104 protein-coding genes and 1 pseudogene (2 of these 105 only partly in view) are annotated in these 113,938 nt (G+C 64.6%); 44 read left to right on the plus strand and 61 right to left on the minus strand.

Translation table 11 applies throughout. The features are described 5' to 3' along the window. The 5 genes in view from NUH88_RS10170 to NUH88_RS10190 are tightly spaced (each overlapping or abutting the next) and all read left to right on the plus strand, a layout consistent with a single transcriptional unit that may run on beyond the window. Positions 1-903, plus strand: partial view of an O-antigen ligase family protein gene (locus NUH88_RS10170; RefSeq protein WP_257771877.1) — the 3' portion only. It extends 399 nt beyond the left edge of the window; the window shows 903 of its 1,302 coding nt (coding positions 400-1,302); the start codon falls outside the window, past its left edge; its stop codon occupies positions 901-903. After that, positions 872-2,023 (plus strand): glycosyltransferase family 4 protein, encoded by a 1,152-nt coding sequence (locus tag NUH88_RS10175; RefSeq protein WP_257771878.1) that lies wholly within the window; start codon positions 872-874, stop codon positions 2,021-2,023. The genes NUH88_RS10170 and NUH88_RS10175 overlap by 32 nt, the downstream gene beginning before the upstream one ends. Continuing rightward, positions 2,020-3,192 (plus strand): glycosyltransferase, encoded by a 1,173-nt coding sequence (locus NUH88_RS10180; protein WP_257771880.1) that lies wholly within the window; start codon positions 2,020-2,022, stop codon positions 3,190-3,192. Before NUH88_RS10175 ends, NUH88_RS10180 begins: the two co-directional genes overlap by 4 nt. Further along, positions 3,189-3,965 (plus strand): WecB/TagA/CpsF family glycosyltransferase, encoded by a 777-nt coding sequence (locus tag NUH88_RS10185; RefSeq protein WP_257771881.1) that lies wholly within the window; start codon positions 3,189-3,191, stop codon positions 3,963-3,965. Before NUH88_RS10180 ends, NUH88_RS10185 begins: the two co-directional genes overlap by 4 nt. Next, positions 3,962-4,876, plus strand: coding sequence for an NAD-dependent epimerase/dehydratase family protein (locus NUH88_RS10190; protein WP_257771882.1), 915 nt, complete (start codon positions 3,962-3,964; stop codon positions 4,874-4,876). The genes NUH88_RS10185 and NUH88_RS10190 overlap by 4 nt, the downstream gene beginning before the upstream one ends. Here the strand turns inward: NUH88_RS10190 and NUH88_RS10195 are convergent. From NUH88_RS10195 to NUH88_RS10210, 4 genes are read right to left on the minus strand one after another with little or no spacing between them, the layout of a single operon-like run. Beyond that, positions 4,870-6,270 (minus strand): undecaprenyl-phosphate glucose phosphotransferase, encoded by a 1,401-nt coding sequence (locus NUH88_RS10195; RefSeq protein ID WP_257771884.1) that lies wholly within the window; start codon positions 6,268-6,270, stop codon positions 4,870-4,872. The genes NUH88_RS10190 and NUH88_RS10195 overlap by 7 nt on opposite strands. Positions 6,271-6,299: 29 nt before the next feature. After that, positions 6,300-8,684, minus strand: coding sequence for a GumC family protein (locus NUH88_RS10200; protein ID WP_257771886.1), 2,385 nt, complete (start codon positions 8,682-8,684; stop codon positions 6,300-6,302). 8 nt (positions 8,685-8,692) lie between these two features. After that, entirely contained in the window at positions 8,693-9,280 is a 588-nt protein-coding gene (locus tag NUH88_RS10205; protein ID WP_257771888.1) for a polysaccharide biosynthesis/export family protein, read from the minus strand. Positions 9,281-9,289: 9 nt separating this feature from the next. Then, positions 9,290-10,654 carry an outer membrane beta-barrel protein gene (locus tag NUH88_RS10210; protein WP_257771890.1) on the minus strand — a complete coding sequence of 455 codons (1,365 nt, stop codon included), beginning with the start codon at positions 10,652-10,654 and terminating at the stop codon, positions 9,290-9,292. A 338-nt stretch (positions 10,655-10,992) separates the two neighbouring features. On the opposite strand from NUH88_RS10210, the gene NUH88_RS10215 reads away from it, so the two are divergent. Next, positions 10,993-12,237: an EAL domain-containing protein gene (locus NUH88_RS10215; RefSeq protein WP_257771892.1), complete on the plus strand. Its 1,245-nt coding sequence runs from the start codon at positions 10,993-10,995 to the stop codon at positions 12,235-12,237. Positions 12,238-12,376: 139 nt separating this feature from the next. Here the strand turns inward: NUH88_RS10215 and NUH88_RS10220 are convergent, their stop codons facing one another. Further along, the gene (locus tag NUH88_RS10220; protein WP_257771894.1) at positions 12,377-12,931 is read right to left on the minus strand and encodes an ActR/PrrA/RegA family redox response regulator transcription factor; all 555 of its coding nucleotides are present in this window, start codon (positions 12,929-12,931) and stop codon (positions 12,377-12,379) included. Positions 12,932-12,998: 67 nt separating this feature from the next. Beyond that, positions 12,999-14,363 carry an ActS/PrrB/RegB family redox-sensitive histidine kinase gene (locus tag NUH88_RS10225; RefSeq protein WP_257771896.1) on the minus strand — a complete coding sequence of 455 codons (1,365 nt, stop codon included), beginning with the start codon at positions 14,361-14,363 and terminating at the stop codon, positions 12,999-13,001. An 81-nt stretch (positions 14,364-14,444) separates the two neighbouring features. On the opposite strand from NUH88_RS10225, the gene NUH88_RS10230 reads away from it, so the two are divergent. Together NUH88_RS10230 and NUH88_RS10235 are read left to right on the plus strand one after the other, a co-directional pair. Further along, positions 14,445-15,215 carry an ABC transporter ATP-binding protein gene (locus tag NUH88_RS10230; RefSeq protein WP_257771898.1) on the plus strand — a complete coding sequence of 257 codons (771 nt, stop codon included), beginning with the start codon at positions 14,445-14,447 and terminating at the stop codon, positions 15,213-15,215. Then, entirely contained in the window at positions 15,212-16,045 is an 834-nt protein-coding gene (locus NUH88_RS10235) for an ABC transporter permease (protein WP_257771899.1), read from the plus strand. The genes NUH88_RS10230 and NUH88_RS10235 overlap by 4 nt, the downstream gene beginning before the upstream one ends. Here NUH88_RS10235 and NUH88_RS10240 read toward each other — a convergent pair. Both NUH88_RS10240 and cobT read right to left on the minus strand, forming a co-directional pair. After that, entirely contained in the window at positions 16,030-16,638 is a 609-nt protein-coding gene (locus tag NUH88_RS10240; protein WP_257771901.1) for an NUDIX hydrolase, read from the minus strand. The two genes, NUH88_RS10235 and NUH88_RS10240, sit on opposite strands and share 16 nt — an antisense overlap. Before the next feature lie 17 nt (positions 16,639-16,655). Then, positions 16,656-17,690 carry a nicotinate-nucleotide--dimethylbenzimidazole phosphoribosyltransferase gene (cobT, locus tag NUH88_RS10245; RefSeq protein ID WP_257771902.1) on the minus strand — a complete coding sequence of 345 codons (1,035 nt, stop codon included), beginning with the start codon at positions 17,688-17,690 and terminating at the stop codon, positions 16,656-16,658. 124 nt (positions 17,691-17,814) lie between these two features. Between cobT and cobS the strand changes: the two genes are divergently transcribed. The 5 genes from cobS to NUH88_RS10270 all read left to right on the plus strand — a co-directional run bounded on the left by cobS (position 17,815) and on the right by NUH88_RS10270 (position 21,715). Continuing rightward, positions 17,815-18,630 carry an adenosylcobinamide-GDP ribazoletransferase gene (gene cobS / locus NUH88_RS10250; protein WP_257771904.1) on the plus strand — a complete coding sequence of 272 codons (816 nt, stop codon included), beginning with the start codon at positions 17,815-17,817 and terminating at the stop codon, positions 18,628-18,630. Then, on the plus strand, positions 18,627-19,250 hold the full coding sequence (locus NUH88_RS10255; RefSeq protein ID WP_257771906.1) for a histidine phosphatase family protein: 624 nt from the start codon (positions 18,627-18,629) through the stop codon (positions 19,248-19,250). Before cobS ends, NUH88_RS10255 begins: the two co-directional genes overlap by 4 nt. 70 nt (positions 19,251-19,320) lie before the next feature. Next, positions 19,321-19,995 carry a lipid-binding SYLF domain-containing protein gene (locus NUH88_RS10260; RefSeq protein ID WP_257771907.1) on the plus strand — a complete coding sequence of 225 codons (675 nt, stop codon included), beginning with the start codon at positions 19,321-19,323 and terminating at the stop codon, positions 19,993-19,995. 67 nt (positions 19,996-20,062) lie between these two features. Continuing rightward, positions 20,063-20,668, plus strand: coding sequence for an SCO family protein (locus NUH88_RS10265; RefSeq protein WP_257771909.1), 606 nt, complete (start codon positions 20,063-20,065; stop codon positions 20,666-20,668). Between the two features lie 129 nt (positions 20,669-20,797). After that, a complete protein-coding gene (locus NUH88_RS10270) occupies positions 20,798-21,715 on the plus strand; it encodes a dihydrodipicolinate synthase family protein (protein WP_257771911.1) in 918 nt (305 codons plus the stop codon). Between the two features lie 57 nt (positions 21,716-21,772). Here the strand turns inward: NUH88_RS10270 and NUH88_RS10275 are convergent, their stop codons facing one another. From NUH88_RS10275 to NUH88_RS10290, 4 genes are all read right to left on the minus strand, one after another. Continuing rightward, the gene (locus tag NUH88_RS10275; protein ID WP_257771913.1) at positions 21,773-22,705 is read right to left on the minus strand and encodes a DMT family transporter; all 933 of its coding nucleotides are present in this window, start codon (positions 22,703-22,705) and stop codon (positions 21,773-21,775) included. Positions 22,706-22,718: 13 nt separating this feature from the next. Beyond that, on the minus strand, positions 22,719-24,500 hold the full coding sequence (locus NUH88_RS10280; RefSeq protein ID WP_257771914.1) for an SLC13 family permease: 1,782 nt from the start codon (positions 24,498-24,500) through the stop codon (positions 22,719-22,721). Positions 24,501-24,590: 90 nt separating this feature from the next. Next, positions 24,591-25,517 (minus strand): DMT family transporter, encoded by a 927-nt coding sequence (locus NUH88_RS10285; RefSeq protein WP_257771916.1) that lies wholly within the window; start codon positions 25,515-25,517, stop codon positions 24,591-24,593. A gap of 13 nt (positions 25,518-25,530) precedes the next feature. After that, positions 25,531-26,133 (minus strand): nitroreductase family protein, encoded by a 603-nt coding sequence (locus NUH88_RS10290; RefSeq protein WP_257771918.1) that lies wholly within the window; start codon positions 26,131-26,133, stop codon positions 25,531-25,533. Positions 26,134-26,242: 109 nt separating this feature from the next. Between NUH88_RS10290 and NUH88_RS10295 the strand changes: the two genes are divergently transcribed. Continuing rightward, complete coding sequence (locus NUH88_RS10295) at positions 26,243-26,761, plus strand: MarR family winged helix-turn-helix transcriptional regulator (protein ID WP_257771919.1); 519 nt, start codon at positions 26,243-26,245, stop codon at positions 26,759-26,761. A gap of 1 nt (position 26,762) precedes the next feature. Here the strand turns inward: NUH88_RS10295 and NUH88_RS10300 are convergent, their stop codons facing one another. From NUH88_RS10300 to NUH88_RS10315, 4 genes are all read right to left on the minus strand, one after another. Beyond that, the gene (locus NUH88_RS10300; protein WP_257771921.1) at positions 26,763-27,833 is read right to left on the minus strand and encodes a sn-glycerol-3-phosphate import ATP-binding protein UgpC; all 1,071 of its coding nucleotides are present in this window, start codon (positions 27,831-27,833) and stop codon (positions 26,763-26,765) included. A 10-nt stretch (positions 27,834-27,843) separates the two neighbouring features. After that, positions 27,844-28,686 carry a sn-glycerol-3-phosphate ABC transporter permease UgpE gene (ugpE, locus tag NUH88_RS10305; RefSeq protein WP_257771923.1) on the minus strand — a complete coding sequence of 281 codons (843 nt, stop codon included), beginning with the start codon at positions 28,684-28,686 and terminating at the stop codon, positions 27,844-27,846. A 14-nt stretch (positions 28,687-28,700) separates the two neighbouring features. Next, positions 28,701-29,579 carry an ABC transporter permease subunit gene (locus tag NUH88_RS10310; RefSeq protein WP_257771925.1) on the minus strand — a complete coding sequence of 293 codons (879 nt, stop codon included), beginning with the start codon at positions 29,577-29,579 and terminating at the stop codon, positions 28,701-28,703. Between the two features lie 78 nt (positions 29,580-29,657). Further along, a complete protein-coding gene (locus NUH88_RS10315) occupies positions 29,658-30,965 on the minus strand; it encodes an extracellular solute-binding protein (RefSeq protein WP_257771926.1) in 1,308 nt (435 codons plus the stop codon). A gap of 259 nt (positions 30,966-31,224) precedes the next feature. Between NUH88_RS10315 and ada the strand changes: the two genes are divergently transcribed. From ada to NUH88_RS10335, 4 genes are all read left to right on the plus strand, one after another. Next, positions 31,225-32,337, plus strand: a complete 1,113-nt coding sequence (gene ada, locus NUH88_RS10320; protein ID WP_257771927.1) for a bifunctional DNA-binding transcriptional regulator/O6-methylguanine-DNA methyltransferase Ada — start codon at positions 31,225-31,227, stop codon at positions 32,335-32,337. 87 nt (positions 32,338-32,424) lie between these two features. After that, complete coding sequence (locus NUH88_RS10325; RefSeq protein WP_257771929.1) at positions 32,425-33,630, plus strand: multidrug effflux MFS transporter; 1,206 nt, start codon at positions 32,425-32,427, stop codon at positions 33,628-33,630. A 75-nt stretch (positions 33,631-33,705) separates the two neighbouring features. Further along, positions 33,706-34,428 (plus strand): M48 family metallopeptidase, encoded by a 723-nt coding sequence (locus tag NUH88_RS10330; RefSeq protein ID WP_257771931.1) that lies wholly within the window; start codon positions 33,706-33,708, stop codon positions 34,426-34,428. 88 nt (positions 34,429-34,516) lie between these two features. After that, complete coding sequence (locus tag NUH88_RS10335) at positions 34,517-35,440, plus strand: endonuclease/exonuclease/phosphatase family protein (RefSeq protein ID WP_257771933.1); 924 nt, start codon at positions 34,517-34,519, stop codon at positions 35,438-35,440. Here NUH88_RS10335 and NUH88_RS10340 read toward each other — a convergent pair. After that, positions 35,437-37,422 carry a transglycosylase domain-containing protein gene (locus NUH88_RS10340; RefSeq protein WP_257771935.1) on the minus strand — a complete coding sequence of 662 codons (1,986 nt, stop codon included), beginning with the start codon at positions 37,420-37,422 and terminating at the stop codon, positions 35,437-35,439. The two genes, NUH88_RS10335 and NUH88_RS10340, sit on opposite strands and share 4 nt — an antisense overlap. A 346-nt stretch (positions 37,423-37,768) precedes the next feature. Here NUH88_RS10340 and NUH88_RS10345 point away from each other — a divergent pair, with 346 nt between their 5' ends. Further along, positions 37,769-39,151 (plus strand): tetratricopeptide repeat protein, encoded by a 1,383-nt coding sequence (locus NUH88_RS10345; RefSeq protein WP_257771937.1) that lies wholly within the window; start codon positions 37,769-37,771, stop codon positions 39,149-39,151. A gap of 7 nt (positions 39,152-39,158) precedes the next feature. On the opposite strand, the gene NUH88_RS10350 is transcribed toward NUH88_RS10345, so the two are convergent. Further along, complete coding sequence (locus tag NUH88_RS10350; protein WP_257771939.1) at positions 39,159-39,701, minus strand: rhodanese-like domain-containing protein; 543 nt, start codon at positions 39,699-39,701, stop codon at positions 39,159-39,161. Between the two features lie 24 nt (positions 39,702-39,725). Further along, complete coding sequence (locus NUH88_RS10355; protein WP_257771940.1) at positions 39,726-40,058, minus strand: ArsR/SmtB family transcription factor; 333 nt, start codon at positions 40,056-40,058, stop codon at positions 39,726-39,728. A 96-nt stretch (positions 40,059-40,154) separates the two neighbouring features. On the opposite strand from NUH88_RS10355, the gene NUH88_RS10360 reads away from it, so the two are divergent. Beyond that, on the plus strand, positions 40,155-41,024 hold the full coding sequence (locus NUH88_RS10360) for an MBL fold metallo-hydrolase (RefSeq protein WP_257771942.1): 870 nt from the start codon (positions 40,155-40,157) through the stop codon (positions 41,022-41,024). A 22-nt stretch (positions 41,025-41,046) separates the two neighbouring features. Here NUH88_RS10360 and gyrB read toward each other — a convergent pair whose 3' ends face one another. The 8 genes from gyrB to mutM all read right to left on the minus strand — a co-directional run bounded on the left by gyrB (position 41,047) and on the right by mutM (position 50,671). Next, positions 41,047-43,497, minus strand: coding sequence for a DNA topoisomerase (ATP-hydrolyzing) subunit B (gene gyrB / locus NUH88_RS10365; RefSeq protein WP_257771944.1), 2,451 nt, complete (start codon positions 43,495-43,497; stop codon positions 41,047-41,049). Between the two features lie 24 nt (positions 43,498-43,521). Continuing rightward, entirely contained in the window at positions 43,522-44,712 is a 1,191-nt protein-coding gene (recF, locus tag NUH88_RS10370) for a DNA replication/repair protein RecF (protein WP_257771946.1), read from the minus strand. A gap of 76 nt (positions 44,713-44,788) precedes the next feature. After that, positions 44,789-45,907 (minus strand): DNA polymerase III subunit beta, encoded by a 1,119-nt coding sequence (dnaN, locus tag NUH88_RS10375; RefSeq protein ID WP_257771948.1) that lies wholly within the window; start codon positions 45,905-45,907, stop codon positions 44,789-44,791. Between the two features lie 185 nt (positions 45,908-46,092). Then, complete coding sequence (dnaA, locus tag NUH88_RS10380) at positions 46,093-47,499, minus strand: chromosomal replication initiator protein DnaA (protein WP_257771950.1); 1,407 nt, start codon at positions 47,497-47,499, stop codon at positions 46,093-46,095. A gap of 728 nt (positions 47,500-48,227) precedes the next feature. Then, positions 48,228-48,494 carry a 30S ribosomal protein S20 gene (rpsT, locus tag NUH88_RS10385; RefSeq protein WP_257771952.1) on the minus strand — a complete coding sequence of 89 codons (267 nt, stop codon included), beginning with the start codon at positions 48,492-48,494 and terminating at the stop codon, positions 48,228-48,230. A gap of 100 nt (positions 48,495-48,594) precedes the next feature. Then, the gene (locus tag NUH88_RS10390) at positions 48,595-49,371 is read right to left on the minus strand and encodes an enoyl-CoA hydratase (protein ID WP_257771953.1); all 777 of its coding nucleotides are present in this window, start codon (positions 49,369-49,371) and stop codon (positions 48,595-48,597) included. A gap of 51 nt (positions 49,372-49,422) precedes the next feature. Further along, positions 49,423-49,824, minus strand: a complete 402-nt coding sequence (locus tag NUH88_RS10395; protein WP_257771955.1) for a hypothetical protein — start codon at positions 49,822-49,824, stop codon at positions 49,423-49,425. Between the two features lie 16 nt (positions 49,825-49,840). Further along, positions 49,841-50,671, minus strand: a complete 831-nt coding sequence (gene mutM, locus NUH88_RS10400) for a bifunctional DNA-formamidopyrimidine glycosylase/DNA-(apurinic or apyrimidinic site) lyase (protein WP_257771957.1) — start codon at positions 50,669-50,671, stop codon at positions 49,841-49,843. Between the two features lie 191 nt (positions 50,672-50,862). Here mutM and ubiE point away from each other — a divergent pair, with 191 nt between their 5' ends. The 3 genes from ubiE to NUH88_RS10415 all read left to right on the plus strand — a co-directional run bounded on the left by ubiE (position 50,863) and on the right by NUH88_RS10415 (position 54,398). Next, positions 50,863-51,603: a bifunctional demethylmenaquinone methyltransferase/2-methoxy-6-polyprenyl-1,4-benzoquinol methylase UbiE gene (gene ubiE, locus NUH88_RS10405; protein ID WP_257771959.1), complete on the plus strand. Its 741-nt coding sequence runs from the start codon at positions 50,863-50,865 to the stop codon at positions 51,601-51,603. 6 nt (positions 51,604-51,609) lie between these two features. Next, entirely contained in the window at positions 51,610-53,157 is a 1,548-nt protein-coding gene (gene ubiB, locus NUH88_RS10410; RefSeq protein WP_257771961.1) for a 2-polyprenylphenol 6-hydroxylase, read from the plus strand. Between the two features lie 176 nt (positions 53,158-53,333). After that, complete coding sequence (locus NUH88_RS10415) at positions 53,334-54,398, plus strand: Leu/Phe/Val dehydrogenase (protein WP_257771963.1); 1,065 nt, start codon at positions 53,334-53,336, stop codon at positions 54,396-54,398. 24 nt (positions 54,399-54,422) lie between these two features. Here the strand turns inward: NUH88_RS10415 and NUH88_RS10420 are convergent, their stop codons facing one another. Further along, positions 54,423-54,863, minus strand: coding sequence for a helix-turn-helix domain-containing protein (locus NUH88_RS10420; protein WP_257771965.1), 441 nt, complete (start codon positions 54,861-54,863; stop codon positions 54,423-54,425). After that, positions 54,863-55,087, minus strand: coding sequence for a DUF4160 domain-containing protein (locus NUH88_RS10425; RefSeq protein WP_257771967.1), 225 nt, complete (start codon positions 55,085-55,087; stop codon positions 54,863-54,865). Before NUH88_RS10425 ends, NUH88_RS10420 begins: the two co-directional genes overlap by 1 nt. A 206-nt stretch (positions 55,088-55,293) precedes the next feature. Here NUH88_RS10425 and coaBC point away from each other — a divergent pair, with 206 nt between their 5' ends. The 5 genes from coaBC to NUH88_RS10450 all read left to right on the plus strand — a co-directional run bounded on the left by coaBC (position 55,294) and on the right by NUH88_RS10450 (position 59,166). Next, a complete protein-coding gene (coaBC, locus tag NUH88_RS10430) occupies positions 55,294-56,499 on the plus strand; it encodes a bifunctional phosphopantothenoylcysteine decarboxylase/phosphopantothenate--cysteine ligase CoaBC (protein ID WP_257771968.1) in 1,206 nt (401 codons plus the stop codon). Then, entirely contained in the window at positions 56,496-56,960 is a 465-nt protein-coding gene (gene dut / locus NUH88_RS10435) for a dUTP diphosphatase (protein ID WP_257771970.1), read from the plus strand. Before coaBC ends, dut begins: the two co-directional genes overlap by 4 nt. Before the next feature lie 99 nt (positions 56,961-57,059). Then, a complete protein-coding gene (gene cysK, locus NUH88_RS10440) occupies positions 57,060-58,019 on the plus strand; it encodes a cysteine synthase A (protein ID WP_257771972.1) in 960 nt (319 codons plus the stop codon). Positions 58,020-58,024: 5 nt separating this feature from the next. Further along, the gene (locus tag NUH88_RS10445) at positions 58,025-58,813 is read left to right on the plus strand and encodes a HesA/MoeB/ThiF family protein (protein ID WP_257771974.1); all 789 of its coding nucleotides are present in this window, start codon (positions 58,025-58,027) and stop codon (positions 58,811-58,813) included. A gap of 173 nt (positions 58,814-58,986) precedes the next feature. After that, a complete protein-coding gene (locus NUH88_RS10450) occupies positions 58,987-59,166 on the plus strand; it encodes a hypothetical protein (protein ID WP_257771976.1) in 180 nt (59 codons plus the stop codon). A 22-nt stretch (positions 59,167-59,188) separates the two neighbouring features. Here NUH88_RS10450 and NUH88_RS10455 read toward each other — a convergent pair whose 3' ends face one another. Further along, on the minus strand, positions 59,189-60,175 hold the full coding sequence (locus NUH88_RS10455; protein WP_257771978.1) for a 2-hydroxyacid dehydrogenase: 987 nt from the start codon (positions 60,173-60,175) through the stop codon (positions 59,189-59,191). Between the two features lie 157 nt (positions 60,176-60,332). On the opposite strand from NUH88_RS10455, the gene NUH88_RS10460 reads away from it, so the two are divergent. Further along, the gene (locus NUH88_RS10460) at positions 60,333-60,851 is read left to right on the plus strand and encodes an SH3 domain-containing protein (protein ID WP_257771980.1); all 519 of its coding nucleotides are present in this window, start codon (positions 60,333-60,335) and stop codon (positions 60,849-60,851) included. A gap of 14 nt (positions 60,852-60,865) precedes the next feature. Here NUH88_RS10460 and irrA read toward each other — a convergent pair whose 3' ends face one another. Further along, positions 60,866-61,297 (minus strand): iron response transcriptional regulator IrrA, encoded by a 432-nt coding sequence (irrA, locus tag NUH88_RS10465; RefSeq protein ID WP_257771982.1) that lies wholly within the window; start codon positions 61,295-61,297, stop codon positions 60,866-60,868. A 267-nt stretch (positions 61,298-61,564) separates the two neighbouring features. Between irrA and fabA the strand changes: the two genes are divergently transcribed. From fabA to NUH88_RS10480, 3 genes are all read left to right on the plus strand, one after another. Beyond that, positions 61,565-62,095: a 3-hydroxyacyl-[acyl-carrier-protein] dehydratase FabA gene (gene fabA, locus NUH88_RS10470; protein WP_257771984.1), complete on the plus strand. Its 531-nt coding sequence runs from the start codon at positions 61,565-61,567 to the stop codon at positions 62,093-62,095. A 1-nt stretch (position 62,096) separates the two neighbouring features. Then, positions 62,097-63,320, plus strand: coding sequence for a beta-ketoacyl-ACP synthase I (gene fabB / locus NUH88_RS10475; protein ID WP_257771986.1), 1,224 nt, complete (start codon positions 62,097-62,099; stop codon positions 63,318-63,320). A gap of 82 nt (positions 63,321-63,402) precedes the next feature. Then, complete coding sequence (locus tag NUH88_RS10480; RefSeq protein WP_257772180.1) at positions 63,403-64,185, plus strand: enoyl-ACP reductase FabI; 783 nt, start codon at positions 63,403-63,405, stop codon at positions 64,183-64,185. A 24-nt stretch (positions 64,186-64,209) separates the two neighbouring features. On the opposite strand, the gene NUH88_RS10485 is transcribed toward NUH88_RS10480, so the two are convergent. Beyond that, the gene (locus NUH88_RS10485) at positions 64,210-65,079 is read right to left on the minus strand and encodes a hypothetical protein (protein WP_257771987.1); all 870 of its coding nucleotides are present in this window, start codon (positions 65,077-65,079) and stop codon (positions 64,210-64,212) included. Between the two features lie 253 nt (positions 65,080-65,332). Between NUH88_RS10485 and NUH88_RS10490 the strand changes: the two genes are divergently transcribed. After that, positions 65,333-65,752, plus strand: coding sequence for a ribbon-helix-helix domain-containing protein (locus tag NUH88_RS10490; protein WP_257771988.1), 420 nt, complete (start codon positions 65,333-65,335; stop codon positions 65,750-65,752). Here the strand turns inward: NUH88_RS10490 and ugpQ are convergent. The 21 genes and pseudogenes from ugpQ to tsaB all read right to left on the minus strand — a co-directional run bounded on the left by ugpQ (position 65,653) and on the right by tsaB (position 87,854). Beyond that, the gene (gene ugpQ / locus NUH88_RS10495) at positions 65,653-66,387 is read right to left on the minus strand and encodes a glycerophosphodiester phosphodiesterase (RefSeq protein ID WP_257771990.1); all 735 of its coding nucleotides are present in this window, start codon (positions 66,385-66,387) and stop codon (positions 65,653-65,655) included. The two genes, NUH88_RS10490 and ugpQ, sit on opposite strands and share 100 nt — an antisense overlap. 5 nt (positions 66,388-66,392) lie before the next feature. Next, positions 66,393-68,513: a polyribonucleotide nucleotidyltransferase gene (pnp, locus tag NUH88_RS10500; protein WP_257771991.1), complete on the minus strand. Its 2,121-nt coding sequence runs from the start codon at positions 68,511-68,513 to the stop codon at positions 66,393-66,395. 366 nt (positions 68,514-68,879) lie between these two features. After that, complete coding sequence (gene rpsO, locus NUH88_RS10505) at positions 68,880-69,149, minus strand: 30S ribosomal protein S15 (RefSeq protein ID WP_257771994.1); 270 nt, start codon at positions 69,147-69,149, stop codon at positions 68,880-68,882. Between the two features lie 14 nt (positions 69,150-69,163). Further along, entirely contained in the window at positions 69,164-70,090 is a 927-nt protein-coding gene (gene truB, locus NUH88_RS10510) for a tRNA pseudouridine(55) synthase TruB (protein ID WP_257771995.1), read from the minus strand. Continuing rightward, positions 70,080-70,534 (minus strand): annotated as a pseudogene (gene rbfA / locus NUH88_RS10520) (30S ribosome-binding factor RbfA). Before rbfA ends, truB begins: the two are co-directional and overlap by 11 nt. 39 nt (positions 70,535-70,573) lie before the next feature. Next, positions 70,574-73,159 carry a translation initiation factor IF-2 gene (gene infB / locus NUH88_RS10525; RefSeq protein ID WP_257772000.1) on the minus strand — a complete coding sequence of 862 codons (2,586 nt, stop codon included), beginning with the start codon at positions 73,157-73,159 and terminating at the stop codon, positions 70,574-70,576. Positions 73,160-73,210: 51 nt separating this feature from the next. After that, entirely contained in the window at positions 73,211-73,867 is a 657-nt protein-coding gene (locus NUH88_RS10530) for an RNA-binding protein (protein WP_257772002.1), read from the minus strand. Next, complete coding sequence (gene nusA / locus NUH88_RS10535; protein WP_257772004.1) at positions 73,845-75,419, minus strand: transcription termination factor NusA; 1,575 nt, start codon at positions 75,417-75,419, stop codon at positions 73,845-73,847. The genes NUH88_RS10530 and nusA overlap by 23 nt, the downstream gene beginning before the upstream one ends. 46 nt (positions 75,420-75,465) lie before the next feature. Continuing rightward, complete coding sequence (rimP, locus tag NUH88_RS10540) at positions 75,466-75,963, minus strand: ribosome maturation factor RimP (RefSeq protein ID WP_257772006.1); 498 nt, start codon at positions 75,961-75,963, stop codon at positions 75,466-75,468. A 162-nt stretch (positions 75,964-76,125) separates the two neighbouring features. Beyond that, positions 76,126-76,857 (minus strand): tRNA (guanosine(46)-N7)-methyltransferase TrmB, encoded by a 732-nt coding sequence (gene trmB, locus NUH88_RS10545; RefSeq protein ID WP_257772008.1) that lies wholly within the window; start codon positions 76,855-76,857, stop codon positions 76,126-76,128. A gap of 25 nt (positions 76,858-76,882) precedes the next feature. Beyond that, a complete protein-coding gene (metK, locus tag NUH88_RS10550) occupies positions 76,883-78,052 on the minus strand; it encodes a methionine adenosyltransferase (protein WP_257772010.1) in 1,170 nt (389 codons plus the stop codon). Between the two features lie 178 nt (positions 78,053-78,230). Continuing rightward, positions 78,231-78,614: a helix-turn-helix domain-containing protein gene (locus NUH88_RS10555; protein WP_444329690.1), complete on the minus strand. Its 384-nt coding sequence runs from the start codon at positions 78,612-78,614 to the stop codon at positions 78,231-78,233. A 194-nt stretch (positions 78,615-78,808) separates the two neighbouring features. Further along, the gene (gene lnt, locus NUH88_RS10560; protein ID WP_257772014.1) at positions 78,809-80,422 is read right to left on the minus strand and encodes an apolipoprotein N-acyltransferase; all 1,614 of its coding nucleotides are present in this window, start codon (positions 80,420-80,422) and stop codon (positions 78,809-78,811) included. Next, a complete protein-coding gene (locus NUH88_RS10565; RefSeq protein WP_308220096.1) occupies positions 80,419-81,387 on the minus strand; it encodes a hemolysin family protein in 969 nt (322 codons plus the stop codon). The genes lnt and NUH88_RS10565 overlap by 4 nt, the downstream gene beginning before the upstream one ends. Then, on the minus strand, positions 81,384-81,908 hold the full coding sequence (ybeY, locus tag NUH88_RS10570; RefSeq protein ID WP_257772184.1) for an rRNA maturation RNase YbeY: 525 nt from the start codon (positions 81,906-81,908) through the stop codon (positions 81,384-81,386). Before ybeY ends, NUH88_RS10565 begins: the two co-directional genes overlap by 4 nt. 65 nt (positions 81,909-81,973) lie before the next feature. Beyond that, positions 81,974-82,999 (minus strand): PhoH family protein, encoded by a 1,026-nt coding sequence (locus NUH88_RS10575; RefSeq protein WP_257772016.1) that lies wholly within the window; start codon positions 82,997-82,999, stop codon positions 81,974-81,976. Next, entirely contained in the window at positions 82,996-84,432 is a 1,437-nt protein-coding gene (miaB, locus tag NUH88_RS10580; protein WP_257772018.1) for a tRNA (N6-isopentenyl adenosine(37)-C2)-methylthiotransferase MiaB, read from the minus strand. Before miaB ends, NUH88_RS10575 begins: the two co-directional genes overlap by 4 nt. 183 nt (positions 84,433-84,615) lie before the next feature. Further along, positions 84,616-85,530, minus strand: coding sequence for a lysophospholipid acyltransferase family protein (locus NUH88_RS10585; protein WP_257772020.1), 915 nt, complete (start codon positions 85,528-85,530; stop codon positions 84,616-84,618). Beyond that, a complete protein-coding gene (locus NUH88_RS10590) occupies positions 85,527-86,396 on the minus strand; it encodes a GNAT family N-acetyltransferase (protein ID WP_257772022.1) in 870 nt (289 codons plus the stop codon). Before NUH88_RS10590 ends, NUH88_RS10585 begins: the two co-directional genes overlap by 4 nt. Before the next feature lie 295 nt (positions 86,397-86,691). Continuing rightward, positions 86,692-87,168, minus strand: a complete 477-nt coding sequence (gene rimI, locus NUH88_RS10595; RefSeq protein ID WP_257772024.1) for a ribosomal protein S18-alanine N-acetyltransferase — start codon at positions 87,166-87,168, stop codon at positions 86,692-86,694. Continuing rightward, on the minus strand, positions 87,165-87,854 hold the full coding sequence (gene tsaB, locus NUH88_RS10600) for a tRNA (adenosine(37)-N6)-threonylcarbamoyltransferase complex dimerization subunit type 1 TsaB (protein WP_257772026.1): 690 nt from the start codon (positions 87,852-87,854) through the stop codon (positions 87,165-87,167). The genes rimI and tsaB overlap by 4 nt, the downstream gene beginning before the upstream one ends. 236 nt (positions 87,855-88,090) lie before the next feature. Here tsaB and NUH88_RS10605 point away from each other — a divergent pair, with 236 nt between their 5' ends. After that, a complete protein-coding gene (locus NUH88_RS10605) occupies positions 88,091-89,056 on the plus strand; it encodes a polysaccharide deacetylase family protein (protein WP_257772028.1) in 966 nt (321 codons plus the stop codon). Between the two features lie 33 nt (positions 89,057-89,089). Here the strand turns inward: NUH88_RS10605 and NUH88_RS10610 are convergent, their stop codons facing one another. Together NUH88_RS10610 and NUH88_RS10615 are read right to left on the minus strand one after the other, a co-directional pair. Beyond that, positions 89,090-90,070: a glucosaminidase domain-containing protein gene (locus NUH88_RS10610; protein WP_257772030.1), complete on the minus strand. Its 981-nt coding sequence runs from the start codon at positions 90,068-90,070 to the stop codon at positions 89,090-89,092. A 121-nt stretch (positions 90,071-90,191) separates the two neighbouring features. Then, positions 90,192-90,749 (minus strand): NifU family protein, encoded by a 558-nt coding sequence (locus NUH88_RS10615; RefSeq protein WP_257772032.1) that lies wholly within the window; start codon positions 90,747-90,749, stop codon positions 90,192-90,194. Positions 90,750-90,976: 227 nt separating this feature from the next. Between NUH88_RS10615 and NUH88_RS10620 the strand changes: the two genes are divergently transcribed. Continuing rightward, on the plus strand, positions 90,977-92,278 hold the full coding sequence (locus NUH88_RS10620; protein ID WP_257772034.1) for an adenylate/guanylate cyclase domain-containing protein: 1,302 nt from the start codon (positions 90,977-90,979) through the stop codon (positions 92,276-92,278). Here the strand turns inward: NUH88_RS10620 and trpS are convergent. From trpS to NUH88_RS10635, 3 genes are all read right to left on the minus strand, one after another. Continuing rightward, the gene (gene trpS / locus NUH88_RS10625) at positions 92,268-93,269 is read right to left on the minus strand and encodes a tryptophan--tRNA ligase (protein ID WP_257772036.1); all 1,002 of its coding nucleotides are present in this window, start codon (positions 93,267-93,269) and stop codon (positions 92,268-92,270) included. The two genes, NUH88_RS10620 and trpS, sit on opposite strands and share 11 nt — an antisense overlap. 80 nt (positions 93,270-93,349) lie before the next feature. Next, the gene (gene murJ, locus NUH88_RS10630) at positions 93,350-94,915 is read right to left on the minus strand and encodes a murein biosynthesis integral membrane protein MurJ (RefSeq protein WP_257772037.1); all 1,566 of its coding nucleotides are present in this window, start codon (positions 94,913-94,915) and stop codon (positions 93,350-93,352) included. An 82-nt stretch (positions 94,916-94,997) separates the two neighbouring features. Further along, positions 94,998-97,823, minus strand: a complete 2,826-nt coding sequence (locus NUH88_RS10635; protein ID WP_257772038.1) for a [protein-PII] uridylyltransferase — start codon at positions 97,821-97,823, stop codon at positions 94,998-95,000. Positions 97,824-97,986: 163 nt separating this feature from the next. Here NUH88_RS10635 and NUH88_RS10640 point away from each other — a divergent pair, with 163 nt between their 5' ends. Further along, complete coding sequence (locus tag NUH88_RS10640; protein WP_257772039.1) at positions 97,987-99,180, plus strand: NAD(P)/FAD-dependent oxidoreductase; 1,194 nt, start codon at positions 97,987-97,989, stop codon at positions 99,178-99,180. Here NUH88_RS10640 and mutS read toward each other — a convergent pair. Beyond that, complete coding sequence (gene mutS, locus NUH88_RS10645) at positions 99,177-101,900, minus strand: DNA mismatch repair protein MutS (protein ID WP_372743558.1); 2,724 nt, start codon at positions 101,898-101,900, stop codon at positions 99,177-99,179. The genes NUH88_RS10640 and mutS overlap by 4 nt on opposite strands. A gap of 253 nt (positions 101,901-102,153) precedes the next feature. On the opposite strand from mutS, the gene NUH88_RS10650 reads away from it, so the two are divergent. The 8 genes from NUH88_RS10650 (at position 102,154) to phoB (ending at position 112,392) form a co-directional block, all read left to right on the plus strand. Then, positions 102,154-104,418, plus strand: a complete 2,265-nt coding sequence (locus tag NUH88_RS10650) for an NADP-dependent malic enzyme (RefSeq protein ID WP_257772041.1) — start codon at positions 102,154-102,156, stop codon at positions 104,416-104,418. A 204-nt stretch (positions 104,419-104,622) separates the two neighbouring features. Continuing rightward, positions 104,623-106,119: an ATP-binding protein gene (locus NUH88_RS10655; protein WP_257772043.1), complete on the plus strand. Its 1,497-nt coding sequence runs from the start codon at positions 104,623-104,625 to the stop codon at positions 106,117-106,119. Between the two features lie 120 nt (positions 106,120-106,239). Beyond that, positions 106,240-107,280, plus strand: coding sequence for a PstS family phosphate ABC transporter substrate-binding protein (locus NUH88_RS10660; RefSeq protein WP_257772045.1), 1,041 nt, complete (start codon positions 106,240-106,242; stop codon positions 107,278-107,280). 132 nt (positions 107,281-107,412) lie between these two features. Beyond that, complete coding sequence (gene pstC, locus NUH88_RS10665) at positions 107,413-108,795, plus strand: phosphate ABC transporter permease subunit PstC (protein ID WP_257772046.1); 1,383 nt, start codon at positions 107,413-107,415, stop codon at positions 108,793-108,795. Next, positions 108,788-110,101, plus strand: coding sequence for a phosphate ABC transporter permease PstA (gene pstA, locus NUH88_RS10670; RefSeq protein ID WP_257772047.1), 1,314 nt, complete (start codon positions 108,788-108,790; stop codon positions 110,099-110,101). Before pstC ends, pstA begins: the two co-directional genes overlap by 8 nt. Positions 110,102-110,126: 25 nt before the next feature. After that, positions 110,127-110,918: a phosphate ABC transporter ATP-binding protein PstB gene (gene pstB, locus NUH88_RS10675; protein ID WP_257772049.1), complete on the plus strand. Its 792-nt coding sequence runs from the start codon at positions 110,127-110,129 to the stop codon at positions 110,916-110,918. Between the two features lie 26 nt (positions 110,919-110,944). Beyond that, positions 110,945-111,658, plus strand: a complete 714-nt coding sequence (gene phoU / locus NUH88_RS10680; protein ID WP_257772051.1) for a phosphate signaling complex protein PhoU — start codon at positions 110,945-110,947, stop codon at positions 111,656-111,658. A 35-nt stretch (positions 111,659-111,693) separates the two neighbouring features. After that, the gene (phoB, locus tag NUH88_RS10685; RefSeq protein ID WP_372743566.1) at positions 111,694-112,392 is read left to right on the plus strand and encodes a phosphate regulon transcriptional regulator PhoB; all 699 of its coding nucleotides are present in this window, start codon (positions 111,694-111,696) and stop codon (positions 112,390-112,392) included. On the opposite strand, the gene NUH88_RS10690 is transcribed toward phoB, so the two are convergent. Next, positions 112,393-113,709: an AmpG family muropeptide MFS transporter gene (locus tag NUH88_RS10690; RefSeq protein ID WP_257772053.1), complete on the minus strand. Its 1,317-nt coding sequence runs from the start codon at positions 113,707-113,709 to the stop codon at positions 112,393-112,395. It lies immediately after the preceding gene. Further along, positions 113,702-113,938: the end of an adenosine kinase gene (locus NUH88_RS10695; RefSeq protein ID WP_257772055.1), read on the minus strand. It continues 756 nt past the right edge of the window; only the last 237 of its 993 coding nucleotides appear in the window; its start codon lies off the right edge, out of view; it ends in the stop codon at positions 113,702-113,704. The genes NUH88_RS10690 and NUH88_RS10695 overlap by 8 nt, the downstream gene beginning before the upstream one ends.

The raw sequence follows: 113,938 nt of genomic DNA on the forward strand, positions 1-113,938 counted from the left end.
TCCTTCGTCGTCGCCGCTCAGGTCGCCAAGAGCATCCGTGCACCGACCCGCTCCATCGTCCGCGCCGTGCTGATCGCGATCTGGATCCCGGCGGTGATCTACGTGTTGGCGATTCCGGTACTCGGTTTCGGCCATACCCAGATCTTCGCGCCGCGCTCACTCGCCGGTTTCCTGCTGATCGGGATCGCGATCCATTGCGGTTTCTGGCGGCACGGCTCGCGCGGCGATCTCTGGCTTGCGCTGTTTCTCTACGCGGTGGTGGTGCTGTCGCTCTCCCGCGCCGCGATGGGCATGGGTCTCGGCGTCTTCATCCTGGCGCAGATGCGGCTGAACAGCTTCGCGGGCTGGCTCCGCCTCACCGCCATTCTCGCCGCCGCGGTCGGTCTTGCCGCCATTCTGCTGTTGAACTTCGAGCCGCTGAAACAGCGCTTCTTCTCGGGCGATCTCTCGGCCTCTGTCGGCGGCGTGCAGATCAACACCATGGGCCGCGTCGCTGCCTGGACGACCGTGATCAACTCCGCCCTCGAGGCCCCGATCGTCGGCAAGGGGCCGGCCTCCAGCACCGAGGCACTCGCCAACCTGCATGCCGGGATCGAACACCCGCACAACGACTATCTCAGGATCTGGCACGATTACGGCGTGATCGGCGTGGTTCTCTGGTTCGGCGCCTTCGGGACCATGATGGTCGCCTGCCGGCGCCAATATAAGCGCTTCCAGCAATGGGGTGCGCGCGAGACCTCGCTCGGCGCCGCGACATATCTGGCGCAGATCACCCTGCTCGCCCTGATGCTGACGGACAATGTGCTGATCTATTTTTACAATATGGTTCCCATCTTCATCCTCTCGGGCCTGGTGCTCGGATCGCTGCCCTATGCCCCGCTGCTCCGTCGCCCTGCTGGTTAATTTCGTCCCGCCCTACCGCGTCGCCCTTTTCAGGGCGCTGGAGCGGGAGGTGCGCCGGCTGACCGTGCTGGTCTCGACGGAGATGGAGGCGGACCGGCCGTGGCAGGCGGAGACGGCGGGGCTCGATATCCGCCGCATCCGATCCTTCGCGCTGCCGTACCGGCGCCACCACCCGGACGGGTTTTCCGAAGCATTGACGATCCATTTCTCCTGGGACCTGCTGCCGCGCCTTGCCAGCCTTGGCCCGGACGTGGTGATCAGCAGCGAGTTCGGCTTGCGCAGCCTGCAGGCGGGGTTCTACCGGTGGCTCGCCCCACTCTTCGGCCGTCGCACGCGTCTGCTGGTCTGGGCCACGGTTTCGGAGCAGACGGAACGCGGACGCGGCGGCCTGCGCATGGGGCTCCGGCGTCTGATCGCCCGGATGGCGGACGGGGCGGTCACCAACGGCGCTTCCGGCGCACGCTATCTGGAAAGCATCGGCTTCGTACCGAAACGCATCTTCCAGATCCATCAATCGACCGATCTCGAACGGTTCGACGCCCTCCCGCCAGCGGCGCCAGGCCCGGATGGAACGATTCGGCTTGTTTCGGTCGGCAGCCTGATCCCCCGCAAGGGGCTGATGCCGTTTCTGGAGCGCCTCGCCGCCTGGTGCCGGGCCCATCCGGAACGGAGGTTGCACTGGCGCCTCGTCGGCGACGGCCCGGAACGGGCGAAGCTCGAGGCTGCCGAACTGCCGGCGAACCTCGAAATCGAACTGGCCGGAAACCGCGACTATGGGGCGGTGCCAGACCTGCTTACGGACCGGGACCTTTTCGTCTTTCCGACTCTCGCCGACGAATGGGGACTGGTGGTGAACGAGGCCATGGCGGCGGGTCTTCCGGTGTTCGGAAGCCACCTCGCCCAGGCGGCGGAGGAAATGATCGCGGAGGGCGAGAACGGCTGGCTGTTCGATCCGACCGACGGAGATGGCACGGACGCCGCACTCACCCTCGCGCTCGGCACGGATGCGCCGGCACGCGCCGCAATGTCGGAGGCGGCGCGGAAGACCGCGCGCCTGTTCTCTCACGAGAACACGCTCCGGCGCATGACAGCCGCCATTGACGGGGTGTGGGACCGATGAGGGTGCTCTTCGCCCATTGCCATTATAAGCAGCACGGCGGGGAAGACCGCGTGGTCGAGGCCGAAATCGCGGCGCTTCGTACTGCGGGGCATGAAGCCGTTCTTCTGGAGCGCGACAACCGTTCTATCCGCAGCACCTGGGACGCGGCGCGCACCGCCTGGGAGCTGCCGGGGACGGAAAAGCTCCGCGCCGGGCTGCGTGAAGAGATCGCGGACGCCGCGCCCGACATCGTCCATGCCCACAACATCTTCCCGCTGATCACCCCGTCGCTTTACGACGCAGCCGGGGATCTCGGCATCCCGGTGGTCCAGACGCTGCACAATTACCGCAATATCTGCGCTTCGGCCCTGCTGATGCGGGACGGGCGGATCTGCGAGGATTGCGTCGGCGCCAGCCCCTATCGGGCGGTTCTGCACCGCTGCTACCGGAACTCCGTTCCCGGCTCCCTCGCGCTTGCCCGCATGATCGACCTGCATCGCCGGCGCGGCACCTGGAAGCACGCGGTCGGACGCTTCATCGCTCTGACGGAGTTTTCCCGCGGCCGCTTCGTCGCCGGCGGATTGCCCGCGGACAGGATCTCCGTGATCGGAAACAGCCCCGGCCCCGCCTTCGCCGCAGCGCCGGATGACGGGCCGCGCGAAGGCGCGCTCTTTGTCGGACGGCTCTCGGAGGAAAAGGGCATCGCTGCCCTCCTGGACATCTGGCGCACGGACTGGCCGCCGCTCCGTGTGATCGGTGACGGACCGGACCGTCCGGCCCTCGACAGGGCGGCGGCGGAAGGCCGGGCGGTCGCGCTCGGAACGCTGGGAGCGAGCGAAATCGCGGCCGAAATGCACCGCGCCGCGCTGTGCGTTTTGCCGTCCCGCTGCTACGAGAATTTCCCGATGACGCTGGCCGAGGCGTTCGCCGCAGGTCTGCCGGTCGCCGCCTCCCGTATCGGCGCGCTCGGCGAACTGGTCGAAGATGGAAAGACAGGCTGCAGCTTCGATCCGTTCGACGCCGCCGACACGGAACGCGTGATCGGGCGAGCGCTCTCCGATCCGGCCCGTCTGAGACGATGGGGCAAGGCGGCACGGCAACACTACGAGGAAAGCCTGAGCTCGGATCGGAACACCGCCGCGAAACTCGCGCTTTACGAAGAGCTGATTTCCGCGAGGGCCGCGGCATGAATCAGCCGGTTTCCACGGTCCGCGTTCTAGGCCGACAGGTCGCCGCGGGCAGCTTCGCCGCGATCGGCGAGGCGGTTCTCGACCTCGCACGTAGAGGCGCCCAATCCTATATCTGCGTTTCCGCCACGCATCCCCTGTCGCTCGCCCGGAGCGATCCCGATTTCGCCCGCGTGCTCGACGGGGCCGCGCTGATCCTGCCGGACGGGCGGCCGGTGAGCTGGATCCAGCGCCTCAAGGGGTTCGCGGGTGCCGAACAGGTCTCCGGCCCGGATCTCGCGCCCTGGCTGGTCGCGCGGGCCGAAGCGGAAAAGATCCCGGTCTATTTCTTCGGCGGACTGCCGGACGAACTCACAGCGCTGAAAGCCACACTGGCGCAAAAACATGCGGGCCTCGACGTTGTCGGATGGGAATCCCCGCCGACGCTCCCGGAGCGTCCGGATTTCGACCCCGAAGCAACGGCACGGATCAATGCGAGCGGTGCGAAACTGGTCTTTGTCGGTCTCGGCTGCCCGCGCCAGGAATGGTGGATGGCCCGGCACAGTCCGGAGATCGGCGCCACCCTGATCGGCATCGGCGCGGCCTTCAACTTCATGTCCGGCCGGCTGGAACGGGCGCCCCGCTGGATCCGCGCGCTCGGGCTCGAATGGCTGCGCCGCCTGCTTGCCGAACCGCGCCGCCTGGCCGGGCGGTATCTCGTGCATAACAGCCGCTTCCTCTGGTTCGGCCTGCTCGACCTCCTCGCGCACTGGACCGGCCGGAGGGAGGAGCGATGAAGCATTATCTGATTACCGGCGGCTGCGGCTTCATCGGCGGACATCTGGCGCATGAACTCTCGGCCGCGGGACACCGGGTCACCGTTCTCGACGATTTCTCCAGCGGCCGGGAAGACAATGCCCCTCCGGAGGCACGGATCGTGCGCGGCTGCGTCACCGACGGAGCCTTGCTTTCCGAGCTTGCCGGGACATGCGACGGGATCGTTCATCTTGCCGCCATCGCCTCCGTCGAGGCGGCCGCCGACGACCCGGAACGTGCCGTAGCGGTGAATGTCGGAGGGACGCGCAACGCGCTCGCGGCCGCCCGATCCGGGAATATCCCACTGGTCTACGCTTCCTCCGCGGCGGTCTACGGCGATGCGGGTGCGCGCCGGGTCCGGGAAAGCGACCGCTGCGCCCCGATCTCGGACTACGGCGCGCAAAAGCTTGAATGCGAGAGGGAACTGCGCGGAATCGGTCCGCTGGCAACGATTGTCAGGCCGTTCAATGTCTACGGCCCGCGCCAGCACCCGGCGTCGCCCTATAGCGGGGTGATCGCGCGTTTCATCGCGCTCTGCCGGACGGGCGAACCGCTACGGATAAACGGTGACGGTTCGCAGAGCCGGGATTTCGTCTATATCGCCGACATCGTGCGGCTCCTCACCGCCGCCCTGAAGCGGGAGGCGGGCGAACCGCTCACGGTCAACGGGTGCACCGGACAGACTGTCACCGTTCTGGAGCTGGCAGGCGCCATAGCCGCCGCCTGCGGCACCGAGCCCGATATCCGGCACGGCCCGGCGCGGGCGGGCGATATTCTCCATTCCTGCGGCGACCCGGACCTCGCCGCGGCGAGCCTCGGTTTCAAAGCGCGGACTCCGCTTGATGCCGGACTCCGGGAAACCGTCGCCTGGCAGCGCGGCACGGATCAGTAGGCGGAACGTCCGGTCCCGACCTCGATCACGGTGAGCGCCAGGATTTTCAGATCGAAGCCGAAGGACCAATTCTCGATATAATGCAGGTCGAGTTCCACGCGGCGGCGCATCTTCTCGACCGTGTCCGTTTCCCCGCGCAGACCATTCACCTGGGCCCATCCGGTGATCCCCGGCTTCACCCGGTGACGGCCGATATAGCCGTCGATGATGCCGGCATAATAGCGATTGTGGGAGACCGCGTGCGGGCGCGGACCGATCAGCGACATGCTTCCGCCAAGCACATTGAGCAATTGCGGCAGCTCGTCGAGACTCGTACGGCGGAGAAAATGGCCGAGAGGGGTGACCCTCGGATCGTTCCGGGTCGCCTGCTTCAACGGGCCGCCATCGTCCGGGTCCTTTTCCGAAACCCGCATGGTACGGAATTTCAGCATCATGAATTCGTCGTTGTTGAAACCGTAGCGGCGCTGACGGAACAGTACCGGGCGCCCCATCGTGACGAGTATGGCGAGCGCGATCGCCAGCATGACCGGCGCCAGCGCGACGAGCATGGCGGAACCGAGCACCAGATCGGCGCAGCGTTTCTGGACGCTCGACCAGCCGCCGATCGGTACATCGGCGAGAACGATCCCGGCCTGTCCGGCGACGCGGTCGATCCCGAGCACCGGGATTCCTTCGAGATGGTGCGGCAGGCGGAGGCGGACATTCACCGGCTGATCGCGGAGACGCGCGAGAGCCGAGCGAAACGCCTCCTCATGTTCAGGTTCGTAACAGAGCAGAACATCGTCGACCCTGCCGGCGGCGATAATCCGCTTCAGGCTTTCCTCGGTCCCGAGCAGCGGAATTCCCTGCAGATCCTCGTTACCGAGACCGTCACCGGCAAAGCCGCCGATCAGCCGGCTGGCGCCGCCCCGGGAGGAAATCAACGCCAGGGTTTCCCGCTTCACCAGCGACGGAGAGCCGAGAACAGCGATACTGGCGGAGAACCAGCCGGACCGGCGCACCCTGCGGATCCAGGCGAGTGCGAGTGTCCGCACAAACACGAGCGCGACCCCGCCGCCGAAAACCATTTCGGCAAGCCAGAACCGCGAGAAATCCTCGGATATCTTGAAGACGAACAGCGCGACGATGAAAACCACCATCGTCCCGATCCAGCAGCGCAGGGACTGCATCGCGTGAATCCGATCGTCCTCTCCGCGATGAAAGGAATAACTTCCCTGATTGCTGCCGCAGAGCAGATAGAGCGCACAGAGGAACAGCCCCGCGAGGAGGTAACGCTCCGGTAAGATGAAAGAGCCGCTGCGGACGGCATATCCGATCATGTTGATGATGAAGAGAGTCGATGCCTCGAGGGCGGCGAGGCCCACCGCCAGCCAAATCAACGATCCGTTGCGCATCTCTCAGGACGCCCCGCTACGGACGGCGGTCACCGGACCTGGCCCCAGTCGCGATCCTCGCGCTCCAGCGGTACGCCCGCATCGGCTCCGTAATACTGGCCGTCATATGCCTCGGCACCGCCGTCGATGGACTGGATGCGGAGGTCGTTCTTCGACATCACGATGCCGGCGAGATTCTCGCCAAGTTCGAAGATTTCCCGGATGGTCTGTTCGGCGGTTTCGCGCCGCGTGCGCTCCCATTCCACGACGAACACCGTGGCATCGACCTGGGGCACCACGACCAGCGTATCGGACACCACCGAGGCGGGGCCGGCATCGACCACCGTGAAATCGAAATTCTTCTCCGCATAGCGCAACAGTTCGGCCATCCGGCGGCTGCCGAACAGATCGTCGGAATTCGAAATCAGACCGCCCGTGGCCACGTAATGGATCCCGAGTTCGAGATCGAACTCGATGGCGTCCTCGACCTCGCCGTCCCCTTCGAGGAACTGCTTGAGACCGCGGCTGCCGTCGCCGTCGAGCTGCTTGGTAACCGACCCGTTCACCGTGTCGCAATCGATCACCAGCGTTCGCAAACCGGCCGAGACCGCATTCACCACCAGGGCCAGCGCGATGGAGGACTTGCCCTCGCCGGCGATCGACGAGGTGATCAGCACGGTACGGATCGGCTTGCCCTCGCCCAGCAGGTTAAGCGCGGTACGGAGCTTGCGGATTCCCTGGCCGACGGCGGAGCCCGGCCGGCGCCGGACCATTTCAAAGAGCGGCGATTTCGCTTCCTTCACATAATGCGAAAGCGGAATACTCGCGATCACCGGCAGCCCGGTCGCCTGCTCGACCTGCTTGGCGTTCTTGAAACCGCGGATCAGGAAGTCCATCAGCAGGGCCAGCAAGGCGGCGAGGATCATCGCCGCCAGAACGGAGGCGAGCACCGCCAGCTTCTTCTTCGGTGCGATCGGCACCCGCGGCACCACGGCGCGCGAAATCACCTCGGCGCCCACCTGTTCGGGTTCCTGGCTTTCGAGATCGACCGCCGCGAGGCGGTTCAGCATGATCTCGTAGAGATTCTGGTTCGCGAGTACCTCCGCCTGTATGGCCCGCAGGGCAATCTCCGCCTCGGTCTGCCCTTCCATCACCGCCTTCAGTTCCGAAACCGCGTTCTGCACGTTGGCTTCGCGGACCCGGGCGATTTCGGTTTCGTTACGCATCGACTGGACGATCTTGCGCACCTCGCCGGCGATCGTGGCCCGCACGTCCTCCAGCTCCCGCCGGGTCTTGATGACGTCGGGGTGACCGTCGCGCAGGGTTGTCAGCTGTTCCGCGAGGCGCTGCTGGATCTGCGCCTCCTGAAGACGGAGATTGTTGATCAGCGTCGAGGCGAGAACCGGCGCGATACTCTCGGTGCCCTTCTCCTGATCGATCAGCAACTGTACCTGACGCAGCCGGGCCTCACGTTCGGCGCGCTCCGTGCTGGTCTGGATCAGCTGGTCGTTCAGCTTTATGAGCTGCTGGCGCATGAGCTCGGTCCCGCGGACATCGAGCAGGCCTTCCTCGCGGCGGAACCGCTCCAGCTTCTCCTCCGACTGCAGCAATCGTTCCTGCAATGCCGCCACCTGATCGGTCAGCCACCGGCTCGACTGCCGAACCGCGTCGTCGCGCTGATTGCGCTTCTGTTCCAGGAACATGTCCGCGATCGTGTTCGGTACCCTGGCGGCGAGCGTCGGGTCGTTGCTCTGAAACTCGATGGTGATGACCCGCGAGAGCTGCTCGCCGTCGACGGCAAGGCGGTCGAGGAAACTGTTCGTGACCTCAGCGCGCAACGCATCTGCGGAAAGCGTTTCCCTTTCCGCAGATGCGCCGGCGGGAAGTTCGGTCAGGTCGATCCCCAGATTGTCGATCAGCCACCCGTTCGCGCTATCGAACCAGTGCGAAAGCGTCTCGTCGAGATGGAGCATGGCGAGCAGCTCGCCGGCACTCTTCTTCACCGCCCCCCATCCGGAATCGCCGTCCGAGCGGAGCGCGGGGTTGAACTCGGGGAGCCGGTCCAGCTCCAGCTTGTCGATCACCTTCTCGGCGAAGGTGCGGGACTGCAGATAGGCGGTTTCCGTCGGAAGGTTGGCGCTGTTGGTTCCGAGGCCCTGGGGCAAGGTGAAACCCTGGATATTGTAGGTGCCGCCGCCCTCTTTCATCAGTAGCTTGGCATTGCCCGAGAAGACCGGTTTCAGCGAGAAAACGACGAGTCCGGTTGCGAGCGGCACCAGAACCATCACCGTCAGGATCAGGAACAGGCGGCGGCGCATGACCGAAAGCAAGCGCCATAGATCGAACGTCTCGCCCGAATCGAGCGGATCCGCGAACAGGGCCGACGGCGCCTCTGCGCCGCGTCGACCTCTCGGGAATGCCGTGACGTTCGCCATCCTGCCCCTCAGAACCAGCGCCGCTTGATTTCGATCACGTCGCCCGGAAAGACGGCGGTGTCGAGGCTGACGTCGCGTACCGTCTGCCCATGTTCGGTGCGCCGGGTGAGCTGTACCTGGGTCTTCGCGGCGCGCCGGGTGAACCCGCCGGCCTCCGCCACCGCCTTGCGCATGTTGAGACCGAGCATGAAATCATAGCTCCCCGGCGTGTTGACCTCGCCCAGTACGTAGAATGGCTGGTAGCGGGCAATCACGATATCGACCTTCGGATCGATGACATAATTCCTGTCAACGACCTCGGTCACCAGTGCGCGCAATCCCAGAGCCGTCTTGCCCCGGGCCTCGATCTTGCCGACAAGCGGCAGTTCCAGCATCCCGTCATCCGCGATATCGACGATCGCGGACAGTTCCTTGTGACCGAATACGGTGACCGCGACGCGGTCGCCGGAGACGAGACGGTATTCAGCAATCGTCGGCGTCGCGGGCGGCGGCAGCTCGTCGACTTCAGGAGACGCGCAGGCAGCGAGCGCCAAGCAGATCCCAAGCAGGCCAAGGACCGCCACGCGGTTCGATGCATATCGCATGATGTTCCGCATCGGCTTCTCCTAGAGGCGCCCGAGATTGAACGGATTGACGACTCCCTCGTCAATCCTGCAGCACAGTTTCACGCCGATCCGGAAGGCCACGGTCGAAGCCTCGAAATCGCGGCTCGCCAGAGTCGAGTCCGACACTTCGTGCTCGAAGCGCAGCCCTGCGAACAGATACTCGTTGATGAAATAGGTCGCGTTCAGACCGACCGTATAGTCGTCATCCTCGCGGTCGGTCTGCTGGTAGTCCTCGTTCGAATAGCTGAGATAACCACTCAGGATCAGCTGCTCGACCGGATCGTAATCCAGCCCCAGATTGAAACCGTGCACGAGTTTGGTGCCGGCCGTCGGATCGTCGGACTGCTGGTTCTCGATGTCCGCACCGGCGCTGAAGGTCATCACCGGCGTGACGTTCCAGAGCAGAGCGCCGGAGGCAACCAGATCGGTCTGCGAATCCCGGTCGCTCTCGTCGAAGATACGGTGGGAAACCCCGACCCTGCCGGTGAAGACACTGACCCCTGTGATGTCCCGCGCGGCGCCGACGGTCACCGTGGCGCGCGTGGAATTCTGATCTTCCGAGATATCCTCGACGAACACCTCGCGCAGCAGGCTCGGCGAGACGAAGAGGTCGTACTCGCCGCCGGTCGATACACCGACGAGCCCGCGCAGATTGAACGAGGTCCGGTCCAGGGAGTCGCGGCTGACGCCATCGGTCGAATTGTAGCTGCGGTGCACGACCTCGCCGACGAAACGGGAAAACAGCCGGTCGTTCTGCCGGTCGTCGAAGGTCGCTCCGGCAAGATACTGGTTGAAAGTCAGCGGCTCGAATCCCGCGCCCGGATCGGCATCGTCTCCGCGCGGGATATGCCCTCGCTTTATCTCGGCGAACCCGCGCGTGAAGAGATCGTGGTCGAGATCGAACCGCGCCGCGGCGCCCAGACTGACATCTGTCGTGTTCTCCCGGCTCCTGTCCGCCACCCTCCGGTCGTCGACCCCGACAATCAGCAACGCCTCGTGATTGGTCCAGTTGGACCGGAGCGCGGCCTCGGCCTTCATCTCCGTGAAAGCCGATTCGATCTCGTTATCGGTGGTGCGCAAGACATTGCTGTCATGCCCGACGTCGAGGGTCGCGCGGGGAAACAGGTCGAAACTTCCGCCGACCCGCGCCATATCCGAGGTGTCGTCCGGGCGCGTCAGCAGATCGAGGGAAAGTCCGAAACTCTGGAAATCGAGCCGCGGACGGCCCATGACCGATTCCTTGCCGGCGAGCTGCGCCTCGGCCGCGCCGGAAAAGGCGGCGAGCAGAATGGCGGCAAATACCGGACCGCCCAGCCAAAGCGCGCGACGGCGCCCGGGCGAGGGCCATGAGCGAAGGAACTCCATGTTACAGGCCAGCTGACTCGATCCCAGGTTCCGTTGAGTTTTTGCTCAGGAAGCGCTTTAAATTAATCGAATTATACATTGAAACAAAACATTTTTATGAGCATATTTCGGTGACAGAGGTGAGTTTGCGCGCGAAAAAGTAAACATTTGGTAGCTTTTTATGCAAATATGCGGACATTCGGGTTCTGTTTACCAATCAGTCATCCTCGGTCACATAGATTGCAGAAACGCCGCCTCGTCCGCGGCGCGCGGAGATTTTTACCGGGTGTCTGCGCGATCAGTGACGTGGTAAGTAGTTGGCTAGGAAACGGCCCTAGGGAGTTGAAGCGGAGGACCGCATGGCGCTAAGCCAAGTCCAGAACCGGAATCGGGGCCCGAGCCAGGAATACCTGCTGCTCGACTATCTCCAGCGTCTCGGACGGAACGTGGAAGGCCGCATGGCGGTGCATATCCACCTGTCCCGCCTGCGCCCGCAGAACCGTCAGGATCACCATATCCGGATCGCGGCCGCGACCTTCGAGGGCATGGTCCAGAACTACGAGGGCCAGATCTTCATCCTGAGCAATTCGGACCTCTTCTTTGTCTGCAAGGACGCGACGGTCGAAGATATCGACGCCGCCATCATGAAGGTCCGCTACCTCTTCTCCGAGGATCCGCTCTCGCAAGGCGACGAGGAGGAAGACCTCGCCCGTTTCTGCTCCTGGTACAATGTCGCGACCCAGTTCGAGGATCTGCTGGAGCTGGTCAAGCAGATGCACCGCGAGCGCGAACGCAAGTCGCGGCTCGCCGTCAGCAGCGAGCAGAAGGTCGATCCGCGCAGCAAGTCGTCGCGAAAGCCGCTCGACCCGGAGCAGCTCGGCAAACTCGAGTCCTTCCTGCAGCGCGCCGATCTCTCGAACCTGATGCGCCGTCAGCCGGTCTGCGCGCTCACGCCGAACAACCCGAATCCGCAGCCGGTCTTCCGCGAGCTCTTCATCTCGATCCACGACCTGCAGCAGACCGTGCTTCCGGAATTCGACCTCGCCTCGAACCTCTGGCTCTTCCAGCACCTGACCCAGACGCTGGACGCGCGGATGCTGTCGCTGCTGATCCGCAACGACGACAGCTCGATCGCCAGCTCCTTCAGCGTCAATCTGAACGTGCAGACCATCCTCTCGCCGCCGTTCCTGAATTTCGATTCGAGCCTCAAGGCGGTCGCCCGCGGCACCGTCGTCATCGAATTGCAGAAGATCGACATTTTCGGCGATATGGGCGCCTACATGTTCGCGCGCGACTTCATGCGCGAACGCGGTTACCGGATCTGTCTCGACGGCCTGAATCACCTGACGCTGCAGTTCATCGACCGCGACCGGCTCGGCCTCGACCTGCTGAAGCTGATCTGGACCCCGGACATGGCCGACGACATGTCGGGCGCCCGGACCACGGAGCTGAAGGAACATGTCGACCGCTGCGGCCGCGCCCGCATCATCCTGACCCGCTGCGACAGCGACGAGGCCGTGCGCTTCGGCCAGTCCCTCGGGATCACGATGTTCCAGGGCCGCTATATCGACAAGCTGCTGAGCTCCGAAGGGCGAGTGGCCTAAGAGCGGCCTCCCCCGGCCCGCCCCCAACAACCAGGTCGTCATTCCCGCGAAAGCGGGGACCTAGGGATCGGAGAGCGAGCTTGTGTTCCCCGGGTCCCCATTTGCATGGGGATGACAACATTTTGGGTGCGTAGGAACACTAACCCCGCGGCGCGTGCTTGTTCAAAATCCGCTGCAGGGTGCGGCGGTGCATGCGCAGGCGCCGGGCGGTCTCGGAAACGTTGCGGCCGCATTGCTCGAAGACCCGCTGGATATGCTCCCAGCGCACCCGGTCGGCGGACATCGGATTGTCCGGCGGCGGCGGCAGGGCTTCGGCGTGATCGAGCAGGGCGGCGGCGACCGCGTCGGCGTCGGCCGGCTTCGGCAGGTAATCGACCGCTCCCGCTTTCACTGCGGCGACGGCCGTCGCGATATTGCCGTAGCCTGTCAGCATGATGATGCGGGCATCCGGATTGGCGTCCCGTAGCGCGGTGACGACGTCGAGCCCGCTGCCGTCGGTCAGGCGCATGTCGAGCACCGCATAAGCGGGCGGTTCGGCCTTCACGGCCTCCAGCCCCTCCGCGACTGAGCCCGCCCCGGTTACGGAGAAACCGCGCTTCTCCATCGCCCGGACAAGCCGGTTGCGAAACGGCTCGTCATCGTCGAGCACCAACAATTTCCGGGTCTCGTCGACCCCGATCTGATCGTCTGTCACCTAGCGTCTCCGCCATTTCCGGCCGGGAACGGCCATCCCCGCTTACTTAAAGGAAAACTGTGGACCGTCAAGAATCCGTCACCCCGGCCTCGAGGTCGGGACGGGTCCATCGCACGGCCACGCGCGCACCGCCCTCGGCCCGATTCGAGAAGGCGAGGGACGCGCCGCCGCGCTCCAGCAGGGTCTTGGCGATGAAGATGCCGAGCCCCATATGGCCGTCCTGGCCGGCCCGGCTGGAGACATAGGGCTCCCCCAGCCGGTCGAGGACCAGCGGCGCGAAGCCGGGCCCGTCATCCTCAATGATGATAGAGGCGGTGTTCTCGTCCCAATAGACCGTGATCTCCACCGTTTCCGACGCGAACTGGACGGCATTCTGCACCAGGGTTCCGATACCCTGGTTCATCTCCGGCGTCAGCACGACCCGCGGCTGATCCGCCGCGGCCGCTTCGCCCGGCTCAAGATCGAGCGCACCGTCCGGACCGTGCTGCTCAATGATGACAACGACATCCTCGCGCTGATGCGGCGCCGCCGCGCTCTCGACCATTGCGCTGAAGGGCACGGTCTTGAACGGCCCTCCGGTATCCTGATCGGGACGGCGGGAGAATTCGGTCAGGATATCGCGGCAGCGGGCGGATTCGCTCAGCAGCAGCTCCACATCCTCGCGCCATTCGCTGTCTTCGGGCAGATCCTTGCGCAATTCGCGCGCGACGACGGCGATGGTGCTGAGCGGCGTGCCGAGCTCGTGGGCCGCCGCCGCGGCCAGCCCGCCAAGCGCGGAAAGCTGCTGCTCGCGCGACAGCGCGAGCCGGGTTGCCGCGAAAGCGTCGGACATGCGCCGCGCATCCCGGTTCACACGGTAGGTATATCCCGCGATGAACAGCGTCGCGATGACGATCGCGACCCAGAGCCCGACGACATAAAGATCCGGCAGTTGCAGAGCCTCTTCCGGCCAGGGAAGCGGCTGATGCACCACCGCGAGCAGCGTTGCCGAGATCAGCGCGAGGAAGCTCAGCCAGACCGTCGCCCGGCCGGAAAGAATGGTCGCCGAGACGGTGACCGGCGCGATCAGCATCAGCGCAAAGGGGTTCTGAAGGCCGCCGGTCCAGTAAAGCAGGTAGGCAAGCTGGGCGATATCGAAGGCCAGCCCGAAAGCCGCCGTACGGCTGCTCTGGCGCACGGACTGGCAGACGAGGTTGTAGAACGCCCCGAAAGCGACGATGCCGAGCGTGATCTCCAGCGGCAGGGGGAAGCCGAGACCGAAATGAACGACGAGAAGACTGACCAGCTGGCCCATCAGGGCGACCCATCGGATCATGGTCAGCGTGCGCGCGCCCGCCGGCCCCAGCCCGTCGGCACGGCCAAAGCGTTCTTGCGGGTCTTCCAGGTTGCTGCGCTCCAGGGCCACGCGCTTCGTCTCCACGGTTTCCGTCATTGTCCACTAACACGCCTCAGTCTATGGTCGCGACGGCCAAATCGGCATACTCGGAACTGCAACCCCATCGAGTCAGATTCAATGAGCAAGGCGGTCATCGACGTCCGGGACCTGAAGAAGCGCTATGGCGACGTCCATGCGGTGCGCGGAGTCAGCTTCACCGTCGAGGCGGGAACGACGGTCGGGCTGCTCGGCGGCAACGGCGCGGGCAAGACAACCACCATCGCGATGACGCTCGGCCTCCTGGAGCCGTCGGGCGGCAGCGTTTCGATCCTCGGCTGCGACATGGCGCGCGACCGGTACCGGGCCCTGCCCTACATGAATTTCTCCTCGCCCTATGTCGACCTGCCGCACCGGCTGACGGTGCGCGAGAATCTCAGGATCTATGCCGGTCTCTATTCCGTACCCGACCCGAAAGCCCGGATCGACGAGCTCGCGGCGCAGCTCCATATGGAGGATTTCATGACCCGACCGTCCGGCAGGCTGTCGGCCGGACAGAAAACCCGGGTGGCGCTCGCCAAGGCGCTGATCAACAGGCCGCGCGTTCTGCTGCTGGATGAACCCACGGCCTCTCTCGACCCGGATACGGGGGACTGGATTCGGACCTATCTCGAAAACTACCAGCGCGACACCGGGGCCACCGTGCTGCTCGCCTCGCACAACATGCAGGAGGTCGAGCGGCTCTGTTCAGAGGTCCTGATGATGCGCCAGGGCGCCATCGTGGACCGGGGCAGCCCGGCGGCGCTGCTGGCGAAATACGGGCGCGAAAGCATGGACGAGGTCTTCCTCGACATCGCACGGCAGACCGGTGCCGCGGTCGGTGCGAACGGCCAGGAACAGGGGGCGGCATGAGCGCGGATCTCGATTTTACCCCTCCGCCGGCCTCGCTGTTCTCGTCCCGCCGGGTCGGGGCGATGGCGCTGCGCTATTTCTACCTGCTGCGCAGCTCCTGGCCGCGGCTCATCGAAATGGCCTACTGGCCGACGATGCAGATGATCCTCTGGGGTTTCGTCACCAAATTCTTCATCGGCGAGTCGAGCTGGATCGCGGGTGCCGCCGGCGTGCTGCTCGCGGGCGTCCTGCTTTGGGACATCCTGTTCCGGGGGCAGATGGGCTTCGCGCTCTGCTTCCTCGAGGAGATGTGGTCGCGCAATCTCGGCCATCTCTTCGTCAGCCCGCTCAGGCCGCACGAATTCATCGTCTCCATGATGACGATGAGCCTCGCCCGGACCTTGATCGGCGCCCTGCCGCCCGCCATTCTGGCCATACTGCTCTATCAGTTCTCGATCTTCACCCTCGGCCTGCCGCTGGTCGCTTTCATGACCTGCCTCTTCTTCATGGGCTGGGGCATCGGGCTGCTGGTGATTGGGGTGATCCTCCGTTTCGGGCTCGGCGCCGAGTCCCTTGCCTGGGTGCTGGTCTTCGCCTTCGCGCCGATCTCGGCGGTCTATTACCCGGTCGAGGTCATGCCCGAATGGCTGCAAATCGTCGCCTGGTGCACACCGTCGGCCTATGTCTTCGAAGGTATGCGCGAGGTGCTGTTCCACGGCAATTTCAGGCTCGACCTGATCGCCGGAGCGATGGCGATGAACCTGGTCTATTTCGCGATCGGCTCCGCCGTCTTCTGGTGGGCCTACCGCTATGCTCGCCGGGAAGGCAAGCTGCTTCAGGTCGGCGAATAGAGCGGCGCCAGGATATCCTTCAGCCCGGCGACCTTCGGATCGCCGGAGGTGAGAATGTAAAGCCCCGCCTCGTGCAGGCCGACCAGATGCATTGCCGTCATCCGCAAATCGCGCTTCAGCAATCGCTCATAGAGTTCGACCAGCGGGACCGGCACTGTCTCGATGTCCTCCGCCTCGTCGAACGAGGTCTCGCCGGTCACCTCGGCGCCCACCGCGAGAAAGCTGAAGCAGGTATTGTTCATCGTCGCGGCGTTCGGGAACATCTGCCCGGTCTGCACCCAGTACGGTGCCTCTGCGCCGGTCTCCTCGGCAAGTTCGCGCTTGGCGGTGCCGAGCGGATCGGTCTCGCCCGGATCGACGGTTCCGCTTGGCAGCCCGAGCACCACCTCGCCGATACCGTGACGGTATTCCCGGATCATCAGGACCTGCCCGTCCCCGGTCACCGGAACCATGTTCACCCAGTTCGGCAGCTCGATGACGTGATAGGGCTCGACGATGACGCCGTGCGGCGTCTCGCAGCGATCCATGCGATGGGAGAGAAACCGGTCGCGGAAATTGATCCGGCTGTCGAGCACGCGCCAGGGTTTGGGCATGGGACCTCTCCGATGGCTCAGGAGGGGCCGCTGACGCCGGCATCGGCGAAAGTCGCCATGCCGTTATGACAGGCGACCGCCGCCTTGACGATGCCGATCGCGACCGCCGCGCCCGAGCCTTCCCCGAGCCGCATGCCGAGATCGAGCAAAGGCTCCTTGCCGATCTTCTCCAGCAGCAGCCTGTGGCCCGGCTCCGCGGAACAGTGCGCGACCTGGCAATGCTCGATGCTGCGCGGATCGGCGGCATAGAGGACCGACGCAGCCGCCGTGCAGGCGAAGCCGTCGAGCAGGACCGGGACCCGGCCCATGCGCGCGGCGAGCACCGCGCCGGCGATCGCCGCGAGCTCGAGACCGCCGACGGAAGCGAAAAGCTCCAGCGGATCATCGGTCCGTGCCTTGTGCAGAGCAACGCCGTCGGCGACGGCTTTCACCTTCGCCTTGTAGGCGTCTCCGGTGACGCCGGTGCCCGGTCCGGTCCAGTCCTCGGCGCTGCCGCCAAACAGCGCATGGGCGATCGCGGCCGCCGAGGTCGAGTTGCCGATCCCCATCTCGCCGAGACAAAGCAGATCGATGCCCGGCTCCACCGCCATCATGCCGTAGGCCATCGCCTTGGCGCATTCGTCCTCACTCATGGCCGGCGCCTCGGTGAAATCCGCTGTCGGCTGCTCCAGCGCCATCTCGTAGACCCGGAGATCGGCATCGTGCAGCTCGGCGAGCTGGTTCACCGCCGCGCCGCCCGAGACGAAATTGTGCACCATCTGCTGGGTCACCGCGGGCGGATAGGCGGAGACGCCCTTGGCCGTCACCCCGTGATTGGCGGCGAAGACGCAGATCCGCGGATGGGCGATGCTCGGCGGATGCTTGCCCTGCCAGGCGGCGACCCAGCGGGTCAGCTCCTCCAGCTTGCCGAGCGCGCCTGCGGGCTTGGTGAGCTGCGCCTCGCGGCTCGCGGCTTCGGTACCGGCCTCTAAATCGGCCGGCGGCAGGGCGCGGAACAGGCCGCGGATCTCGTCGAAGGTCGCGCTCTCGGGGGAAAAACGTTCGTCGCTCATGGCCGCCAATCGAAGAAGTCTTGCAGGTTGCCGCCCCCTATACAGGCCCGGACCGCGCATGCATAGTCCGCGGGCGACGGCCCGCGCCGTCCGAAGAGCAGTTCCGGCGAGGGAAGCGGAGAACATGGCGAGCGAGAAACCGGCTCCGGCACGGCGCCCCTGGTGGGCCGACGACCTCGCCCTCGCCCTGATGTTCCTGACCCGCCTGCCGGTCCCGGCCCCGCTCCGCGCCGAACGACCGCTGATGCATGCGGGCTGGGCCTTCCCCCTCGTCGGCCTCCTCACCGGCGCACTCGGCGGCGGCGCGCTCTTGCTCGGCGCCACGGTCGGACTTCCGCTACTTGCGGCCGCGCTTCTCGCGCTCGCTCTCGGCGCCATTCTCACCGGCGCGCTGCACGAGGACGGGCTCGCCGATCTCGCGGACGGGTTCGGCGGCGGCGGCACGAAAGAGCGCAAGATCGAGATCATGCGGGACAGCCGGGTCGGCAGCTACGGCGTACTGGCGCTCGTCATCGTGACCGGCCTGAAGGCCGCCGCGCTCGCCAATATCGCCATTGCCGCGCCCTGGCTCGCCGCCTTCGCCTTCGCGGCGGCGCAGGTGCTCGGGCGGACCGCGATCCTGCCGGTCGCCTATTTCCTCGCCCCGGCGACGGCAAGCGGCCTCGGCACCGGCGCCGGGCGGCCGAAAGCGGTAACCACGGGACTTTGCATCGCGCTTGGCACCCTCATCTGTTTCTCGCTTCTCCCAGGCGCGGGATTCGTCACCGCGCTGATCGCGACATCGCTCGCCGCTTTGGCGACGGCCGGCCTCGCACAGCGCCAGATCGGCGGCTACACGGGCGACGTACTCGGCGGCAGCGAGCAGGTCGTCGAGTGCTTCGTCCTGCTCTCCCTCTCCCTGCTTCCGGCCGGCGCGGCCGGTTTTTCCTGGCCGCTATGAGCGCGGCGACCCGCTGGCACCTGCTGCGCCACGCCCCGGCGGCCGTGGCGAAAGGGACGATCTACGGCCGCACGGACGTCTCCGCGGAACCGCAGGATCCGGCGGTCCTTAACCGGATCGCCGCCCGGCTGCCCACGGACGCCACCCTCGTCACCACCCCGCTCCGCCGGACCGCCGAGACGGCTGAAATGCTGCGTTCCGCCGGTTGGGTCGCGAGTGCGGAGACAATCGAGCCCGCCTTCCGGGAGCAGGATTTCGGCGCCTGGGAAGGCCGGACCCATGCCGGTCTCGCGGAAGGCGGATCGCCGGACTATGCCGCGTTCTGGGACGATCCCGCGCGCAACCGGCCACCGGGCGGCGAGAGTTTCGCCGACCTCGCGGCGCGCGTCGCGCCCGCCCTTGCCGGGCTGAATGCGACCCATGCGGGACGGGATATCGTCGTCATCGGCCACGGCGGATCGATCCGGGCCATACTCTCAGTAGTGCTGAAACTGACGCCTGAGGTCGCGCTCTCGCTGGACATCGCGCCGCTCTCCCTCAGCCTCGCCGATCATTTCGCCGGCACCGGCGCCCTCCCGCCATGGCGGCTGCGCGGGATCAATCTCCCGCCGGATAACTGAGCTTCACATTGCCGCCACAAGGACCATTTAGGAATCTGCCGGCCAATCAGAGTGATCAAGGGGATCCAGGATGCGTATCAGTCTTCTCGCCGCTTTTCTTCTCACCGCGGCGCTTCTGGCCGGCCCGGCCCGGGCGGCGGACGAGGCTCCGTCCCTCACCGTCGAACGCGCCCGGCTGACCCTGCTGGATCTCACCTCCGATCCGGACACGGTCGGCCCGGTCGCGGATTACCTGAAGAAGGCCAAGGGCGTCCTGATCATCCCGCAGCTTGTGAAGGCCGGGTTCATCGTCGGCGGCGAATACGGCAAGGGTGTGCTGGTTGCCCGTACCGCGCCCGGCGACTGGAGCGATCCCTCCTTCTATTCGCTGGCCGCCGGAAGCATCGGCCTGCAGATCGGTGTCGAGGCGAAGCAGATCCTGCTCGTCGTGATGACGGAAAAGGGCCTGAACTCGCTCATGAGCGACCAGCTTAAGTTCGGCGCGGATGCCAGCGTGGCGGTCGGCACGCTCGGCGGCGGGGTCGGCGCGTCCAGCGCCGGATCGCTCGGCGCGGATTTCATCGCCTTTGCCAAATCCAAGGGCTTGTTCGGCGGCGGCGCCCTCGACGGCGCGGTCATTCAAACCCTGCCGGAGCAGAATGAGGCGTTTTACCGCACCGCCGCGACACCCAAGCAAATCCTGATCGAACGCACGGTTTCCTCCGGCGAGGCCTCACAGCTTCGCAATGCGCTCTCGAAATACTGACTCGGCCTCGCCATATTGCTGGAGGTAGGCCCGCGGGACGGGCCGGCGCACATGACCGGATAATCTTATGTCGAAACGGACCTTCCTCTTCCTTGTCAGCTTCCTCGGACTCGCGCTCGTCGGCTCGATCGCGGCCGGCTACTGGCTGGTCAGCGGCGGACGCATCGGCCAGACGGAGACCGCGGACCTGATCGGCGGTCCCTTCAGTCTCACCGACGAGACCGGCGCCACGCTTTCGAACGAGGATCTGAAGGGCCGCTACATGATGGTCTTCTTCGGCTACACTTACTGCCCGGACGTCTGCCCGACGACCCTGACCGTGGTGACCCAGGCGCTCGACATGCTGGAACCAGAGGTCCGCGAGAAGGTCGAGCCGGTCTTCATAACCATCGACCCGGCACGCGACACCAGCGAGGCGCTCGCCGCCTATTCGCAGCATTTCCACGACAGGATCCACTATCTGACCGGCACGCCGGAGCAGATCGGCGAGGTTGCCAAGGCCTACCGGGTATTTTACCAGAAGGTGGAGAGCGAGGAGTTCAGCGACTATCTGATGGACCACTCGACCATCACCTACCTGATGGGTCCGGACGGCCGCTATGTCAGCCATTACGGCTTCAATTCCGAGCCGGACGAGATCGCGAAGGACCTGACTCAGCGGATTGCCGGCTGACACCGGCCGATTTCGGCGCCGCAGGCACGGCAGTTCTTCCGCATCGTGGGCGCGGGTCCGCTTGCCGGGAAACATGCCCGGGACTAAGCTCCGGCATCTTTTCGCCTCTTCCAGACAAGGAGAATGCGCATGAGCTCGAGCCCGCGCATCACCGGCGTGATGGCCGCCGGCCTCACCGCCTTCAACGACGATCTCTCGGTCGACACGGACCTCACCCTTGAGCATACCGCTTGGTTGCTGGAAAAGGGCTGCGACGGCGTGCTGCTGTTCGGCACCACCGGCGAGGCCAACTCGCTCTCCGTCGACGAGCGGCTTTCCTTCCTCGACAAGCTCGGCGCCTCGAGCCTGCCGAAGGACAAGCTGATGATCGGGACCGGCTGCTGCGCCCTGCCGGACACCGTCGCGCTGACGAAGAAGAGCCTTGAGATCGGCATCGAGCACGTGCTGATGCTGCCGCCCTTCTACTACAAGAACCCGAGCGACGAGGGTCTCTTCACCCATTTCGCCCGCACCTTCGAGACCGTCGGCAGCGACGCCATGAAGGTCTATCTCTACCACTTCCCGCAGATGTCGGCGGTGCCCTTCAGCCATGATCTGATCGGCCGCCTGCTGAAGGAATTCCCGGACACGATCTGCGGCGTGAAGGACAGCTCCGGCGATTTCGAGAACATGAAAGCGATGGCCGAGAAGTTCCCGGGCTTCGACGTCTTCGCGGGCACCGAGCGCTACCTGCTCGACGTGCTGAAGGCGGGCGGCGTCGGCACCATCACCGCGACCGGCAACGTCACGGTCGGCGGCTGCGCCAAGGTCTATTCCGCCTGGAAGGCCGGCTCGGCCGATGCCGAGGCGCTGCAGGACCAGCTTACCCGCGAGCGCCTGACGCTGCAGAACTACCCGGCCGCGGCGGCCCTGAAAGAGCTGCTGGCCCGCAACAGCGGCAAGGCGAGCTGGCGCAAAGTCCGCGCCCCGTTCATGCCGCTTCCGGCGGAAAAGGCGACCTCGCTGGTCGCCGAGCTCGACGCGGTGGATTTCGCGCTGGCGGCCTGAGGCACCGGTACATTTATGCGAGAGAGCGCCCCGGCCCCGGCCGGGGCGTTTTCGTTTTCAGCGCGCCTTGCGACCGAGATTGACCAGCACCATGGAGACGAAGACGCAGCCGACCGCGCCCCAGATCCAGGCGGAATGGACCTCGCCGAAGATCACCCAGCCCCAGCCGAGACCGAACAGGTTCACCACGTAGGAAACGAGGCTGAGAAAGACCGGCCCCGCCCGTTTCAGGATCTCGAAATAGAGGATGTAGGCGACCGACGAGATCGAGATCTGCCCGAGCATCGCGTAGTCGGTCGGACCCGGATCGGCCATCAGCGGGTAGAAGCCGTCGACCGCCAGCATCAGCGGCAGGGTGGAGAGCGATGCGACGATCAGCATCCCCCGTGCGGCGGCGAGCGAGTGCGTGCCGTCCGGTCGCATCCGGTCGCTGAAAATCCCGCTGAAGGCATAGAGCGCCGGCGTCAGGAACGCCATCAGCACCCATGGAACCATGTCCGGCGACGGCAGGCTGGTGTCGGGCACGACCATCATGAGCGCCCCCACCAGGCCGAGGCCGATCCCGATGGCGCAAGCCCACCGGAACCCCTCGATCCGGAGTCCCACCGCCAGCACGTAGCCGAGCACCGGCACACTTGAGACCACGGTGCTCATCACCCCGGCCGGGATGTGCTTGGCGGTGGTGATGATGTTGATGTTGGGCAGCACGAGCCCGATCACGGCAGCGCCGACGAAGAAGACGAGATGACGGCGGCTGAATTCTAACGGAATGCCCTTGTGCCAGCAGACAAGCGTCAGGAAGATAGCCGCGCCGGTCGACTGCATCCAGGCATAGGCGAAGGGATGCACACCGCCCATCGCGGCGACCTTCGAGAGCGAGAAGGAAAGGCCCCAGAGGCCGCCGAGCAGCAGCAGCATGGCCGCGGGAAGCACCATCCGGGGATCGAACAGACCGCCGGCCGGCGGCTTCAGGGTCTCGTGCGTGGACATCTTTCCCGTGCCGTCAGAACGGCCAGACCACCGGCAGCAGCGGAACCGCGACGGCAAGGATCAAGGCATCGAGCAGCAGGCCGACGCGCCAGTAATCGCCGAACCGGTAGCCCGCGGGACCCATGACCAGAAGGTTGTTCTGATGCCCGATCGGGGTGAGGAAGGCACTGGAGGCCCCGATGGCGACCGCCATCAGCAGCGGATCCGGGCTGACCGAGAGCCGTTCGGCGATGCCGAGCGCGACGGGCGCCATGACCAGCGCCGTCGCCGCGTTGTTCATCATGTCGGTGAGGAACATGGTCAGCATCATCAGCAGCGCGAGCACGAGATAGAGCGAATAGCCCGACGCCACATCCGCCACCGCACCCGCGATGAGCCCCGCCGCGCCGGTCTCGTGCATCGCCGTCCCGACGGGTATCATCGCTCCCAGCAGGACGACGATCTGCCAGTCGATCGCGCCGTAGACCTCGCTCATCGGGATGATATCGAGCAGCACCATGACCGCGAGCCCGACGACGAGACAGACCGCCGCCGGCACGATACCGGCACTGGCGGCGACGATCGCGGAGAGGAAAATCAGCGCCGGCGCCAGGATCTTCGGGCGTTCCAGGCTCATCCGGCGCTGCGCCAGCGGCAGACAGCCGAGGGCAGAGATGGTGCCGTAGATCTGGTCCGCATCGCCCTGCAGCATCAGCACGTCGCCGGCCCGGAAGCGAACGTCGCGCAGCCGCGTGTTGATCGGCGCCCCGCCGCGCGCGACGCCCAAAAGGTTGAGCCCATAGCGCGAGCGCAGCCGGAGCATCGCGGCGCTGCGGCCCTCGATCCAGGCGCGCGGCGGCATCACCGCCTCGACCACGGCGAGCTCCGCGTCCTCGCTGGAATCCTTGGTCGCGTCCAGTTCCTTGGCGTCGACCAGCTCGAGGCCCTTCTGCACCGCGGCCTCGATCTGTTCCGCCGTGCCGTGGGCCAGCAGCAGGTCGCCCTCGACAAGCGGCTCGCGGGTGAGGCGCCGGACCACGCGTTCGTTGCCGCGCAGCAGCGCCAGCACGGTCGGGCGGCCGCTATCGTCATGCCGGTCCCCGAGCGCGCGGATGCTCTGGCCGATCAGGCGCGATCCCTCCGGCACGCGAAATTCTGTCACGTAGCTCGAAAGCTCGAACAGCCGCCTTCCCTCGTCGTTGCCGCGCCGGTTCGGCACCAGGCGCACGCCGACGATCACGAGATAGACGATCCCGACCAGCGCCACCGCGAGGCCGACCGGGGCGAAGTCGAACATGTGGAATTCCTCGCCGATGGCGGCGCGGCGGTAATCGGCGATGATCAGGTTCGGCGGCGTGCCGATCAGGGTGATCATGCCGCCGAGCAGCGAGGCGAAGGAGAGCGGCATCAGCAGGCGCGACGGCGACATTCCGGCGCGACGGGCGACCGAAAGCGCCACCGGCATGAGCAGGGCCAGGGCGCCGACATTGTTCATGAAGCTGGAAAGAAACCCGGCGAGCCCGACCAGCGAGAAGGTTTTCGCGGTCTCGGACTCGGTGCGCTGGGCCAGCCGCTCGGCGATTACCCCGACGGCGCCCGAACGGGTCAGCGCGGCCGACATGCCGAGCACCGCCACCACGGTGATCACCGCGGGATGGCCGAAACCGGCAAAGGCCTTCACCGGATCGACGACCCCGACCGCCACCGCCAGCAGAAGCGCCAGCAGGGCGACGAGGTCGATCCGGTAGCGGCCCCAGATGAACGCCCCGAGGGCGCCGAGGATGATCGCGAGGATCGCTGTCTGCTCGAAGGTCATGCCGGAGCTATAGCGCCCCGGCGCCCGGCGCGGAAGCGATTTTGCAGCGCACCCACAACCGATGGGCGCAGACCGGACGGGCCAGGACGATCAGGAGCGGCGCTGCGCCAGCACGGTGAGCGCGATCCCGGCGGCGATGACGAGCGCGCCCGCCCAGGTCTCCCAGCCATAGCGCTCGCCGAGCAGGATGGTCGCGACGACGAGGCCGACCGCGGCGGCGACGTAACCGATCTGGCTCAGCAGGACGGCGCCGCCGATCCGTTGCAGCCGGAAGAACAGCGGGAACGCCGCGGCCGCGGCGAGCGCCTGGGCCAGCGCCGCTTCGGGTGCAGCGGCCAGAGACGCGGCGGGCACGGTGCCCTCGACGGCGAGGAGCAGGGCGAGGAAACCGAACAGGGCCGCGCCGTGGCTCCAGAAGGCGAGCACGTCCGGCGAGACGTTCTCCGGCCAGGCCATGCTGCGATAGACATTGCCGACGGCGAGCGCCACGGGCACCGCGAAACCGGCGGCGATCCAGATCGGCTCCGGCGCGTCTGCCGCCGTCCCCCTTGTCAGACTGACGATTGCGGCGCCGACAAGGCCCACCGCGATCCCTGCAAGCCCGAGCCGGCCCGGCGTGCGCAGTCCGAGGACCGCCGAGAAGGCCAGGGTGAAGACCGGCGACTGGGCGAACATCAATCCCATATAGCCCGCCCCGGCATGGGGGATGACGGCATAGAGAATGACGTTGGGAATGACGAAGGAGACGATCCCGCCGAAGATAGCGAAGCGGACCACTTTCCGCTCCGGGGCGCGCAGCGCACGTCGCGCGGCCAGGGCCGGAAAGAGGATCACTGCGACGCCAAGCGACGGGATCATCGCCCAGAGGATCGGCGAGATCCCGGCATCGCCCGCGAGTTTGCCGAGCGGGAAATTGATCCCGACGAGGGCGCCGGTGGCGATGAGAAGCAGGGAGGGATTGGCAAGCATCGGTATGGACTGCGCGCCTTCCGCGTCTCGGTCAAGTGATGTGGTCATCGTTTATGTCCCTTCAAGCCACGCGCTCGGAAGGGAACATGCCGGGCGTCGCTATCTCCGCGAGCGGCCGGCGCCCGCTTGCCGCCTCCCGCGCCCGAAGCGGCTCGGCAAGCCGCTCTACGGGTCCGCGGCGGCCAAGCGCGATGGCGATCTCGACCTTGAACCGGTCGGGAACGGCAAGGATGCGGCGTACGCGATCGCGGTCGATCCCCGCCATCGCATGGGCATGGTATCCGAGCGCAGTCGCCTGTAGAGCCAGCTGCACCCAGGCCGCCCCGGCATCGAAACTGTTCAGCGTCGAGATCCGGTCCGGCCTCCCGCCCTCGCCCGGCATCACCGAGTCGGAAAGCAGGAGAACGAGAACCGACGCATCCGCAGCCCAAAGCCGATTGAACTCATCCAACAGCGACACGAACGGCTGCCAATGCGCGCTGTCCCGATGCGCATAAAGGAAATGCCAAGGTTGGATATTGAATGCGGACGGCGCCCAGCGCGCCGCCTCCAAAACAGTTTCGAGATCGCTCTGGGGCATGCTTTCGGGCAGAAAGCTGCGCGGCGACCAACGGTCGAGAAAAAGCGACTCGATTGGATGGCCGGCTAATCGGGATGAGCTCATCGTCTTCTCCTTCACAGCTTCAGACGGATGTCATAGGATGATTTCATTCGATTATTGATATTCCTTAGTCGGATAATTTGATGTCGAATTATTTGATATCGGACGGCCCATGAGTCAAGACCCGAATCCGAAGACGCGCGGACAAGCCAGCCAGGGCGCGCCGCTCGGCAGCATTCTTGAGCAATGGAAACGGGAGCGTCCGGATCTCGACCCGGAGCCGATGGCGGTCTGCGGCGCCCTGCGCCGGGCGAACGACCGGGTGCGCACGGCGATCGAGGGGAATGTCGCGGCGAGCGGGCTGGACGGCCCCGGCTTCGACGTGCTGCTCACCCTGCGCCGCCAGGGCAGGGGCGAGACCCTGACACCGTCGGAGCTGGCCGGCGAGATGATGCTCTCCACCTCGGCCATGACCAACCGGCTCGACCGGCTGGAGAAACGCGGCCTGATCGAACGGAAGGCCGATCCGAGCGATCGCCGCAGCCTCCGGGTCGCCCTGACCGAAGACGGCTTCGCGCTCGCCGACGAGCTGGTGGTCGGTCACCTCGCGGTGGAGGAAGACCTGCTGGCGCCGCTCAGCGGCGCCGAGCGCGTGGAGCTGATCCGCCTGCTGGAGAAGATCGGCGCCTGACCTAGAGCCGCTTGCCGCTCTCCGGATCGAAAAGGTGCAGGTTCTCCGGCGCGGCGGCGAGATGCAGGGTCTCGCCGGGGGCGAGATGCTGATGCCCTGAAAGCCGCACCGTGGTCAGGGCGTTCTTGCCGCCGGTATGGCCGTGCACCAGCGTATCGGCACCGAGATGTTCAACCAGGTCGATCTTCAGCTCCAGCCCGTGCGCGTCGCCGCCCGGCTCGAAATGTTCCGGCCGGATGCCGAGGGAGACCGTCTGCCCCTCGCTGACGCCCTGGGCGCTGCCGTTCAGCGGCAGCTTCACGCCGTCGTCGAGCACCGCCTCGCCGCCTTCGATCCGCGCTTCCATGAAATTCATCGAGGGCGAACCAATGAAAGCCGCGACGAACTTGGTGGCCGGCCGGTCATAGACCTCGATCGGGGTGCCGATCTGCTCGGCCACGCCGGCATTCATTACCACAAGGCGGTCCGCCATGGTCATCGCCTCGACCTGGTCGTGGGTGACGTAGAGACTGGTGGTGCCGAGCTGGCGCTGCAGCTTCTTCACCTCGACCCGCATCTGCACCCGGAGCTTGGCATCGAGATTGGAAAGCGGCTCGTCGAAGAGGAACACGGAAGGCTCGCGCACGATGGCGCGGCCCATGGCGACGCGCTGGCGCTGGCCGCCGGAGAGCTGCTGCGGACGGCGCTCCAGCAGCGGCGCCAGTTCCAGGATATCCGCCGCCTTGCGCACCCGGCTGTCGATCTCGTCCTTCGCCATGCGCCGGTTCTTCAGCCCGTAGGCCATGTTGTTGAAGACCGTCATATGCGGATAGAGCGCGTAATTCTGGAACACCATGGCGATGTCCCGGTCCGCCGGCTCGAGGCCGTTGACCTCGCGCCCGGAAATCGAGACCGCGCCGCCGGTGATGCTCTCGAGGCCGGCCACCATGCGCAGCAGCGTGGACTTGCCGCAGCCCGACGGGCCGACGAGCGCGATGAACTCGCCGTCGTCGATGTCGATATCGATCCCGTGAATGGCCTTGAAGCCGTTGGGATAGGTTTTCTCGATGCTCTTGAGTGTGACCTCGGCCATCCTCAGTTCCTCATTTCTCGGATTCGACGAGGCCCTTCACGAACCAGCGCTGGAAGATCACCACCACCATGACCGGTGGCAGCAGCGCGAGGATCGAAAGCGCGAGGGCCTTGTTGTATTGCGGGATACGGTTGCCTTCGAGATCGTTGAGGATCTGCTTGATCCCCATCACGACCGTGAAATAGCTCTCGTCCGTGGTCATCAGGATGGGCCAGAGATACTGGTTCCACCCGACCACGAACATGATGATGAAGATCGCCGCGATCATTGTTTTCGAGAGCGGCAGCAGGATGTCGACGAAGAAGCGGAACGGCCCCGCCCCGTCGATCCGCGCCGCCTCCAGGATCTCCTCCGGCACCGACTTGTAGAACTGGCGGAAAAAGAAGGTCGCGGTCGCGCTGGCGATCAGCGGCAGGATCAGCCCGGTATAGCTGTTCAGCATGCCGAGGTCGGAGACCACCTCGTAGGAGGGAATGATGCGCACCTCGAGCGGCAGCAGCAGCGAGGAGAAGATGATCCAGAAGAAGAAGCTGCCGGCCGGGAAGCGGAAATAGACGATGGCATAGGCGGCCAGTGTCGAGATGATGATCTTGCCGATCGAGAAACCGAGCCCGAGCACCATCGAGTTCTGCAGCATCAGCACCGCGTTCACCTGCTCGGTGAAGCCGGTATTCTCGAACAGCACCGCGCTGTAGGTCTCCCAGAAATAGTCCCCGAACCAGAGCTGGAGCCCCTCGCCGAGGAGCGTTTCCGGGCGGTGCGTCGAGGAGGCGAAAGCGATCCAGATCGGCAGCAGCAGGAAAAGGATGCCGAGGATCAGGATCAGATGGTCGAGCGGTTTGACGTTTTTCATCGTTTCGCTCCCGCTCAGTAATGGATGCGCTTCTCGAGCACGCGGAACTGCACGACGGTCAGCCCGAGCACGAGAATCATGAGGATGACGGACTGCGCCGAGCTGCCGCCGAGATCGGCACCGAGGAAGCCGTCCTGATAGACCTTGTAGACCAGCGTCGCGGTGCCGCCGCCGGGCGCGCCGCGGGTCATGGTGTCGATCACCCCGAAGGTGTCGAAGAAGGCGTAGGTGATGTTGATCACCAGCACGAAGAAGCCGGTCGGCGCGAGCAGCGGCAGGGTCACCGTCCAGAACCGGCGGAAGCCGTCGCGGCAATCGATCAGCGCGGCCTCGCGGACCGAGCGCGGGATCGACTGCAGGCCGGCGAGGAAATAGATGAAATTCACGCTGACCTGCTTCCAGACCGAGACCAGGATCACGGTGAAGGAGGCGTCGAACACGTCGAGCTGCGGATTGAACGGCCAGCCGGTGGCGTTCAGGAAATGGTTCAGCGGGCCGATCGAACGGTCGAACAGAAAGGTGCCGATCATGCCGGCGACCGCGGGCGCCACCGCATAGACCCAGGTCAGCATGACCTTGTAAGCGGACTGCCCGTGAATGATCCCGTCCGCCTTGACCGCCAGCAGCAGCGCGAGCGCCATGGAGAGAAAGGCGACGAGGGCGGAGAAGACGAGGGTGAAGACGGCCGAGGTCGCGTAATGGTCGCTTGCGACCACCTCGCGGAAATTGTCGAGGCCGACGAACTGGCTGGCGAGACCGAACGGGTCCTCCAGCATGAAGGACTGGTAGATCGCCTGGGCCGCCGGCCAGACGAAGAAGATCGCGATGATCGCGAGCTGCGGCGCGATCAGCAGATACGGCAGGGTGATGTGGTTGAATTGCTGCCGCTTCATCGGCGGAACCCCAATGCGAGCCGGAACAGGAAAACGGCGGACGGGTGAAACCGTCCGCCGTCTTTCGGGAGATGAGGCTTACTGGACCGTCTTGGCGAAGCGGGCGAGCAGCTTGTTGGCGCCGTCCTCGATGGCCGCGAAGGCATCGTCGACCGACTTGGAGCCGGCGAAGATCTGGTCGTATTCGCGGTTCATCACTTCGCGGATCTGCACGTAGTAACCGAGGCGGTAGCCCTTGTTGTTCTCGGCAGATTTCAGGTTCAGCTGCTGGATGCCGACCTCGGCGTCCGGCTCGTCCTTGTAATAGCCGGATTCCTTCGCGAGCGTGTAGGCCGCGTTGGTGATCGGCACGTAGCCGGTTTCCTTGTGCCAGAAGAACTGGGTTTCCGGCTTGGTCAGGAACTTGAAGAACTGGGCAACGCCCTCGTTCTCGGCCTTGTCCTTGCCGGAGAAGGCGAAGAGAGCCGCACCGCCGATGAAGGTGGTGTAGTCCTCGCCCTTGGCGATGCTGTTCCAATACGGCAGGTTGGTGGTACCGAAGTCGAACTTCGCCGCCTTCTTCAGACCACCGAAGGAGCCGGAGGAGCCGAGCCACATGGCGACTTCCTGGTCGATGAAGGGCTTCTGGTTGTCGCCCCACTTGGTGCCGTAATAGCCGAACAGGCCGGCCTGCTGCCACTCGCGCGCCTTCGAGAAGTGCATGCGCATGTGTTCGTTGTTGTAGTTGATCTTGGTCGCGACGCCGTCGAAGCCGTTATTCTCGTTCGCCAGCGGGATGTTGTGCCGGGAGTGGAAGTTCTCGGAGAAGATCCACGGCGTGTGCGACTGGCTGAGCGCGATATAGCCCGCGTCCTTCAGCTTCGGCGCGATTGACTCGAACTCTTCCCAGGTCTTCGGCGGCTGCACGCCGGCTTTCGCCAGGGCGTCCTTGTTGTAGTAGAGCACCGGGGTGGAGCTGTTGAACGGCATGCCGATCATGTCGCCCTTGCTGTCCGCGTAGAAATAGCGGACGCCGGCGATGTAATCCTCGGCGTGGAAAGGAACGCCGTTTTCGTTCAGCAGGCTGGCAACCGGATAGACCGCGCCCTTGGCGTTGATGATGGTCGCGGCGCCGGCGTCGAAGATCTGGATGATGTTCGGCGCTTCGCCCGCGCGGAACGCGGCGATGCCGGCGGTCATGGTCTCTTCGTAGCCGCCCTTGTAGATCGGGGTCAGCTTGTACTCGCTCTGGGACGCGTTGAAGTCCTTGGCGATGGCGTTCACGGTCTCGCCGAGGCCGCCGCCCATGGCGTGCCAGAAGGTGATCTCGGTGGCCGCGTTGGCGGCGCCCGCACCGAGCATGGCAAGGCCAGCCGCGGCAGCGAGAAGCGTCTTGGTTGCTTTCATAAGAAGGCTCCAGTGGATGAAATACGAGCGCGTGACCGTATTCCCGCTGAAGGTCCGAACGGTGAAAGAACCGTGACATTTTCGTTGCAGTAATTTCGTCTAAGCTTTTCTTTTCATTTGAAAATTCAGAACGTTCGTTTGGTGCTGTCGCGACCGGTTTCGGACGATCGAAAACTCCGTTTGCCGCGCAATGCGCGGATAGTCGGCGCCGGGAAGGCAAAGGTATAAAATAGGCATTGCAACCGAGGAGGCTGGAGAGATGCCGGACGAAGGAATGGCGGCACGCGGCGCGACGAGAGGCTTCGACGACGATGCGGCCCGCTGGGCGGCGGTGACCGGCAACGACGCGTCGGCGGACGGACATTTCTACTACGCGGTGATCACGACGGGCGTCTATTGCCGCCCGAGCTGCCGCTCGCGCATGCCGAAACGCGAGAATGTCCAGTTCTACGACAATGCCGCGGCCGCGGAGGCCGCAGGCTACCGGCCCTGCCGCAAATGCCTCGGCCAGGATGCGGCCGAAATCCGGCGCCGCGAGGCGGTAACCCGGGCCTGCGCGTTGCTCGACGGGGCGGAGGAGACCGCGCCGACGCTCGACGCGCTCGCCGCCGAGACCGGCCTCTCGCCCTATCATCTGCAACGGACCTTCAAGGCGGTGACCGGCGTCACCCCGCGGCAATATTGGGACGCGCGCCGGCTGGCCCGGCTCCGGCAGAACCTGAAATCGGGCGAGGCCGTGGCACCCGCGCTCTACGGTGCCGGCTACGGCTCGTCCAGCCGGCTCTACGAGAAAGCGCGCGGCCAGCTCGGCATGACGCCGGCGACCTACGGCAAGGGCGGCAAGGGGGCGGTGATCGCCTTCACCACGGCCGCCTCGCCGCTCGGCCCGCTGCTGGTCGCCGCGACCGAAGCCGGGATCTGCTTCGTCTCCCTCGGCAACGAGGTTTCCGCCCTGGAAACCGGGCTTCGCGAGGAGTTCCCCCGGGCCGAGATCGTACGCGAGGACGAGACGCTCGGAGAACTCACCGACCGTGTCCTCGCGAGCCTCGACGGCGGGACGCCGGACAGCGCCTTGCCGCTCGACATCCAGGCGACCGCTTTCCAGCGCCAGGTCTGGGAGGCGCTGATGGCGATACCGGCCGGCGAGACCCGGACCTATGGCGAGCTTGCGGAGGCGATCGGCAAACCGGGCGCGGCACGGGCCGTCGGGCGCGCCTGCGGCAGCAACCGGGTCGCCCTAGTCATTCCCTGCCACCGCGCCGTCGGCGCGAACGGCAGCCTCACCGGCTATCGCTGGGGCACGGAGCGCAAGCGCCGGCTTCTGGACGCCGAGCGCGCGGGGAACGCGAAACGGCTCGCCGCCGCCGGGTAAACCGTCCGGTTTTACCCGGGCCGAAATATGCGCTATGAAAAGGGGCCGTTCTTCCGGAATGGCCCTATTCTCTTTCGAAGATCACCGATGAAAAATTCCGATTTCCGGGTCGATTCGGTCGGCGGCATCGCGACGCTGACCCTCATGGTCGCGCTCGGCCAGATGGCGGTCGGCCTGTTCGTGCCCTCGCTGCCGTCGCTCGTCAGCTATTTCGATACCGATATGGGCACGGTGCAGTTGACGCTGACCGTGCATTTCACAGCATTCGCCCTGTTCCAGCTTCTTGCGGGCCCCCTCTCGGACCGGTTCGGCCGCCGGCCGGTCATCCTGACCGGCCTCGCCATCTATGCCTGCGGAGCGATCGCCTGCGCCCTCGCGGAGAGCATCTCCGCCCTGATCGGGGCCCGCATCCTGCTCGCCATCGGCGCCTGCTCCGGCCACGCGGTCAGCCGGGCGGTGATCCGGGACCGCTCGGAAGGCGCCGACTCGGCGCGGATCATGTCCTATATCGGCATGGCCATGGCCCTCTCTCCCGCGCTGACGCCGACCATCGGCGGTCAGCTTCAGGGCCATTTCGGCTGGCAGGCCTGTTTCGTGCTGATGGCCTGCATCAGCGGTGTCCTATTTCTCTACAGCTTCTTCTTTCTGCCAGAGACGATCCGCACGCGAAACGCGGACGCGATGAAATTCGGCGGCATGCTGGCCACCTATGGCCGACTGATGATCGACCGCCGCTTCTTCGGCTACGCGGCGCTGAATGGCTGCATCTTCGGCGCGCTCTTCGCCTATCAGACCGGTTCCCCCTACCTGCTGATGGTCGAGCTCGGCTATTCGCCGCAGGCCTACGGGCTGCTGATCCTGTTCAATGTCGCAGGGTTCCTCTCCGGCAACCTGATCACCAACCGGTTCGGCCGTCGGGTCGGGATCTACGGCATGGTCCGGGCGGGCTCGATCCTGACCTTCGTCGCCGGGATCGCGATGGTGGTGCCGACCGAACTCGGTCACGTCTCGGCGCTCTCCATCATCGGCCCCAGCATGCTCCTGCTCTTCGCCATGGGGATCACCCTGCCGAGCGCGATGGCGGGCGCGATGCAGCATTTCCCGGAAGTCGCCGGCGCCGCCTCGGCCCTGCTCGGCTTCCTGCAGATGGGGACGGGCGCCCTCGGCTCCTTCATGATCAGCAGCCTGCAGAACCAGCATCCCCATGTGATGCCGGACGTCTTCGCGGTTTCCGGTGTACTGGCCCTCGTCGCCCTGGCCTTCATTCCGAAACCCGGAGCGGGTCGCGATTGACCGGAAATCCGCGCGCAGGCACTAATATCTGGTAGTCTAGCCAATCAGGCCCACAACAAGTTGGGATTGCCGGGAATGAAACAGACCAGCCCGCTGATCGTAACGGGACGCGACGGGACGCAGATCGAAGTTCCGGTGCGGATCTCGGCACGGGCGCGGCGGCTCTCCCTCAAGGTCGATCCCGCGCGTGGCATGCCGGAACTGGTGCTCCCGCACGGCGTCGCCCCGACCCAGGCGGAAAGCTTCGTCGCCCGCAACGTGGTCTGGCTCGAGGAGCGGCTGAAACGGCTGCCGGAACCGATCGCCTTCGCCGACGGAACCATCATCCCCCTGCTCGGCACCGAGCATCTGATCCGCCACCGACCGGAGCTGCGCGGCACGGTGAGGCGGTTCGATGGCAACGACGGCGAGCCCGCACGGCTTGAGGTGTCCGGCGGCGCCGACCACCTTGCCCGGCGCCTGACCGACTGGCTGAAGCGCGAGGCCCGTGGGGAGATCTCGGCACGGGCCCGGCACTATGCGGAACGGCTCGACCGGCGGCCGTCACGGATATCGATCCGGGACACGCGGAGCCGCTGGGGCAGCTGCTCCTCGAAAGGCGCCCTCTCTTTCTCCTGGCGCCTCATTCTCGCACCCGAACACGTGCTCGACTATGTCTGCGCCCACGAGGCGGCGCACCTGATCGAGATGAACCACTCCCACCGGTTCTGGGCCCTGGTCGAGAAGCTGGTCGAGGATATGGACATGTCCCGCGCCTGGCTGAAACGGCACGGCGCGACGCTGCATCGCTACGGCTGACGCGCGCGCCCAAAATCCATCATCATCCGGTCAAATTTCCCGGCCAGTTTCACGCCCGCCTTTCAACGATTTTCGCGGGCCCTGCGGCATGGATTCTCTTCGGCGCTATTCGATCATCTGTTCCTGGGCCATCGCCGCCGCCCTGATCGCCGGACTGTTCGGCGCCTTTCATCCACTGGCCGACAGTTTCGCGCATTTCCGCCTGCATCTGCTCGTCCTCGCCCTGCCGTTTTTGCTTCTGCTCCTGATCACCCGGGCCTGGATCAATGCGCTCGCGATAGCCGCGGTGGTCGTGGTCGGCGCCGGCTCTCTCGGCCAGCTGTTCGGCGGGGGGGCCTTCGCGGCGAACGGATCGGATGACGCGCAGCGCCTCCGCATCGTCTCGCTCAATCTGCACCATTTCTATACCGACCCGGAACGGGTCACCGCCTTCATGGAAGAGGCGGCGCCGGGGGTGGTCGCCTTTCAGGAGGCCGGCCTGGAGCCACCTAAGATCACTGAGCGGCTGCGCGCGATCTATCCGCACCAGTTGATCTGCCGTTATCGCGGCGATGTCGGAATCGCCGTGCTCTCGCGCACTCCTTTCAAGGGCACCGGGTGCCTTGACGACCATCGCCTCGCCTGGGCCACCGTCGAGCAAGACGGCCGGCCCGTGACCGTGGCGTCGCTGCATCTCCGCTGGCCCTTTCCCTCGCCGCAAGCCGCGCAGATCGGCGGGCTTTCAACGGTCTGGGAACAGCTCGACACGCCACTCGTCATCACCGGCGATTTCAACGCGGCACCCTGGAGCCATGCGGTGCAGAAAGTGGCGCGCGATTCCGGAACCCGGGTCGTACCCGGTCTCCGGCGCAGCTTCACCTGGGGCGACAACTGGCTCGGCGACCTGATGGCTTTGCCGATCGATCACGCGCTGGTCTCGCCCACCCTGAAGATCGCCGGAGCCGAACTCGGCCCGCATGTCAGCTCGGACCATCTACCGCTGATCGTCGATGTGGAAACCCGGCGCTTCTAGAGCCGGCTCGCGTCCTTGCCGGCAAGGCCCGCGAGCGGGCGCGGCGGGCCTTTCGCCGCCTCGGACATAAAGGCGGCCCAGATTTCCGCCGGCAGACTGCCGCCGGTCACCCCGTCCATCGGCGAGGCATCGTCACGGCCGACCCATATCCCCGCCACCAGATCCGCCGTATAGCCGATAAACCAGGCATCGCGGAAATCCTGCGAGGTGCCGGTCTTGCCGGCTGCGGGACGGCCAATCCGCGCCCGCCGTCCGGTACCGCGCTCGACCACACTCTGCAGCATCCGGTTCAGCGCCGCGACGGAGCGGGCATCGACCACTTCCGGCGCGGAGGCACCGCCACGGGCATAGACCTTCCCCTCGCCCGACGTATCGATCGCCTCGACCGCGTAGGGGGTGACGAAACGGCCGTGATTGGCGAAGGCGGCATAGGCCGCGGTCATTTCGAGCAGCGTCACCTCTCCCGCGCCGAGGGCCAGGCTCGGCCGGTCCGGCAGGGTGGCGGTCAGGCCGAGACGGCGCGCAACCGAGAGCGCACGGCGCCGGCCGATCGCCTCGGAGACGCTGACGGTCGCCGCGTTCAGCGACTCCGCGAGTGCGTCCTCCAGGGTCACTTCGCCACGGTAACGACCGTCGAAATTGCGTGGCTTCCATCCGTCGATGGCGAGCGCCGCGTCGGATACCGGCGTCTCGGGCTGGTATCCCGCCTCGAGCGCCGCCAGAAAGACGAAGGGCTTGAAGGCGGAACCCGGCTGGCGCAGGGCCTGGGTCGCGCGATTGAACTGGGAGGCGGCATAATCCCGTCCGCCGATCATCGCCCGGACCGCGCCGTCCGGCGCCATCACCACCATGGCGATCTGCCGAGCGCCTTTCTTGGCGCCGCGTTTCATGCCCTCGGCGACGGCACGCTCGGCGAGACGCTGCAGGCGCCGGTCGAGCGTCGTGCGGACCGTCCGGTCGCCGCCGCCGGGACCGGCATAGCCGCCCGCCCGCTCGCGCGCCCAGTCTGCGAAATAGCGATGGTTTCGGCTGACTCCGGCGGCCCCGCGGACCGGCGCCGGAGCGGCCGAGATGCGGAGCGCCTCCGCCTCGGTGAGATATCCGGCATCGGCCATGTTCAGCAGCACCTGCCTGGTGCGGCCGGCGGAGAGCTCGCGGTCCACCGCCGGATTGTAACGCGACGGCGCCTTCAGCAGCCCGACCAGCATGGCGGACTGATAGGCGGTCAGATCCTCGACGGGACGGCCGAAATACTTCCGCGCCGCCGCATCGACACCGTAAGCGCCGGCGCCGAAATAGACCCGGTTCAGATAGATCGCGAGAATCTCCTGCTTGGAGAACCTGTGCTCCAGCCAGAAGGCGAGCAGCAGTTCCTGGATTTTCCGAGAATAGGAACGCTCGGCGCTGAGGAAGACGTTCTTGGCGAGCTGCTGGGTCAGCGTGCTGCCACCCTGCACGGTACGGCCCGCCTGCAGATTTACCACCGCCGCACGGGCGATCGAGATCGGATCGATTCCGAAATGAGAAAAGAAGCGCCGGTCCTCGGTCGCGACCAGGGCCTGGACCAGGGACTCCGGCAGACGGCTCACGGCGACCGGCCGTCCGTGCAGCGCGCCATAGGAGACAAACATGACCCCGTCCCGGTCCAGGAGACGGGTCGCCCCCGCGCGCTCATAGCGGTCAAGGTCGTTGATATCCGGGAGCTGATAGGCGTGATAGGCGAGCAGGCCGCCGATTGCGACGCCGATCCAGATCGCGGCGACGAAACCGTACTTCAGGAGTCCGGTGAGAAAGCCGGTTTTCTTGCGGACGACCGCCGACTTCCGGCGGCGCGGCGCGGAACGGGCGCGCGGTTTCGCGCCCGCACTCTTCCCGGCGCTCTTGGCCGCGCCCGCAGCCTCCCGCGCCGTGCCGGATTTTGCCTTTCCGGACCGGGCGCGACGGGAGGCTGTCGCGGATTTTCGTGTCGGAGTCCGTGCCATCGGTTTCCGCAGCTCATAACCAGCTGCAGAATTAACTCATAACTATCTGATATTGGCAAATATTTTTCTTATTCTTAATATATCGGTTTAACTTGAAAAATATCGATAAAAATACTGAAAATGCACATAAATTGCCAAACATCAGCACGTTAAGCCAATATCTTCAATTTTATCTTAATTAACTTGTTTAACATAATAAATTATATGGATTTTCCAGCATTGTCCTTCACCTCCGGGGAGCCCTCCCACCTGCTCGCGAACCGATCACGCGCTCTCGCATTGCCCGTGATCGGGTGGCGCCATAGCTAAATCGGGTTCAGACCACGATCCCGACGGGAGACCCGATATGACCATCCGTGACAGCCGCGATCTCGCTGTCTCCAACGCCGACAACGCCATCGTCAGCGCACTGGAAAAGGCGCACGACCTTTTTCTGACCTATTCGGGAGACCCGCTCGGGGAGATCCAGGAGGTGCTCGACGGCGCACCCGATTTCGTCATGGGCCTGATCTTCAAGGCAGCGCTTCTGACCCAGGCGATGGAAACGCGGGTCTATCCGGACATGCTCCGCACGCTGGAAAAGGCGGAAGCGCTGACCGCCCGCGCGAACGAGCGGGAGCGGATGCATATCGCCGCGATCCGCGCCTGGGCGGACGGCGATTTCCATCGCGCCGTCGATCTCTGGGACGATGTTCTGGTGCATTACCCGCGCGATCTTCTCGCCCTGCAGCTCGCCCATCTCTCCGACGTCCTGCTCGGCGACACCTCGAACCAGCGGGACCGGGTCGCCCGCATCCTCCATGCCTGGGACGAGAGCGTACCCGGCTACGGCTATGTGCTCGGCTTCTACGCCTTCGGTCTGGAAGAGAATCGCGACTTCGCCATGGCGGAGGAATGCGGCCGCCGCGCCGTCGCGCTCAACCCGGCGGACTCCTATGCCGTTCACGCGGTCGCGCATGTGATGGAAAGCCAGGGCCGGCAGTCCGGCGGCATCAACTGGATGCGTTCGCGCGAGGGCGATTGGGCCTACGGAAATTTCGCCAACCATCTCTGGTGGCATCTCGCGCTTTATCATCTCGACCTCGCTCAAACCGACCGGGTGCTCGATATCTACGACACCCGTCTGCGCAGCACCGATCCGAGCGGCGACCGTTACGAGGAACTGGATGCCGCCGCCCTGCTCTGGCGCCTCAACCTGCTCGGCACCGATGTCGGCGACCGCTGGAAAACGCTTGCCGACAAATGGGAGCCGAGCGCGACGGACACGCTCTACGCCTTCAACGACGTCCACGCGATGATGACCTTCGTGGCGGACGGGCGCTGGGACGTGGCGGAGAAGGTCCTCAACGCGCACGAGCGCTACATGGCGGCGGCGAACGATGCCAATTCCGCCATGACCCGCACGGTCGGCGAGCCCTTCTGCAAGGCGCTGAAGGCCTTCGCGGAGGAGAATTACGGCGCTGTGGTCGAGGCGTTGCTGCCGATCCGCTACCGCACCCGCTATCTCGGCGGCAGCCATGCCCAGCGCGACATTATCGGACTTACCCTGCTCGAAGCGGCGCTCCGCGCCGGCCAGAACGAGCTTGCGTTAGCGCTCTCGTCCGAACGGACGGCCCTGAAGCCGACCAGTCCGCAGAACTGGCGGTTCGCCGCACGGGCGCATCGCGGCCTTGGCGATCACGGGCGCGCGGCGGAGGCCGAGGCCCACGCCGTCGCGCTGCACGGTTAGGACCGGCTCAGGCCGCCGGCTGGCGGTTCCAGGGCATGTGGCGGAGCAGCCGCGCCATGCCGCACCAGCCGGTGGTGCCAGCCATTAATAGGCCGGCGCCGACAAAGGCGGCGACCAGCGCATAGGCCGGATCGACCAGATAGCCGGCGAGACCGCCCGCGAGGGCAAGGCCGCCCGCAATGATCTGCACCTGGCGCATGATCTCGAGCGGTGCCTTCGCGTTGCGCTGAACCGGCATACCGGCATCGCGCCATCCCTCGATACCGCCTTCGAGAAAGGCAGCCTCGCCAAAGCCGGCCCCGGTGAAGAGCGCCGCATTCACCATGGTCCGGTTTCCGGAGCGGCAATGCACCACCACCCGCTTGCCCTTGTAGGGCGAGAGGTCGGCATTTCGCCATTCCGAGAGCGGGATCGAGACGGAGCCCGGGATCCATTCCCGCGCCCGCTCGTCCTTCTCACGAATATCGATGAGCACCGCCTTACCGGCCTCGATCTCCGGGGCCGCGCTCTGGGTGTCGATGCCTTTCAGCTGCGGATGATTGCTCTGCATGTCTCTGTCTCTCTCTGGTCTATGTCATTCGGCCGCGGCGCGGGTGTCGTCCGGCGGGCAGAAATGTTTCTGCAGCACGGCGAGCAGGTCGCTGACCGGACCTTGGCTCAGCGCGTAGAAGCGCCGGCGGCCGTCGGCACGGGCCGTGATCAGCCCTTCCTCCGCCATGCGCGCGAGATGCTGCGACAAGGCCGGCTGCGAAAGCCGGACGAGACCGGCAAGCTCGTTCACCGTCAGTTCCCCAGCCTCTGCAAGGTGGCAGAGCACCATGAGCCGGTTCCGGTTGGCCGCCGCCATGAGAAAGTCCGCCACCTCGGCGGCCTTCTCCTCCATTCTTGCGATCGGAAGCGCGGGCATCGCCACATCCTCGTATTTCAATTTGTATTATATAAGTGATTGCTTATATATTGGGTCAACAGTGCAGATACAACCCCCTTTTTCGGGAGGACCGGGATGGAAAACCTGACGAAACCGATTGTCGAAGGCTTCTTCGACGCCCGCACCTCGACGATCACTTACGTGGCAAGCTGCCCGGATACGAAGAAGGCCGTCATCATCGACTCGGTACTGGATTTCGACGGACCGTCAGGCCGCACCTTCACCGAAAGTGCCGACAGGGTGCTCGAATATGTCGCGGACAAAAGCCTGGAGGTGCTCTGGCTGCTGGAGACCCATGCCCATGCCGACCACCTCTCCGGAGCGCCCTACCTGCGCCGCAAGCTCGATGTCGGGATTGCCATCGGCGCCCATATCAAGGATGTGCGGGATGTCTTCAAGCCGGTCTTCAACCTGAAGGACCTGAGCGAGGAGCCGAACGAGTTCGAGCATCTCTGGCAGGACGGCGACACTTTCGAGGTCGGGAGCCTGCATTGCGAAGTGCTGCACACGCCGGGCCATACCCCGGCGTGTCTGACCTACCGGATCGGCGATGCGCTCTTCGTCGGCGATACGATCTTCATGCCGGATTTCGGCAGCGCCCGCTGCGACTTTCCGGGCGGCTCGGCGCGCACCCTCTACAAGTCGGTGCAGCGCATCCTTTCCATGCCGGACCATTACCGGATCTTCGTCGGGCACGATTACCAGCCGGGCGGCCGGGAAATCGCCTTCGAGACCACCGTCGGGGACGAGAAGGCGCGCAGCATCCATTTCAAGGACGGGCGCGACGAGGAGAGCTTCGTCTCCATGCGCGAGGAACGGGACAAGACGCTCGGCATGCCGAACCTGATCCTGCCCTCGATCCAGGTCAATATCCGCGCCGGCCGCCTGCCGGAGCCGGAGGAAAACGGCGTCCGCTATCTGAAACTGCCGCTCGACCAGTTCTGAGCGGCAGTCCCCTCTCTCCGGATCAGATGTCCAGGTTGGCGACCTTGAGGGCGTTTTCCTGGATGAACTCGCGCCGCGGCTCGACCACGTCGCCCATCAGCGTGGAGAAGATCTCCTGCGCCTCGTCGATATGGTCGACGCGGACCTGCAGCAGGGTGCGCTGATTGGCGTCCAGAGTGGTCTCCCAGAGCTGGTCCGGATTCATTTCGCCGAGGCCTTTGTAGCGGTTCACCGCCAGGCCCTTGCGGCCGGTTTCCTGGATCGCCTCGATGAGGGCGATCGGGCCGTGGATCGCCCGCTCCGTGTCCTTCATCTGCAGCGCCGCGCCCTTGCCGTAGGTCTGGGCGAGTTCCCCGGCAAGGCCGGTTAGGCGGCGCGCCTCGGGCGTGCGCACCTGAACCTGGTCGATCCGGTAGCGTTCGGTGACGCCGCGCAGCGTGCGCTCGAACACCAGCTCGATATTGTCGGCATCGTAATGCCCGCTCCAGCCGCGCTCGATATCCTCCGAAAGCGCATCGAGCCGCGCGGCGATGCTCGCCGCCGCCTCCGTCGCCCGCGCCTCGTCGGCCAGAAGTTCCGGATTGAGCACGCCGGCGACGGCGCACTGTTCGACCACGAAGGCCGAACCGATGCGGCGCACCAGCGGCTCGATCAGGGTCTTGGCGTCGCGCGCCTGTTCGGCCAGCCGCTCGAGATCGGAGCCGAGGATCTGGGTCCCGTCGGCAAGCTTCAGGGTGACCCCGTCGATGCCGTTGCTGATCAGGTAGGCTTCCAGCTCCCGGTCGTCCTTCAGATAGGTCTCCGAGCTGCCTTTCTTGGCCCGATAGAGCGGCGGCTGCGCGATATAGAGATGGCCGCGCTCCACCAGTTCCGGCATCTGCCGGAAGAAGAAAGTCAGCAACAGGGTCCGGATGTGGCTGCCGTCGACGTCGGCGTCCGTCATGATGATGATCTTGTGATAGCGCAGCTTGTCGGCGTTGAACTCCTCGGCGCCGATGCTGGTGCCGAGCGCGGCGATGATGGTGCCGATCTCCTGGCTTGAGAGCATCTTGTCGAAGCGCGCGCGCTCCACGTTCAGGATCTTGCCGCGGAGCGGCAGGATCGCCTGGGTCTTGCGGTCCCGCGCCTGCTTGGCGGAGCCGCCGGCGCTGTCACCCTCGACCAGGAAGAGTTCGCAGAGCGACGGATCCCGCTCCTGGCAATCGGCCAGCTTGCCCGGCAGGTTCGCGATGTCGAGCACACCCTTGCGCCGTGTCAGCTCGCGCGCCTTGCGGGCCGCCTCGCGCGCCGCCGCCGCCTCGTAGGCCTTGGAGACAATGCGCTTGGCATCCTGCGGATGCTCCTCGAACCATTGCTGCATGCGCTCGCCGAGAATGGATTCGACCACCGGCCGCACCTCGGAGGAGACAAGCTTGTCCTTGGTCTGGGAGGAGAATTTCGGATCCGGCACCTTCACGGAGAGCACGCAGGTCAGCCCCTCGCGGGCGTCGTCGCCGCTCAGCTGCGCCTTCTCCTTTTTCGCGATCCCGCTTTCCTGGGCGTAGTTGTTGATCGTCCGGGTCAGCGCCCCGCGGAAACCGGCAAGGTGGGTACCGCCGTCACGCTGCGGGATGTTGTTCGTAAAGCAGAGCGTGTTCTCGTGATAGCTGTCGGTCCATTCCATCGCGACCTCGACGGTGATCCCGTCGCGCTCGCCGGTGACCACGATCGGCTCGTGCAGCGCCTGGTGATTGCGGTCGAGATAATCGACGAAGGCCTTCAGGCCGCCCTCGTAGAACAGGTCGACCTTCACCGGCTCGGCCTCGCGCTCATCGGTCAGCAGCACGTGCACCCCGGAATTGAGGAAGGCAAGCTCGCGCAGGCGGTGTTCCAGCGTCTTGAAGTCGAACACGGTCTTGGTGAAGGTCTCGGCCGAGGGCAGGAAAGTGATCTCGGTGCCCTTCTTGCCGTTCGCGGGACCGACCACCTCGAGCGGCGCCTCCGCCTCGCCGTGGCGGAAGCGAATGACATGCTCGTTGCCGTCGCGCCAGATCCGCACCTCGAGGCTCTCCGAGAGCGCGTTGACCACCGAGACGCCGACGCCATGCAGACCGCCGGAGACCTTGTAGGAATTCTGGTCGAACTTCCCGCCCGCATGGAGCTGGGTCATGATCACCTCGGCGGCGGAGACGCCCTCCTCGGCATGGATATCGACCGGAATGCCGCGTCCATTGTCCGAGATCGTCGCCGAACCGTCCGCATTCAGCTTCACCGTTACGAGATCGCAATGACCGGCCAGCGCCTCGTCGATGGCGTTGTCCACGACCTCGTAGATCATGTGGTGCAGGCCGGAACCGTCGTCGGTATCCCCGATATACATGCCCGGCCGCTTCCGGACCGCGTCAAGGCCGCGCAGGACCTTGATCGACTCGGCGCCGTATTCGGAACTGCCGCCGTTCGCGCCGTTATTCTCCGGAAGATCGTCTTGTGCCATGTCGGCTCCCAGTTACGCAGGTGATCAGTCGGCCCGGACCGCGCCGTCCTCGACGGCGAAGAACTGGCCGGCGCCCTCAAGGGACGCGAACAGCGCCCGGTCGGTACCGGTCATCCAGACCTGCCCGCCGAGCGCGAGTAGAATATCATAAAGGGCCGACCGGCGGCCGCTATCGAGATGCGCCGCGACCTCGTCTAGCAGAAGTACCGGCACCGCGCCGGTTTCCTGGGCTCCGAGCCGCGCATGACCAAGCACGATGGCAATCAGCAACGCCTTCTGCTCGCCGGTCGAGCAATGCGGCGCCATCATGTCCTTCGGGATGTGCCGAACCGCGAGATCGCTGCGATGCGGCCCCGGCACGGGTGCCGGCTCGCCGCCATCCATCCGCCGCCCTGCTTCCAATCGCGCCTTCAGGCCGTCCTCGACGGCGAGCGCCGGACGGATCTGAATATCGGCCTCGACCTCGCCCTCAAGCATCAGCTCGGCACCCGGGAACGGCCCGGAGCCGGTTTCGGTTTCCATATTGAGCCGCGCCACCAGGCCGGTCCGCGCGGCGGCGATCGCCACCGCCTTTTCGGCGATGGATTCCTCCAGCGCCGCGAACCAGGCGCGGTCGCGGGTGCCGTTCTTCAAGAGCCGCGCCCGCTCGCGCAGCGCGTGGGTATAGGCGTTGACCCGGCCCGCATGTTCCGGATCGAAGGTATAGACCAGCCGGTCGAGAAAACGGCGCCGGTTCGAAGCACCCTCGATGAAGAGCCGGTCCATCTGCGGCGTCAGCCAGGAGACCGCGAGATGATCGGCCAGCGCCGACTGGCTCTTCGCCGGCGCGCCATCGATCCGCACCAGGCGTTTCTCGCCGCCGGCACGCCCGTCCCCCTCCGGTCCCGGATCGCGTCCGGTCCCGACGGAGACCGTCCCCTCCAGTCCGTCGACTTCCGCCGCGACCGCCCAGTTGGCATTATTCCCGTCCGGGCCTGCACGGCCGACCTCGGAGATCCGAGCACGGCGCAGCCCCCGTCCGGGCGTCAGGAAAGAGACGGCTTCCAGCAGATTGGTCTTGCCGGCACCGTTCGGGCCGGTCAGCACCACCGCCGGCGCCTCGGTCTCGATGCGCGCGGATTCATAATTACGGAACGCGGTGACGGAGAGACGGTGCACGCACGGCGAGACCCGTCCGGCGCTGGTAAGCGCCGGGCCAGGACTCGGTCGGGACATGTCCATGTTTCGCAATGCGTTCAACATTTCCATTCGTGCTGGCTTTGCCGCCGGGCCGCCTGGGACCGGGTCGCCGTCAGACGCGCATCGGCATCAGCACGTAAAGGGCACTCTCGTCATCCTGATCCAGGATGATGGTCGGCGAGGCCTGGTCGGCCAGCTTGAACACCGCCCGCTCGCCCTCGATCTGGCCGGTGATGTCGAGCAGGTATTTCGAGTTGAAGCCGATCTCGAGATCGCTTGCGCCGTAATCGACTTCGACCTCTTCCTGCGCGGTGCCGTTGTCCGGGCTGCTCGCGGAAAGAACCAGATTGCCGCTGCCGACAGCCAGCTTCACCGAGCGGGACTTCTCGGTCGAGATCGTCGCCACGCGATCCACCGCCTCGGAGAAACGCTGGCGGTCGACATAGAGCATCTTGTCGTTGCCGGCCGGGATCACCCGCTCATAGTCCGGGAAGGTGCCGTCGATCAGCTTGGTCGTGACCACCGTGTCCTCGAACGCGACCCGGAGCTTGGTGTCGGACAGCGAGACCGTGACGTCGCCCTCGACCTCGCCGATCAGCTTGTAGATCTCGTTCACCGCCTTGCGCGGCACGATCACGCCCGGCATCTCCTCGGCACCGTCCGGCAGCGGCATCTGCACCCGGGCGAGCCGGTGCCCGTCCGTCGCCACCGCGCGCAACACCTTCACGCCGTTTGCCTCCGCCGCGTGCAGGTAGATACCGTTCAGGTAATAACGGGTCTCTTCGGTCGAGATCGCGAACCGGGTCCGGTCGATCAGCATGCAGATATCGGCCGCGCTGATGACGAAACTGTTCGGCAGGGCGTCGCCGCTGAGCGCCGGAAACTCCTCAGGCATCAGGGCCGGCAGCGAGAAGTTCGAACGTCCGGCACGGATTGTCACCCGGCTGACGTCACCCGTCGCCGCGAGCTCCACGTCGGAGCCTTCCGGCAGCTTGCGCACGATGTCGTAGAGCGTGTGCGCCGGTACCGTGACGACGCCGGTCTCCGATACGTCGCACGCCACGGACTCGACGATATCCATGTCCATATCGGTTGTGCTGAGCGAGAGGCGGCCATCGGCCGCCTTCAGCAAGACGTTGGACAGGATCGGGATCGTATTCCGCCGCTCCACCACACTTTGGACGTGCCCGAGAGGCTTCAGCAAAGCCGCGCGATCAATAACGATTTTCATATTCTTCTACTTATCGGCTGGAACGTTGATCCCCAATTCATCACCCTGCCGGCAGCCGTGCGCCACCATATGAGGCAGGTATGTGAAACTATAGCACAAGTGCATGGTGCTTGCGGTAGTTTCAAGGGCAAAAAAGTTCGCTTTTCTGACCCATTAGGGAGAGCGCTTGAAGCGCTCCCCGAAGGTCAGGATTCCAGCATCCGGCGGAGCAGGTCGACATCGTCGTTGAACTGCTTGTCCTGGCCCCGCAGTTCCTCGACTTTCTTCACCGCATGCAGCACGGTCGTGTGGTCGCGGCCGCCGAATTTCCGGCCGATATCCGGCAGGGATTGCGAGGTCAGCTGCTTCGAGAGGTACATTGCGACCTGGCGCGGCCGCGCGATCGCGCGCGAACGGCGGGCCGAATGCATCTCGGAGAGCCGGATCTGGAAGTGGTTCGCCACCTGACGCTGGATCTCCTCCACCGTTACCCGGCGGTCGTTGGCCCGCAGAAGGTCAGCGAGCACCTCCTGGGTCATTTCCAGAGAGATATCGCGACCGACAAGGGTCGCATGCGCGACGATGCGGTTGAGCGCACCTTCGAGTTCGCGGACGTTCGAGGAGATCTTGTGGGATAGGAATTCCAGCACCTTCTCCGGCATCTCGACGCCGAGGCGCTCGGCCTTGGACTGCATGATACCGAGGCGCAGCTCGTAGTTCGTCGGATGGATATCCGCCACCAGACCCCAGCCGAGGCGCGAGCGCAGCCGCTCTTCCATGCCTTCAAGGTCGGTCGGCGACTTGTCGGCGGAAATCACCACCTGCCGGTTCTGGTCCACCAGTGCGTTGAAGGTATGGAAAAACTCTTCCTGGGTGGAGTCCTTGCCGCTGATGAACTGCACGTCGTCGATCATCAGCAGATCGACCGAGCGGAACTGATCCTTGAAAGCGACCGTATCGCGGAAGCGCAGCGCCCGGATGAACTGGTACATGAACTTTTCGGCGGAGAGATAGATCACCCGCCGGCTCGGATGCTTCTGCCGGACATGCCAAGCGATGGCGTGCATCAGGTGGGTCTTACCAAGACCGACGCCGCCATAGAGGAACAGCGGATTGAACGGCACAGACTCGCTTTCGGCAACCCGGCGCGCCGCCGCGAAGGCCAGTTCGTTCGGCTTACCAACGACGAAATTGTCGAAAGTGAAGCGCGGATCGAGCGGCGCCTCGAAATCGGCGCGCTCTTCGGCAGCGGGCGCGCTCCGGACCGCCGGCGCGGGCAGAGGCTCCGCCTCGATACCAGCCTCCGGCTGGTCGGCACCCTCCGCGGCACGCTCCGGTTCGGTACGGCCACGGCCCGCCGCAAAGATTGCGATCGATTTCACATCGGGATGCTCGACCGACCAGATCGCCCTCAGACGGTCAGAATACTGCGAGCGGACACGGTCGCGGACAAAGGGGCTCGGCGCCCGCATGATCGCGGTGCCTTCGTCGATACCCTCGAAAGTGAGTGGCTTCAGCCAGTTGCGGAAGACCGCATCGCCCAGTTCGGTTCGCAGCCTGCCGCGCACCCGCGCCCAGCAAAGCTCCTGATCGCCCGACATATCCGCGGTCATTTGCGAACTCCCGCCGAGATGCCGTTCAGGCCCGATTTCACCCCACGCATTCAACCCTCTTTTGCCCCTTCTCCTATGCCCGCCCGACCGTCACAGAGCCCCATCCGTATTTGACGGCCGTCGGACCAGAAAAGCCCCTTCGGACACACCTTCTCCGTACGAAAATCGCCCCGGCGATTTCCTGAACACTTCGGGCTGTTCGAAGTAAAATTATGAATCGCTGAAGTTTTTACTTGGCATTCTGTCTGAATGCCCCTCGAAACTGCAGCGTATAGCGAATACCGGAACTGAAGTTTTGGAAACTTCTCTTCATTTTGTTTGCACCCCAGCGCGGCAACAGGCAGTCAAACTACCGAAGTGCCTTTCGGCGCGCAACCGTGACTCTGTCCAAAATGACGATTTTTTTTCGCTGGAAGCTCTGATCTTTTCCTTGACAGAATCAATCTTCGATTTGAATCAGGACGTTGTATTCCGTCCTTCAGCAATGACATCGTCTTCGAATTTCATCCTGCGGAAGGAAGACGCTAAACTTCTGTTTTTAATAAGATTTTTAAAGAAATTCCCGCGCAAGACCGGTCCACGAGATGTGCGATTCCCCGCATTCCGGCCACAAAATCGCAACAAAACAGCAACAAGACCGTCATGCGTCGACCATCCGTCGGCCGGAACAGAAAAAGCCGCGACCTGGGTCGCGGCTCTTCGGTCCCGTCCGAAAACGGAAAGACGTGTTACGCAGAAATCGCCTTGATGCGGGCGGACAGCCGCGACAGCTTGCGGGCGACGGTGTTCTTGTGCAGGACACCATTGCTCACGCCGCGCTGCATTTCCGGCTGCGCAGACTTGAAGGCGGCCTGGGCCGCGTCCTTGTCCCCGCTGGCGATCGCCGTCTCGACCTTCTTCACGAAGGTACGGATGCGGCTGATCCGGGCGTGGTTGATCACCCGGCGCCGTTCGTTGCGGCGAATACGTTTCTTGGCAGACTGATGTTGCGCCATTTGCTTCTAATCCCAGCTCGATGCGCGGAAAATCAAGAGCGCGGCTTATAGACGAGTGTCCATGTCGCGTCAACCGCGTAAATCCGACTGATTTCGGGAATCAGCGGTGTTTGAAATTCGGCTGCCGTTTTTCCGCGAAAGCCGACATGCCTTCCTTCTGGTCCTCGGTGGCGAAGGTCGAATGGAACAGACGCCGTTCGTACTTGATGCCCTCGGCGAGAGTGGTCTCGTAGGCCCGGTTCACCGATTCCTTGGTCATCAGCACGGAGGGGCGCGACATGCCCGCGATCCGCTCCGCCGTCTTGATCGCCTCGTCCAGCAGCTCAGCCGCCGGCACGATGCGGCTCACAAGGCCGGCCCGCTCCGCCTCCTCGGCGTCCATCATGCGCCCCGTCAGGCACATTTCCATCGCCTTGGACTTGCCGACGAAGCGGGTCAGGCGCTGGGTCCCGCCAGAGCCCGGAATGGTCCCGATGGTGATTTCCGGCTGACCGAACTTCGCGGTATCGGCGGCGAGAATGAAGTCGCACATCATCGCGACCTCGCAGCCGCCGCCGAGCGCGTAGCCCGCGACAGCCGCGATCACTGGCTTGCGGCAGCGGGTCAGGTCTTCCCAGCCGCTGGTAATGAAATCCTCGCTGAACACGTCGGCGAAGCTCTTGGACTGCATTTCCTTGATATCGGCGCCGGCCGCGAAGGCTTTCTCGCTGCCGGTCAGGACCATACAGCCGACCTCGTCATCCGCCTCGAAAGCGGCGAGCGCCTCACCCAGTTCCGCCATCAGCTGGCTCGAAAGCGCGTTCAGCGCTTTCGGGCGGTTCAGCGTGATCAGGCCGACCGGGCCCCTCTTGTCGACTTCAATACATTCATATGCCATCGGATCGCTCCCATTCGTCCGTTAGCCGGCAGGCCCTCGCGGGTCCGCCGGTCACCTAGGCAACAAGGAAAACCGGACGAGCATCTCCTCGCCGTCCGGCGTGAAATCCAGCGTGAGTCTCTCCCCCTCGCGCTGGAAACTGTCCTCCCCGGCCGCGCTCCAGCCGAGCTGGCCGAGCGTTTCCGCATAGAAGGACCTGATCTGGTTCGCGGGCAGGGTTCCGCGGGCGAAGGCGACGACGATCCGGCCGCTGGCCGCGTCGAACGCCAGGGACGCATCTGGAATCTGCTCGAGGCCCGGCATCAGCGGAAGGTCCGCAAAGCCCTCTACGAAGCCGTCCGCCGCCGCTCCCGGCCGGGCGAATGCCAGCAGCAGGACCAGAGCGAACACGCTTGCAAGAGACCGGACGGCCCAGAACGTGGCCCCGCGCTTCTTCTGTCGCCGGATAGACATGACGGCTGCTTCTACCTCAGCGCTGGCAGCGGGGACAATAGAAAGTCGAGCGGCCGGACTGCACGATCCGGCGAATCGGGCCGTGTGCGGCGTCCACCGGACAGGGCACGCCCTCGCGGTCATAGACCTGGAAGGAATGCTGGAAATAGCCGAGCTCCCCGTCCGGACGCTGATGATCCCTGAGGGTCGACCCACCGGCACGGATCGCGTCCTCGAGCACCTGCCGGATCGCCCCCGCCAGGCGTTCGGCCCGCACGCCCTGCACGTTCGCCGCCTGCCGGAGCGGAGAGATGCCCGAGCGAAACAGCGCTTCCGAGACATAGATATTCCCGAGGCCGGCGACCACCTTCTGATCGAGCAGCGCGGCCTTGATCGGCGTACGCTTGCCTTTGAGAGCGGCGGCGAGCGCGGGGCCGTTAAAAGCGTTCGAAAGCGGCTCCGGTCCGAGCGCGGCGATCAGCTTGTGCCCGGCAAGCGCCGGGCCGGAAATCAGGTCCATCGCCCCGAAGCGGCGGTGATCGTTGAAACGGATCACCGTGCCGTCCTCCATGGTGAAGACGATGTGATCGTGCTTCTCGAGCTCCGCCGGGCGGACCGCGTCGATATTCACTTTCCCGGACATCCCGAGATGCCAGAGCAGCACCGTGCCGTCGTCCATATGGACGAGAATGTATTTCGCCCGCCGGGTCATATGGTCGACACGCTTGCCTTCGAGTCGGGCGACGAAATCGGCGGGAAGCGGCCAGCGCAAATCGGGGCGCCGCTGCTCGACGCGCGTCATCCGGCGGCCCTCCATGAAGGGCTGCAGGCCGCGCATCACGGTTTCCACCTCGGGCAGTTCGGGCACCGGGCGCTCCTTTCGATCCAGGCTCGCCTTCTCTCTAGGCGAGGCCGTGGGCTGCGGCAAGGGCGATACTTCAACAGCTGGCCCGCGCGTGCTGCAGGCACGCTTCAACAGTTGGATTGCGCGTCACTCTGGGCTAGATCACGGGGTGGAGACTCGGCGAGGCCGCCGGTCGCGTATGCGGGACATCCTCGATGACAGAGAGCGCCACCACCCATTTCGGCTTCCAGGACGTGCCGGTCGGCGAGAAGGCCGGGATGGTGCGCCAGGTCTTCGATTCCGTGGCCGGGCGCTACGACCTGATGAACGACCTGATGAGCCTCGGCATTCACCGGCTCTGGAAGGACGCGCTGATGGACTGGATCGCGCCGCGGCCGGACCTGACGCTGCTCGACGTCGCCGGCGGCACCGGGGACATCGCCTTCCGCTACCGGGCGCGCGGCGGCGGACCGGTGACGGTCTGCGACATCAACGAGTCGATGCTGACCGTCGGACGCGAGCGGGCGGCCGAGAACGGCGTCGAGGGCCTCACCTGGATTGTCGGTAACGCGGAAATGCTCCCCGTCGAGGACGCGTCGGTTGACCTCTACACCATCGCCTTCGGGCTCCGGAACGTCACCGATATCGATGCCGCGCTGCGCGACGCGCGCCGGGTGCTGAAGCCGGGCGGCCGTTTCCTCTGTCTCGAATTCAGCCGGCTCGCCATTCCGGCGCTCGACCCGGTCTACGATTTCTATTCCTTCAAGGTGCTGCCGGAGATCGGCGCCCGGGTCGCCGACGACCGCGAGGCTTACCAGTATCTCGCCGAGAGCATCCGCAAGTTCCCCGACCAGGAGAGCTTCGTCGAGCGGATCGGCGCGGCCGGCTTCGGCCGCATCCGTTACCGCAATCTCTCCGGCGGGATCGCCGCCATCCATTCCGCTTGGAAGATCTGACCTGTCATGTGGCGTGCCCTGCGCAACCTGCTCCGCCTCTGCGGCTCGGCCTGGATCCTCGCCCGGCACGGTGCGCTGGCGCCGCTCGCCGACATTCCGCAGGCGCCCGCGCTGGCGCTTGCCGCGCGCTTCGTCCTGCTGTTCCGCAACCGGCGCTACGACCGGCTGCGTCCCGGAGAGCGGCTCGCGGCGGCACTGAGCGCGCTCGGTCCGAGCTTCATAAAATTCGGCCAGTCGCTCGCGACCCGTTCCGACCTCATCGGCGAGGAGCAGGCGCACGATCTTTCCCGCCTGCAGGACCGGCTGAAGCCGTTCTCGACGGCGATCGCCAAACGAATGCTCGAAGACGAGCTGGAGCGCCCGATCGCGGAGGTCTTCGCCTCCTTCGAGGACAAGCCGGTCGCCGCCGCCTCGATCGCCCAGGTCCATTTCGCCGTCACGACGGAGGGCGAGGAAGTCGCGGTCAAGATCCTGCGCCCGGACATCGAGGCCCGCTTCGCCCGCGATCTCGACCTCTTTCTCTGGATCGCCGAGCTGCTGGAGACCCACTGGCCCTGGATCCGCCGCCTGAAGCCAGTCGAGGTGATCGAGCTGTTCCGCGAGACCGTGGAGATGGAGATGGACCTGCGCATGGAGGCGGCCGCCGCCTCCGAACTGGCGCAGAATTTCGAGGAAGATCCAGGCTTCCGCGTGCCGAAAGTGGACTGGGGCCGAACCACGGCACGGGTGATGACCGTTGAGCGGGTGCACGGCACACGGATCGACGACCTGGAGACCCTGATCGAGAAGGGGCACGAGCCGACGGAGATCCTCCGCCGCGCCGCCACCGCCTTCTTCAACCAGGTGTTCCGCGACGGTTTCTTCCATGCCGACATGCATCCGGGGAACGCCTTCGTCGACGAGGAGGGGCGCGTCGTGCCGGTCGATTTCGGCATCATGGGCCGGCTCGACCAGAAGACCCGCTACTATCTCGCCGACATGCTGACCGGGTTCCTGACCGGCGATTACCGCAAGGTCGCCGAGGTTCATTTCCGCGCCGGCTACGTGCCCGCGCACAAGAGCGTCGAGGCCTTCACCCAGGCCTGCCGCTCGATCGGCGAGCCGCTGCTCGGCCGGCCGCTGAACGAGATCTCCGTCGCCCGCCTACTGGCGCAGCTCTTCCGCATCACCGAACAGTTCGAGATGGAGACCCAGCCCCAGCTCCTGCTGCTGCAGAAGACCATGGTGGTGGCGGAAGGCGTCGGGCGGACGCTCAATCCCGACGTCAATATGTGGGAGCTGCCGCGGCCGATGATCGAGGACTGGATGCGCGAGCATCGCGGTCCGCAGGCCCGGGTCCGAGAGGCCGCTACCCATGCCATCGCGCTGGCGGAGCGGCTGCCGCAGATCATCGAGACCACCGACCGTGTGATGGGCTCGCTGACCGAGGGCGGGTTGAAGCTGCATCCGGAGACCGTCGCCCGCTTCGCCGAGGAGAATGCACGCCGCCGGCGCTCCTTCTGGCCGGTTTGGCTGGCGCTCTTCATCGCCGTGCTGGCACTGCTGTTCGATTAGAGGTTCCGCCTGCGGCATTCCGACGCAGTTTTGTTACGTGGAACGGACCTTCCCGGCACCGGATGGTCCGGTTCCGGGACGTATACGACCGGAGATTTTCAGCATAATCCCCCACATTTGTAGCAACGGATCGTCGGCCCGAGCGCCGGCGACAATGTATCTGTCGGGAGAGACCCATGAGCGCTGTCTTCGACTCCCCCAGCTTCGACGGGCATGAGACCGTCAGCTACGCCCATTGCCCGGAAACCGGGCTGAAATCCATCATCGCCATCCATTCCACTGCCCTCGGTCCCGCCGCCGGCGGCTGCCGCATGCGGCTCTACGACCGCGAGGACGAGGCGCTCACCGACGTGCTCCGGCTCTCGCGCGGCATGACCTACAAGAACGCCATGGCCGAACTGCCGCTCGGCGGCGGCAAGGCGGTGGTGATCGGCGATCCGGCGAAAGACAAGACCGACCGCTTCCTCGAAAGTCTTGGCAGCGCGGTCGACCGTCTCGGCGGGCAGTACTGGATCGCCGAGGATATGGGCATCGGCCCGGAGGACATGGCGCATGTCGCCCGCCGCACCCGTTTCGTCGCAGGCCTTACGAAAGGCAGGGCGGCGAGCGGCGACCCGTCTCCGGTGACCGCCGAAGGTGTCTTTCGAGGCCTCAAGATCGCCGTGAAGCACAAGCTGCAGCGCCCGAGCGTGAAAGGCCTGACCGTCGCCATCCAGGGCATCGGCCATGTCGGCTACGGGCTCGCCCGCCTGCTGCACGAGGCCGGGGCGAGCCCGGTCGTCAGCGATGTGAACGAGGCAACCCTCAAAAGCGCCGTCGCCGAGTTCGGCGCCGACGTGGTCGACCCCGATGCGATCTACGATGTCGATGCGGACGTCTTCGCCCCCTGCGCGGCGGGGGCGATCCTGAACGCGGGCACCATCCCCCGGCTCAAGGTCCCGGTCGTCGCCGGCGCCGCGAACAACCAGCTCGACGTTCCGCAGAGCGGCGAATTGCTGAAGCAGCGGGACATCCTCTACGCGCCGGACTACGTCATAAACGGCGGCGGCATCATCAATGTCGCGGCCGAAATCTCCGGCAATTACGAGCCGGCCTGGGTCCGCGAGAAGCTCGACCGCCTGATGCAGACCCTCGACGCCGTCTTCACCGAAGCCGCCCGCCAGAACCTGCCGCCCAGCGAGGTCGCCGACCGCATCGCCCGCCAGCGGATCGAGGAGGCGCGGCTGAGGAAAGCGGGCTAGGAGCTTCCCGCATTTCGCTCGGGTTTATCCTGCCGCCCGCGGCCTTTGCAGCTCAGGCGATGCATCATATCCGCGCATCGCAAGCATCACGGTCCGGGGAATCTCCTGCTCGCCCGACTCGTAGTTCTGCACCGTTCGGCCCGTCAGACCCAAAGCCTCTGCCGCGTTTACCTGAGACATTCCGTGGCGCTTTCTCCATTTGCGAAACAGCATCGCCATCGCACTTCGATGCAGAGAGGTGGCATCGATCTCGATGCCACAGGGCCACTCGACCGCAATACCGTCATCAACAATACGACCCGCGAGGAAGGTATCCGGTTCGAGAAGTGGCTTCAGTTTGGACCGGTTGCGCGCACGCTCCGTGAAGTCCAGTTCGAGATGATCGCCGTTCTCGAACATCAGCCGTGCCCGGGCAGTTCCCGCCTCGACCACGAGGCAAAGGTCGCGCAGTCTGTGAAGCAGCATCAGTTGAACTCCTTCCATCTCGCGAGCAAAAGCTCCCGGTTCGCCATTGCCCAGGCATGCGCTTCCGCAAACTCTCGCGCGGCCAAACCGGTCAGTACCTCACAATCCGAAATTCGCACGATCGCTTCCCGCCGGTCCGAAGTGATCACATGGAAATGCGGCGGATCATGATCGTCGAAATAAATGACGATCCGGCAATCCGCGAACTGTTTGATCGTCGGCACCACCAACTCCAGCTCAATATACGAAAATTTTTCGTCTTTTACAGGATTGTTATGGGCGGAGTTGAGCCGTTTCCTGCGGACGACGGTGCCGAACCCATCGCTTTTTACGCCAATGCCGGCTTGGATTCCGGCCCTTGGGTCCTTGCTTCGCTTCTTGCCCGGACCTAGAGTCCGCCCCGGTTATTCATGCGAGAGGGATCGGCCCCATGGCCTCCGGCAAACGGGTCCTGCTGATCGTCGGCGGCGGCATTGCCGCCTATAAGGCGCTCGAACTGGTACGGCTGCTGCGCAAGCGCGGGGTCGCGGTGCGCGCCGTGCTGACCAAGGCGGGCGCGGAGTTCGTGACGCCCCTCAGCCTCTCGGCGCTGACCGAGGACAAGGTCTATACGCACCTCTTCTCCCTCACCGACGAGGCGGAGATGGGGCATATCCAGCTTTCCCGCTCGGCCGACCTGATCGTCGTCGCACCGGCCACCGCCGACCTGCTGGCGAAGATGCGCGCGGGCCTCGCGAACGATCTCGCCTCCACCCTGCTGCTCGCCACCGATACCGACGTGCTCGCCGCGCCGGCGATGAATGTCCGGATGTGGAGCCATGCGGCGACGGTGGAGAACGTGAAAGCCCTGAAGGAGCGCGGCATCGCCTTCATCGGCCCCGACGAGGGCGACATGGCCTGCGGCGAATACGGGCCCGGCCGCATGGCCGAGCCGGAAGCGATCGCCGAGGCGGTCATGGCCCGGCTCGATCCGGCGGCGAGGCCGCTCGCCGGCAAGCGTGCCATCGTCACCAGCGGGCCGACGCACGAGCCGATCGACCCGGTGCGCTACATCGCCAACCGCTCCTCCGGCAAGCAGGGCCACGCCATCGCGGCGGCGCTTGCGGCGGCGGGCGCCGAGGTGACGCTGGTCACGGGCCCGACGCGGGAGCCGGATCCGGCGGGGGTCACCGTCAAACATATAGAGACCGCGCGCGAGATGCTGGCCGGGGTCGAGGCCGCCTTGCCCGCCGATATCGCGGTTTTCGCCGCCGCCGTCGCCGACTGGCGGGTCGCCGAGGAGGCCGGGCAGAAGCTGAAGAAGGATGGATCGGGCCAGATCCCGTCGCTCTCCATGACGGAGAACCCGGACATCCTGAAGACGGTCTCCGGCCTCGGCGGCACACGGCCGTCCCTGGTCGTCGGTTTCGCCGCCGAAACGGAAATGGTCGTCGCGCACGCGACCGAGAAGCGTGCCCGCAAGGGCTGCGACTGGATCCTCGCCAACGATGTCAGCCCCGCGACCGGGACCTTCGGCGGGGAAGCCAACACCATTCACCTGATCACCGGCGCGGGCAGCGAGGACTGGCCCAAGCTGACCAAGAAGGAAGTGGCGGAGAAGCTCGCCACCCGCATCGTGGAGCATTTCAGCGCATGACCAGCGCCACCGTCGACGTGAAGGTCCGCCGCCTGCCGCACGGCGCCGACCTGCCCCTGCCCGCCTACCAGACCGCCGACAGCGCGGGGATGGACCTGCTCGCGGCAATCGAGGACGAGGTCGTGATTGCGCCCGGCGAGCGGACGCTGATCCCGACCGGCCTCGCCATCGCCCTGCCGCCGGGATACGAGGGCCAGGTGCGGCCGCGCTCGGGCCTGGCGCTCAAGCACGGGGTAACGCAGGTGAATACGCCCGGCACGGTCGATGCGGACTATCGCGGCGAGGTCGGCGTCGTCCTGATCAATCACGGAAACGAGCCCTTCACCGTCACGCGCGGCATGCGGATCGCGCAGATGGTGGTCGCCCCGGTGATCCAGGCGCGCTGGAACGAGGTCACGGAACTGGATGAGACCGAACGCGGCGGCGGCGGTTTCGGTTCGACCGGCACGGGCGAGAGCTGACGCGCAATCGCGCAGACACCCGTTCTCCGGCAATACTTTAGTCCCGCGGCTGGACCGCCCAGCTTGAACGGGACGCATTCTTCGGCATGGGAGGAAGACATGAGCACACCCGAATTCCGCGGCAGGATCTATGACAGCATCCTCGACACGATCGGCGCGACGCCACTCGTCCGCGTCTCGAAACTCGCGGCCGCCGAGGGCGTGAAGGCCGATATCCTCGCCAAGCTCGAATTCTTCAACCCGCTCGCCTCAGTGAAGGACCGGATCGGCCTCGCCATGATCGACGCCGCCGAGAAGGCGGACAAGCTGCGCCCCGGTTCCACCATCATCGAGCCGACCAGCGGCAATACAGGTATCGGCCTCGCCTTCGTCGCCGCGGCCCGCGGTTACCGGCTGATCCTGACCATGCCGGAATCCATGTCCATCGAACGGCGCAAGATGCTCGCCTTCCTCGGCGCGGAGATCGTGCTGACGGAAGCGGCCAAAGGCATGAAAGGCGCGATCGCGAAGGCTGAGGAACTCGCCGCCGCGACTCCCAGATCGTTCATGCCGCAGCAGTTCGACAACCCGGCCAACCCGGATGTGCATGTCCGCACGACCGCGGAGGAAATCTGGGCCGATACCAGCGGCAATCTCGACGTCTTCGTCTCCGGCATCGGCACCGGCGGGACCATCACCGGCGCCGGCGGCGTGCTGAAGCAGCGCAATCCGGATCTGCGGGTCGTGGCGGTCGAGCCCGAGGCGAGCCCGGTGCTCTCCGGCGGCGACCCCGCGCCGCACAAGATCCAGGGGATCGGCGCCGGCTTCGTGCCAAGCATCCTGAACACCGGGATCTATGACGAGATCGTCCAGGTGAGCAACGAGGCCGCCATCGCCACCAGCCAGAAGGCCGCCCGGGTCGAGGGCCTGCCCGGCGGGATCTCCTCCGGTGCCGCGCTCTGGGCGGCGATCCAGGTCGGCAAGCGCCCGGAGATGGAAGGCAAGCGTATTGTCGTGATCATCCCGAGCTTCGCGGAGCGCTACCTTTCCACCGCCCTGTTCGAGGGGCTCGGGGAATAACAGGCATGGAACTGAGCGACGAGCAGTTCCAGCGCTATGCCCGCCATCTGATCCTCGACGAGGTCGGGGACGAGGGGCAGGAGAAGCTGCTCGTCTCGAAGGTGCTGGTGATCGGCGCCGGCGGTCTCGGCTCGCCGCTGCTGCTCTATCTGGCGGCGGCCGGAGTCGGCACGCTCGGGATCGTCGACGACGACGAGGTGGACTTGAGCAACCTGCAACGGCAGATCGCTCATGACTCGAATGCCGTCGGCCTATCGAAAGTCGAGTCCGCGGCCGCATCGGTCGCGCGGATCAATCCGGGGACCCGGGTCGAGAAACATGCCGAGAGGCTGACGGCGGAGAACGCCGCGCGGCTGTTCGAGGGCTACGACCTCATCGCAGACGGCAGCGACAATTTTGCGACCCGCTACCTCGCCAACGACGCCGCCTTTCTCGCCGGCAAACCGCTCGTCTCCGGATCGCTGCTGCGTTTCGAGGGCCAGCTCGCCACTTTCCGCGGCGGCGTCACGGGACACGAGGGCGAACCCTGCTACCGCTGCCTGTTCCCGACCGAGCCCCCACCCGGCATGATCCCGCGCTGCGAGGAAGCCGGCATTCTAGGAGCCGTTGCGGGGGTGATCGGAACCTTGCAGGCCACCGAGGTGATCAAGGAATTGCTTGGCCTCGGCAGCAGCCTGTCCGGTCATCTGCTGATCTATGACGCGCTCGGCCCGACCTTCCGCAAGATGAAGGCCGCGCGAGATCCCGGCTGCGCGCTCTGCGGCACCGATCCCACGATCCGGGACCTTGCCTGAAACCCGCCTTCATTCGGTCGCGATTGGCATGTGTACTTTGCCACAGCAGCGGACGGTAACCGATTGGAAAGAATCAATCCGTTACCATATCCGTTGCGTACGCAATGGCAGAGAAATCACGCCGACAGATTCCGGTTTGATATGGAATCAATGTCGGTCCGGGAGCACGGGACATGGCAGAGGATCAGAAAGAGCATTCGAGAACCGACAATGGCGTCGTCCCGAGCAAGGCCGATCTGCAGGCTACCGGATCTTGGTCCGTGCCGCTCTTCGGGATCGCGCTTGTCGTCTTCCTCATGCTGATCGGAACGATGGTCGCCTCCGGCGACGCCAGCGCCTTCTTCGGCCAGTAAACGGCCCCGGAGCGGTCCGCCCCTAGAAATCCAGTTCGAGGACCCGGTCCGGCGGGCGGTGCCCGTCGACGAAGGTCTTCACATTCACGATCACCTTTTCCCCCATATCGATCCGGCCCTCGATGGTGGCCGAGCCCATATGCGGCAGCAACACGACGTTCTGCTGCTTGAGCAGCCGCGGGTCCACTTCAGGCTCGTGTTCGAAGACGTCGAGCCCGGCCCCGGCGAAATCCCGGTTGGCCAGAGCCTGCACCAGCGCGTCCTCGTCCACCACCTCTCCGCGCGAGGTGTTCACCATGATCGCGTGCGGCTGCAGCAGAGCGAGCCGGCGTTGATTCAGCAGATGGAAGGTCGCCGGGGTGCGCGGGCAATTGACCGATATGATGTCCATGCGGGAGAGCATCTGGTCTAGATTGTCCCAATAGGTCGCTTCCAGCTCCGCCTCGATCTCCGGATGCAGACGGCGCCGGTTGTGATAATGGATCGAGAGGCCGAAACCCCGCGCGCGCTTCGCCACCGCCTGGCCGATCCTGCCCATGCCGATAATGCCGAGGCGCTTGCCGTGGATCCGGTGGCCGAGCATCACGGTCGGGCCCCAGCCCTCCCACTTGCCGGAGCGCACCAGCTTCTCGCCCTCGACCAGGCGGCGCGAGACCGCGAGGATCAGCGCCATGGTCATGTCGGCCGTATCCTCGGTCAGCACGCCCGGCGTGTTGGTGACGATGATCCCCTTCTTCTTCGCCGCCGGCACGTCGATATGGTCGACGCCGGTCCCGAAGGAGGCGATGAGCTTAAGGTTCGGACCCGCACCCTCGATCAACGCCGCATCGAGCTTGTCGGTCACCGTCGGCACGAGAATCTCCGCTTCCTGCATCGCCGACTGCAGCCGCTCGCGGGAAAACGGCTCGTCGGACATGTTCAGCCGGGTGTTGAACAGCTCCATCATCCGGGTCTCCACCGGATCCGGCAGTTTCCTCGTCACGATGACAAGCGGTTTGCTCGTGGTCATGGGCGTCGTCCTTCCCCGGAGGCCTTGCTGAACCGGGAAATATCAGGGGTCTCGCGAATTGTCCACAAAGGGCCCGAGATCTACGTTATATAGCGGCTCGCCTCTTATCAGCCCCCATCACTAGTGGTATGCTGCGCGGCATATCAGGATCGAACCCATGCAGCCCAGACCGCTTTCGTTACTTGCCGCCCTGCTGATCGTACCGACATCGCTTCTGGCGGCGCTCGCCGGACCGCTGCACGCGGAAACCGTCGGCAGCGTCACCGGCCTGCCGATCCCGCGCTATGTCACGCTCCGCGCGGACGAAGTGAACGTCCGTACCGGGCCCGGCGTGCGCTACCCCGTGGACTGGGTCTTCGTGCGCGAGAACCTGCCGGTCGAGATCGTCTCCGAATTCGAGAACTGGCGGAAAATCCGCGACTTTGAGGGAACGGAAGGCTGGGTCCATCAGAGCATGCTGTCCGGCCGCCGCTCCGTTCTCGTGATCGGGCGCAACCGGACGCTCCGGCGCGAGGCGACGGACAGCGCGCCAGCGGTCGCGCATATGGAGCCGGGAGTCGTCGCCTGGCTCGACAGCTGCGTGCGCGAATGGTGCGAGATTGAGGTGTCCGGCCTCAGCGGCTGGGTACACCGGTCAGCGATCTGGGGAGTTCGGGTGGACGAATCGCTCCGCTAGGCGGGGCTGGAACCTCAGAGGTCCTTCGACTTCAGCCGGATGATGAGATCGACCCGCTCGATCTCCGTGCCTTCAGGCGCGTCCGGAATATTCACGAAGCCGATCTTCTCGCCCGGAATGTCCGTCAGACAATTCTCGTCCTCGACGAAGAAATGGTGATGGTCGGTGGTGTTGGTATCGAAATAGGAACGGCCGGACTCGACCACGACCTCTCGCAGCAGTCCGGATTCCGTGAATTGGTGGAGCGTATTGTAGACGGTCGCGAGAGAGACCGTGATTCCGGCTTCGCCCGCTTCCTTGTGCAGCTGCTCGGCCGTCACGTGACGGTCGCCGGTCATGAATAGCAGATCCGCAAGCGCGAGACGCTGACGCGTCGGACGCAGCCCCGCGCGCGTGAGACGCCCGGAGAGGTTCTCCTTATCGGTATTCACTTCCACACTGCTCATTCCCGGTTTCCCTTTAGGTCGCTCGGGTTAGGTCGCTTGGCGCGCCGCCACAATGGCGTTTCAAACCTTAGACAGAGCGGCAATACGCCCCATATGTCAAGAGATCCGATGAAACGCAATATGTGATTGCTTGCGTTCGATACCTTATCTGCGGTACGCGGTGCATGAAATGTGGGAGATGGCGCGGTCGCGCGGTTGCGGTCTATCATGACGCCAAATGAAACCGGTGCCGCGATCAGCACCGGTGTGCGGGAAGGAACGGCATTGTTGGACTTCAAAGAAAAGAACAGCTTCGGGTACGACGATCTGATCGCCTGCGCTAAGGGTAAGTTGTTCGGCCCCGGCAACGCGCAATTGCCGATGCCGCCGATGCTGATGTTCGACCGCATCACCAGTCTCTCCACCGAAGGGGGAGCTTACGGCAAGGGCCAGGTTACCGCCGAATTCGACATCAAGCCGGACCTCTGGTTCTTCGAGTGCCACTTCGAGGGCGACCCCGTGATGCCCGGCTGCCTCGGCATGGACGCACTGTGGCAGCTGCTCGGTTTTACCCTCGGCTGGATGGGTGGCCCCGGTGCCGGGCGCGCGATCTCCGTCGGCGAGGTGAAGTTCACCGGCCAGGTGCTGCCGACGGCGAAACTGCTGACCTATACGCTCGACCTGAAGCGCGTGATCATGCGCAGGCTCTATATGGGAATCGCCGACGGGCGCGTCGATTGCGACGGCACCACCGTCTTCGAGGCGAAGGATATCCGTGTCGGGCTGTTCGACAATTCCGCCATGCAGGGAGCGAGCTGACATGCGTCGCGTCGTTGTTACCGGCCTCGGGATCGTCTCCAGCATCGGCAACAATGCCGAGGAAGTGACCGCCTCCCTCAAGGCCGGCAAGTCCGGCATCGAATTCGCGCCCGATTACGCCGATCTCGGCTTCCGCAGCCACGTCCATGGCTCCATCAAGCTGGACCCTTCGGAGCATATCGACCGCAAGCTGATGCGCTTCATGGGACCGGGTGCCGCCTACAACTATATTGCCATGCAGGAGGCGATCGCCGACGCCGGTCTCGAAGGGAGCGATATCAGCAATCCGGTCACCGGCATGGTCATGGGCTCCGGCGGCCCGTCGACCTCGAACATGATGAATGCCTTCGACACCGCGCGCGAGAAGGGTCCGAAGCGGGTCGGTCCCTACATGGTCCCGCGCGTGATGTGCAGCACCAATTCGGCGACGCTCTCAACCTCCTTCAAGATCAAGGGCCTAAGCTATTCGATCTCGTCGGCCTGCTCCACCAGCTCGCACTGCATCGGCAATGCCTACGAGCTGATCCAGATGGGCAAACAGGACGTGATGTTTGCCGGCGGCGGCGAGGAACTGCACTGGACCCTCTCCGTGCTGTTCGACGCGATGGGCGCACTCTCCTCCAAGTACAACGACACGCCCGAAAAAGCGTCCCGCGCCTATGACGCCAACCGCGACGGTTTCGTCATCTCCGGCGGCGGCGGCGTCCTCGTGCTGGAGGAGCTCGAGCGGGCGCAGGCGCGCGGCGCGAAGATTTATGCCGAGATCGTCGGTTACGGCGCGACATCGGACGGCGCCGACATGGTCGCTCCGTCCGGCGAGGGCGGTGTACGCTGCATGCAGATGGCCCTGAAAGATGTCGAGGGGCCGGTCGATTACATCAACGCCCATGGCACCAGCACGCCGGTCGGCGACATGATCGAGCTGGACGGTATCCGCGAGGTCTTCAAGAGCCGAAACGCGATCCCGAAGGTTAGCTCGACGAAATCCCTTACCGGGCACTCCCAGGGTGCGACCGGGGTTCACGAGGCGATCTACACGCTGCTGATGATGAAAAACGACTTCATCGCGGCCTCCGCCAATATCGAGACCCTGGATCCGGAGGCGGAAGACATGCCGGTCGTCCTGGAGCGGGTGGACAATGCGGGGCTCCGCGTCGCGATGTCGAATAGTTTCGGGTTCGGCGGAACCAATGCCGTGCTAGCATTCCAGAAATACGACGCCTGAGCGGAGGGGCGACAGGATGACCGACCTGATTGACGACCTTGCCGATCAGCGCGAGGCCGAAAGCTCATCCTATAAGGGATTGATGGCCGGCAAGCGCGGCTTGGTCATGGGCGTCGCCAACGACCGTTCGATCGCCTGGGGCATTGCCTCCGCCGTCGCGGGTCAAGGCGCGCAGCTCGCCTTTACCTATCAGAACGACTCCCTGAAAAAGCGGGTCGAACCGCTCGCGGACAGTGTCGGCTCCGGTCTCGCCGTGATGTGTGACGTCGCCGACGACGATGCGCTGGACCGCGCCTTCGACGAGATCGGCAATGCCTGGGGTGGGCTCGACTTCGTGCTCCACGCGATCGCCTATTCGGACAAGAACGAGCTTAAGGGCCGCTATGCGGATACGAGCCGGGAGAACTTTCTCAACACGCTCGATATCTCCTGCTTCTCCTTCACCAATATCGCGCGCCGGGCCTGGCCGCTGATGAAGGATGGCGGCAGCATGCTGACGCTCTCCTATCTCGGCGCCAACCGCACCACACCGAACTACAATGTGATGGGTGTCGCCAAGGCCGCGCTCGAGGCCAGCGTGCGCTATCTTGCAGCCGATCTCGGCGAGCACGGGATTCGGGTGAACGCGATTTCGGCCGGGCCGATGAAGACGCTTGCCGGTTCCGCCATCGCCGATGCGCGGCACACATTCCGGTTTGCTGAGAAAAACGCGCCCTTGAAGCGCAATGCGTCGCTGAACGAGGTCGGACAGGCCGGACTCTATCTGCTCAGCGACCTCTCCGCCGGGGTAACCGGCGAGATCCATTATGTGGATGGCGGGTTCCACACGGTCGCCATCCCCAAGCCGGATCGCGAAGACGACTAGCGGAAGTTTCCGGAAACGGAAGGTCTAGGAGCGGCGGGTCCGGAGGTCGACAACGCCTTCGCCGCCGATCTGCTCGTAGCCCGGCAGCTTTTTCTGCAGCAGGTCGAGCGCCAGCCCCTTCGATTGCGGTCGCGTGATGCTAAGGATCTTCGGTGATCCGTCCTTGGCCTCGAAGGGGAACAACAGCCGCAGGAACTTCCGCTCCTCGCCATGGGCGTAATTGCGCTGCACAATGGCCAGGTTCGGCCACTGGGTCTCGCGGCAGACCAGATAATCCTCAAGCTGACAACCGCGCAGAGCCTCGTCGTCGAGCTCGGCGAATTTCATCCCGGTCATGTCGGCACCTTTCCAGAACCCGGTGCCGTTGTCCCAGTGCTCGATAAAGAAGTTGCTGGGATCGTCCTCGCCAACATCGAACACATGGATTGCGCATTGCGGCGCCAGCGCACGCAACACGTCGATCTTGAACCTTGTTTCGAGCAGCCGTCCGTCCGGATCGCGCACTTTATCTATATAGGCGGCGCAACGCTCAACCTGGTCCGGATCGAGGCCGTGCAGCAGATCGTCACGCACATAGATCTTCCGGCTGCGGCTGAGATCGCTTTCCCAGATCTTGTAACCGATGACGGGATCGTTCGATGCCGGAACGATGAGCTGCTCGCCGGGATCGTCGCTCGCCGGCTCCCATTCCTCGGGGATCACCTCGTCCAGCCGCTGCAGGGTCTTTAGCGAAGCCTCGAAATCCGGTGCGTCGATACCCTTCAGAAGCGTGTCCGAAATCCCGGCCGCCGAAGCGAACTTATATTTCCGGATTCCCGACTCAACGTAATAGCGGTGGCACCGGTGCCGGAGCTCCGCTTCAAGTTGAGAGATTGCTTTCTTATACCGACCCATATTTTCAGTGTATTCCCATTTTTCTGGGAATGCAATTTCCATTTTTCTGGGAATTTTCACGGTGTATGCGGTTTAAGGCTAAAAACTCCCAAATTTTTTTATTTCGTAAAATCAGATAGTTATGGATTCTGAGTGCACAATGGTATGCGAAATCAACACGCTAGACGCGTACGGCAATCAATTTACGCTTGCGTTTTCCCATTTTTCTGGGAATAGTGACAATCGTAAATACCCTACTTACTGGAGACACCTCATGGCAGACAGCTTCACCCCGTCGGGACAGGGTAAAGACATATTCAATACGGCCCTGAAGACGGTAGAAGACGGGGACAATGACGCGAGCCGGATGGTGCGCCGTCATTTCCGTCTGGAGAACAGGCGGACCAGCATCTGTCTGCATCCCGAAGAATGGGACATGTTCGACATGGTCGCGAAGCGTCTCGGCTACGACGTTAAGGCGCTGATCAACGAAATCGACCGTACCCGCGGCGAGAGCTCGGTCCCGTCCGCGATGCGGGTCTTCATGCTTGGCTATTGGCGGGACCTCGCCCGGATGAATGCCGGCCGCGCCGCTCAGGCGAGCGCAGCGACGAGGGAAGGTTCGTCTGTGATGACCGCATCCACGCCCCACGCGATCAAGGTCGCGGCACGTTCCGGGTCGTTCACCGTATAAGTCAGGGTTTTGAAACCCGCCTGACGGATCGCGGCGACCGCCGCCTCGTTTAGCGGGCGATGGTTCGGATGGACCGAAACACATCCAAGTTCTTCGGCGGCTTGCCGCCAACCGTCTGCCAGAGACTCACAGAGATAGCCCCGGTAAAAGTCCGGGGCTTTTTCTTTGGCCACTTTCAAACAATCCGGGACGAAGCTGGAGACAACAATCCGCTCCGTCAGATCCGGGCAGAGCGCATTCAGAGTCTCGGCGACGATTTCAGCCGTCCGGATCTCGTGTCCGGCCGCCGGCTTGATCTCCACATTCATCGCGAGACCGAGCGCACGGCAGCAGGAAATCGCCTCCTCGAAGGTCGGGATCCGCTCGCCGGAAAACCCCTTGTCGAACCAGGCGCCCGCATCGAGACGCTTCAGTGCCGCCGCCGTCTCGGCGCAGAGCGGCCCGCTGCCGTCATTGGTGCGGCCGAGCTCCTCGTCGTGATGCAACATCGGAACGTCGTCCGCGCTCAGCATCACGTCGAACTCGACCCACGAAAAACCGGCCTCCGCCGCGAGGCGGAAGCCGGTCAGGGTATTCTCGGGAGCCTCCGCGGCGATCCCGCGATGTCCGACAAGGCGGGATACCTGGAGGCTCATATGTCTTATTCCTCGGCGGCGGCGTCTTCGGAGAGATCCGCACCGGTCTCCTGGTCCACGACCTTCATGGACAGCTTGACCTTGCCGCGGTCGTCGAAGCCGATGACCTTCACCTTCACCTGGTCGCCGACATTGACCACGTCCGTGGTCTTGCCGACGCGCTCGTTCTTCAGCTCGCTGATGTGAACGAGGCCGTCCTTGGCACCGAGGAAGTTCACGAAGGCGCCGAAATCGACGGTCTTCACGACCTTGCCGTTGTAGATCACGCCGAGCTCCGGCTCCGCGACGATGTAGCGGATGCGCTCGAGCGCCGCCTCGGTGGAGGCGTTGTCGACCGCCGCGACCTTCACGACGCCGTCGTCGTCGATGTCGATCTTGGCACCGGTGGTCTCGCAGATCTCGCGGATCATCTTGCCGCCCGGGCCGATGATTTCGCGGATCTTGTCGGTCGGGACCGTGATCGTAGTGATCCGCGGCGCGTTCTCGGAGACACCTTCACGGGACGAGGTCAGAGCCTTCGCCATCTCGCCGAGGATGTGGACCCGGCCGTCCTTGGCCTGGTCCAGCGCGATTTTCATGATCTCCTCGGTGATCGAGGTGATCTTGATGTCCATCTGCAGCGAGGTGATGCCGTTTTCGGTCCCGGCAACCTTGAAGTCCATGTCGCCGAGATGGTCCTCGTCACCAAGGATGTCGGAAAGCACGGCGTAATCGTCGCCTTCCTTGATCAGGCCCATCGCGATACCGGCCACCGGCGCGCTCAGCGGAACGCCCGCATCCATCAGGGAGAGGGAGGTGCCGCAGACCGTCGCCATCGAGGAGGAACCGTTCGATTCGGTGACCTCGGAGACGACCCGGATCGTGTAGGGGAAGCTGTCCTTGGACGGCAGCAGCGGACGCACGGCGCGCCAGGCAAGCTTGCCGTGACCGATCTCGCGGCGTCCCGGGGAGCCCATGCGGCCCGCTTCGCCGACCGAGTAGGGCGGGAAGTTGTAATGCAGCATGAAATGCTCGCGGTATTCGCCTTCGAGCGCGTCGATGATCTGCTCGTCCTGACCGGTCCCGAGCGTGGCGACAGCCAACGCCTGGGTTTCGCCGCGGGTAAACAGGGCGGAGCCGTGGGCGCGCGGCAGAATGCCGACTTCGGAGACGATCGGACGCACCGTCTTAGTGTCGCGGCCGTCGATCCGTTGCCCCGTCTTCAGAATGGCACCGCGCACGACATCGGCTTCGATACCCTTCATCAGGCCCTTGGCGATGTCCTTGTCCGCGTCGTCCTCGAACAGTGCGATGCCCTTCTCGCGGACGGCGGCCACGTTTTCCTGCCGCTGGGTCTTGTTCGGCTCGGCATAGGCCTCGGTCATGTCGGCGGAGATGCCGGCCTTCAGGGCGTCACGGACGCGTGCCACGTCCTCGCTCTCGCCCGGCAGGTCCATCGGTTCCTTGGCGCAGGCCTCGGCGAGATCGATGATCGCGTCGATCACCGGCTGGAATGCCTTGTGGCCAAAGGTCACGGCACCGAGCATCACGTCTTCGGAAAGCTCGGAGGCCATGGACTCGACCATCAGCACGCCTTCCTGGGTGCCGGCGAGGACCAGATCGAGCTCGGAGTCCGGCAGCTCGCTCTGACACGGGTTCAGGATGTAGTCGCCATCCTTGTAACCGACGCGGCAAGCCGCGATCGGGCCGAGGAACGGCACACCGGAGATGGTCAGAGCGGCGGAGGCGCCGATCATCGCAACGATGTCCGGGTCGTTTTCCAGGTCATGGGACAGAACGGTACAGACGACCTGGGTCTCGTTCTTGAAGCCCTTGACGAAGAGCGGGCGGATCGGCCGGTCGATGAGACGCGAGGTCAGCGTCTCCTTCTCCGTCGGACGGCCTTCGCGCTTGAAAAAGCCGCCCGGGATCTTGCCGGCGGCAAAAGTCTTTTCCTGGTAGTTCACGGTCAGCGGGAAGAAATCGACCCCCGGCTTCGGCTGACGCGCGTAGACGGCGGTGCAGAGCACAGTCGTCTCGCCCATCGTCGCCATGACGGCGCCATCGGCCTGACGGGCGATTTTCCCGGTCTCGAGCGTCAGCTTGCGCCCGCCCCAGTCGATTTCTTTTTTGTAGATCTGAAACATTCAGCTTTCCTTCAAAGCTGAACCGCTCGGTTCCGAAACTCGATCCTGTTTCTGTATCGCTTGGATTGGGCCCGCCGTGACCGGTTCTTCGAACGCAGCGCCCTTAGTGGCGCGGGGGGAACGGGTCGGGGCGGCCTCGGTCTGCAAACACAGTGTCGAACGAGGTGACACCCGGCTCATACTTCTCGGTGTCTTATCGGTGCGGTTCTTCGGTTTTTTCCTCTATTGAGCGGGCCTTCAATCGCATGGATCGCCGGGGGCGTCAAACCCCAATCACGGCGTCCCGGCGAGGCCCAGCAGAAACGCAAACCGCCCCACGGAAAACGTGGGGCGGGCGCGATTCTGCTTCTGATCCTGCGGCACGGATTAGCGGCGCAGGCCCAGTTCGGAGATGATGGTCTGATAGCGCTCGACGCTCTTCGACTTCAGATAGTCGAGCATACGGCGGCGCTGGCCGACCATGATCAGAAGCCCACGGCGGGAGTGGAAGTCCTTTTTGTGGGTCTTCAGGTGTTCGGTGAGGTTCACGATACGCTCGGTGAGGATCGCAACCTGAACTTCCGGCGAACCGGTGTCGCCCTTTTCGCGGCCGAACTTCTCAATGAGCTCGCCCTTGCGCTCTTGCGTAATCGACATCGGATACTCCTAGGTCAAAGGTTGAGTACGCGCATCGGACAAATACAGCCGCCGTCGATCCGTCCGATCGCAACGGGGCTGCCCCCGGAAACGGCGTACATCAGGTCGCCTTCCCGGAGATCTCCGAAACGATCAAGGTCCATGGCCCGGAAGACCGGGACGGACTGACCGCATCTGAGCTTATTTGCCTCTGCACCGGCCAGAGTGAGCGCCGGGATGCCGTCCAGCGCCGTTTCCACCGGCATTAGGTGCTCGAAAGCGGCGGGACTATGCTCCAAAGCTTTCAAGGAATCCAGAGAAATCGCATCCGTTTCGAGGAACGGGCCGACCCGGTGCCGCCGCAGCATCGAAATATGCCCGACGGTCCCGGTCGCGCGCGCGAGGTCGCGGGCGAGGCTGCGCATATAGGCGCCTTTGCCGGATCCGACCTTGAACAGCGCCCGGTCCGCGCCCCGCATCTCGACCAGGTCGAAGAAATCAATCCGCACCTCGCGCGGGGAAAGCTCCACCGGTTCCTCGTTCCGTGCGAGATCGTAGGCCCGCTGGCCCTGGATCTTCACCGCGGAGAATTTCGGGGGAACCTGGGTTATCGTGCCGACGAACTGCGGCAATGCCGCCAGGATCGCCTGCTCGTCGGGGCGTATGTCAGAGGTGCTCGTGACATCTCCCTCGAGATCATCCGTCGAGCGTTCCTCGCCCCAGGTCACCTCGAAAGTGTACTCCTTCGACGCGTCCATCACGTACGGCACTGTCTTGGTTGCCTCGCCGAGGGCGATCGGCAGAATACCGGTCGCCAGCGGATCGAGCGTCCCGGCATGGCCGGCCTTCTGCGCATCGAACACGCGGCGGACCGCGGAGACCGCCTGGGTAGAGGTCACGCCGGACGGCTTGTCGAGGATGACCCAGCCATTGACCGGATTGCCGCGTTTCCTACGCGCCATTGCCGTCCTCTTCCCCATCTTCGTCGCGATCCGCTTCGAGGTCGGCGCGGACCACCGGATCCTGAAACATCTCGTTGATGCGGTTGGCGCTCTCGAAAGCGGTATCGATGATGAAGCGCATCCGCGGTACGGTGCGCAATGTCATCTGTTTCGCCATTTCGCCAGGACGGTGCGCAGGAACGGCGCCGCCCGTTTCAGGCCCGCCAGGACGTCGTCCGCGTGCACGCCGCCGAGCGGCATGACGAAAACCGTCGCATTGCGCAGGTCCGGGCTGACCGAGACCTCGCTCACCGTAATGGAAACACCATCGAGTTCCGGGTCATGCAGGTCGCCGCGCTGGAACACGCCGGCGAGCACATGACGCACTTCCTCGCCCACGCGCAACTGGCGCTGCGACGGCGCGCGACCGCGCCGCCCTGCCTTGTCAGGGTGCGATCCAACCACTTTCTAGCTCCCGTCAGCCTGTGACAGTCAAACCCCGCCTTACGACGAGGTGCTGGCCTGCTGGACCGATTCCAGGCTCCGCGCGACTTCCTTCACCTCGAAGCACTCGATGAAGTCGCCGACCTGGATATCGTTGTAGTTCTCGAACGCCGCGCCGCACTCGTAGCCTTCGCGGACTTCCTTGACCTCGTCCTTGAAGCGCTTGAGCGTCTTCAGCGTGCCCTCGTGGATCACGACGTTGTCGCGCAGCAGGCGCACCTTGGCCGCACGGCGGAGCATGCCTTCGGTGACCATGCAGCCGCCGACCTTGCCGACCTTCGTGATGTTGAAGACCTCGCGGATCTCGGCATTGCCGAGGAATTCTTCCTTGAGATCCGGCGACAGCATGCCGGTGAGCGCCGCTTTGATGTCGTCGATCAGCTCGTAGATGATCGAGTAGTAGCGGATCTCGAGACCTTCCTGCTGTGCCATGTCCCGCGCCTGCGGAACCGCACGGACGTTGAAGCCCAGAACAAGGGCGCCCGAGGCCTTGGCAAGGGTAATGTCGGACTCGCTGATGGCGCCGACCGCGCCATGCAGGATGCGCACCGCGACCTGATCGTTCGAAAGCTTCTCCAGCGTGGTCCGGATGGCTTCGAGCGAGCCGTGCACGTCGGTCTTGATGACCACCGGCAGTTCCTCGGCCTGACCCGCCGCAATCGCGGACAGCATCTGCTCGACGGAACCGCGCGCGCCGGCGACGGCCGACTTCTCGCGCAGCACCCGCTGACGATACTCGGCGATCTCACGTGCCTGCGACTCGGATTCGACCACACCGAACTCATCGCCGGCAACCGGCGTACCTTGCAGGCCGAGAACCTCGACCGGCGTGCTCGGGCCGGCAGACTTCACGCGCTGGCCGCGATCGTCGAGCAGCGCCCGGACGCGGCCCCATTCGGCGCCGGCAACGAAGATGTCGCCGACATTGAGGGTACCCTTGGTGACGAGAACGGTCGCGACGGAACCGCGTCCCTTCTCCATCTTCGCCTCGACCACGGCACCTTCGGCACGACGGTCCGGATTGGCCTTAACCTCGAGCAGTTCGGCCTGCAGGAGGATGGCTTCCTCCAGCTTGTCGAGACCCTGCTGGGTTTTTGCCGAAACCTCGACCGAGAGCACGTCACCGCTCATTTCCTCGACGACGATCTCATGCTGCAACAGCTCGGTGCGGACCCGGTTCGGGTCGGCGTCCGGCAGATCGCACTTGTTGATCGCGACGATGATCGGGCAGCCCGCCGCCTTGGCGTGGCGGATGGCCTCGACCGTTTGCGCCATGATGCCATCATCGGCGGCCACGACGAGGACGACGATGTCGGTGACGTTCGCGCCGCGCGCGCGCATCTCGGTAAAGGCCTCGTGGCCCGGCGTATCGAGGAAGGTGATCCTCGCACCGGACGGCACCTTCACCTGATAGGCGCCGATATGCTGAGTAATGCCGCCCGCCTCGCCGGCCGCAACGTCGGAACGGCGCAGCGCGTCGAGCAGGGAGGTCTTGCCGTGATCGACGTGACCCATGACGGTCACGACCGGCGCCCGCGGCTTCAGGTCCTCAGGCGAGTCTTCCTTGCCCTGGAGCTGCAGTTCGACGTCGGATTCGGAGACTCGCTTGGACTTGTGGCCGAATTCGGCCACCACCAGTTCGGCGGTGTCGCTGTCGATGGACTGCGTGATGGTCGCCATCATGCCCATTTTCATGAGCGACTTGATGACGTCACCGGCACGCTCGGCCATACGATTGGCCAGTTCCTGCACGGTGATCGCGTCCGGGATGACGACTTCGCGGACTTGCTTGACCTGCTCGCCGTTCTCCTCGCGCATCCGCTGCTTCTCGCGCTCACGGGCGCGACGCACGGAAGCGAGACTGCGGGAACGTTCGCCGCCGCGATCGTCCAGTGCCTGGGAAACGGTCAGCTTGCCGGACCGGCGGCGCTGTTCGCCACGACGGGCCGGGGCCGGGGCCGGACGGCGATCCGCGCCGCCACCGCCGCCACCACCGCGGCGCTTGCCGCGCCGGGCATCGGCATCCTCTTCCGGAGCGGGCCCACCCGCATCCGGGGCCGCCGCGGGTTGCGGGCGCGCTTCGGCGGCGCGGGTCGCGGCGCGCTCAGCCTGGGCTTTCGCTTCACGGGCAGCCGCTTCCTCGGCGAGACGGGCCGCTTCTTCCTCGCGCTGCTTGCCTTCGGCGTCGGCAATCTTGCGCATTTCCTCGAGTTCGGCCTGACGGCGATCGACCGGTTCCGGCGCAGGTTCGGGTTCGGGCTGCGGCACGGCTTCGGCCGGCGTCTCGGCGACCGTCGGCGCGGCCTGTTCCTCGGAACGCGCGGCTTCCTGCTGCTTCAGGCCCTCTTTCAGTGCCCGGGTGCGGCGTTCCCGCTCCTCCGCGCTCAGGCCTCCGGAATCACCGGCCCCGCCAGGACCGCCAGGACCGCCGACGCGTTTGCGCCGCCGTTCCACCTGAACAGTCTTGGAACGGCCATGGGAAAAGCTCTGCTTCACCGAGTCTTTGTCGACGGATTTTCCGAGGGAAAGTTTCCCCCGTCCGGACAGGCTCAGTTTCTTGCGATCAGTGTCGTTGCTCGTTGTCATTATCGGTCGCGCGTCTTTTCCGTAATACCGGGCAGGGGCCTCAATACACCCCTAGCCGTTGTTTTCCAAGCCGAGTCGAGAAATATCGCCCCGGAATCCCGCGAGTCGTGCAAATTCTCGCCTTAAACGGGCCGTCAGGCCCTTCGAATGGTCGCCTGCGACCAGGATGGCCGCATGCACTGTTTGTTCGCGGTCGAACGCCGCTCCCAGCTCGGAGCGGGTCAGCAGCGCCGCCGACGGCAGGCCGTCCGAGAGCCGCCGCAGCTTCTCCCGCGCCTCCTCGGCGCCGTCGGCCGCTTCAAGCAGAAGGATGGCCTTGTGATGACGAAGCGCATCCTCGACTTTGGCATGGCCGGCAATGGCCGCACCGGCCCTGCGCGCCAGACCGATCAGCGACTGGATCGAGGCCACCAACATGGCTTCGATCGCCTCGACCAGATCGTCCCGGACCGTAACCTTCTGCTTCGCAGCCCGCGAAAAGGCCCGTTTCCGGCTTGCCTCGGCAAGGGCGTCACGGCTTGCCGAAACCCAGAGGCCCCGGCCCGGCAGCTTCTCGGAAAGGTCCGGGACCACCGCGCCGTCAGGCCCGATGACAAACCGGATCATGTTCTCCGCATCGCCGCTTTCGCCGGTGGCAATGCACCGGCGATCGCCGCGTCCGCTGCTATCCTCTAGAGCGGCACGCTCATGTGGCCGGGGTCTCGTCATGAGCCTCCCCAGCTTCGGCATCGGCGTCGGCCGCGCCGTCTTCGGACTCCTCGTCCTCGAACCAGTGCGCCCGGGCCGCCATGATAACGTCGTTTGCCGTATTCTGGTCGAGACCCGCGTCCGGCAGCATCTCGATCAACTCGTCACCGGCCAGATCGGCCAGATCGTCGAGCGTCTTCACGCCCTGCTCAGCCAGCGCCACGATATTGGCGAGCGCAAGGCCCTCGAAAGCCAGCAGGTCTTCGGCCACGCAGAGCTCGGCGCTGCGATCCTGCAGACGGTTGCGCTCGGCCTCCGCAAAAGCCAGCGCGCGGTTCTGCAGTTCCTCGGCGATGTCGGCATCGAAGCCTTCGATCCCCATGAGGTCCTCAAGCGGCGAATAGGCGATCTCGTCGACCGACGTGAAGCCTTCCGCAACCAGCAGATGCGCAATCACATCGTCGATATCGAGGGAGTCGATGAAGGTCTTCGACCGGGTCTTGAACTCTTCCTGACGGCGCTCGGATTCCTCGGCCTCGGTCAGGATGTCGATATCCCAGCCGGTGAGGATCGAGGCGAGCCGCACATTCTGACCGCGGCGCCCGATGGCGAGGCTGAGCTGATCGTCCGGCACCACGACTTCGATGCGGCGCTGCTCCTCGTCCAGAACCACCTTGCTGACCTCGGCCGGGGCCAGACCGTTGACCACGAAGGTCGCCGGATCGTCAGACCAGGGAATGATGTCGATCTTTTCGCCCTGCAGTTCGCCGACCACGGCCTGCACGCGCGAGCCGCGCATGCCGACGCAGGCGCCGACCGGATCGATGCTGCCGTCATAGGAGATCACCGCGATCTTCGCGCGGCTGCCCGGATCGCGGGCAACCGACTTGATCTCAATGATGCCGTCGTAGATCTCCGGCACTTCCTGCTTGAACAGGTTGGCCATGAATTGCGGATGGGTGCGGGAAAGGAAGATCTGCGGGCCCCGCGGTTCCTCGCGCACATCGTAGATATAGGCGCGGACACGGTCGCCGTTGCGGAAACTTTCCCGCGGCAGCAACTCGTCGCGCCGCAGCACCGCCTCGGCCCGGCCGAGATCGATGGTGACATTGCCGAACTCGACGCGCTTGACGATGCCGTTGACGATCTCGCCGACGCGGTCCTTGAATTCTTCGTACTGGCGGGCCCGCTCGGCCTCTCGCACCTTCTGCACGATCACCTGCTTGGCGGTCTGCGCGGCGATACGGCCGAAATCGATCGGTGGCAGAGGGTCGACGATGAGATCGCCGACCTTCAGCGCCGGATCCCGCTTCTGCGCGGCGGCGGCCGTGATCTGGGTCATCTCGTCCTCGACCTCGTCGACCACCTCGGTCACGCGGACCAGTTCGATGGCGCCGCTGGTGCGATCGATATTGGCCCGGATATCGTGATCGTGGCCGTATTTGGAGCGGCCGGCTTTCTGAATCGCCTGCTCCATCGCCTCAAGGACCTCGTCGCGCTCGATGCCTTTTTCGCGCGCAACGACATCGGCGACTTGAATCAGTTCAAGCTTGGGTTGGGTTGCCGTTTCCATGGGTCGCGTCTTCTTGCCGTTACTTCCGTTTGCCCCTGACCGTCTCTCAGATCTCGCCGCGCTCGGCGGCGTCGATCAGAGCATCGGTCAAAACCAGTTTCGCCGTGCGGACCGAAGCGAAGGGAAAGCTCAGCCGCTCCCCGTCCTGCTCGATCGCCACGGTTCCGTCATCCGCGGCCCCGAGCACTTCGCCCCGGAACCGCTTGCGCCCGTCCACCGCAACCTCGAGCTCGATCTTGGCCTCGAAGCCGGCGAACCGGTTGTAATCCTCGGGCCGCACCAGCGGCCGGTCGATGCCGGGCGAACTGACCTCCAGATTGTATTCCCCGGAGATCGGGTCCTCGACATCGAGGATCAGCGAGATGGCGCGGCTGATATCGGCGCAGTCATCGACCGTCATCTGGTTCCGGTCGGTGCGCTCGGCCATGATCTGCAGGACCGCCCTCTTCCCGCCGGTGAAACTCACCCGGACGAGGTCGTATCCCATCGACTCGATCGAAGGGCCAATCATCGCGGCAATCCGCTCGGTCAGCTGCTGCGTCACCCGTGTCCTCTAATGGTCCGTCCGGCCGGGGCCGGACGATTTACCCCTCGGAAAACACAAAAAAAAAGTGGGCCGTTGGCCCACCCTATCAGCGTTACCGATTGGGTCATGTAATGGAGAAATCAATATAGCGGAGTGCGCGGATGCTTCAAGAAAATTCGATCAACCGCCGGTATCGAGACGCTCGAACCGCATGAAGGCCGGTTGCCGTCCCTGCGCGCGCGCTTTCGCTTCGTAGCGTGTCTCCGGCCAATCTTCCGGCCGCAGCCGCCAGTCCTGCGGTCCCCGGGCAAGCCAACGGAAACCACGGTGCGCGGTCGCCCGCGCCAGCATCCAGCGCAAATAACCCATGTCGTCTGTCGCCAGTCTCAGCTCCCCGCCCGGTTTCAGCAGGCGATGGAAGTCGGCGATCGTCCCGTGCTGGATGATGCGGCGCGGATGGTGGCGCTTTTTCGGCCAGGGATCGGCGAAAAGTACAGCAATCCGGTCAAGACAGCCGTCCGGCAGAACCGCAAGCAGGTCGCGCACATCGTCCGGATAGATCCGGACATTCGAAAGGCCGCGGTCCTCGCAATGTCGGAGCAGGCTCGCCACACCGTTCATGAAGGGTTCCGAGCCGATAAAACCAACATCCGGGTTGGCCTCGGCCTGGGCCGCGAGGTGTTCGCCGCCGCCGAAGCCGATCTCGAGCCAGATCCCCCGCGTTTCCGGCGGAAACAATGTCCGGGGATCAAGCATCGCGTCCGGCGTGCCCGGCAGCTCCACAAGGAGCTCCGGAAGGCGCTCCTCCAGAAGCGCTTCCATACCCGCGCGCAAGCGCCGACCGCGCCTTCTGCCATAGAAGACGCGGTCGCGCTGTACGATGTCTTTCGGAATGTCCTTGCCCGGGGGCACGGTTCAGTCCCGTCCTCGTTTGCCGTTAAGCGAAAGCGCTCTTCAGCTCGTCGACGAGATCGAGCTTTTCCCAGGTGAAGTGCCCGTCCCCACCATCCTCGCGGCCGAAATGGCCATAGGCCGAGGTCGGCCTGTAGATCGGGTTGCTGAGCGCGAGCCGCTCGCGGATACCGCGCGGCGAGAGATCGACCATCTCGCGGATGACGGAGGCCAGTTTCGCCTCGTCCACCTTGCCGGTGTTATAGGTCTCGAAATAGATCGAGAGCGGGTGCGACACGCCGATGGCATAGGACACCTGGATGGTGCATTTGTCGGCAAGACCGGCCGCGACGACGTTCTTCGAAACCCAGCGCGCGGCATAGGCCGCCGAGCGGTCGACCTTGGTCGGATCCTTGCCGGAGAACGCACCGCCGCCATGCGGCGCGGCGCCGCCATAAGTGTCGACGATAATCTTGCGCCCGGTGAGGCCGGCATCGCCGACCGGACCGCCGATGACGAAGCGGCCGGTCGGGTTCACGTAGAAATGGTCCTCGGGGCACATCCAGCCTTCGGGGAGAACCTTCAGTACATGGCCCCGGACCAGCTCGCGGATCTCGTCCTGATCCATGTCTTCGTCATGCTGGGTCGAAACCACGACGGAGGTGGCGCGAACCGGCATGCCGTTCGCATATTGCAGCGTCACCTGGCTCTTGGAGTCGGGCCCGAAGCCTTTCTCGGCTCCGGACTTGCGCGCCTCGGCCATGGATTTCAGGATCTGGTGCGAGAAATGGATCGGCGCCGGCATCAGCGCGTCCGTCTCGCGGCAGGCATAGCCGAACATGATGCCCTGGTCGCCCGCGCCTTCGTCCTTGTTGCCGGCCGCGTCGACGCCCATCGCGATATCCGTCGACTGCTCGTGCAGCAGAACGTCGATATCAGCCGTCTTCCAGCTGAATCCTTCCTGATCGTAGCCGATGTCGCGGATCGCCTCGCGGGCGGACTCGACAATCGCATCCTTTGTGACTGATGCCGGTCCGCGGACCTCGCCGGCAAGGATGACCTTGTCGGTTGTGGCCAGCGTCTCACAAGCGACACGGCTTAACGGATCCGCTGCCAGGAACATGTCGACGACGGTGTCGGATATCCGGTCACAGACCTTGTCCGGATGTCCTTCGGAAACGGATTCGCTAGTGAATTCGTAGTCGGATTGAGTCAACGGGGGCTCTCCTAGAATATGAGTTGTGCTCATGCCGGCATCAAACGTACCCGTGAACGCCCGGCCCTTTTGAGGCCGCCGCGCATGAACTCTGTCCGGTGAATCTATCGAAGGCACCGAGAGGTAGGACTACCTGCCGCTTTTGCGAATCCCGGTCAAGCACAAACCGCCGACGGCACTATTCCGAGTCTTCGCCGTCGAAACTGTTTGCGATGGAGCGCATGAGGTCGAACAGCCGCCGGCGCGCCTCGGGGTCCGCAATCCGGTAATATGCACGCACAAGCTCAAGAGTCTCGCGCCGGTTCATCGGGTCGTCCGGCAGCTGGTATGCCTCGGGTTCCCGCTCTTTCTCGAAGAGACGGCCAGGGGACTGGTCCTGTACTTCCTCCGACATTTCCTCGAAGAAGAAGTTGACCGGAACCTCGAGCACCCGACTCAGATCGTACAGTCGGCTCGCGCCGATACGATTGGCCCCGCGCTCGTATTTTTGTACCTGCTGAAAGGTCAGGCCGAGCGCCTGGCCGAGCTTCTCCTGGCTAATCCCGAGAAGTGTGCGGCGCATGCGTACTCGGGATCCGACATGGACGTCGACCGGATTCGGTTTCCCCAGGCTGGCCATCCGCCCACCGGGGCGCCGTTTACTCGACGGTTGCTCCATGTTCCAAACCATTAATCTAAAATTGCGTTAAAACCAGTTACCCATACAAACGTATGCAGTCAACAGGAAAGCCTTACCGAAAAAAAGAAAAAAGAGCGCTAGACGGAGCGGCGCAGAAAAACAGCCAAAAGCGGCAGAAAGCCGAGAAGTATCGCGGTGGAATTACGGACGCGCGCATAGGGCGTTTTACTCGGCAGGGCCGCCGGCAACGAACTGTCGATCGTACCGGTTTCCTCAAGAGGCAAAGAGACCCTGATGCGGCCATAGGCGTCGATCACAGCGGAGATGCCGGTATTCGCCGCCCGGATCACAGGAATGCCCTCTTCCACCGCTCGCATACGCGCGGCGGCCAGATGCTGGTAAGGCCCTGAACTGGCGCCGAACCAGGCATCGTTCGTCACATTGACCAGCAGTTCCGGCCGCGGTCCGCCCGATGCCGTGACGGCCCCGGGAAAGATCACCTCGTAACAGATCAGGGCACCGATCCGCGGCAGCCCGGGATATGCGAAACTTCCCGGCCCGGTCCCGGCCGTGAAGCCGCTTCCGGTCCTCACCACAGGACCGAGCGGCAACCATTCGCTGAAAGGGACGTATTCCCCAAAAGGTACTAGGTGAAATTTATCGTGCCTCGCGGCCATCGCCCCGGCAGGATCCAGACTAACAACCGCATTGAAATTGCGGGATTTATTCGCATCGCCACCGACCGGTTCGCGCAACGGCGCCCCGGTCATCAGCAAGCCGCCAGGCACGCGAAGCAGCGAACCGAGATAAGCGGCGAGTTCAGGCTCGCGGTTGAGCGCGTAGGGCACCGCGGTCTCGGGCCAGACGACGAGGCGCGGCGGGGGCAATTCCGCTATTCCCGCCGGCATTGCATCCGCCCGGCCGAGACGAGTCAGCATCGCATATTTCGCGAGATGCCCCCGGAGCATATCCGGTTTCCATTTGTCCCTCTGCGGAACATTTCCCTGCACGACGCGAACCGTCGGCGCCGACGCATCCGGTTCCGATGCGCTATCGAGCCGCCACACGCCGTAGCCGGCAAACACCACGGGCAGCAAAAGGCAGCCGGCGCCGACCCACCGTTCGGTGCGGCCGCTGCCTCGGCGCAGTAGCATCAGAGGCGAGAATGCGAACAACAAAACGAAAAAACCGTATCCGTAGGCACCGAACAGCGCCAACGGCTGCATCAGGGCATCGGAAAAGGTCCAGGCCGACGCCGGCAAATTCCAGGGAAATCCGGTCGCGACAGTTCCACGCAATATCTCTGCAAGGCTCCAGGCGCCGGCGAACGCCGGTGCGCGGAGCCAGCCGCGCGGCTGGAGACGGAAATACAGCAGTGCCGCGAGACCGCCATAAAGCGCCAGTCCTGCCGGAAGACCGGCTGCCGCGAAAGGTACCGCCCACGCAAACCTGTCGCCATCGACCAAGAGCGCGTTGGAGATCCAGTAGAGCCCCGCGACATGGTGACCGAACGCGAAAGCCCAGCCCGTCGCGAAGGCTCCGCCCCAACTCTGCCGCCGCTCGACCGAAAGCATCAGGGGCGCAAACGCAAAAATCGCGGGAAGCAGTCCGAACGGCGGCAGCGCGAGCGCGGCGACGGCGCCCGACGCCGCCATGACCGCCAGATTGCGAATCCCGGTCAGGGCCGCCAGCCGGTTTATGCTTGTCCGGGCGCCCGCGCCCAGCCGGGCGGCGGCCGCCGCCGTGCTCACGAAGCGGCCTCGGGCAATTGCGATCCGTCCGGCTGCACCCGGTGGATCCGGATGCGCTTGATCCTGCGCGAATCCCCTTCAAGCACTTCGAATTCGAGGCCCGCAGGGTGGGTCAGCAGCTCGCCGCGGGCGGCGACCCGTCCGGCCAGCGAAAAGACCAGGCCGCCGAGCGTGTCGATCTCCTCGCGCTCCTCCTCGTCCAGCACCTCGCCGAAAAGCTCTTCGAACTCCTCGATCTCGGCGCGCGCGTCGGCAATGGCTGTATCCGGGCCGACCATGACGATCTTCGGTCCCTCGTCCACGTCGTGTTCGTCAACGATATCGCCGACGATTTCCTCGACCAGGTCCTCGATCGTGATCAGGCCGTCGACCCCGCCGAACTCGTCCACGACGAGCGCCAGGTGACGCCGGGTCAGCCGCATCTCCTGCAACAGATCCATCGCGCGGATCGAGGGCGAGACGAACAGCACCTCGCGCAGCAGAGAGCTGAGCGGAACGTCCTTTCCGGCATGGATATGGGCGAGCACATCCTTCATATGGACCATGCCCACGACGTCATCGAGGGTTTCGCGATAGACCGGCACGCGGCTATGCGCATCCTTCACCATGTCCGATACGAGATCGTTCAACGAAGTATCGATCGCGACGCCGGTGATATCGGCCCGGGGCACCATGACGTCGCGCGCGGTGATGTCGCGGAGGCCGAGGATGTTCCGGATCAGCGCCCGCTCATGCGGATCGATGGCGAGGTCCTCGCCGGGTTTGCCCGCGCCGTCGACCTCGATCAGTTCTTCCAGCGCGTCGCGCACCGACGCGCCGCCGTTCCGTTTGATCTTGAAAGCTTTCATGATCTGCTTCAGCGGCCCCCAGGACGGATCGCGCCGCTCCGGCGCATCGACGGGCTCGACCGCGGGAACCGCCGCTTCCTCAGCCGCCGCCTGACGGTTCTCCGAATTGGCGCTCATCGAACCGGCTCCACGATGGGGCTGTAGGGGTCACGGATACCGAAAGCGGCAAGGATCTCGATCTCGCGCCCTTCCATTGCCGAGGCCTCTTCGTCGGTCTCGTGATCAAAGCCGAGAAGATGCAGAACGCCGTGCACGACAAGATGTCTCAGATGGGAATCCAGCGTCTTGCCGTCCCGTTCCGCTTCCATGGCGACCGTTTCGAAGGCGAGTATCACGTCGCCCAGCATATCGGTCCCGCCAACACCGGATGCAAGTCCGGAGGGAAAGGACAGCACGTTGGTCGGCTTGTCCTTTCCACGGAAATCCCGGTTGAGGTCCCGGACATCCGCATCGGAGGAAAGGACGATACTGACTTCCGTCGGCCTTTGAGGCTTGCCGATCGCGGCGGCCGCGCTGGACACGCAGATCGCCTCGGCATCGGGCAGCGCCTCGGTCCAGGCCGGGTTCGGCACGGCGACGGCAATATCTAGATGAGAGTCCGGTTGCTCCGGGTCCTCCGGCGGATCCTGTTCAGCCACAGCGCTGAAGCGACTACTTCCTGGCTCCGATTCGTCGGGCACGCGCGGATACTCCTCTGTTGCACCTAATCCTTCGCCCCATCGTCGAGACGGGCGGATTCACGATCATTGTAAGCATTGACGATTTTGGTCACCAGCGGGTGACGCACAACGTCGCGGGCGGAAAATTCGACGACACTGACGCCGGAGATCCGGCCGAGCACGCCCATGGCATCCACAAGACCGGATTTGGCGCCGAACGGCAGATCGATCTGCGAGGGATCGCCGGTGATCGCCATCTTCGAATTCTCCCCGAGACGAGTCAGGAACATCTTCATCTGCGTCGGCGTGGTGTTCTGCGCCTCGTCGAGAATGATGTAGGAGTTTGCCAGGGTCCGCCCGCGCATGAAGGCGAGCGGCGCGACCTCGATCTCGCCGGCCGCCAGACGTCGCTCGACCTGCTCGCCCGGCATCATATCGTAGAGCGCATCGTAGAGCGGGCGCAAATACGGGTCGACCTTGTCCTTCATGTCGCCAGGCAGGAAGCCGAGCCGTTCTCCGGCCTCGACCGCCGGCCGCGACAGGATCAGACGCTCGACCTTGCGCTCCATCAACATGGAGACCGCCATGGCGACAGCGAGATAGGTCTTGCCCGTACCCGCCGGACCCAGGCCGAGAACTAGCTCGTCCTGGGACAGCGCCTGGATATAGCGATGCTGGTTCGGCGAACGCGGCTGAATCGCCCGTTTCCAGGTCGGAACGAAGGCCGAGCGGTCGTTGAACCCGCTGCTGCCGTTGGCGACGCCGTCCTCGCTCTGGGCCCACTTCACCGCCGCGTCGACCGTGCCGATATCGAGAGCCTTGAGTTTCTTGCCGGCATCCCGGTCGCCCTCGAGGCGTCGGTAGAGCGAGGTCAGGGCCGACTGAGCCTTGGTCGCCGCGTCCGCATCGCCCTCGATCGTGACCTTGTTCCCGAAACAGGAGAGCGAGACCTGGAGCTTCTGCTCGAGACGGGCGAGGTTCCGGTCGTGGTCGCCGAGCAGAGCCGGCAAGAGATCGTGATCGGCGAATTCCAGCTGGATGACGTCGGTAGCCTCGGTCGTGATGCTCAAGCAATCGCCCTTTCATGCTCAGGGTTGCGTGACGTGCGGTCCGGAACGCCGTCCCATTCGCCGGTGACCGCCATTCCGGCAAGGGAGTTTGCGTGCCCGGATTCGATCCGAACGTCGACGATCTTGCCGACGAGCCGGTCGGGGCCGGGAAAGTGAACCGCCTGCATATAGGGGCCGCGGCCGACAAGCTGGCCGTCTTTCTGCCCGGTACGCTCGACCAGAACCGGCTGCACCGCGCCGACGGACGCCGCATTGAAAGCGAGCTGCTGCGCGTTCAGAAGCTGCTGCAGGGTTTCCAGTCGGTCTGACTTCACGGCTTCATCGACTTGCAGGTCCGTCCCCGCCGCCGGCGTGCCCGGCCGGGGGCTGTATTTGAAGGAATAGGCCTGAGCGTAACCGACTTGCGTTACAAGTTTGAGCGTGGCGGCGAAGTCCTCGTCGCTTTCGCCCGGGTGACCCACGATGAAGTCGGAGGAGAGCGCCAGATCGGGGCGCGCCTCGCGCAGCCGATCGATGACGCGGAGATAGGCCGCCGCATCGTGCTTGCGGTTCATCGCCTGCAACACCCTGTCCGAGCCGGACTGCACCGGCAGATGCAGGTACGGCATCAGTTGCGGCACGTCGCGATGCGCCGCGACAAGCTCCTCGTCAACATCGTTCGGATGCGAGGTCGTGTAGCGTATGCGCTCCAGACCGTCGATCTCCGCCAGTTCGCGGATCAGCCGTCCGAGCCCCCATTCGCCGCCAGCCGCCTCGCCATGATAGGCATTCACATTCTGCCCGAGCAGGGTGAGTTCCGCGGTTCCTGAGGCGACCAGGCGGCGCGCCTCGGCGAGAACCTGCGCCACCGGCCGGGAAAACTCGGCACCGCGGGTATAGGGCACGACGCAGAAGCTGCAGAATTTGTCGCAGCCTTCCTGGATCGAGAGAAACGCCGCCGCGCTGCTGGCATGACGCTCTTCCGGCAGAAAATCGAACTTGCTTTCGACGGGGAAGTCGGTGTCGACGACTCCGGCCCCCCGTGTGCCCCGCCCGCCGCTCGCGGCTTGACGTTCGACCGCCTTCTGTTCCGCCTCGCGTACCAGTTCCGGCAAGCGGTGATAGGTCTGTGGCCCGAAGACGAGATCGACGAAAGGCGCGCGGCGCACGATTTCCTCGCCCTCGGCCTGCGCGACGCAACCGGCGACGGCGATCAGCAGAGGCTTGCCTTCTGCGGCACGGGCCTCCTTCTCCCGGCGAATCCGGCCAAGCTCCGAGAAAACCTTCTCGGTCGCCTTCTCTCGGATGTGGCAGGTATTGAGAATCACCATGTCCACGTCGTCGGGCGTGGTCACCGGGTCGTATCCGAGGGAGACGAGGCTGTCCGTCATACGCTCACTGTCGTAGACGTTCATCTGGCAGCCATAGGTCTTGATAAAGAGTTTCTTGCTCACGCGCGCTCAGCCTTGCCGTCCTGAGGACAGCCGAATTTCAGGGAAACGGCCGCACCAATACGCCGTGTGAAACTGAAATTCCAGCGTGCGTTTTCTCTCATCAAGGAAATGCTAACACCGGGCGGCGCGCAGTCAAGCCGCTGAACCGTCCGGGCGGCAGGTCTTTTTCCCGGCAGAACGCGATCAGATCGTTGCCTCGTCGCGGCCGGAAAGCGCGCGCGAGACGCCACGGGAGACCGCGCGTTCGCAATGCGCAGCGAGTTCCTTGCGGTTGCCGAACTCGGCCGGGTCCAGCGGCGGATGAAACTCGACCTCGACGTCGACTCGGCCGAGCGCCAGCGCGTCCAACAGATGCGGGACCAGATCCATATCGCCGTACCAGGCATAGAAGGGGCGCAGGCCCCGGCCCATCGGCATCCCGTTCAACCGCGTATAGGTGATCGAAACCGGCTGCACCCGCAGCCCCTCGACCCGCTCTTCCGGATTTTTCGATTGGGTCGCGGCGAACATCGAACTCTTGAAGGGCAGGACGCGATTGCCGTCGTTGCTGGTGCCCTCGGGAAACAGCACCAGCCGGTCGCCGTCCGAGAGCCGGTCGCCAATCTCGTTCGCATGCACTTTCGAGCGGCCGCGACGGCGCTCGACGAAGACCGTGCGTTGCAGGATCGCGAGAAGGCCGAAACCGGGCCAGCCTTTCACCTCACTCTTTGCGATGAAGCTCGCCCTGAGCAGGCTGCCAAGCACGACGATGTCGAAGTAGGAGGCGTGATTGCTGGCATAGAGCACAGGCCCGTGGGTCAGCGGCCGCCCACGGGTCTTCACCCGGAAACCGAGCAGCCGGGCGCAGAGCCCGTGGTAGAACAGCGGCAGCGCCGATGCGCCCGGCGAGCGCAATGCAACGAACAGCACCTGCAACGGCAGCAGGGAGCAGGTCAGCAATCCGTAAAGCGCCAGACGGCGCCACAGCAGGGTGCGGGAGGGCGCGACCATGCCGGCCGCCTCAAGCGGTTCGGCACTCCGTTCCCAGGAACCGAGCAAACCGGGATCCGCGAGGAAATCCTCTTCGTTCAGATCCTCAAGCGCCCCCACGACGCTCATTGGATCGAGACTCCCCGCGCCTCGCGTTCGTAGTGCTTGTAATATTTGTCGGACACATTGCTGGTCTCGACGATGACGCAGACGTCGGTCGTGTTGAACTGGTGATCGACCACGGCGCCATGCCCGACATAGCCGCCGAGACGGAGATAGCCCTTGATCAGCGGTGGCAGCGCGGCCGCTGTGCGGCGCAGATCGATCTCCTCAACCGGCATCCGGTCCATCTCGAGATAGCGCTCAGGAAGCGCCGTCGCGCGGATCCGCTCCGGCGCGAGATGCTGGTGATACAGGTAGGCGAGCTGGGTTCGAAGAGCCTCGGCATCGTTCCCCGGCAGGCTGGCGCAGCCGAACATCAGGGAAATGTCGTTCTGGAAGACGTAAGCCGCGATGCCTTTCCAGAGCAGCTGCATGGTCGGGCGGGTGCGATATCCGGCGGCGGTGCAGGAGCGGCCGAGTTCCAGGATCTCGCCGGGCTGGGCCACGAGCCTGGAAATGTCGAACTCGTCTGCGGTGTAGAAACCGCCTGCGGTCCCGGCCGCGGAACGGCGGATCAGGCGGTAGGTACCGACCACGGCTTCCGGCCCGTCGCCGAGCTGGTGATCGAGCACGAGGAGATGGTCGGCGACATCGTCGAATGAGTCCTCGTCAAGGCGGCTGTCGCGCGCCGCCGGCGACGGGGTGGCGCCCATCTCGTCGTAGAAGACACGGTAACGAAGCTGTTTGGCCGCGAGGACGTCTTCCGGGCCCGCGGCGAGCCGGACTTCCAGGGTTCCCGAAACCAGCGGCTGATCGCCCAGCCGGTCGGAACCGGCGACGGAAACAGGTGCCTGTTCGGAAAGTGCCGTGCGTGTCGGAATAGAGAATCCCATGATATGTCGCATCCCTGTTTGTCGGGGGCCGCAGGCTGACGGACCGCCGGAGACGGCCTTAGCCGTTATTCTCAGGTCCGATATGGGTACGCGCTTTGCCGCCGCTAGAGAATTCGCTTGGGCAGGGGCGCGGATCGAGTACCGGGCAGACATCCTTCGACCCCATCCGGTGCCCGCTTATACCGAGATAACCATGACATTTTTCACACATTCGCATGACAGTCTGGTTGCAGTCGAAACCCGCATGAATCCGGGGGACTCGGTCGAATCGGCCTTTGCACCGGTGAGAAGACCGTCAGTTGTCCAAGAATAGCTGCATCAATATGGCATCGGCATGGCTGCCATCGCCCGATTTGTAATAGTTCCGCCGCCGGTCGAAAGGTGTCATGCCGAGGCTCTCGTAGAGCGAGATCGCCGAGCGGTTACCGTCCTGCACCTCCAGAACGAGTCGTTCCGCGCCCGATTCGCGGGCGGCGTGCACGGCCTGTTCCATTAACAGCCGGCCGATCCCCTGGCGGCGGTTTTCGGGCGCGACCGCAAGTGTGAGAATCTCCGAAAAATCGCCGAGAGTCCGAAATAGCACGAAGCCGGCAAACCGGGGCGTGCGGTCCGAGACGAGTGCCGCCGCGCCGTCAGTACCGGACACCGACAGCAGATCTTCGAGTGCCGGCCGGTTCCAGGGCCGCTCGAAGAGCGCGCCATGCAGATCCGCCGCCGCATCGAGATACCGCGCCAGCTCGAGATCCAGCGAATAGGAGGGGCCGGTCGTCATGCAGAACGCGGGCGCGTGACGTCCGGTGCCCGCAAATAGAGCGGCTCCGGCGCGCACTCGCCGCCGGTCTCCATGAGGAACAGGCCGATCGCGGCAACTTCCGCCGCATCGGGAACCGTCGCCGGGCTCCTCTCGCAGACATCGCCGAGCTGCGCCGCGACCTTTTCCGCCGCATCGCCCGCAAGAACAATCGGACAATCTCCGGTAAGGGACGCCAGCTTCTCGCCTAGCGCCTCCGGCGGCAGCGCGCCCGGACCGCCCATGGCGGCACCGTTCGCGCCGTAGAGCTGGAAGAAGAGTTCGGCCCGGCGGCTTTCGAGAATGACGGCGAGATGCTTTCCGGCGGCGGCGCCGGAAGCCTGCGCCGCGCGCGCCACCGCGTCGAACCCGGTAATACCGAGGACCGGGACAGAGAGCGCCTGGCCAAGCCCCTTGGCAAAGGCGAGACCGATTCGGACTCCCGTGAAGGAACCCGGGCCGCGGCTGACCGCGACACCGTCAAGATCGCCGAAATCGAGACCGGCTTCCTCGAAAACTTCCCCGGCCATCGGCGCGAGGCGCTCGGACTGTCCCCTCGTCATTTCTTCGCGGCGCACCGCCAAAAGTTCCGATTCGCGGCAGAGCGCGACCGAGCAGGCGCCGGTGCTGCTGTCGATGCCGAGAATTGTGCGGGGGCGAGACGCCATCTTAATTTCCGCCGCGAATTGCGTATGTTAGAGTGACAATGCGGCCTGAAAGTGCAAATTTTCCAGTCGCATCGCTGCCTGTAAACCACGTTGGCGGACGACAGCAAAGGAATATAGCGTCTATGCCGAGTTGTACGCACTTTCGCCGACCGCGTCCGTTGGGTTTCTTCCGGAGCGGACCGGCCCGCACATTTTTGACCGCTTTCTGTCTGGCGCTCGCGGGCGTCTCCGCCCTGATGCCCGGACCCCTCGCCGCGCAGGAGGTCTCGGGCGCGGTGGTCACCATGTATCACCGTTTCGGCGAGAACGATTTCCCGTCGACGAATATCCGGATCGAGCAGTTCGAGGAGCATATCGAGGAGCTCAAGAAAGAGCGCTATCATGTTCTGCCCCTGCCGAAGATCGTCGAGGCGCTGAAAACCGGCCTGCCGCTCGCCGACCGGACCATCGCGATCACGGTCGACGACGCCTATCTCTCGGTCTATGAGCACGCTTGGCCGCGCCTGAAAGCGTCCGGGCTGCCATTCACGCTGTTCGTTGCCACCGGAGCGATCGACCGCCAGGTCAAAGGCTATATGAGCTGGGACCAGATCCGGGAGCTGCGCGACGGCGGCGTCACGATCGGCAGCCAGACCAAATCCCACCCGCACATGACCACGCTGGGCAAACTCGCCCTCGACCGCGAGCTCGCGGAATCGAACCAGCGCTTCGTGGATGAGCTCGGTGCAAAGCCTGAGCTGTTCGCCTATCCCTATGGCGAATACAGCCTTCTGGTACGGAAATCGGTCGCCGACGTCGGGTTCGGCGCTGCGTTCGGCCAGCATTCCGGTGTCGCCTATACCGGAATGGATCATTTCACTTTGCCACGCTTTGCCCTGAACGAGCGCTATGGCGGGATCGACAGATTCAGGCTGATCGCGAATGCGCTGCCCCTGCCGGTGACCGACGTCCTGCCGGAGGACACGTTGCTTACCGAAAACCCGCCGGCTTTCGGCTTCACGCTGGACGCCTCCGTCGGCAGCCCGAAGAGCCTCTCCTGCTTTGCCTCGAGCGAGGGCGAGACCCATCTCGAATATCTCGAGCAACGGGTCGAGGTCCGGTTGAAGCAGCCGTTCCCGCAGGGCCGGTCCCGCATCAACTGCACGATGCCGGGGCCGGACAATCGCTGGCGCTGGTTCGGAACCCAGTTCGTCGTCCCGTAAGGGACGGCGGGCGGACGCCGGATCAGCCGGAGATCAGCTGCTGCGCTTCGCTGCGGTGACGATCTTGCGCTCTAGCAGAGCGCCGTCCAATTCCGCCAGCCGGTTTTTTTCGATCACGGTCCGCAGAATCTCGACATAGCGATCGCCGATTTCGGCATAGGCCGTCAGGCCGCCCGCAAGCCGCTTGCCGTCCAGCGGACGGTCTGCGGCGCGCATCGACGCACGGCGATAGCGGAAATCGCGGTAGCTCGGATGAGTATTCAGGTTGTGGATATAGGACGCGACGGAACTCATCAGGCTGTCATACCTGCGCACGACGTGGCCTTCCTCGTCGGTCCGCTCTTTCGGCACGATGCCGTCATCGTCGCTCCAGGCGCGCTGCCCGAACAGGGCGTTGCCGTTGCGGGCGAAACGGGACGAGCCCCAGCCGCTTTTCACCGCCGCCTGGGCCAAAGCGAGAGAGACCGGCACGGTATCGACGCGGCGCATGAGTCCGTCCAGGAAAGCGCGGTCGACGCCATCTTCGGACAACTCGACTCCATAACGGTCGCCCAAATGCAGCAGCCAGTCCCGTTCGGAGTCATGCAGCGCAGCACCGTCCAGGGCACGGTCGCGCAGGCGCGCCAGTTTCACCCGGTCGCGCGCCACCCGGTCGTTGGCGCTCAGCACCAGCGGCAGCACGGTCGAGAAGAAGAGCTTTTTCTTGCGATCGACCTGATCGATGGAGCCGAGATCGTGCGGCAGGCTCGCGACATGGATCGCCGGGACCGGATCCGCGCCGCGGCGGATGTTTTTGAGATCGAATCCGACGGTCCCGAGTACAAGCTCAAGCGCTTGAGCGTTCGCGGGCTCGACAATCTGGATTTTCGCAGCAGGCACGGCAGGTGCCGCGCGCTGGACGGGGGCCGTGCTTTCGGGCTCCACCAATACAGATATCTGGGTCGCAAGAGCGGCCGCGCCGGCAACGAGCGCAGCCATATGAAATGACGGCATTTTCGAACGCTGAATTGTCATTGGGAACACCGCTGCCACATTCTGCCGACAGCGATGATACCGCTAGATATATGCATAGGAAATGGTCAGCTACCGCATTTCGCACATAGCTGGTATTCGATTTAGTGTTGCTTGGAATTTCTTACATTGCCGCGGCGCGGACTTCGCGGACCTCGGGGATGTAGTGCCGGAGCATGTTCTCGATACCCATCTTGAGGGTTGCGGTCGAACTCGGGCAGCCGGCGCAGGCGCCGCGCATGTAGAGCGTCACGATACCTTCGTCGAAACTCTCGAACACGATGTCGCCGCCATCCATCGCGACCGCGGGGCGGACGCGGGTGTCGAGCAGTTCCTTGATCTGCGAGACGACCTCGCTGTCCTCGCCGTCGGAATTGTGCCCGGCTTCGGCATCCTCGGTGACAACCGGCCGGCCGGCGGTGAAATGTTCCATGATGACGCCCAGCACCGCCGGCTTCATCAGATACCATTCCTTGTCGTCGCGCTTGGCCACGGTGATGAAATCGCCGCCGAAGAAGATCCCGGTCACGCCGTCCACGTCAAACAGACGTTCCGCGAGCGGCGACTTTCCGGCCGCTTCCTCTTCCGAACGGAATTCGGCGGTGCCGGTGCCCATGACGTCCCGTCCGGGCAGAAATTTCAGCGTCGCCGGGTTCGGCGTTTCTTCAGTCTGAATGAACATCCCATTCTCTCCTTGGGGGACCCGGCCCGGCCGGCGCCTTCTTGGCGTGCGACGGTCCTGCCATGTCCTGCGGCCCGCATCTCGCCGGGCACCAATTCGGTACTATATAGAGTGACCCCGCGGGAAGCGAATTCAAGCCACTTTTTGCCATGGACGCGCTGCCTTATCATTGAAATGCCGCCACGGCACAAGGAAAGACAGTCTTTCCGCTTCGGAGCCCGGATCCCTTGAAAGCAAAACCGGCCACAGAACGTCAGATCGACCCAATCCGGCCGCATGTCCGGGTCACCCACGAGGGCGCCGATCACCAGACCGCGCTGCCGCCCGGCAGTTCCCTTTCGGCCGAGGATCTGACCATGGCGCCCGAGCGCTGGCTCATGGAGCGCTCCACCGGAATCCTGTCGATGCGCGAGTTAATGCGCGACCTCTGCAACCTGATCGTCGCGCAGGGCATGCCCATGCTGCGCGCAACCTGCTTCATCCGGACCCTGCATCCCCAGGCCCGCGGCCGCTCGGTGATCTGGCGCAAGACGATGCGCGATCCGGAGGAGTTGATGGTTCTGCACGGCATCGAGGAGACCGAGAGCTTCCGGCGCAGCCCGCTGCCGGTCATCTTCGAGGGGGCCGCTGCGATCCGCCGTAAACTCTCCGATCCGGCAACGCCGCTCGATTTCCCGGTGCTGCATGACCTGAAGGAGGAAGGCGCGACGGACTATGTCGCCATGCCGCTCAAATTCAGCAACGGTGACCTGAATTTCGTTACCTGGGCGTCGGATGCTCCCGACGGGTTCACCGCCCGGGAACTCGGCATCCTCGATACGCTGCTGCCGGCCCTGAGCATGCGGATCGAAATCCTGGAGCGGCAGAAGCTGACCCGCGACCTGCTTGAGGTCTATCTCGGCCGCGATACCGGACGCCGGGTCCTGAACGGTGCGATCCGGCGCGGCACCTCGGAAACCATCCGGGCGGCGATCCTCTATGCCGACGTGCGCGGCTTCACCGCGGCCTCGGACGCGCTGCCCAGCGCCGAGATCATCGAGATGCTGAACGACTATTTCGAGATCATGTCGCAGCCGATCGAAGAGCGGGGCGGCGAGATCCTGAAGTTCATCGGCGACGGATTGCTGGCGATCTTCCCGCTTGGTCCCGACAGCACGGCCGGGGAAGCCGATGCAGCGCTGAAGGCCGCGATGGAGGCGCAGACCCTGCTACGCAGCCGGAACGCGCTACGGGAAAAGCACGGCAAGCCCCGGATCGAGCACGCGCTCGGCCTGCATGTCGGCGATGTCAGCTACGGGAATATCGGCAGTCCGACCCGGCTCGACTTCACCGTGATCGGGCCGGCGGTCAATCTGGCAAGCCGGCTGCAGGGTCTCGGCAAGGATCTCGGCTACGCGATCGTCGCCTCCGAGCCGATCGCCCGGATGGCCACCCTTTCGCTGAAGACCCTCGGCAGCCATCCGGTGCGCGGGCTGCGCGCACCGGTGGAAGTGTTCACGCCCTACGGCGTGGAGCCTATCAGGGCTTAAGAAAGCCCACGATCTCCTTGGCTTCCCGGATGACCGGATCGGCGATCTCGCGGGCCCGCTCGGCGCCCTTCTTCAGCACCGCATCGACGGCAGTCGTGTCCTCGGTCAACCGTTTCATTTCCGAACCGATCGGGCCGAGTGTCTCGACAGCGAGTTCGGCGAAGGATTTCTTGAAATCGCCGAAGCCCTTGCCAGCGAAGTTTTTCAGCACTGCATCCGTCTCGGAGCCCTCGAGCGCGGCATAGATCGCGATCAGGTTCCTGGCCTCCGGCCGGTCGGCCAGTTCTTCCGCCGTCTCCGGGATCGGATGCGGATCGGTCTTGGCCTTGCGGATCTTCTGCGCGATCTCGTCCGCCTCGTCGGTCATGTTGATGCGCGAATATTCGGACGTATCCGACTTGCTCATCTTCTTGGTACCGTCGCGCAGACTCATCACCCGGGTCGCCGCACCGAAGATCATCGGCTCCGGCAGCGGGAAGAAATCGACACCGTACATCGAGTTGAAAGCCTGAGCGGTGTCGCGCATCAGCTCCAGATGCTGCTTCTGGTCGTCGCCGACCGGCACGTGCGTACCCTTGTAGACCAACACGTCGGCGGCCATCAGCACCGGGTAATCGTAGAGCCCGACCGTCGCGTTCTCGCGGTTCTTGCCGGCCTTCTCCTTGAACTGGGTCATCCGGTTCAGCCAGCCGATGCGGGCGACGCAGTTGAAGATCCAGGTAAGTTCCGCATGCGCCGGCACGGCGGACTGGTTGAAGATAATGCATTCGTCCGGATCGATACCGGAGGCAATCATGCCCGCCGCGACTTCCCGGGTGGCCCGGCGCAGCTCCGCCGGATCGTGCGGCGGAATGGTGATCGCATGCATGTCGACGACGCAGAAGATCGAGTTGTAGTCGCGCTGCAGCTGAACCCAGTTGCGGATCGCGCCGAGGTAATTGCCGAGATGCAGGTTACCTGTGGGCTGCACGCCCGAGAAAATCCGGTTCATGTCACGCGATCCATAAGACTGATGCGAAAAAGGGCCTGATTTATTGCGGGCCGCTGGCCAAGGGTCAAGGCCGGACTGGCTCAGCTCGCGTCGGCGCGTCTGAGAGACGCCTTCAACTCTGCCGGGCGAAAGGCACCGAGGAGGGTCGCCGCACCGAAATAGACGGCAAGAGCCAATAGAATGAAGCCAAGCAATGCCGCCGCCCCGAGCAGCGATCCCCGCCCGAACGGCTCCAGTTCAGCGCGAACAAGCAGCAAGAGGGTCCCGGCAAGCACCGCGCCCATGAGCAGCGCCGAGGCGACAATTCTCGGCAACCGCTTGCGGGAACGCTCGTCCAACCGGAACACGCCGTCGCGGCGCAGCAACCAGGCCAGCGCGATACCATTGGCCCAGGAGGCAATGGCGGTCGCCAGCGCCAGGCCGACATGGGCGAGGAACTGCATCAGGATAAGGTTAAGCGCGAGGTTCAGCAGCACCGCTCCCGCCGCGACTTTCACCGGTGTCTTCGTATCCTCGCGGGCGAAGAAGCCGGGCTGCAGCACCTTGACCAGCACGAAGGCCGGCAGGCCCGCGGCGAAGGCGACCATCGCCGCCGAGGTCGCCGTCCCGTCCGCGGCCGTGAAGGCGCCGCGCTCGAACAGCACGGTGACGATCGGATCCGCCAGAACGGCAAGCCCGACCGCGGCCGGCACCGTCAGCAGGGCGCCGAATTCAAGCGCCCGGTTCTGCGTCTCCAGCGCCCCCGCCGCGTTTCCGCCGCGCCATTGGCGCGAGAGCATCGGCAGCAGCGCGGTGCCGATGGCGACGCCGATCACGCCGAGAGGCAGCTGGTTCACCCGGTCGGCGTAATAGAGGAAGGAGATCGAGCCGAGCGGCAGGGTCGAGGCCAGCACCATGTCAATCAGCAGGTTGATCTGCACCACCCCCGCGCCGAGCATCGCCGGCAGCATCAGCCCGAACAGCCTGCGTACGCCCGGGGTCAGTCTCGGCATTCTGAGACTCAGAGAGAAACCCGCCCGCGAGGAGGCTCCGATCATCCAGAGCAGCTGGGCGAGTCCCGCCGCCGCCACGCCCCAGGCGAGCACATGGCCCGGCGTTTCCAGCCGGTCCCCGAAACCGACCATGGCGCCGATCAGGATCAGGTTCAGCAGGATCGGTGCCGCCGCCATCGCGGCGAAGCGGTCGAGGCTGTTCAGCACCCCGCCATAAAGCGCGACGATGGAGATCAGCGGCAGATAGGGGAAGGTGATGCGGGTCAGCTCGACGGCGGTGTCAAAGCGTTCCGGTGTCGCAACGAAACCCGGTGCGAGCACATGCATGACCCAGGGCATGGTCAGTTCCATGGCCAGCGTCAGCGCCGCCAGCACCGCGCACATCATGGCCAACGCCTCTTCGGCGAACTTCTTCGCCTCGGCTTTCCCGTCGGCTTCCAGCGCCCCCGCGAAGAGCGGTACGAAGGCAACGGTGAAGGACCCCTCGGCGGTCAGACGGCGGAAGAAGTTCGGCAGCTTGAAAGCGACGAAAAAGGCGTCCGCGACCGGCCCGGCGCCCAGGATCGCGGCGATCAGCACGTCGCGCAGGAAGCCCGTGACCCGGCTGACCATAGTGAAACTGCCGACGGTGGCGGCGGCGCGGATCAGGGACATGGCACTTTCGGCTTTGTGACAGCGAAGGCGGCAGACTGCATCGGAACCGGGGCGGGATAAAGGCAGGACAATGTTCGGCGGATCAAGAGTCGCCGCTATCCGAGCGCGGCGGCGCCGCATCGTCGGCCAGCGCGGTCAGCAAGGCATCGCGGATTTCCTGGATCCGGGTTTCGGAATCGATTTTCAGCCCGAACAGATCCTTCACGTAAAAGACGTCGACGAAGCTCTCCCCATAAGTCGAGATCTTGGCGGAAAAGATCTGGATCTTGATCTCACGGAGCGCCCGCGCGATGCGGTAGAGCACGCCCGGACGGTCGGTCGCGTTCACCTCGATGACGGTGTGGGTCACGCTGGCTTTGTTGTCGATCAGCACGCGGGTCGGGATCTTCATCACCCGGGCGCGCCGCTCGATGCTCCTGCGCCGCTTGACCAGCTCGGAAAGCAGGTTCACCCGGCCGGTCAACGCCTTTTCGATCGCGACGGTCAGTTTCGCCAGCTTGTCCGGCCGGTCGAATGCCTTGCGGTCCTCGTCCTGAATCCAGAAGACGTCCAGAGCCATACCGTTGCTGAAGGTCCCGATGCGGGCATCGACGATATTCGCGCCGGAAATGGCCATCGCGCCGGTGATACGCGAGAACAACCCCGGATGGTCAGAGGTATAGACGATGATCTCAGTGACTTCGCGCGCGGCATCGACCCGGCTCTCGATAGCGAGTTCCCTGCCCTCGGTCTCGGCCTCGCGCACCAGTCGGGCATGACGCACGTGAGTGTCGAGGTCGTAGGCAAGCCAGTAATCCGCATATCCGAGCGTCAGATGCCGCTCGATCTCCTCTTCCGGCCAGCCGGTGAGCGCGTCGTGGAGGGCTTTCTTGGCTTTCTCGATCCGGCCCTTGCGGCCCGCTTCCTCGCCCTGGCCGGTCAGCGTCTCCTGGGAGGCCCAATAAAGCTCACGCAGCAAGGCCGCCTTCCAACCGTTCCAGACATTGGGGCCGACCGCCCGGATATCGCAGACCGTGAGCACCAGCAACAGGCGGAGCCGCTCCGGCGAGCGCACGATGGCGGAGAAATCCTCCACCGTCTTCGGATCGTTCACGTCGCGCTTGAAGGCGGCATAGCTCATCAGCAGGTGCCAGCGGACCAGCCACGCCACGGTCTCGGTCTCTTCCTCGCTGAGACCGAATCTGGGGCAAAGCCGTCGGGCGACGCGCTCACCGAGCCGCGAATGGTCGCCACCCCTGCCTTTGGCGATGTCGTGCAGGAAAACCGCGACATAGAGCGCGCGGCGCGAGAGGACCTTGTGCACCACCTCGCTCGCGATCGGCACATCCTTGGCAAGCTCGCCCTTCTCGATCCTATGCAGAATCCCGAGCATCACGATGGTATGCTCGTCCACCGTGTAGACATGGTACATGTCGTACTGCATCTGCGCGACGACACGGCCGAAGTCTGGCACGAACCTGCCGAGAACCTGGGCCTCGTTCATCCGCCGGAAGATCCGTTCCGGCCCCTGCGGCGCCTCCAGCATCTCGACGAAAAGACGGTTCGCCTCCTCGTTCTTCCGAAGATCCTTGTCGATCCGCTTCAGGTTCTGTGTCACCAGGCGCAGCGCATGCGGATGCAGCTCAAGATCGTTCTTCTGCGCGGTATGAAAGAACCGCAACAGGTTCACCGGATCGCGCGAGAACACCTCATCGTCGACCACGTTCAGCCGGTCGCCGTCGACCTGGAAGTCGCCGAGATCCTGTTTTCTCTGGAAACCCCAGGACAGCCGGAGCCGCGGCTTGCGGCGGTTCTCGGCCTCGATATTGGCGCAGAAGATCCGCGTCAGATCCCCGACATCCTTGGAGACCAGGTAATAGTGCTTCATGAAGCGCTCGACCGCGACCGCTCCGGCGCGGTTGGTATAGCCCATGCGTTTGGCCATCTCGGTCTGCAGATCGACGGTCAGGCGCTCCTCGGCGCGGCCGGTCAGGTAATGCAGGTGGCAACGGATGGTCCAGAGCATCTTCTGGGCCTTGGCGAACTTGCGTGCCTCCGCCGCCGTCAGGACGCCGCGCTCGACCAGGCCCGCGACCTTGTCGACCTTGTAGACGTATTTGCCGATCCAGAATAGCCGGTGCAGATCGCGCAGCCCGCCCTTCCCGTCCTTGATGTTCGGCTCGATGAAATAACGGCTGTCACCCAGGCGCTCGTGCCGTTCGTCCGCTTCGGCGAGCTTGGCCTCGACGAATTCCGTCTCGGTCCCGGTCTCGACATCCTTGCGGAACCGCTCCCGGAGATCCGCATAAAGCGTCTCGGCGCCCCAGAGATAGCGGATTTCCAGCAATGAGGTACGGATCGTCATGTCGGCCTTGGCCTGGCGGATGCACTCGTCCACCGAGCGCGTCGCATGGCCGACCTTCAGGCGCAGGTCCCAGAGCAGATAGAGCATATACTCCACCACCTGCTCGCTATAGGGCGTCTGCTTGTAGGGCAGCAGAAACAGCAGATCGAGGTCCGAGAAGGGCGCCATCTCTCCGCGGCCGTATCCGCCGACTGCGGCGACACAGATCTGTTCACCCTGGGAGGGATTGGCATTCCGGTAGATCTTCTGCGTCGCGGTGTCCGCCACCGAGGTAACGACCACATCCATCAGATAGGCGTTGGCGCGCACCGCCTCCGCGCCGTCGTTGCTTTCCAGAAAGCGGCGCTCGATCTCGGCGCGGCCGTCATCGATGGTATGGCGCAGGAGCTTCAGCAATTCGGTTCGGAACGCGTCCGGCCCGTCGGTTTCCTGCCAGAGAGTGTCGACGGTCTCTTCCAGCGCCGCGGGATCGACGATCTTCTTGCGACCCTTGACCTTGGGCGGCGCGGCCAGGGGAATTTCCGTTCCCGGCGCGCTTTCCGGCATCAGATTGTCGGCGGCCATAGACTTGTCATACCTCGCAAACTGCCTCGCCGGACCTTAGTGCATATTTCCCGGGGGCGCCATGTTCGGCGCTGCAACATGGCGACTAGACCGCGCTTCGATGCGGAGATAAGAACGAAGCATAAATCCATTCGACTCTGATCCTTTCCCGGAGAGTCCGTCCTTGGCAGAAAAACTCGCCAGCGATGTCGTCATCGTCGGCGGCGGCGTGATCGGCAGCGCCATCGCCTATTTCCTCGCGACCGCGCCCGGCGGTCCGGACAGCATCACGGTGATCGAGCGCGACTCGACATACGAAACCGCCTCGACCCCGCGCTCCGCCGGCGGTATCCGCCAACAATTCTCCAACCCGGAAAACATCGAGATCGGGCTTTTCGGGCACCATTTCGTGACCCATCTCGCGGATTACCTCTCGGTCGAGGGAGACTGTCCGGACCCGGGCTTCGTCGAGGGGGGCTATCTTTTTCTCGCCGGTCCGTCCGGCCTCGATGTCCTGAAGCAGAATCATGCCGACCAGTCCCGCCTCGGCGCCGAAATCGCCCTGCTCGATAAAGTTGCCACTTCGGAACGGTTTCCCTGGCTGCACCTCGACGGGATCGCCGGAGCCGCCTACGGCCTGTGCGGCGAGGGCTGGCTGGATCCGAACACGCTGATGCAGGCCTTCCGGCGCAAGGCCCGCAGCCTCGGGGTCACCTATATCGAAGCCGAGGTGACCGGTTTCGAGACAGACGGTAAACGGCTGGATGCAGTCCTGCTGGCGGACGGAAGGCGCATTTCCGCCGGGACGGTCGTCAATGCGGCTGGCCCGAATGCGGGCCGCGTCGCCGCCATGGCCGGGATCTTGCTGCCGGTCGTGCCGCGCAAACGCAATGTCTTCGTCTTCGATTGCCGCGAACCGCTGGACCCTGCCGTCCCCCTCCTGATCGACCCGTCGGGCGTCTATGTCCGCCCCGAAAGCGGCGGCTATATCTGCGGCGTCTCCCCGCCTTCAGACCGGGACCCGGACGGCGAGACGTCCGACCTCGAAGTCGATTATCACTGGTTCGAAGAGGTGATCTGGCCGACCTTGGCGCACCGCGTTCCGGCCTTCGAGGCGATTAAGCTCACCGGGGCCTGGGCCGGTCATTACGATTACAATACGATCGATCAGAACGGCATCGTCGGCAATCACCCGGAAATCGCTAATTTCTACTTCGCCAACGGCTTTTCCGGCCACGGCCTGCAGCAGGCGCCGGCGGTCGGCCGGGCGCTGGCCGAGCTGATCACCTCCGGCGCTTTCCGGACGATCGACCTCTCCCGCTTCTGTTTCGAGCGTTTCGAGACCGATGCGCTCGTTTTGGAGCGCAATATCGTCTAGTCGCGCCGCTCCTTGAGCGCCCGGAGCTCGTAGATCAGGTCGAGCGCCTCGCGCGGCGTCAGATCGTCGGGACGGACCTCGTCGAGCCGCGCCTCGACGGCGCTTTCCGCAGGGGCCGCAGCCGCCGGGGCGGGCGCGACGGCCTGGAAAAGCGGCAGATCCTCGGCCAGATTTGCGGCATTGCTGGAGACCTTGCCCTTCTCCAGCCGCTCCAGCACATCCTCGGCCCGTGCCACAACGGCGGGCGGCAGGCCGGCCAGCTTGGCGACGTGGATGCCGTATGAGCGGTCGGCGGCGCCGGAGACGACCTCGTGCAGGAACACCACGTCGTCGTTCCATTCCCGGATCCGCATGGTGTGGCAGGCGAGGCTGGAGAGCTTCGATTCGAGACCGGTCAGCTCGTGGTAATGGGTCGCGAACAGCGCCCGTGCCCGGCTCACCTCATGCAGATGCTCCACCGTCGCCCAGGCGATCGAGAGCCCGTCGAAGGTCGCCGTGCCGCGCCCGATCTCGTCGAGAATGACCAGAGACCGGTCGGTCGCCTGGTTCAGGATCGTCGCCGTCTCCACCATCTCGACCATGAAGGTCGAGCGGCCGCGGGCGAGATCGTCGGCCGCCCCGACACGGCTGAAGAGCCGGTCGACGACACCGATATGCGCGCTCTCCGCCGGCACGAAAGAGCCGGCCTGAGCCATCAGCGCGATCAGCGCGTTCTGGCGCAGGAAGGTACTTTTACCAGCCATGTTCGGGCCGGTGATGAGCCAGAGCCGCTCCGGGTCCTGCAAGACGCAATCGTTCGGCACAAAGCCGCCCTCGCCGGGATTGAGCGCCTCGACCACCGGGTGCCGCCCGGCCCGGATCTCGAAGGCGCGCGAGGCGTCCACCTCGGGACGGCAATAGCGCCGCTCGGCGGCAAGCTCCGCGAGCGCGGTCAGAACGTCGAGCCGCGCCAGGGCCTGCGCCGCCAGCGCAACCGCGTCAGCCTCCGCGAGCACCGCATCGACAAGCTCCTGAAAAAGCGCCTGCTCCAGGGCGACGGCCTTGTCCGCGGCCTGCGAGAGATCGCGCTCCAGCTCGCCCAGCTCCACCGTGGTGAAGCGCACCGCGTTCGCCATGGTCTGGCGGTGGATGAAATCCTCGCGGCCGAGCAGCTTTTCGCCGTGAGCCGCCGTCACCTCAATGAAATAGCCGAGCACGTTGTTGTGCTTGATCTTCAAGGCGGACACGCCCGTTTCGCTCGCGTAACGGGCTTGCAGGCCCGCGATCAGGCGTCTGCTCTCGTCGCGCAATGTGCGGAGTCGGTCCAGTTCCGGAGCGAATTCCGGCGCGATGAAGCCGCCGTCGCGGGCCAGCAAGGGCAGCTCCGGCGCCAGCGCCCGGTCGAGCTTGTCCGTCAGGGGGCCGTGATAGCCGAGTTCCTCGAAGATCACCTTCGCTTCCTCGGGCGCACCCCCGGCATCGCCGGTCAGACCGCTCGCCATCGCGTCGGCCCGGGCGAGCTGATCGCGGAGCGGCCCGGTCCCGGCGAGCCCGTCGCGGATCGCCGCCAGATCGCGCGGTCCGCCGCGCCCGAGCGCCAGGCGGGACAGCGCCCGCTCCACGTCCGGCAGGGCCTTAAGGGTGTCGCGGATCTCGCCGCGCAGGCGCTCGCCCTCGCGGAAATGCGCCACCGCATCCAGCCTCCGCCCGATCTCCGCGACATCCGTGACCGGCGCCGAGAGCCGCTGGGCGAGCAGCCGCCCGCCGGCCCCCGTGACCGTGCGGTCGAGCACGCTCAGCAAGGAACCGCGCTTCTCGCCGCCCAGCGTTCTCAGGATCTCGAGATTCCGGCGGGTCGAGGCGTCGATCTCGACGAGACCGCCTGCCTGCCAGCGGCGCGGCGGCAGTAGCCGCGGCATGCTGGAGATCTGGGTCAGCTCCAGATAGTCGACCAGCGCACCGGCGGCGGCGAGTTCGGCGCGCTCGAATTCGCCGAACCCCTCGAGCGACGAGACCTCAAAGAGCGTCTCAAGGCGCCGTCGCCCGTTTTCGCTATCGAAGCGGCTTGCGGGCTGCGGCACGTCGGCGCCCTGCCATTCCTGCAAGAGAGCCGAAAAACCGCTCTCCGGTTCCAGCAGCATGTCCGGGAAAAGCAGCTCGCTCGGACCGATCCGCGCCAGAGCCGCACCGAGGCCAGGCGCACTTGCCGGCTGAGTATGGAAATCGCCGGTGGAGACATCGATCCAGGCAATGCCGAAACTGTCCTGCGTCCGGGCCAGTGCCGCCAGATAATTGTTGCTGCGGGCGTCGAGCAGCGCGTCCTCGGTGATCGTACCGGGTGTCACCACACGGACCACCTCCCGGCGCACCACGGACTTGGAACCGCGCTTCTTCGCTTCCGCCGGGTCCTCGGTCTGCTCGCAGATCGCGACCCGGAAGCCCTTGCGGATCAGACGCGCGAGATAGCCTTCGGCCGAGTGATGCGGCACACCGCACATCGGGATCGGCTCGCCGCCATGCTGACCTCGTTTCGTGAGCGTAATATCCAGCGCGGCGGCCGCCGCCTCGGCATCCTCAAAGAAGAGTTCGTAGAAATCGCCCATGCGGTAGAACAGAAGGGCGTCCGGATGCTTGTCCTTGACCTCGAAATATTGCTGGAACATCGGCGTCGCGGCAGCCCGGTCACGTGTAGAGGCCGGCGCGGCGGCGGGTTCGCTGTCGGAAGGGGAAATCGTGTTCACGGCCGGGATGTCGCTCGGGTCAATGGGACGTCGAAAATGGCGGCGACCTTAACATGATGGCGGCGCCTGCCGCCAATGCCGCGAACCGGACCTGTCGCAGGCTCGCACATGCGTCGTTCCGAGATATGAAATTGCCCCTGCCGCACGCCCCGCCTATCGTGAGCTAATCCTATTTCATTCTGTTTATCGAACTGGCACGGACGGCCCAAGGCACACGGGCGCCAACGATAAAATTCGAGGGAGACGAAGCGTCATGGACGATGCAAAGCGCATGCTTGAAACCGAAGCGTTGGAATTTCACGCCTCAGGACGCCCGGGCAAGCTGGAAATCGCGGCGACCAAGAATCTGACGACCCAGCGCGAGCTCGCCCTCGCCTATTCGCCGGGTGTCGCCTATCCGTGCCTCGCCATCGAGAAGGACGAGAGCAAGGCCTACGAATATACCGCCAAAGGCAACATCGTCGCGGTGATCTCGAACGGAACCGCGGTGCTCGGCCTCGGCGATATCGGCGCCCAGGCCGCGAAGCCCGTGATGGAAGGCAAGTCGGTCCTGTTCAAGCGCTTCGCCGATGTCGACGGATTCGATCTCGAGGTGAACACCAAGGATGTCGACGAATTCGTCAATTGCGTGCGCTTCCTCGGAAAGACCTTCGGCGGGATCAATCTGGAAGACATCAAGGCGCCGGACTGCTTCATCATCGAACAGCGCCTGAAGGAACTGCTCGATATCCCGGTCTTCCATGACGACCAGCACGGCACCGCGATCATCACCTCGGCAGGGATGATCAACGCGCTGGATCTGACCGGACGGTCTCTCGAAACCGCCAAGATGGTGGTGAACGGCGCCGGCTCCGCCGCCATCGCCTGCGTCGAACTGCTGAAAAGCATGGGCATGAAGGACGAGAACGTCATCTTGTGCGACAGCCGCGGCGTGATCTACGAAGGCCGCCAGGACGGCATGAACCAGTGGAAGTCGAAGCACGCCGTCGACACCCCGCTGCGGACGCTCGAGGAAGCCGTGAAAGGCGCGGATATTTTCTGCGGCCTCTCCGCCAAGGGCGCGATGACCCAGGAAATGGTGAAATCCATGGCCGACCGGCCGATCATCTTCGCCATGGCCAATCCGGACCCGGAGATCACCCCGGAAGACGTCGCGGCGGTCCGCTCGGACGCCATCGTCGCCACCGGCCGGTCGGACTATCCGAACCAGGTGAACAACGTTCTCGGCTTCCCTTATATCTTCCGTGGCGCACTGGACGTGCGCGCGAGCGAGATCAACGACGAGATGAAGATCGCCGCCGCCAACGCTTTGGCCGAGCTCGCGCGCGAGGACGTGCCGGACGAGGTCGGCAAGGCCTACGGCAAGACCCTGCATTACGGCGAGGGTTACCTGATCCCCGCGCCTTTCGATCCGCGTCTGATCGTCAAGGTCTCCTCCGCCGTCGCTCAGGCCGCAATGGATAGCGGCGTCGCCCGCAAGCCGATCGCGGATATGGATGCCTACCGCGCCGAGCTCGGCGCGCGCCTGGATCCGACCTCCTCCAGCCTGCAGGTCATCTTCGACCGGATCCGCGCCAATCCGCGCCGGGTCGTTTTCGCCGAGGGCGAGGAAGAGCGCGTGATCCGCGCCGCCGTCGCCTTCCGAAACGGCGGTTACGGCACGCCGGTGCTGATCGGCCGGGAAGAGGTGATCAAGGAGAAGGTCGCAGAGCTCGGGGTCAAAGGGGCGGAGACCCTCGAGATCCACAATGCCCGGCTCTCGGAGCACAACGCCGCCTATACCGAGATGCTCTACAAGCGGCTGCAGCGCAAAGGCCATATCCACCGCGACTGCCAGCGCATGGTGAACCAGGACCGCAATGTCTTCGGTGCCTGCATGGTCGCCTCAGGACATGCAGAGGCGATGGTGACCGGGCTGACGCGGAATTTCGGCGTGACCCACGAATATGTCACCCGCGTGCTCGATCCGAAGCCCGGTCAGCAACTGATGACCTATTCGATCGCGGTCGCGCGCGGCCGCACCATCTTCATCGCCGACACCAACGTGAATGAACTGCCGAGTGCGGAGGAACTGGCCGATATCGCAATCCAGACCGCCGAGCAGGCCAGGGCGTTCGGACATACGCCCCGCGTCGCCTTGCTTTCCTTCTCCAATTTCGGCTATCCGCCGCGGGAGAAGGCGGTCCGCATCCGCGAGGCCGTCAAGCTACTCGACGCACGCGGCGTCGATTTCGAGTATGACGGCGAAATGTCGGCCGATATCGCCCTCGACCACGATCTGATGAAGCGGAACTATCCGTTCTCCAGACTCACCGGTCCGGCAAACGTGCTGGTCATGCCGGCGCTGCATTCGGCCAACATCACCTACAAGATGCTGCAGTCGATCGGCGGAGCGGCGATCATCGGTCCGGTCCTGGTCGGTCTCGCGAAGCCGGTTCAGATCGTGCAGATGAGCGCGACGGTCACCGATCTGGTGAACGCCGCCGCCATCGCGGCGCACGATGCGCTCAGCGACTAGACCAATCCGGCGATTGGTTCGGCGGATCGGAAGATTTCGAGCCTGAAACGGAGCGATCTTTCGGCTTTTCGACGGTTTAGGGGCTGATGTCGGTGTTTTGTCGGGGTTATGATAGAAACCGTCATACTCCGGGCGCTAGTGATCGCGGTCAAACGTGCCGCGCAGTCAGTGAGCGCACGACATCGCCCTTAGACCGACGAGACGATGAGCGATCAGCCGACCAATAGGGATTCCGGACCCACCAACGACAGCCCAGCGGCCCTGCCGCTCTGGGATGTGTTTCGCGGCGGGCTGGTCGTCTCCCTGCCGGCTGCGATCGCGCTCGCGGTCATCACCGGGTTCGATGCGGTCGAGCCTGTGCATGCGGCGGGAGCCTGGTGTCTCTCGCTGCTGATCTCTATGGCGATCGTGCGGCGGCATTACAGCCTGCTCGACGCGATCAAACGCCACATCCAGCGGCGCGCCGGCTCGAACGAGCCGGAACGGGCCTCAAAGACCGGGGACGTACTTTCCAATATCGCCGACGGCATCGGGGAAACGGCGGAACTCGCCTCCGCCCTGACGCGGCTGTTCCGCGGGATCTCCGACCGGCGCGGACAGCTGCAGGCCTTGAACGAACGCCATGTCTCGATCATCGACAACATTCCCGACCCGCTGATCTTCCTGAACCAGAAAGGCCGGGTGCAAAGCATGAACCGGGCGGCCCGCGATCAGTTCGGCGGGCGCATCATGGGCCGCGAACTGTCGCAGGTAGCCCGCGATCCGGCCCTTCTCGAGGCCGGCAATGCCGTGCTGTCCGAAGGTGGCTTCCGCACCGTCGAGATCTCCATCTCGGATCCGGTGAACCGGATCTTCAATGTGCGGATCGAAGCGCTGCCCGGCGAGCAGGACGAACAACGCTCCGCCCTGGTGATCTTCCGCGACCTGACGGAGATCCGCCGGATCGAAAGCATGCGGGTCGATTTCGTCGCCAATGTCAGCCACGAACTGCGCACCCCGCTGGCCACCCTGCACGGTTTCATCGAAACCCTGCGCGGTCCAGCCCGGGAGGATATCGAGGCGCATGAGCGTTTCCTCGAGATCATGGAGCAGCAGACCAGCCGGATGACACGTCTGGTGACGGATCTCCTGTCGCTGTCGCGCATCGAGGCTGCGGAACATACCGCGCCCGATCATGAGGTCGAATTGCGTCCGCTCGTCGAGCACATCGCGGCCGCGACCGAGCTCGGCTCCGCCCGGCGCGGTATCCGCATCGCCGTCGACATCGATCCGAACCTTCCCCCGCTGGTTGCGAACAGCGACGAGATTTCGCAGGTTCTGCAGAATCTGGTGGAGAATGCGGTCAAATACGGACGGGATCAGAGCACGGTGACGATCAGCGCCCGCGTGGCGGCCGACCTGCCGGCATCCGTCTCGCTTGCGGCGGAGGATGTCGCGGCGATCAGCGTCAGCGATCAGGGCGATGGGATTCCGCGCGAGCATATTCCCCGCCTGACCGAGCGGTTCTACCGTGTCGACACCGCCAGGTCGCGCGAACTCGGCGGGACCGGGCTTGGGCTGGCGATCGTGAAGCACATCGTCAGCCGCCACCGCGGAGCCCTTTCGATCGAAAGCAAGGTCGGCGAAGGCAGCACATTCACGGTCTTCCTGCCGTGCAAGGCCGGGGATGTCATAAAGCCGCAACATTTCGCCGTCGGCTGAAACAAAAGCTTCACATTTTCGTAGTAATAGGGTCTCGGGAGCGGCGTAGGAAACGGGGCGACCCGATGGGTGACCCATCTGGTCCGTTCGATCACACTCCTATGTCCCGGAGGCAAAATCGTGCTTAGGAATTCCATTCTCAAGGCAATCCCGCTCGCCCTCGCCGGCGTCGTCGCTGTTGCCGCGGCCGCGGAAGCCCGCGACCAGATCCGTATCGTCGGATCCTCTACCGTTTTCCCGTTCTCCACGACCGTTGCTGAAACTTTCGGCAAGACCAGCGGCTTCAAGACGCCGGTCGTCGAAAGCACCGGTTCCGGCGGTGGCCTGAAGCTGTTCTGCGCCGGTGTTGGCGTCCAGCATCCGGACATCACCAACGCGTCCCGCCGGATCAAGAAATCCGAAGTCGAGACCTGCGCGAAGAACGGCGTCGCCGACGTGGTCGAAGTCAAGATCGGCTTCGACGGCATCGTCATCGGCAACGACAAGGGCGCTGCCTCGTTCAACGTGACCAAGCAGCAGCTCTTCCTCGCGCTCGCCGCTGAAGTTCCGGTTGACGGCAAGATCGTGAAGAACCCGTACAACAACTGGTCCGACATCGATAAGTCCCTGCCGAACCAGCCGATCGAAGTTCTCGGCCCGCCGCCGACCTCCGGCACCCGCGACGCCTTTGTCGAGCTGGCCATGCGCCCGGGCGCGAAGTCCTTCAAGATGCTCGCCGACATGCGCAAGGCCGACAAGAAAGGCTTCCGCAAGATTTCCGACTCCATGCGGGAAGACGGCAAGTTCATCGAGGCCGGTGAAAACGACAACCTGATCGTCCAGAAGCTGCAGGCCAACCCGAACGCCATGGGCATCTTCGGCTTCAGCTTCCTCGACCAGAACAGCGACAAGATCAAAGGTGCTTCGGTTGCCGGCGTGCAGCCGACCTTCGACAACATCGCTGCCGGGGAATACGGTATCTCCCGCTCGCTGTACTTCTACGTGAAGACCGCGCATATCGGCGTGGTTCCGGGCATTGAGGAATATGTTGCCGAATTCACCGCCGAGAAGGCGATCGGCGACGAAGGCTATCTGACCGACAAGGGTCTGATCCCGCTGCCGGCCGCCGACCGCGAGAAGTATCGCTCGGCTGCTGCCAACAAGACCAACCTGACCATGTAATCAGGTTGTGGGAGAGGCGGCTTGCCGCCTCTCCCCTGTCTTTATGAATCCGCGCGTTCGGATTCATAAAGACAGGCACACCAGGCCCGCCATTTCCATTGGGCCGTCAGAAACCTCCGCCGGCGGGGCACTATGAACAGCTTTTTCCTTATTCTGGTTGTCATCGGCCTCTCGGTGGCCGGGTATGCGGTCGGCCGTGCCCGATCCGTCATCGCCGCCGCCGGCGATGTGCGCATCCTTCACTCGCTGCCCAGCTACTACGGCATGTTCGTCGCGCTCGGCTGCGGTCTGCCGGCGATCCTCCTGCTGGCCCTCTGGCTGATCATCCAGCCGCAGATCGTCGACAACATGGTGATGTCCGGACTTGATCCGTCGATCATGCCGACGAATCCGGACGAGTATTCCCTGCTCCTGACAGACATCCACAATCTTTCGAGCGGCAACGCTGTGAGCCGGGAGGCAAGCCCCGCGATCCAGGCCGCGACTGACCGCTACGTCGCCCTGCAGTCGATCGGCTTCTGGTCCATGGTCGCGGCCGTCGTCTGCGTCGCGCTGGGCGGTCTCGCGTGGTCCCGCTCGCAGGTCAGCAGCACTTTCCGCGCCCGCAACGCGGTCGAGGGCATCATTCGCGCCCTGCTGATCATCTGCTCCATGATCGCGATCCTGACGACGGTCGGCATCGTGCTTTCGCTGATCTTCGAGAGCCTGCGATTCTTCGCCCGGGTCCCGTTCTTCGAGTTCCTGTTCGGCATCCATTGGAGCCCGCAGACCGCGATCCGAGCCGAGCAGGTCGGCGCGTCCGGCAGCTTCGGCGCCGTCCCGCTCTTCGCCGGTACCATGCTGATCACCCTGATCGCCATGCTCGTCGCCGGTCCGATCGGTCTGCTCTCGGCGATCTACATGGCCGAATACGCCAATCCGAAATTCCGCGCCTTCGCCAAGCCGATGCTGGAAGTGCTCGCGGGGATCCCGACCGTCGTCTACGGCTTCTTCGCCGCCCTGACGGTCGCGCCGCTGATCCGCGGCTGGGGCGAATCTATCGGACTGGACGTCGCTTCCGAGAGCGCGTTGGCGGCGGGTGTGGTCATGGGCATCATGATCATTCCCTTCGTCTCCTCGCTCTCCGACGACGTGATCAATTCCGTGCCGCAATCGTTGCGCGATGGTTCCTACGGGCTCGGCGCAACCAAGTCCGAGACGATCCGGAACGTGATCATTCCGGCGGCGCTTCCGGGCATTGTCGGTGCTTTCCTGCTCGCGATCTCCCGCGCGATCGGCGAAACCATGATCGTGGTCATGGCAGCCGGCCTCGCCGCGAACCTGACCGCGAACCCGCTTGAGGCGGTTACCACCGTCACCGTGCAGATCGTCACCCTTCTGGTCGGCGACCAGGAATTCGACTCGGCCAAGACCCTGGCGGCCTTCGCGCTCGGTCTGGTGCTGTTCTTCGTTACCCTCGGCCTGAACGTGATCGCCCTCCGGGTGGTCCGGAAATATCGGGAAAAATATGACTGACGCGATCATGAATTCGAAGCCGAGCACCGAGGTCCGGCGCCCCGTGGCCTCGGAAGAGCGATTGAGGAAACGGTATGCCGCCGAGCGCCGTTTCCGGCTGTACGGCCTCTGCAGCATCTTCGCCGCCGGCCTGATGCTGATATTCCTCGTCGGCAGCATTGCCGGCACCGGCTGGAGTGCCTTCCTGCAGACCTATGTGCAGCTCAGCATCCATTTCGATCCGGAATATCTCGATCCGGCTGGCACCGGAGACCCGGAACAGCTCCGGACCGCCGATTACGGCGGGCTGATGAAGAAAAACCTGCGCGACAACTTCCCCGAAGTCACCGGCCGGAAGGACAAGCGCAAGCTCTACAACTTCATCTCTCCGAATGCCGGCTTCGATCTGCGCTCCATGCTTATCGAGAACCCGTCTCTGGTCGGCACCACGCAGGATCTCTGGATCAAGGCTTCCGACGACATCGACATGCTGACCAAGGGCTATGTCGACCGGACTGTCCCTGAGTCCGACCGCCGGGTCACTGACATGGAGCTCGCCTGGTACGACAAGCTGGACAATGCCGGCAAGGTCAAGAGCAGCTTCAATACGGACTTCTTCCTGAAAGCGGACAGCCGCGAACCTGAGGAAGCGGGCATTCTCGGTGCGGTCACCGGTTCTGCCCTCACCCTTCTGATCACCCTGTTGCTCTCTTTCCCGGTGGGCGTAATGGCCGCGGTCTATCTCGAGGAGTTCGCGCCGAAGAACAAATGGACCGACCTGATCGAGGTCAACATCAACAACCTCGCCGCAGTTCCCTCCATCGTCTTCGGCCTGCTCGGTCTCGCGATGTTCCTCAACTTCTTCGGCTTCCCGCGCTCGGCCCCGCTGGTCGGCGGCATGGTGCTGGCGCTGATGACACTGCCGACCATCATTATCGCCGCGCGTTCGGCCCTGAAAGCGGTGCCGCCGTCGATCCGAGAGGCGGCGTTGGGTCTCGGCGCATCGCCGCTACAGGTCGTGACCCATCACGTGCTGCCGCTGGCGATGCCCGGCATCCTGACCGGAACCATTATCGGCATGGCCCAGGCCCTCGGCGAAACGGCGCCGCTGCTGATGATCGGCATGATCGCCTTCATCGTCGACGTTCCCGGCGGCTTCACCGATCCGGCGACCGTGCTCCCGGTGCAGATCTATCTCTGGGCCGACAGCCCGGAGCGCGCCTTCGTGGAGCGGACCTCGGCCGCGATCATGGTGCTGCTGGCCTTCCTGATTTTCATGAATTTCGTGGCCGTCTTGCTCCGCAAGAAGTTCGAACGGCGCTGGTAAGAACCCGATGAGCGAGAAGTCAAAGATGAGCAAGAAGAGCGGATCCTCTGCCGCAAGCGCCACGCCCAAGATGAAGGGCGACAAGGTCAAGGTGTTCTACGGCGAAAAGCAGGCGCTGCAGGATGTCGATCTGGAGATCAAGCCGAACGAGGTGACGGCGCTGATCGGCCCCTCGGGCTGCGGCAAGTCGACGTTCCTGCGCTGCCTGAACCGGATGAACGATGTGATCGATATCTGCCGCGTCGAAGGCAAGATCACGCTCGACGACGAGGACATCTACGATAGCGGACTCGATCCGGTGCAGCTGCGCGCCCGGGTCGGCATGGTGTTCCAGAAACCGAATCCGTTCCCGAAATCGATCTACGACAACATCGCCTACGGTCCGCGCATTCACGGCACGGCCTCGAGCAAGGCGGAGATCGACGAGATCGTCGAAACCAGCCTGACCAAGGCCGGCCTGTTCGAGGAAGTGAAGGACCGCCTGCAGGAGCCCGGCACCGGACTATCCGGCGGCCAGCAGCAGCGTCTCTGCATCGCCCGCGCGATCGCGGTCAATCCGGAAGTGATCCTGATGGACGAGCCCTGCTCGGCGCTCGACCCGATCGCGACCGCGAAGATCGAGGAACTGATCGACGAGCTGCGCGAGAACTTCACCATCGTGATCGTCACCCACTCGATGCAGCAGGCCGCGCGCGTGTCCCAGCGCACCGCCTTCTTCCATCTCGGCGAGCTGGTCGAGGTCGGCGACACCGAGCAGATCTTCACCAACCCGACCGACTCCCGGACCCAGGGTTACATCACCGGACGGTTCGGCTGATCGGAACCGACAAAGAAAATTTGCCCATGCCAGTAAACGACCACATCGTCCGCTCTTTCGATGAGGATCTCGAAGCCCTGAAAGCAAAGATCGCCCAGATGGGCGGGCTTGTGGAAGCGCAGTGCGAATCGGCGGTGCGCGCGGTCAATCGCCGGGATCAGACCCTCGCCCAGCGCGTCAAGACGTCGGACGACCAGATCGATGCCCTCGAGGCGGAGATCGAAGCGATGAGCCTGCGCTTGCTCGCGTTGCGCCAACCTCTCGGCGGCGATCTCAGGACCGTGGTGGCAAGTCTCAAGATCGTCAGCGATCTCGAACGAATCGGCGATTACGCTGCGAATATCGGCAAGCGCGCGATCGTGCTGAGCGGTCTGCCTGAGATCCCGCCGGCCAACGGCATCGTGCGCATCGGCGCCCTTGTCCAGTCGCTCATCAAGGACGTTCTGGACGCCTACGCGGACGACAATCTCGAACTCGCCGTCGCCGCCTGGCACCGGGACGAGGATATCGACGAGCTCTATACCAGCCTCTTCCGCGAACTCCTCACCTACATGATGGAGGACCCGCGCAACATCACGGCATCGACTCACCTTCTGTTCATTGCCAAGAACCTGGAACGCATGGGCGATCACGCGACCAACATCGCCGAAACCGTACATTTCCAGGTCAAGGGCACAAAGATGGAAGCGGACCGCCCGAAAGGCGAGGACGCCAGCTATATCGTTGAGATGCCTGAGTAATCGGTAGAATCGAGAGTGGTAATCCGATGAACATGATGAACCCCAAAATCCTCGTGGTAGAGGACGAAGCCCCGATCGTCACGCTGCTGCGCTACAATCTGGAACGCGAAGGTTTCGAGGTCCTGGAAGCCGGCGACGGCGAGGAAGCCATCCTGCTGGCAATGGAAAAGGGCCCGGACCTGATCCTGCTCGACTGGATGCTTCCCCTGCTCTCCGGCGTCGAAGTCTGCCGCCGGCTGCGGCGGACGCCGGAAACCAAAGGCGTTCCGGTGATCATGCTGACGGCGCGCGGCGACGAGGGAGACCGGATCCGCGGACTCAATGCCGGTGCCGACGATTACATCACCAAGCCTTTCAGCCCGAGCGAGCTGATCGCCCGGATCCGTGCCGTGCTGCGCCGGACCCGTCCGGCGAGCGACGCGGAGACACTGCAGTTCGAGGATCTGGAAATGGATCTGGCCGCCCACAAGGTGCGCCGGAACAGCCGCGAGATCCATCTCGGCCCGACCGAGTTCCGCCTGCTGCGCTATTTCCTCGAGCATCCGGGCCGGGTGTTCTCCCGCGAGCAGTTGCTCGACCGGGTCTGGGGACCGGATATCTATGTCGAGCCGCGCACCGTGGATGTGCATATCCGCCGACTGCGCAAGGCGATCAATATCGACACGGAATCGGATCTGATCCGCACCGTGCGGTCCGCGGGCTACGCGCTCGACCGGCCGACCGCGCCGGCCTGATCAGGCTTCGGCCCGCACCACCCCGCCGGAGCGCTCCGGCGGGAACATCCGCATCAGCACCAGAAGCAGGATCAGTCCCGGCACCGCGATCGCCGTCGAGGCCAGGAAGAAACCGATCCAGCCGATATGATCGGTGATCCACCCGCCGCCGGAACTGAGCACCGTACGGCCGAAGGCCATGAAGGACGAGAGCAGCGCGTACTGGGTCGCGGTAAAGGCGACATTGGTCAGGCTCGAGAGATAGGCGACGAAGGCCGCGGTCCCCATGCCGCCGGTGAAATTCTCCACCCCGATGGTCGCCGTCAGCATCCAGATATCGTGTCCGGCCAGAGCCTGTGCGACGAAGATCAGATTTGAAAGCGCCTGCAATACGCCGGAGACAAGCAGGGCTTTCAGCAGACCAAGACGCTTGACCAGCGCCCCTCCGGCGAACAACCCGACAAGCAGCGCCACCAGTCCGAACAGTTTCGTCACCTGGGCGATCTCGGTCTTGCTGAAGCCGAGATCGATATAGAACGGGTTGGTCAGCGTGCCGAGAAAGGCATCGCCGAGCTTATAGAGCAGAATGAAGGCGAGAATCAGGACCGCACCGCGCCGGGTCAGAAACTCCGCGAACGGCTCGTAAACGGCGCTCAGCAGCCACTCGTAGGGCGTCTGAGGCGGCTGGTCCGTCGCCGGACTGTCCCCCGGCTCCGGGCTTGCGAGTGCGCTGAAGACGCCGATCAGGACGAGTGCCGCCATCGAAAGATAGGCGAGGAACCAGCCGGCCTGGTCCGCGACGACGAGCGCGCCCGCACCGGCCGCCAGCATGCCGACCCGGTATCCGAGAGTGTAGGCCGCCGCGCCCGCGCCCTGCTCGTCTTCTCTAAGGGATTCGATCCGGAATGCGTCGACCACGATGTCTTGGCTGGCCGCGCAAAAGCTCACGATGACGGCGAAGAAGGCCATCAGCCACGGGGTCGCCACCGGATCGGTCGCGCCCATCAGGACGATCGCCGTCATCAGGGCGAGCTGGGTCACCAGCAGCCAGGCCCGCCGGCGCCCCAGCATCCGGCCGAGCACGGGCACCGCGAGACGGTCCATCAGCGGCGCCCAGAGGAACTTCAATGTGAACGGCGTGCCGACGAGTGCAAAGACGGCGATGGTTGTCAGATCGACGCCAGACTCCCGCATCCAGGCGCTCAGCGTCGAGAACGACAGGAGCAGCGGCAGGCCGCTGGAAAAACCGAGCAGGAGCACGACGAGGACGCGCCGCTTCAGATAGAGAGCGGCCGTCTCCGCCAGCCAGCCGCGCAAGCCGGCCGCCGCGTCAGCCAAGCCGCGCCGCCAGAAGCTCTTTCAGGTCGGCCTCGGGACGGGCGCCGTAATGCGAGATCACCTCGGCGGCGGCGACGCTGCCGGCCCGGCCCCAGTCGGCCGGCGCCATATCCTGGGTATAACCGTAGAGGAAGCCCGCCGCGTAGAGATCGCCGGCGCCCGTGGTATCGACTACCTGTTCCACCGGATCCGCATCGATCACATGAACCTCGTCCTTGTGCAGCACAAG

Origin of the sequence: Nisaea acidiphila (assembly GCF_024662015.1) — a bacterium.
Classification (GTDB): domain Bacteria; phylum Pseudomonadota; class Alphaproteobacteria; order Thalassobaculales; family Thalassobaculaceae; genus Nisaea; species Nisaea acidiphila.

Excerpts from the sequence above, each read along its gene's own strand:
- NUH88_RS10175 (WP_257771878.1), top strand. The coding sequence starts at position 872 with ATGCCCCGCTGCTCCGTCGCCCTGCTGGTTAATTTCGTCCCGCCCTAC.
- NUH88_RS10180 (WP_257771880.1), top strand. The coding sequence starts at position 2,020 with ATGAGGGTGCTCTTCGCCCATTGCCATTATAAGCAGCACGGCGGGGAA.
- NUH88_RS10185 (WP_257771881.1), top strand. The coding sequence starts at position 3,189 with ATGAATCAGCCGGTTTCCACGGTCCGCGTTCTAGGCCGACAGGTCGCC.
- NUH88_RS10190 (WP_257771882.1), top strand. The coding sequence starts at position 3,962 with ATGAAGCATTATCTGATTACCGGCGGCTGCGGCTTCATCGGCGGACAT.
- NUH88_RS10195 (WP_257771884.1), bottom strand. The coding sequence starts at position 6,270 with ATGCGCAACGGATCGTTGATTTGGCTGGCGGTGGGCCTCGCCGCCCTC.
- NUH88_RS10200 (WP_257771886.1), bottom strand. The coding sequence starts at position 8,684 with ATGGCGAACGTCACGGCATTCCCGAGAGGTCGACGCGGCGCAGAGGCG.
- NUH88_RS10205 (WP_257771888.1), bottom strand. The coding sequence starts at position 9,280 with ATGCGGAACATCATGCGATATGCATCGAACCGCGTGGCGGTCCTTGGC.
- NUH88_RS10210 (WP_257771890.1), bottom strand. The coding sequence starts at position 10,654 with ATGGAGTTCCTTCGCTCATGGCCCTCGCCCGGGCGCCGTCGCGCGCTT.
- NUH88_RS10215 (WP_257771892.1), top strand. The coding sequence starts at position 10,993 with ATGGCGCTAAGCCAAGTCCAGAACCGGAATCGGGGCCCGAGCCAGGAA.
- NUH88_RS10225 (WP_257771896.1), bottom strand. The coding sequence starts at position 14,363 with ATGACGGAAACCGTGGAGACGAAGCGCGTGGCCCTGGAGCGCAGCAAC.
- NUH88_RS10230 (WP_257771898.1), top strand. The coding sequence starts at position 14,445 with ATGAGCAAGGCGGTCATCGACGTCCGGGACCTGAAGAAGCGCTATGGC.
- NUH88_RS10235 (WP_257771899.1), top strand. The coding sequence starts at position 15,212 with ATGAGCGCGGATCTCGATTTTACCCCTCCGCCGGCCTCGCTGTTCTCG.
- NUH88_RS10240 (WP_257771901.1), bottom strand. The coding sequence starts at position 16,638 with ATGCCCAAACCCTGGCGCGTGCTCGACAGCCGGATCAATTTCCGCGAC.
- cobT (WP_257771902.1), bottom strand. The coding sequence starts at position 17,690 with ATGAGCGACGAACGTTTTTCCCCCGAGAGCGCGACCTTCGACGAGATC.
- cobS (WP_257771904.1), top strand. The coding sequence starts at position 17,815 with ATGGCGAGCGAGAAACCGGCTCCGGCACGGCGCCCCTGGTGGGCCGAC.
- NUH88_RS10255 (WP_257771906.1), top strand. The coding sequence starts at position 18,627 with ATGAGCGCGGCGACCCGCTGGCACCTGCTGCGCCACGCCCCGGCGGCC.
- NUH88_RS10260 (WP_257771907.1), top strand. The coding sequence starts at position 19,321 with ATGCGTATCAGTCTTCTCGCCGCTTTTCTTCTCACCGCGGCGCTTCTG.
- NUH88_RS10265 (WP_257771909.1), top strand. The coding sequence starts at position 20,063 with ATGTCGAAACGGACCTTCCTCTTCCTTGTCAGCTTCCTCGGACTCGCG.
- NUH88_RS10270 (WP_257771911.1), top strand. The coding sequence starts at position 20,798 with ATGAGCTCGAGCCCGCGCATCACCGGCGTGATGGCCGCCGGCCTCACC.
- NUH88_RS10275 (WP_257771913.1), bottom strand. The coding sequence starts at position 22,705 with ATGTCCACGCACGAGACCCTGAAGCCGCCGGCCGGCGGTCTGTTCGAT.
- NUH88_RS10280 (WP_257771914.1), bottom strand. The coding sequence starts at position 24,500 with ATGACCTTCGAGCAGACAGCGATCCTCGCGATCATCCTCGGCGCCCTC.
- NUH88_RS10285 (WP_257771916.1), bottom strand. The coding sequence starts at position 25,517 with ATGACCACATCACTTGACCGAGACGCGGAAGGCGCGCAGTCCATACCG.
- NUH88_RS10290 (WP_257771918.1), bottom strand. The coding sequence starts at position 26,133 with ATGAGCTCATCCCGATTAGCCGGCCATCCAATCGAGTCGCTTTTTCTC.
- NUH88_RS10295 (WP_257771919.1), top strand. The coding sequence starts at position 26,243 with ATGAGTCAAGACCCGAATCCGAAGACGCGCGGACAAGCCAGCCAGGGC.
- NUH88_RS10300 (WP_257771921.1), bottom strand. The coding sequence starts at position 27,833 with ATGGCCGAGGTCACACTCAAGAGCATCGAGAAAACCTATCCCAACGGC.
- ugpE (WP_257771923.1), bottom strand. The coding sequence starts at position 28,686 with ATGAAAAACGTCAAACCGCTCGACCATCTGATCCTGATCCTCGGCATC.
- NUH88_RS10310 (WP_257771925.1), bottom strand. The coding sequence starts at position 29,579 with ATGAAGCGGCAGCAATTCAACCACATCACCCTGCCGTATCTGCTGATC.
- NUH88_RS10315 (WP_257771926.1), bottom strand. The coding sequence starts at position 30,965 with ATGAAAGCAACCAAGACGCTTCTCGCTGCCGCGGCTGGCCTTGCCATG.
- ada (WP_257771927.1), top strand. The coding sequence starts at position 31,225 with ATGCCGGACGAAGGAATGGCGGCACGCGGCGCGACGAGAGGCTTCGAC.
- NUH88_RS10325 (WP_257771929.1), top strand. The coding sequence starts at position 32,425 with ATGAAAAATTCCGATTTCCGGGTCGATTCGGTCGGCGGCATCGCGACG.
- NUH88_RS10330 (WP_257771931.1), top strand. The coding sequence starts at position 33,706 with ATGAAACAGACCAGCCCGCTGATCGTAACGGGACGCGACGGGACGCAG.
- NUH88_RS10335 (WP_257771933.1), top strand. The coding sequence starts at position 34,517 with ATGGATTCTCTTCGGCGCTATTCGATCATCTGTTCCTGGGCCATCGCC.
- NUH88_RS10340 (WP_257771935.1), bottom strand. The coding sequence starts at position 37,422 with ATGGCACGGACTCCGACACGAAAATCCGCGACAGCCTCCCGTCGCGCC.
- NUH88_RS10345 (WP_257771937.1), top strand. The coding sequence starts at position 37,769 with ATGACCATCCGTGACAGCCGCGATCTCGCTGTCTCCAACGCCGACAAC.
- NUH88_RS10350 (WP_257771939.1), bottom strand. The coding sequence starts at position 39,701 with ATGCAGAGCAATCATCCGCAGCTGAAAGGCATCGACACCCAGAGCGCG.
- NUH88_RS10355 (WP_257771940.1), bottom strand. The coding sequence starts at position 40,058 with ATGCCCGCGCTTCCGATCGCAAGAATGGAGGAGAAGGCCGCCGAGGTG.
- NUH88_RS10360 (WP_257771942.1), top strand. The coding sequence starts at position 40,155 with ATGGAAAACCTGACGAAACCGATTGTCGAAGGCTTCTTCGACGCCCGC.
- gyrB (WP_257771944.1), bottom strand. The coding sequence starts at position 43,497 with ATGGCACAAGACGATCTTCCGGAGAATAACGGCGCGAACGGCGGCAGT.
- recF (WP_257771946.1), bottom strand. The coding sequence starts at position 44,712 with ATGTCCCGACCGAGTCCTGGCCCGGCGCTTACCAGCGCCGGACGGGTC.
- dnaN (WP_257771948.1), bottom strand. The coding sequence starts at position 45,907 with ATGAAAATCGTTATTGATCGCGCGGCTTTGCTGAAGCCTCTCGGGCAC.
- dnaA (WP_257771950.1), bottom strand. The coding sequence starts at position 47,499 with ATGACCGCGGATATGTCGGGCGATCAGGAGCTTTGCTGGGCGCGGGTG.
- rpsT (WP_257771952.1), bottom strand. The coding sequence starts at position 48,494 with ATGGCGCAACATCAGTCTGCCAAGAAACGTATTCGCCGCAACGAACGG.
- NUH88_RS10390 (WP_257771953.1), bottom strand. The coding sequence starts at position 49,371 with ATGGCATATGAATGTATTGAAGTCGACAAGAGGGGCCCGGTCGGCCTG.
- NUH88_RS10395 (WP_257771955.1), bottom strand. The coding sequence starts at position 49,824 with ATGTCTATCCGGCGACAGAAGAAGCGCGGGGCCACGTTCTGGGCCGTC.
- ubiE (WP_257771959.1), top strand. The coding sequence starts at position 50,863 with ATGACAGAGAGCGCCACCACCCATTTCGGCTTCCAGGACGTGCCGGTC.
- ubiB (WP_257771961.1), top strand. The coding sequence starts at position 51,610 with ATGTGGCGTGCCCTGCGCAACCTGCTCCGCCTCTGCGGCTCGGCCTGG.
- NUH88_RS10415 (WP_257771963.1), top strand. The coding sequence starts at position 53,334 with ATGAGCGCTGTCTTCGACTCCCCCAGCTTCGACGGGCATGAGACCGTC.
- NUH88_RS10420 (WP_257771965.1), bottom strand. The coding sequence starts at position 54,863 with ATGCTGCTTCACAGACTGCGCGACCTTTGCCTCGTGGTCGAGGCGGGA.
- coaBC (WP_257771968.1), top strand. The coding sequence starts at position 55,294 with ATGGCCTCCGGCAAACGGGTCCTGCTGATCGTCGGCGGCGGCATTGCC.
- dut (WP_257771970.1), top strand. The coding sequence starts at position 56,496 with ATGACCAGCGCCACCGTCGACGTGAAGGTCCGCCGCCTGCCGCACGGC.
- cysK (WP_257771972.1), top strand. The coding sequence starts at position 57,060 with ATGAGCACACCCGAATTCCGCGGCAGGATCTATGACAGCATCCTCGAC.
- NUH88_RS10445 (WP_257771974.1), top strand. The coding sequence starts at position 58,025 with ATGGAACTGAGCGACGAGCAGTTCCAGCGCTATGCCCGCCATCTGATC.
- NUH88_RS10450 (WP_257771976.1), top strand. The coding sequence starts at position 58,987 with ATGGCAGAGGATCAGAAAGAGCATTCGAGAACCGACAATGGCGTCGTC.
- NUH88_RS10455 (WP_257771978.1), bottom strand. The coding sequence starts at position 60,175 with ATGACCACGAGCAAACCGCTTGTCATCGTGACGAGGAAACTGCCGGAT.
- NUH88_RS10460 (WP_257771980.1), top strand. The coding sequence starts at position 60,333 with ATGCAGCCCAGACCGCTTTCGTTACTTGCCGCCCTGCTGATCGTACCG.
- irrA (WP_257771982.1), bottom strand. The coding sequence starts at position 61,297 with ATGAGCAGTGTGGAAGTGAATACCGATAAGGAGAACCTCTCCGGGCGT.
- fabB (WP_257771986.1), top strand. The coding sequence starts at position 62,097 with ATGCGTCGCGTCGTTGTTACCGGCCTCGGGATCGTCTCCAGCATCGGC.
- NUH88_RS10480 (WP_257772180.1), top strand. The coding sequence starts at position 63,403 with ATGGCCGGCAAGCGCGGCTTGGTCATGGGCGTCGCCAACGACCGTTCG.
- NUH88_RS10485 (WP_257771987.1), bottom strand. The coding sequence starts at position 65,079 with ATGGGTCGGTATAAGAAAGCAATCTCTCAACTTGAAGCGGAGCTCCGG.
- NUH88_RS10490 (WP_257771988.1), top strand. The coding sequence starts at position 65,333 with ATGGCAGACAGCTTCACCCCGTCGGGACAGGGTAAAGACATATTCAAT.
- ugpQ (WP_257771990.1), bottom strand. The coding sequence starts at position 66,387 with ATGAGCCTCCAGGTATCCCGCCTTGTCGGACATCGCGGGATCGCCGCG.
- pnp (WP_257771991.1), bottom strand. The coding sequence starts at position 68,513 with ATGTTTCAGATCTACAAAAAAGAAATCGACTGGGGCGGGCGCAAGCTG.
- rpsO (WP_257771994.1), bottom strand. The coding sequence starts at position 69,149 with ATGTCGATTACGCAAGAGCGCAAGGGCGAGCTCATTGAGAAGTTCGGC.
- truB (WP_257771995.1), bottom strand. The coding sequence starts at position 70,090 with ATGGCGCGTAGGAAACGCGGCAATCCGGTCAATGGCTGGGTCATCCTC.
- infB (WP_257772000.1), bottom strand. The coding sequence starts at position 73,159 with ATGACAACGAGCAACGACACTGATCGCAAGAAACTGAGCCTGTCCGGA.
- NUH88_RS10530 (WP_257772002.1), bottom strand. The coding sequence starts at position 73,867 with ATGACGAGACCCCGGCCACATGAGCGTGCCGCTCTAGAGGATAGCAGC.
- nusA (WP_257772004.1), bottom strand. The coding sequence starts at position 75,419 with ATGGAAACGGCAACCCAACCCAAGCTTGAACTGATTCAAGTCGCCGAT.
- NUH88_RS10555 (WP_444329690.1), bottom strand. The coding sequence starts at position 78,614 with ATGCGCCGCACACTTCTCGGGATTAGCCAGGAGAAGCTCGGCCAGGCG.
- NUH88_RS10565 (WP_308220096.1), bottom strand. The coding sequence starts at position 81,387 with ATGAGCGCCAATTCGGAGAACCGTCAGGCGGCGGCTGAGGAAGCGGCG.
- NUH88_RS10585 (WP_257772020.1), bottom strand. The coding sequence starts at position 85,530 with ATGAGCGTCGTGGGGGCGCTTGAGGATCTGAACGAAGAGGATTTCCTC.
- NUH88_RS10590 (WP_257772022.1), bottom strand. The coding sequence starts at position 86,396 with ATGGGATTCTCTATTCCGACACGCACGGCACTTTCCGAACAGGCACCT.
- rimI (WP_257772024.1), bottom strand. The coding sequence starts at position 87,168 with ATGACGACCGGCCCCTCCTATTCGCTGGATCTCGAGCTGGCGCGGTAT.
- tsaB (WP_257772026.1), bottom strand. The coding sequence starts at position 87,854 with ATGGCGTCTCGCCCCCGCACAATTCTCGGCATCGACAGCAGCACCGGC.
- NUH88_RS10605 (WP_257772028.1), top strand. The coding sequence starts at position 88,091 with ATGCCCGGACCCCTCGCCGCGCAGGAGGTCTCGGGCGCGGTGGTCACC.
- NUH88_RS10610 (WP_257772030.1), bottom strand. The coding sequence starts at position 90,070 with ATGACAATTCAGCGTTCGAAAATGCCGTCATTTCATATGGCTGCGCTC.
- NUH88_RS10615 (WP_257772032.1), bottom strand. The coding sequence starts at position 90,749 with ATGTTCATTCAGACTGAAGAAACGCCGAACCCGGCGACGCTGAAATTT.
- trpS (WP_257772036.1), bottom strand. The coding sequence starts at position 93,269 with ATGAACCGGATTTTCTCGGGCGTGCAGCCCACAGGTAACCTGCATCTC.
- murJ (WP_257772037.1), bottom strand. The coding sequence starts at position 94,915 with ATGTCCCTGATCCGCGCCGCCGCCACCGTCGGCAGTTTCACTATGGTC.
- NUH88_RS10635 (WP_257772038.1), bottom strand. The coding sequence starts at position 97,823 with ATGGCCGCCGACAATCTGATGCCGGAAAGCGCGCCGGGAACGGAAATT.
- NUH88_RS10650 (WP_257772041.1), top strand. The coding sequence starts at position 102,154 with ATGGACGATGCAAAGCGCATGCTTGAAACCGAAGCGTTGGAATTTCAC.
- NUH88_RS10655 (WP_257772043.1), top strand. The coding sequence starts at position 104,623 with ATGAGCGATCAGCCGACCAATAGGGATTCCGGACCCACCAACGACAGC.
- pstC (WP_257772046.1), top strand. The coding sequence starts at position 107,413 with ATGAACAGCTTTTTCCTTATTCTGGTTGTCATCGGCCTCTCGGTGGCC.
- pstA (WP_257772047.1), top strand. The coding sequence starts at position 108,788 with ATGACTGACGCGATCATGAATTCGAAGCCGAGCACCGAGGTCCGGCGC.
- pstB (WP_257772049.1), top strand. The coding sequence starts at position 110,127 with ATGAGCAAGAAGAGCGGATCCTCTGCCGCAAGCGCCACGCCCAAGATG.
- phoU (WP_257772051.1), top strand. The coding sequence starts at position 110,945 with ATGCCAGTAAACGACCACATCGTCCGCTCTTTCGATGAGGATCTCGAA.
- phoB (WP_372743566.1), top strand. The coding sequence starts at position 111,694 with ATGAACCCCAAAATCCTCGTGGTAGAGGACGAAGCCCCGATCGTCACG.